Raw genomic sequence first — 115,343 nt, forward strand, 5'->3', positions numbered from 1 at the left:
AAAAATAAGAACTGTAGGAATATTTCTGATCCCGTACTGCATAGAAATATCCTGGTTGTTATCCACGTCTACTTTCCCTACTATTGCTTTTCCTTCGAAATCGCTTGCTACTTCTTCGATGATTGGTCCTAACGTTCTGCAAGGTCCGCACCATACTGCCCAAAAGTCTACTAATACCGGCTTATCTGATTTTAAAACCGTTTCCTGAAATGAGCTATCTGTAATTTCTAAAGCCATTTTTGTTTCTTTTATTTAAATTAATATTATTCTTTTATAATTTCCTTAATTGGATAATCAAAATTACGCTTTTTGAGTAATAAGACTATCTATGCTCAACATTTGTATTTTCTATAACAAAATCTTTAGAAATTTCTTTCAAAGCAGTAGCCAAAGCATCAATATCTTCCTTAGTCGTTAAATGGCTGAAGGAAATACGAAGCGGCGTACAGTGATCCATTTCATCTTCAGATAAAACCATCATCATCACCATAGAAGGTTTGGACGCTCCAGAAGAACACGCACTTCCCTGAGAAATCGCGATTCCTTTCATATCTAACTGTAGCCCGATTAGAGGATTTTTATACGGTAATAAAGCACTTAAAACCGTGTAAAGACTACCATCCTTCTCAGAACTTCTTCCATTGAATTTAATGCCCGGAATTTCCGCTGTAAGCCTTTCTACGGCATAGCTTTTAATTTCCTGCATATGATTAGTATAAGTTTCAAGATTTTTTAAAGAAATTTCCAGTGCTTTTCCCAGTCCTACAATTCCTGCTACATTTTCTGTTCCTGCTCTTAAGCTTCTTTCCTGTGGTCCTCCTGTAATAATTCCTTTTAAACCGCTTGATTTTCTTATAAACGCAAACCCAACGCCTTTTGGTCCGTGAAATTTATGGGCACTGCAAGAAGCAAAATCTACCTTAATATCAGAAAAATCCAGATTCATGTGAGCCATTGTCTGAACGGTATCCGAATGGAAAAGCGCATTATTTGCCTTGCAGAGTTCTGCCACTTTTTTAATATCGATAAGATTTCCGATCTCGTTATTGGCATGCATTAAGCTTACCAGAGTTTTCTTGTCGGAAGCTTTTAACAGTTCTTCCAGTTTATTAAGATCAATATCTCCTTTTTCATTGGGACGGATGTAGTTTACCTCTACTCCTTTTCTGCTTTTCATGTCCAGAATACTCTCAGAAACGCACTTATGCTCAAGAGGGGAACTGATGATACGTTCTATTCCGAGATGCTCAACAGCCGATTTTATGATCATATTGTTCGATTCTGTACCGCAGGAAGTGAAAATAATTTCAGCGGGCGTTACATGAAGATAGTCTGCAACCTGTCTCCTTACGTTTTCGATAAGAATTTTCGCTTCCTGTCCAAAACTGTGTGTAGAGGACGGATTTCCGAAATTCATTTTCATGGTATCAACCATTGCATCGATAACTTCTTCCGAAAGTGGAGTTGTTGCAGCGTTATCAAGGTATACTTTATTCATTTTTACTTTGAAAATATTAGTTTCTGTGGAATATGTACAATCTGTAAATCCTACAAAATCAGTAGAGTTATTGTTTTAAAATACTCTATTTCGATCTGTTTATTTTACTGCCCAAAATTAGTGAAAAAATTGGTAATGTCCTTCATTTGCCCAATTCAACATTGGTTTATCTCCCGATGTATCTCCAAAAGCAATAATTTTATCGTATTTATGATTGCTGATTTCCTGCTGGATTCTTACCAATTTTTCGTCTCCGTTACAGTTTTTTCCCACAAAATTTCCGGTAAAAACTCCGTTTCTGAACTCGGCTCTGGTGGAAACGAGCTGCATTTTAAAAGCTTCTGCAAATGGTTTTGCCCAGATGTCTAACGATGCGGTAACTAATAGACTATACGTATTATTATGATCTATATTTTGAATAAAATCCAAGGCATTTTCCCTTACGATTTTAGGATAATAATGTTCAAAAAACTGTCTGGATTTTTTTTCGATTTTTTCCTGAGTCTGTCCTTTCAGAATGGAACCGATAAAGCTTTTTTTCACTTTTTCCGTATCGGCAAGTTTCAGTTTTAAAAGAACAAAAAGCGGAATATGCTTCAAAAACTGCAGACGAAATCTTGTAGAATCGTAGAATTTAAGATACATAAACATGGTATCTTTATACGTAAGTGTTCCGTCGAAATCGAAGCAGTACAGTTTTTTCATTGAAGTAAGTCAATTTTAGAATATTTATCTTTTAACGTAAAGATCGAAAGTATATTTTAAATAAAATAATTTTAAAGCTTTAATTTTTTAAATATAAATTCAGGAATATTGCGGATAATCATCATGATAATTCCCCAGATCGGCAAAACATAGGCTACGTTTTTCTGTTTTTTATAAGCCTTGAAAATAGATTCTGCTGCCTGTTTCGGGGTTGCGGTAAGTTTTGGATTCAAAGGTAAGCCTTCAGTCATTTTGGTTGCCATAAATCCGGGTTTCACTGTCATTACGTGAACTTTTTTATCGAAAAGATAATTCCTCAAACCACTTAAATAGGCTGTGAAAGCCGCTTTGGAACTTCCGTAAATAAAATTACTCTGTCTTCCGCGATCTCCGGCAACAGAAGAAAGTCCGATAATCGTTCCGGATCTTCTGCTTTCAAATTTCTGCGCAAAATAATTCATCACAGGAACCAGTTTAGCGTAATTGATATCAATAATACGTTGTGTATTTTTGTTGTCATACAATCCTTCTTCTGTTCCTTCTCCCAAATAGCCTGTCGCACAGAACAGCAAACCTGAATTAACAGCATCAAACTGATTATAATCTATGCTTTTCATAAGGTCAAGCTCTATCACTTCGGACTGCTGAAGAAATTTCACATCAATATGTCGGGCAAATCTTTCGGTCGTTTCTTTACTGGAGGTAAAAAGATAGATTTTTTCAAATCTCTCTCCTTCCTGCAATGCCTTTTCCACAAAAGCCTGTGCTACTTCCGATGTACTTCCTAAAACGATCATGTTTGCTAAATATTATTTAAAATTCTTTTATGCTGCAAAGACACAAATTTTGAGCTCTGAACATTTTTCAGATAATTGGTGAGCGAAGATCTGCTCATGCTGTCTTTGGTAAGGTAAATTTTACCGTTGTACTGCTCTACGATATCATCCAGCTGGTCAATCAGTTTTTTCAGTTTGGAATTCACTTTGAAGTCCAATGCTAAAGAATATCCTTCAAACGGAAAGGAATTGTAAGCTTCCGGATTTTCTTTTCCGTACAGCTTTAAAACAGCTAAAAAAGAACCGTTTCCGCTGTTGGCAATGGTTTCCAGAATTTTTTTCATTCCTTCTTTTCCGGATTCTTTGGGAATCATCATCTGATATTGGATGAAGCCGGATTTTCCGTAAATCTTATTCCAATCATGAACGAAATCAAGAGGATAAAAGAAAGTTTCATAATCGATAAAGTTTTTAACTTCCTTTTTAGACTGTTTTTTATAATAGAAATAATTGAAAATCTTTACCGTTAAAGCATTTAAGACAAATCCGGGAAAATAAAACGGAACAGTTGGCTCAAATTTTTTCTTTAAACGCAATGGTTTTTCTTTGAATTTCTGAGGCAGCTCGTGCTGAAAAGCGTGTTCTCCTCTCATCAGGATACTTCTTCCGATATTTTTACCTTTCTGAAGGCAGTCGATCCATGCTACAGTATAAGTCCAGCTTTCGCTTTCTTCAAACAGATTAAAGATCTCATCCAGATTTTCGGCTTTAATACTTTCCTGACGGATGTATGCCGATTCAATATTTTTCAGCTTGAATTTTGCCGTTAAAATAATCCCGGTTAATCCCATTCCGCCGATAGTTGCCCAGAATTTATCTGAATTTTCTTCTCTTGAACAGTTGATGATATCGCCGTTTTCGATCATCAGTTTAAATTCAATTACATATTCCGAAAAGCATCCTTCAGCGTGATGATTTTTACCGTGAACGTCAGAAGCAATGGCTCCTCCTACAGAAACAAATTTGGTTCCCGGTGTTACGTATAAAAAATATCCCTGCGGAACGGCAATTTCCAGCACATCGGAAAGCAGGACTCCCGATTCGCATTCGATAATTCCGTTCAGACGGTCAAAACTGATGAATTTATTTAATTTTTTGGTTGAAAATATATGCTCTCCCAATGAAGAATCTCCATAACATCTTCCGTTTCCTCTAGCAATTACTTCATTATGATTCTGAACAAATTCTTTTATTTTTCTGAAGCTGTCCTCAGACTTCATTTCTTTTTCCACTATGGGAAAATTACCCCAGTTGGTCACTTTTTGTACAAAATTCGGCTTCATTTTTTAAAGTAGATTTGAATTAAAAATGCAGCAACCCACAATATCAAGGTGATCTGAATGTATCTGTCTCTGTAAACAATCTTCGTGGGAGATTCGGTTCTGTTGTATACCAATGTCTGCTGTAAGTATCTTAAAAAAGCAAAAACAACAAAAATTACCGTATAAAATACTCTTGAATGAAATCTTGCCTGAACTTCAGGAGACAGGGTAAACATCAGATAACAGACAATTGCCAGAGTCACGGAAATGGATAATGCAATATCTGCAAACTGTACATTGTAGCCGTCTAATGCTCTTCGCGTTTTTCCGGAAACCTGCGCATTGATGAGTTCTCCCCGCCTTTTTCCTATGGCTAATACCAACGCAAGCACAAAGGTGAGTAAAATCGCCCATTGAGAAATGCTGATTCCCGTAATGTAGCCTCCCGATAAAACTCTTAAAACGAATCCCACAGCAATGATAGAAATATCAATAATCGGAACGTGCTTTAATTTGAATGTATACGCAAGATTCATTACAAAATAAAATCCTACGATGGTTGCAAATTTCCATAAACTTTCATGAAAATACATCTGGGCAAAGAAAACCAGTGCGATGTCCAGAATAATAAGTCCTGTAAAAATTCCTACCGCCTGAGATTTTGAAATGGCTCCGCTCGCCAAAGGTCTTCTTCTTTTTTCGGGATGTTTTTTATCTGCTTCAATATCGTTATAATCATTCAGAATATAAACGACACTTGCAGCCAAAGAAAAAATGATAAAAGCAAAGATGCTTTTTGTGAGTAGTTCGAGATTTTTAATATTACCCGAAAAGAAAAGAGGAACAAAAACAAACAGGTTCTTCACCCATTGCTCCACGCGGAGCAGCTTTAAATATTTCTTCATTTATGTTGTTTCAAATGCAAAAATAGTAATTTCAAAAAATATCACCATAAAAATACAAAAATAACCGCTATTGCGGTTATTCACGAAAATATTTATATGTTAAATAATTATTGACCGTTCTGTGCGTCGTTAATCATTTTTTCATTGGCGGTAATAGCGAATTCCACTCTTCTGTTTTTAGCTCTTCCTTCTTCTGTATCGTTAGTAGCAACCGGCATACTTTCTCCTTCTCCCAAAGCAAATAATCTGCTAGAAGAAATTCCTTTACCCGCTAAATAAGCTTTTACAGAATTGGCTCTTCTTTCAGAAAGACTCATGTTGTAAGAATCTGAACCTTTGCTGTCTGTATGCCCATAAATATTAATGTTTGTATCCGGGTTGTTCGTTAAAACCTGAGCCAGTTTATCAAGGTTTGTTTTTGCAGTACTTGTTAAAGCAGAAGAATTGAAATCGAAATTCACGATGCTTTCACTTAATGTAATTTTGATACCGTCTCCTACTCTTTCTACCTGAGCTCCCGGTAAAGTTTCTTTAATTTCTCTTGCCTGTTTATCCATTTTAGAACCGATAACGTTACCTGCAACACCACCGATAATACCTCCTAAAACAGCTCCTAAAGCAGCATTTTTACCTTTTCCTACGTTATTCCCCAAAATACCGCCTATTACAGCTCCGGAAGCAACACCTACTGCTGTCCCTCTCTGCTGATGGTTGGAATTCTGTACAGCCTCACAGCTTGTAAGCAATAAAGCTGATGATAAAAATAACGCTCCGATATATGTTTTTGTAAATTTCATCTTTTTATATTTTTTATGTTAAATTATTTCATTCCTGTTCTTTCGAAATTGTAAACTACTCTTACATTTTCTCCATCGAAAGGAATATTCTGTTCCAATGAGAATTGGTCTGTATTCTGGTTAGTCAGCGTCAAAGTATAACCTGCTGTATTTTGCTTTGCTTTTGTACCGTCAGCAATTTTTTTGAAATTAAATGTATTTCCGCTTACCACATCAATCTTAATCGGCTGTGTAAATCCTGTTCCGCAGGTTCCTCCTCCGTTTAATGTATACGCTCCTGTCCAGTTATTTGGAATCAGTCTCCAGTGGCTTCCTACGAAACACTGTGCATCTACACCGTCATCGAATGGCTTTACTTTGAACTTTTTATCATAATTTACACTGACGATCTGCCAGTCGCCTTTCATTTTCAAAAATTCTGATCTTTGTGTTTGGGCTGTTTTAGCATTATTCACTGTGGAACAAGACACTGCAAAAAGCGATGTTCCCAACATCCCTGCAAGTAGTAACTTTTTCATTTTGTTGTTTATTATTTTGTTACAATAAAGTTACAAAAAACCGTGCCAAAATTAATTATTACCAATAAAAAAAGTCCGAAAATTTCGGACTTTATATGTTTCTACCTTAAATACAGGAAGATATACTATTTTTTAACAGTCTTTTTTACGGATTTATCAGCCTTCTTTGAAGAGCCTGCTTTTCCGTTGTAAAAATGCGTATAAGCATATTCTGCCGCTTTTTTAAGATCAATTACTCCTCCTGCTTCAGAGAAATCTCCGAATTGATTTGTTGTACTTGGGTTGCTGGATTTCACCAAAGATTCGATAATCTGTACAGGTGTTAAATTAGGCATATAAGCCAATAAAACTGCTGCAGCTCCTGCTACAACCGGAGAAGCCATAGAAGTTCCCTGTAAGTATTTATATTCATTATGAGGAACGGTAGAATAAATTTCTTCACCCGGAGCAAAAACGTTTACCATTTTCTTATTGAAGTTGGAAAAACTCGCTCTTAATGCATCATTTTTATTGGTACTTGCTCCTACAACCAATACGTTGTTTACAAATGGTTTTTCATCGGTTACATTCTTAAAGTTGGTAGGATAAGCCAGATGTTCTGCCACATCTTCGTTTTCATTTCCTGCAGCTTTTACCAGAAGAACTCCTTTATCCTGAGCATATTTAAATGCATTCCAAACTACATTTTTACCCGGAGAAACCGGCTTTCCGAAGCTCATGTTTAAAACTTTCGCTCCGTTATCTACTGCGTATCTGATTGCGTTGGCAACGTCTTTGTCTCTTTCATCACCATTCGGAACGGTTCTTACAGACATTATTTTCGCTACTTTCGAAGCAACTCCATACTGTATTTCTTTTCCGTTCGGAAGACCGGCAATAATTCCCGCTACGTGAGTTCCGTGTTCTGCATCCGGACCTTCGTAATGATTGTTTCCGTAATTTTTCTCAGAATAATCGTCATAGTTATCTCCTACGATTTCTTTTCTCGGATCGTAATTAAGATCATACTGCTTTTCCTGAGGACCAAAATAGTCTAAAGCTTCTTTAATCTGACCGCTCATTGCTTTTTCAAACTCTGCAGCCGATTTTCCTTTAAATTCAGGACTTTGAGCAACCTGCGCCAAAACCTGCGCCGCCATTGCTTCTTTTTGATCTGCAGGTTTTATTGCTGCAACATTTTCAGGAGTAAGAGGTTTTCCGTTCAGTAGTTTTACCATTACGGGAATTGCCTCATTAATCATAGTATAGGTCTTGAATCCCTGCTTTGCCTCAACGCTTTTCTTAGTGAAAAGGTCTTTAGCTTTCATATACATTGCAAATTCTTCAGGCATTTTAGCTTGGTTTGCTTTGTTTTTTGTAGAATCATCTCCTTCGAAAACAGGTTTATATTTAACAACAACTCTGGTTACCTCCATATTGTCGATGTCTATATCTCCATTTTTACCCCCGATAAAGTTCCATCCGTGGATATCATCGATGTAACCGTTACCATCATCATCTTTTCCGTTGTTCGGCACTTCATTAGGATTTGTCCAGATGTTTTTTACCAATCCCGGGTGATCCACCTGAACTCCGCTATCTAACACACCTACCAAAACTGTCTTTGGCTTAAGACCTTTAGATTCTAAAAATTTATAGGCATTTTCTGTATTTACCCCATAAACTTTCGTTGTAGCAAAATCTTTATGATACCACGTCATAAGATCTTTATCCTGCATCGGATCTTTTGCTTCCTGCGCCTGAGAAAAACCAATCCCTACTAAAAAAACAGCAGCTAATAATACCTTTTTCATTTACTATGAATATTTAATATTTTTAATATAAGTCAAAGATTCCGGTCCTTTGTTACAAATTAAGTCCAAAACTGATAAATCTTTCAAAAAACCACGTTTATCAGAGAACGTTTGATAATATTCGTCCATTTCGTATTCTGAAGGTATTTTGGCTGAAAATTGATCTCTGAAATTAATTTCTTCCGGAAATTTGATATATTCTTCATTCAAAGAGTGTGCCTTTTCTGTTTTAAGGATCTGCTGAACGATTTCAAGAGTTTTAAGGTTAAAATCCAACAGATGTTTTTCTTTCAGATCGTAAATCTTTCTGAATTTATCTTCATAAAATTCAAAATACGGAGAGCTTTGATAGGCGGTTTTAATGGATTTCCAATGCAAATTCCTCCAGTCTTCACGGTGAGAAATTTCAATATCCTTAAATTCTCTGCATCCGTTATGAGCAATAGGAATGATTAATGATAACTTTCCGTTGGCTCCGAAAATATTAGCTCTGTTTCTGTACGTCTGTTTCGGAAAACTTTCAAACTGTTCAAATACAATTTCATTTTCAGGATCTAAAAACACTGAAAACCAAGAAATTGGCGGCAGATAAAACGCCGGTAATAATACATTCTTCATATTCATAATGCAAAAATGAAGTATTTTTTCAAATACTTCATTCTATTTACAATTTATTTTTTCAATTAAATAATTGATTTTGAAACTTTGTCAAAGATTTAAACTTTGACAAAGTGAATTACACATCGTCTTCCGTCTTTTTCTTTCTGAATAATTTCATGAAATATTCCCACCCGAAGAACAGAATAAGAATCATCGCTGCAATCCACCAGTAAGAGGTTTTGTTGGCTTCTCCTGTATTGGTTGCTTTAAACATTCTTTCCCAACGAACTTTTTTAGGAGCCTGATAAGTAGAACTTGCATCCGCAAAAACTCCCTGAACACTCATCCAGGTAAACATTGGCTTTCCAACGATATTTTCTTCAGGAACGAAACCAAAGAATCTTGCATCCAAAGAAGCGTCTCTGTTATCTCCGACCATCATATAATAATCCTGCTGAATGGTATACTGATTGGTTTGTTTTCCGTTGATGAAAATTTTACCGTTTTTATTCTCTAGCTTATTGTGTTCATACTGAGAAATAATCCACTGGTATTCCGGTAAGGTTTCCTGATTGATGGTAACCACATCTCCTTTTTTAGGAATCTTTAAAGGTCCGTACCAATCCTGATTCCAAGGTTTGTTGATTGGGAAAATAGACTGGGTAGTATCAATACTTTTGGTGTACGCTGTTTTATCAGCATTCAATTTATAAGAAATCGTTGCAGAATCTTTAGGATAGATATTTTCTTCCATGCTGATCACGTTCGGTAAAGATTTAATTTCTTTAGCCGTTTTATCAGTAAGTCCCTGAAACATATAAACAAATCCGCCGCTTTTTTCATTCTGAATTTCTCTAACAGGCAAAAATCCGTAAATGTTATAAAGTCCCGGAACATCCAACTGCGTTCCTGTGCTTACTGTGTATGCATGCTGAACTTCCTGATCTCCTAAATATGTTTCAGCTTTTCCGTTAACGAAAAGTCTTCCTGCTCTCATTTCGAAAGTATCTCCCGCAACAGCTACACATCTTTTTACGTAAGGATCTTTTCTGTCGATGGCAGTGTGCACGGAATCCTGTGGATAATTGAAAACAACAATATCTTTTTTCTGAGGCTTGCTAAACTGAAAAATTCTTTCATAAGGTAATTTTACAGCGTCCACATAAGATTTAGGATCATCTTTCGGGTTTCCTTTTTCCCCTGTATCCATGATGGTTCCCTGTAAGAAGGGAATCGCCAGAGGACGCATTGGAAGTCTGTATCCGTAACTCCATTTGTTTACGAAAAGGAAATCACCTACCAATAAAGTTCTTTCCATAGATCCTGTCGGAATTCCGAAAGGCTGTGTTACAAAAACGTGAATTATTGTTGCGAAAACTACCGCAAACGTCACAGACCCAACAAATGAATCTTTCTTTTTTGCACTTTTTTCTTCGTCGGTAAGAAAGATGGCATTTTCGTCTTCCAGCTCAACATCTTTTCCATAATTTATCGTTGCCATGTAGATAAACGGAAGAATGACTGTAAGAAACTGATCTTTGAAGAGCGTTTTCCCGAACTTTTTCACTAAATACAAATGAAAAACAGACATCATAATAGGTCCTACGATTGGCAGATATGATAAAATTGCCCACCATTTCGGATGTTTTGTCTCTTTTAAAATAATGAAATAGTTGTAAAAAGGAATAAACGCGAAAAGCGGACTATATCCTAATTTTTTGAACAGTTTCCACGTGGAAATCCCCATCAATACAGATAAAATGAGAACATAAACTGCGTACGTTAAAAAATAATTCATAAATTTTTGTGCCTAATCTATAATATAATTGATGAATGATGTCTTGATAAATGATCACAAATTCACTATTAACACTTCACCATTCACTCTTATTAGTTTGCAATGTAAGAATTTTGTTACAATATTAAAGTCCCAAAACGTCCTTCATCGTGAAATTTCCTTTTTTATCTTTAATCCATTCTGCCGCAACTACTGCACCCAGTGCAAAACCACTTCTGTTGAATGCGGTATGTTTGATTTCTATTTCGTCCACTTCGCTTCTGTAAAAAACACTGTGTGTTCCCGGAACCTCATCTTCACGGATGGCAAAAATGCCCAGTTGATTTCCCTGCGTTTCTTCCAGTTTCCAGGAATCGAATTTCGGATTGTTTTTAAAAATTCCTTCGGCGATGGAAATTGCTGTTCCGCTTGGCGCATCTAATTTGTGAATGTGATGAATTTCTTCTAACTGACAAGAATATTCGTCTACATTTTTCATTAAATCTGCCAGTTTTTCGTTTAAGGCAAAGAATAAATTAACACCAAGACTAAAGTTTGAACCATATAAAAAAGCGGTTTCTTTTTCTACAGCCAGTTTTTCAATTTCGGATTTTTTTTCCAGCCAGCCCGTTGTTCCGCAGATCACCGAAATTTTGTTTTCCAGACAGGCTTTGATGTTTTCGTAAGCAACTTCCGGTAAGGAAAATTCGATTACAACATCAGGATTATTGAGATTTTCAGCAGTTGGAGTTTCTTTTAACCGGGCAACGATTTCGTGTCCTCTTTTAGTGGCAATTTCATCAATGATTTTGCCCATTTTACCGTATCCAACTAATGCTATTTTCATGTTCTTCTTTATTTAATTTTATAATCTAATGCAAAGCCCGTAAAGATTTCTTTAAAATCCTCCTGCATATTCTTCGTTCGCGAAGGCGTTTGACTTCGTCGAATCTTCGATTTCACTAAGCTAAGACTGCATTACTTATTTTTAAAATCTGTAACTTAAACTTAAGCCCGTTTTCGGAGGTGCAATTCCATACTGATCCTGAATCATTGCCGGATTAAGCGTAAGATCCGGATCGTGTCTCGCTTCGTATAAATGGGCATCAACCACTGCATCTACGATATTCAGAATGTAAATTAATCCTGTAATTGCAATGGCGTAATCTCTCTGCCTCTTTGATCTGTCCTGTGCATTTCCGAGAGCCACTTTGTCGAGCCAAGGATGGCTATCAACAAATTCATTTGGAGTTCCGTTGAGCTTGGCGATGTAATATTCACGGTATCTTCTGTACTGATTGTCATTCCAGACTGCAATTCCTACCCCCGCTCCTACTGCTCCTAAAACAATGGGAACCTTCCAGTATTTTTTATTATACACCTGTCCCAATCCGGGAAGTACGGCAGAGTACAACCCTGCTTTTGTAGGGTTAAGTTTTAGCGTTTTTTTTGTAGGTCCGTTTGCTTTTTCAAGATCTGCAACTACCCTGCTTTCTGTTTTGATGTTGTTCTTTTCCACGGCAACACTGTCTTTCGGGCGATAGTCTACCCGAATAGTGTCGTTAGGATTTACCTGTGAATACGCAAGAGCGAACAGACACAGAAAAAATGTGAAAAGTATTTTTTTCATTTATTTAATATGGGATAAAATATATTCCAGCTCATCTTCATTTTTGAAGTCCAGAACAATTTTACCTTTTTTACCGTTTGGAGAGGCTTTGATTTCAACTTTTACATCTAAAATATCTGCAATTGTTTTCTGCGCTCTTTTATAATTGTTGGAAAGCTCGGCTTTTGCTTTTTTCGCCGCCGGAGATTTCGGGTTTTTAATGGCTGTAGCTGCCTGTTCTGCCTGTCTTACATTGAGTTTTTCTTTGATAATTAAATCAAACAAAATCTGCTGATGTTCTTCGCTTTCAAGACTGATGATGGCTCTTCCGTGTCCTGCAGAAATTTCTCCGCTTCGGATCGCATTCTGAATATCGGGATGCAGTCTCAGTAATCTGATGGAATTTGTAATGGTACTTCTGTCTTTCCCTACTCTCTGGCTTAGATTTTCCTGGGTAAGACCAATTTCTTCCATCAATCTCTGATATGTTAATGCAATTTCTATCGCATCAAGATCTTCTCTCTGGATGTTTTCAACAAGTGCCATTTCAAGAAGCTCCTGATCATTAACCAGACGGATGTATGCCGGAATAGACTCTAATCCTGCAATTTTACTTGCGCGGTAACGTCTTTCTCCGGAAATGATTTCAAACTTTTCGCCGTCTTTTCTTAAGGTAATCGGCTGAATAACACCTAAATTTTTAATCGACTGCGCAAGTTCGTTCAATGCTTTTTCGTCAAAATAAGTTCTTGGCTGAGACGCATTGGGATAAATATCTTCTAATGCAATTTCTACGATATTCCCTACAAACTTATCTGCTCCCTCATCGGTGGCAGAATTGATCGTTGCTTTGGATTCGGCACTAAGAATTGCGCCCAAACCACGTCCCATTGCTCTTTTTTTATCCTTCATATTTTGTTTTTAGCGTTTAGCTTAGCTAGCTGCTTTTAATTCTTTACTAATTTTTCGTTTTTCAATAAAACTTCTTCTGCCAACTGAATGTACTGTATTGCTCCTTTACTTTCTGCATCGTAATTCAGGATACTTTCTCCGAAACTTGGCGCTTCGCTTAATCGTACATTTCTGCTGATAATGGTTTCGAACACCATTTCAGGGAAATGAGAATTTACTTCTTCCACGACCTGATTGGATAGTCTCAAACGGCTGTCGTACATCGTAAGAAGCAGACCTTCAATATCCAGATCTTTATTGTGGATTTTCTGAACGTTTTTGATGGTATTCAGTAATTTTCCAAGACCTTCCAACGCAAAATATTCGCACTGAATCGGAATGATTACAGAATCTGCTGCTGTAAGCGCATTTACGGTAATAAGACCTAAACTCGGCGCACAATCGATAATAATATAATCATAATCGTCTCTTACGCTCTGTAAAGCTTTTTTAAGCATATACTCACGCTCTTCTTTGTCGACAAGCTCAATTTCCGCTGCCACCAAATCGATGTGAGAAGGCACAATATCCAGATTCGGAGTTGCTGTCTGTTTAATACATTTTGAAGTTTCTACGCTGTGCTCCAAAAGATTGTATGTAGAATATCTTACGTCTTCTACGCCTAAACCTGAAGTTGCATTCGCCTGAGGGTCTGCATCGATGATTAATATTTTTTTCTCTAATACCCCTAATGCTGCGGCTAAATTAACAGCTGTTGTTGTTTTCCCAACTCCTCCTTTCTGATTAGCGATACCTATGATTTTTGCCATTGTTAGAACTTTAAGTTTCAAAAATACACATTTTTCCCTGCTCTTAATAAAGGGATAAAACGAAATTTGAGTTAAAATATTGTTAATAAGCAATTTAGCAATAAAAAAAATTATCCACAAAAAAAATTCTTTGTGGATAACTGTTCAAGATTTGTTTTTTATGTCTTATTGATCAAATTTCATTGTGATCGGAAATTTGAAATAACTTCTTACGGATTCACCCTGTTTGTTTTTTGCAGGTGTCCATTTTCCTTTAATCGATCTGATTGTTCTTACCGCCTCACTATTGAAATCCGCATCTGAACCCGCAGCCTTTATTCCAGAAATGGTACCGTCTTTTTCTACAATAAAAGTAATCGTGGTTTTCATTAATTCACCAGAATCAAAGCCTGATCCGTCAAAATTACTCATTACTTTATTTCTGAATGAGTCGATTCCACCATCAAAATTTGCTTCTTTTCCTAAATCTCCACTATTGAAAATTTTATTGGGATCCTCTTTAATTACTACTGGTGGAGCCGTAGTAATTACAGGACCAGTTCCGATCGTTGGAGTTGTTGGTACATAAGTATTTGGTGGAGCAGTTTCTCCATCAGGATTATTTCTTGTTCCTGCAACAGCTCCTTCAATTTTCTCTACAACTTTTTCATTGGTTACATGAGAAGTAGGTGTCGGAACCGTATCATCGAATGTTTTTACAGGAGCAGATGGTGCTTTTGGAGGCAGAACTGCTACTGGAGGTGGTGTATCATCATATTCATTAATAAGAATTGGTGGAGGTAATTCATACCCTCCTTCGTCAGTCACTTCGGGATTCTTAAATGCATTAATCGCAAGCGGAGTTAAAGAAACGGCAGCCAATACACTGACTCCTATAAAAAATGCTTTTGTTAAGATTCTGTCTGATTCTCTTCTTAATACATAAGCTCCGTATTCTTTGTTACGGTGTTCGAAAAGAACTTCGTTAAAACGAAATTCCTGATTTTGATTTGTGTGTTTCATTACTAAAATATTTAAACTGTTAAAAAAATTTGATTATTAGTTTTTATGATCTTACCAATAAGCATTGATTCAATATCAAATTTTTTGCCAAATATCTGTTAAAATGATAACGTTTTTAAAATTTTAATGTTAAATAATAAAATTAACTATGTTGCAAATAATAAATTCCTGAGTTTAAATATTTTACGGAGAAAGTTAAAATTGCAGACCTGCATTTTAGCCCAGATTGAGCGGCATGTCTGAGCTCTTTTCTTAGTTTCGGCGGCTGCTTCGCAGCCGCCGAAACTAAGAAAAAGCGAGTAGCGAAAGCTGGAAAAAGCTCCTGAAAAGGGAATTGGTCGATAGTTGATGGTTGATGGTTGAAATTTACGGAATAAAAAGAAAGTAGAAATTTAGTTTTTAAGAATCAAAGTATCCAATAAAAAAAGAGACCACCGTTTGATGATCTCTTTCTGTATGTTGAAAAAATATTCTTAGAATAATTCTTTTCTGATGATATTTTGGCTTCTTTCCGGTCCAACAGAAACCAAATAAACGTTGATTCCTAAATATTTCTCGATAAATTCGATGTATTCCTGAGCGGTTTGCGGAAGTTCGTCGTAGCTTCTGGCTTTCGTGATATCTTCATTCCAACCCGGTAAATCCTGATAGATTGGTTCGTAGTTGTATAATTTTTCGGTGGATGAAGTGAAATAATCGATGATTTTTCCGTCTTCCGTTTTATAATGCGTAACGACTTTTAAATTTTCAATTCCTGTAAGAACGTCTAATTTTGTAATCACTAAATTATTGATTCCGTTGATCATACATGCGTGCTTCAAAGAAACAAGGTCTAACCAGCCTGTTCTTCTCGGTCTTCCTGTCGTCGCTCCGAATTCTCCTCCGATCTGTCTGATTTTCTCACCCAGTTCATTATCCAGTTCTGAAGGGAAAGGTCCGTTTCCAACTCTTGTACAGTATGCTTTGGCAACACCAATTAAGTTTTGAAGGGAAGTTGGCGGAACTCCCGCTCCTGTACAAACTCCTCCTGTAGATGGAGAAGATGAAGTTACGTAAGGATACGTTCCGAAGTCGATATCCAGCATTAAAGCCTGCGCTCCTTCGAATAAAACATTTTTACCGTCTCTGATCGCTTCATTCAGTTCAAGTTCGGTATCTACGATTCTGTGCTGAAGCTGTTTTCCGATTTCTAAATATTCGTTGTAAATTTCTTCAACGTCCAATGTAGGTTTTCCGAAGTATTTTTCAAAAAGAGAATTCTTGATTTTTAAGTTTTTCTCGATTTTATCTCTTAAGATCTCAGGATTCAAAAGGTCGATCATTCTGATCCCCACTCTTGCAATTTTATCTTCATAGCAAGGTCCGATCCCTTTTTTTGTTGTCCCGATCTGCGTTCCTCCGTGCTCTTCTTCACGGTACGTATCCAAAAGAATGTGGTAAGGCATGATGACATGCGCTCTTCTGCTGATGAAAATGTGATCTGTCTTTAAGCCTTTGCTTTCGATCTGATTCACCTCCTTAATGAAAGATTTAGGATTTACCACTACTCCGTTGGCAATGATACATTTCCCTTTGCACTGAAGAACTCCCGATGGAAGAAGGTGCAAAACGAATTTCTCTTCACCTACATAAACCGTGTGACCCGCGTTGTCTCCCCCTTGGAAACGTACAACGTAATCTGATTTTGCCGATAAAACATCCGTGATTTTTCCTTTACCTTCATCTCCATACTGAAGACCTACAACTACGTAAGTTGACATATTTTACTTTTATTTTAGATTCATGCAAAATTACTTTTAAAAAATTGGGTGGGCAAATTTGTGGCGGATTTTATTTTTTGGGTGGGAATTATGAGCTTGAAAATACATTTCTGACATTTATTATTATATTTGAAAATCAATTATTACAAACTAATGACTATAAAAGAAGCCATCTTAAAAAGCCTTGAAGATTTAATAATACCAGTATATAATATAGAAGTCTACAATCACATTGTTGAAAAAAATTATTATGAATTTCTAAAAGGTAAAACTCCTTCTTCAACAATATCTGCGCAACTTGGTGACTTTATAAGATTGGGGGATTCAAGAGTTAAAAGAATCAAAAAAACTAACGGCACTTATTATTATTATCTAACAAAGAATGAACAACAGATTGAAGAATACATTTTAGATGATGAAAGTACGATTGCAGTAAATTTAAAAGGGGAAATAAAAACCAAGGTCTATGAAGAAAGAGACCTACATAAATTATTGAGTAGTTTTTTGAAGAACACTGAAACTTTCTCTAAGACTATATTTCATGAACAATCTAACGGAAAGGACAGTAATCAAATATGGACTCATCCTGATATGATTGGGATCAAATTTTTAAATCTTCAAACCAAAGCAAGCCAAAACTTTCTAAAATCAATTAATCGCGTTGATACATTTAAGCTAAGTTCATATGAACTTAAAAGAGAAATTAATAGTGATAGCGAACTTAAAAAGGCTTATTTTCAAGCTGTTTCTAATTCAAGCTGGGCTAATTATGGATATCTAGTTGCTTTTGAGTTTAGCGACAGTCTGAATGAAGAAATGTCTAGATTAAATCAGTCCTTTGGAATTGGAATTATTGAGTTGAACGCTAATCCTTATCAAAGTAAAATATTATTCCCCGCAGTTTATCGAGATTTAGACTTTAAAACCATTGATAAGCTTTGTAAAATAAACAAAGAATTTGAACATTTCATAGAACAAACAGAAAAACTATTAACAGCTAGCGAAAAATATATTACTGGTGCAGAAAAAGAATTGAACGAGTTCTGTGATAAGTATTTTTTAAGCGACTCTGAAATAGAAAAATATTGTAAAGATAAAAACATTCCTTTTGAAAAATAATCAAAATCACTACAATTAAAAATTGCTTTAATAAAAGGCGAAAACTCAGGTTTCCTGCGGAATGACAGACAAAATGAATTGTTAGATTTTGCAAAGTTTCATTAATCGATACAACGCTACAACATATTCAAAACTATGATTCGTAAGAATTTCCACGTTTTGATTTATACAATTTATGGTAATGTACTGAAAAATAGTTGGTGAAATTCAGGATATATTTTAATAAATTATGGATGTTAATCCGAAGAGGACAAAAGCACTGGTGGAGATCAACTTTTCAGCAATAGGATTAATGTTCAAAACGATAGTTTTAAGGTGAGGTTTCCCTCACCTTTTCGTTTATTATCGGATGAACCTTATGGCTAAAAAAACTCTATTTTTCGTTAGAAAAATAAATATACCATTTGATGAAATTGATTCGGTTTTTCAATGTGAGACCTCTGTGCAGGTCGAGATGATTTTTTAAATGGCTGAAATATCCCTCAATACCATTGGTTGTTTTAGGAATATTGGGATTTTCCAGATAATGAAACATATTGGGCAATGCCCGTTTTATAGTAAAATACGATCGTCTGAGAAGCTTGTGGGTATACCAGTATCTTTCGGTTTCAAGATTAATTGTTTTTTCATTAATATAATCCTGATGTCTCAAATACCAGTCGTTGAGTTCATTTTTCCACCAGATTTTATCGTTTTGTGTTTTAATTTTCAGTAATAATAAAACGTGTTTTCGAAGTTCCTGACCGGCAATGTGTTTAGGAAACTTTGTGAGCCAGATCAGGCACATTCTCTGAATATGAACCAGACATCTCTGAGTAATGATGTCTCCATCAGATTTATTTATGGCTTTCAAAACGCTTTTATGTCCATCTGTAGTAATGCTTTCCAGCTTTACGCCCAGCCGTAAAAGATTGTTTAAATCTTCCCTGATTTCTTCATAATGTTCTCCATCGGTAAAACGGATAAGCTGTGTATATCCATCAAAATCATCCTGATAAGCAATTAAACAGAACTGAGCAAAATAAGTTGCATCCATTCTTAAATTCACCTTTTCCCGTTTGATGATCTTTAAGGTAGGAGACTGCTCTAAAATGGTATAAAATGTTTTCTGCAAAGTATCTTTCGAATAACCGCTGTCTCTGCAAAGCGTTTTGTAGGTCTGCCTTTCCAATACCCATTTTTTGAACCAGATAAAACGATTTTTAATTCTCTGCTCCGTTCTGTTTTGAGTAAATAAAATCCCGCAATTTTTACATTTAAATCTTTGCTTTCCCCCTTGTTTTCCCCAACGAATTACCTCCAGGCTTGAACAAGACCAACAACGTTTTTTTGCCATTTTTCAGACAAAGAAAAAGTTTTATGAAACACGTTTCATAAAACTTCCTCCAAGCAGCCTAACAATGAGGTTTTGATAGGATTCTACCAACTATTTTTCAGTATTATGCCCAATTTATCGATCCTAACCCACACAGGTTTTGAAAACCTGTGTGGGTTGAACAAATCCACCTACAAAAAAGGCGTATTCAGAAAATCATTCAAAGGCTTCATCACTTTAAAGATTTTGGCAAGATTTTTCACGGCATTTTTATCGAAAACTTCTTCATCTTTCAGGTTATAAACTACGATAAAACTTTTCAGTTTGAGATACTCTCCCATCGGATCTTCCTTTTCAAAACCCTGCGGAATTTTTTTCAGCTTATCATCCTGATCAAGATCCGGAAAATATTTTTTGAATTCTTTGTTATTGATGACTTTAAGAAAATCCTCTCCATATAAAGAAATTTCTTTTCTCAACTCCTTTAAAACTGAAGATTCGGGCATGTAAATTCCTCCGGCAATGAACGATTTCCCCGGCTCCAGATGAAGATAATATCCGCCTTTCGGACTTCCTTTTCCCATTCCCAATGACGCTCCGAAATTCGTTTTATAAGGAATTTTATCCTTTGAAAATCGTGTATCTCTGTAAATTCTGAACAGAGATTTCTTGGCATCAATTTTTCCCAGCTCATCGTCAAAACCAGACATTTCTTTAATGAGATCTCCAAGAAAAGCAATCACATTTTCCTGAGATTCCGTGTAAAGGTTTTTATTTTCCGTAAACCATTCGCGGTTATTGTTAACGGTAAGTTGATTAAGAAAATCGAATACTTTTGGAGAAATTGTTGCAGACATCATTCTGTAAAGTTTTTTATTTTAAATTGTAAAACTGATAATTTGTAATGATTCAAATGTACAAAAACCGAACTGTTTTCAATTATACTTTTTCCACACAAATAACCAAATAAAGAATTTAAATGGATCTGAAAGTTTAAAATTTTTGAAAATTCATAAATTCCAGAGAAAAAATAAAACACATCTAATAAAAAAAAACAATGGTTAACATCTTTATAATTTGCACCCTGTTTTTTTGCATTTAATTTTCAAAATAAAAGTAAAAGATTAAAGGATTCTGAATTTAAGTTTAATTATTTAAAAATAATTCAAAAACAAATCAAATATTTATTGTATATTTGCAGAAATTTTATAATATTTAATGAATTTATTTACGGAGACCAATTTAAGTCCTGATATTCTTAAGGCAATTGGCGAACTGGGCTACGAAAGCCCGACAGAAATCCAAAAACAGACTATCCCTTTTATTCTTTCAGATATTCGCGACTTGATCGCACTTGCGCAGACGGGGACAGGCAAAACAGCAGCATTTTCGCTTCCGATTTTGGATATGATTGACGAAACGAGTCGCAAAATCCAGCTTTTGGTGCTTTGTCCGACACGGGAATTATGTCTTCAGATTGCTAAAGACATAAAGAATTATTCTAAGTACATGCAGAACATCAAAACCACAGCGGTTTATGGTGGAAGCAGTATTATGGAGCAAATGAGATCTCTGAAGGACAAACCGCAGATTATTGTGGGAACTCCGGGAAGAGTAATCGATTTGATTAACAGAAAGGCTTTAGACTTTTCTGCTATTCACTGGTTGGTTTTGGACGAAGCAGACGAAATGCTTTCCATGGGTTTCAAAGACGAATTGGAAACCATTTTAAGTGAAACACCGGAAACAAAACAGACTTTCCTTTTCTCTGCAACGATGAACAAGGAAGTGGAAAGAATTTCCAAAAACTATCTTACGAAGCCGCACAGAATTTCTGTAGGTTCTATTAACGAGGTTAAAAAGAACATCAAGCATGAATATTATGTGGCAGGTTACCGTCAGAAAAAAGAAGCTTTAAAGAGATTAATTGATTCCAACCCGAATCAGTACTCCATTATTTTCTGCAGAACAAGAATGGAAACTCAGGAAGTTGCCGATTTCTTAATGCAGAACGGTTATGCAGCAGATGCACTTCACGGAGATCTTTCTCAGGCGCAGAGAGATACGGTAATGAAGAAATTCAGACTAAAAAACATTGATATTCTTGTAGCGACAGATGTTGCAGCAAGAGGTCTGGATGTAAATTCTCTTACCCACGTTATCCACTATTCTTTACCGGACGATCCTGAAGTTTTCGTACACAGAAGCGGAAGAACAGGAAGAGCAGGAAAAGACGGAATTTCAATGTCTTTAATTAAGCCTGAAGAAAGCAGAAAATTAAAGCAGATCAAATCGGCTACGAAAATTGAAATCACGGAAGGTAAAATTCCTACCGGTGACGATATTATCAAAGCTCAGGTTGGAGGAGTTTTCGAAAGTCTATTCGAAATTCACGAAGATTTCTTTGAATTTGATGACTCTCTGATTCCTGATTTATCGGCATTCACGAAAGAAGAACTGGCGCACAAGCTTCTTCAGTTCCAGTTAAAGGATCTTGCAATGTACTACAAAGACAGACATGATCTTATTGAGCAGAAACTGAGCAGCAGAGATGATGACAGAGGTTCAAGAAGAGACCGTGACAGAGGAAGAGACCGCGACAGAGGGGAACGTGGAGAAAGAAGCGACAGAAGAGAACGTGGTGCAAAACCAAGAAGGAAGAACGAAAATATGGTTCGATTTTTCTTCAATCTTGGTAAAAAAGACCAGTTGAAAAAACTTGACGTTTTAGACATCATCAACAAAGCGACATCTTCAGGAAAAAGCAAAAAAAGAGCCGAGATCGGAGACATCGAAATTCTAGAGAAATTCTCTTTCTTCGAGGTTGAAAAATCTTTCAAAGGAGATCTTTTAAGCAATATTTCTACAATGAAATTCAGAGGTAAGGAAATGAGAGCTGAAGAGGCTAATTAATCTTACTGAAAATATATCTAAAACCGGCTGTAAAGTCGGTTTTTTTATTTGATAATCAGGCGTTCATCCAATGTTAACAAAACTTAACGTTATCCCCTTTCAGGTAAGGCGGTTTTTTAAGAAATTTGCACACGAATTATAAAAACTTTACAATGGGAATTGGTAATATTTTCCACGCTTTTCAACCGAAAGATAAAATCTTCTTTGTACTTTTCGAAAAAGTAACAGAAAACCTTGTAGCAATGTCTGAGGAATTCAACCACGGAATCAAAGATTTCGATCTGAACGACGATTCTATGTTGAAAAAGATGAGCGATTACGAACACAAAAATGATGAGCTTACTCACGAGATCTTCGTAGAACTGGGGAAAAACTTCATTACTCCTTTCGACAGAGAAGACATCCACACTTTAGCAACAGGATTAGACGATATCGCAGATTACATCTACGCTTCCACAAAATATATCTTCCTTTACAAGTCGCCGGAAATGAAGGCCTATTCAGACTTCTCATTGCTGATCCACAAAGCTTGTCTTGAGATCCAGAATGCAATGAAAAACCTGAAAGGATTCAAAAATATGGAGCAGGTAAAAGAAGCTTGTATCAAAGTAAACTCTATCGAAAACATTGCAGACGATTTGTTATCCAATTCTATGGTAGAATTGTTCGAAACAAACGACGCGATCAACATTATCAAAGTTTCATCTGTACTTAATTATCTTGAAGTCGTAACTGACAAAGCAGAAGATGTTGCCAACACGATTGAAAACATCATGATTAAATACGCATAATTAATAATTATAATTAAACAATGGAATTTCCGATTTTACTTATAGTTATTATTGCATTGGCTTTGATATTCGATTACATTAATGGTTTTCATGATGCAGCCAACTCAATTGCGACTATTGTTTCTACAAAAGTTTTAACTCCGTTCCAGGCGGTTCTTTGGGCAGCACTCTGGAATTTTGCAGCTTTCTTCATCGCTGCTTACATCATTGGAGAATTTAAAATTGGTAATACAATTGCCAAAACAGTTAATGAGAATTTTATTACCCTCGAAGTTATCTTTTCAGGTCTTGTTGCGGCAATCGCATGGAACCTTTTAACATGGTGGTTTGGTATTCCCTCCTCCTCTTCACACACACTGATCGGAGGATTTTTAGGAGCCGCTTTAATGCACGCTTTTATGATGGATTACCACAACGTTGCAGCAGCACAGCCGGAATTGGGAACTTGGGAAACCGTAAAGGCAGCCGCTTCGCAGGTAACGCACCAGAGCGTTGTGAAATTTGACAAGGTAATCCCTATTTTCCTTTTCATTTTCATGGCTCCGATTATCGGGATGATTATCTCAATTATCATTACTTTAATTATTGTTCACCTTTATAAAAGATCAAACCCGCACAAAGCAGACCAGTCTTTCAAAAAATTACAGCTTGCTTCTTCAGCACTTTTCAGTTTAGGACATGGTCTTAATGACGCGCAGAAAGTAATGGGGATTATTGGTGCAGCATTAATTTACTATCATGTTGAAATGCTTCACGATCCGATTTATTTAAATCTTGAATCAGCAGCACGTTTTGATTATTTCGCACAGCATTATATCTGGGTTCCTCTGGTTTCGTTTATCGCGATCGCTTTGGGTACAATGAGCGGTGGATGGAAAATCATCAAAACCATGGGAACGAAAATTACAAAAGTAACTTCTCTGGAAGGAGTAAGTGCTGAAACAGCAGGTGCTATTACGTTATTTATTACAGATCACTTCGGAATTCCTGTTTCTACCACACATACGATTACAGGTTCCATTATCGGGGTTGGTCTTACAAAAAGAGTTTCTGCCGTAAGATGGGGAATCACTGTAAGCCTTCTTTGGGCATGGGTTCTTACTATTCCGATCTCTGCAATTGTTGCCGGAATTACTTACCTAGCAGTAACTGCATTATCTTAACAACTCAGATTACTCAAAATAATAAAACTTTGCTCTTTCGGGCAAAGTTTTTTGTTTTTTTAAATTGAAAAATTTGGAGCTATTTCCAGCTTTTCATTGCAATCTTTTTTTTCAAAAAAGGATTTCCATTACAATCTGGGCTAGTAATTGTTGGCGTGTATTCAAGTTGTGGAAGAAATAACCAGAGGATTTGTCATTCCGTATGAATCTAAGAAATTGTATTAGAAATAAAATCTAAAAAATTATATTTAGATTCATACGGAATGACAAATCATGTGAAAATAACTAAGAATAAAAAATTTCAATCACATAAAAGCGTTTCACTCTTAAAACGGTGAGGATTTTGTTTTATAAAGCCCTGAAAAATTGTATTTTTGTTCAAACTATTAGAATTTATGGAATTTTTAGACAGATATCAGCAGATTGTTGCGGATGCCATTACCAAATATACCTTTAAAGATAAACCAACTGAACTTTACGAGCCTATGAACTACATTATTTCGCACGGAGGAAAGCGTCTTCGTCCGATCATGGTTCTAATGGCCTGCGATTTGTTTGGAGGTGATCTTAAAGAAGCTATAAAGCCTGCTCTGGCAATTGAATTTTTCCATAATTTCACGCTGATCCATGATGATATTATGGACGAAGCTCCGTTAAGAAGAAACAAACCGACAATTCATACGTTACACGGAATTAACGTAGGAATTCTTTCCGGAGACGGCTTAATGCTGAAAGCCTATAAATTTTTCGAAGACCTTGAACCTGAAATTTTCAAGGCGTGTATCAGAATTTTCACGCATACAGGATTGCTTTTATGCGAAGGTCAGCAATATGACATCAATTTCGAAACTCAGGAAAACGTAACGTTTGATGATTACATCAGAATGATTACCTACAAAACCGGAGTTTTAAGTGCTTCTTCTTTTGAGATCGGAGCATTGATTGCAAAAGCAAACTTCAAAGATGCAAAATCAATTTTCAACTTCGGAAAACACATCGGAATTGCATTCCAGATCATGGACGATTACCTTGATGTTTTCGGAGATCAGGCGCAATTCGGAAAAAAACACGCCGGAGATATTTACGAAAACAAAAAAACCGTTCTTTACCTGATGGCGAGAGAACACGCTACGGAAGAAGAGAGAAAAGAGCTGGATTACTGGTATTCTAAAAAGACCGATAATATCGATAAAGTATACGGTGTGGAAAAGATTTTCAGAAGAACAAAAGTGGACGAAAAAGCATTACGTCTGATCGAAAAACATAACGAAATCGGACAAAGCTATCTTCAGAAAATTGATATTCCGGAGGAAAAGAAAAAACCGTTTGCTGAACTTGCCAATTATTTATTGAGAAGAGAATCATAATTTGATAATTAGTCAATTTGAAAATGAGTAAGCATAAATCTTAAATTTTCAAATTGACACATTCTCAGATTTTCAAATTGATTAAATGAAATTCAGAACCGAAGTTGATATCAAAGAATCGCAGAAGAAAATTGAAGTTGAAGATAGAATATTTTCGATCGGCTCCTGTTTTGCCTCTGAAATGTCGGATCTTTTTCAACAGGGGCAATTGCAGACCATCAACAATCCTTTTGGAACCATTTTTAATCCTTTTTCAATCAACAATGCGGTCAAAAGGCTTCATGATGCCGAGTTTTATTATGAAGAAGAACTGATTACCTTTAACGATGAATTTATTTCTCTGGATCATCACTCAAGTTTCGACACAAGATATGTTCATCAGACGTTACAGAAAATAAATTCCGGTCTTGAGGAAGGAAATTCCTTTCTCCGAAAAACCAACTGGATAATTATCACTTACGGAAGTTCATTTATTTACGAATTCACGCCCAAAAACAAACTCGTTGCCAATTGTCACAAAATCCCTCAGAAATTCTTTGAAAAAAGACTTTTGACCTTTCAGGAAATTACAGATTCTGTGTACAATACAATTCTGAACCTCAAAGACATCTGTACCGATGATGTTCAGATTCTGTTTACCGTTTCTCCGGTTCGTCATACCAAAGACGGAATGATTGAAAATCAGCTGAGTAAATCTAAACTGATCACAGCAATTCATGAAATGATTGATGAGCTGGATTACTGTCATTATCTTCCGGTTTATGAAATTTTAATGGACGATCTCCGCGATTACCGTTTTTACAAAGAAGATATGATTCATCCTAACAATCAGGCAATTAATTATATTTTCGAAAAATTCGGAAATGCTTATTTTTCGGATGACACAAAAGATTTCATCAAAGAAAATTTTAAAATTCACAAAGCGTTGGAGCATAAAACCAGCGACGAAAAAGATCCGAAATACATCGAATATAAAGAAAAATTAAACCTAAGGATTGAAGCTCAGCGAAAAAAAGTAAAGCATAAAATATTTTAAAAACTAATGGCTATTATTAAAAACACAGAAGGATTATCAACCGATCAATTAAATGATGAATTACAGAAAGGTGCTAAATTCGTAGTTTTTTCATATACAATTTCAATTATTTTCCTATCCTCAAAAAGACCAAGTGATATTTATTTTATAAAATCTGATGAGTCTTCCTCAAAATACAGTTGGAAATATTCGCTGTTGACTTTATTTTTTGGTTGGTGGGGAATTCCTTTCGGACCTATTTTCAGTATTGCCTCTTTTTACAGAAACTTTACGGGAGGAAAAGACATCACAAATGAAGTTTTACATCAGATAAACACCCATCATGTTGAGTCTTCAAATTCAATAGAATCAAAATGATTGATTTCACAAAAATTGACTATCTGAAAAACGGAAATGAAAGGCAAAAAAGAGCTTATGAAGTTTTGACGAGATATCATATTTTTGAAAAGCTGAAGGACTATTCTCCCATTTTGGCAGGAACTATTCCCATAGAAATTGATATTGAAGAAAGTGATTTAGACATCATTTGCGAAGTTGATCTTAATTTTGAAGAGGATTTTTTAGAAAAAGTGAGTTTTAAGATAATTGTTCCTGCAGAAACAGAAGTTACGGTGGAAAATATAATGATTGAAAACGAAAAAGCAATTGTTATGAATTTCAGACTGGAAGAATTTTCCATAGAAATTTTCGGACAGAATAGACCTGCAACCAAACAGAACGCCTATCTTCATATGATTGCCGAATACAAAATATTACAGGAAAAAGGTGAAGATTTTAAGCAGAAAATAATAAAATTAAAAAAACAGGGCATCAAAACGGAACCCGCTTTCGGCATCTTGCTGAATTTGGAAAATCCTTACGAAGACCTGTTAAAAATGATATAAAAAATGATTGATACCCATACACATTTATACGCAGAAGAATTTGATGAAGACAGAAAAGAAACCATTCAGAGAGCTTTAGATAAAGGAATTACAGAATTTTATCTTCCGGCAATCGATTCGGAATCTCATGAAAAAATGCTGCAACTGGAGGCAGAATATCCGGAACATATCTTTTCGATGATGGGACTGCATCCCTGTTATGTAAAACCAGAATCCTGGCAAAAAGAGCTCGAAATTGTTAAGAATTATCTTGATCAAAGGTCTTTTCCAGCCATCGGAGAAATCGGAATCGATCTATACTGGGATAAAACTACTCTTGATATTCAGGTGAAAGCTTTTGAACAGCAAATCGACTGGGCAATTGAAAAAGATCTTCCTATCGTAATCCACACCAGAGAAAGCTTTGATGAAACTTTTGAGGTTCTGGAAAGAAAAAAACATCCGAAACTGAGAGGAATTTTTCATTGTTTTTCAGGAAATTTAGAACAGGCAAAACAGGCAATTGACCTGAATTTCATTTTAGGAATTGGTGGTGTTGTAACCTTCAAAAATGGTAAAATAGATCAGTTTCTGAATGAAATCCCTTTGGATAAAATCGTTCTGGAAACAGATTCGCCTTACCTCGCTCCGGTTCCGCACAGAGGAAAGCGCAACGAAAGTTCATATCTTGATCTGGTTGCCGGAAAACTGGTGGATCTTTACAAAGTGGATTTTTCGGAGATTGACAGAATTACTACTGAGAATGCGAAAAAAGTCTTCGTTAAGACTTAAAAATAAAAGCCTTCCGGATTTGGAAGGCTTTCACATTATTTCTTTCTTGTAAAATTTTTATTCTTAGGCTTTTTAAAACCGACTGACGCAGCTCCGTTATCCGGCTTTGCCTTATTTCGGCTGAATTTTGAAGAATTTCCTCTTGCCTGTTTCGGTTTTTCCGATCCTGCAGGAACTGGCTTGTTATTCGAATCTCTTTTCTGAGCAACCAGATCGTCTGTATGAAACGGATGGTTTTTAACCACAGGAATTTTCATTCCGATCAGTTTCTCTGTATTGCGAAGATTGAGAAGATCCAGCCCGTCTACAAATGAAATAGAAGTCCCTTCCGCTCCTGCTCTACCCGTTCTTCCGATTCTGTGAACATAGGTTTCGGAAACATCAGACAACTCAAAATTAACAACGTATTTAAGCTCATCAATATCAATTCCTCTCGCTGCAATATCTGTAGCCACCAAAACTCTGGTTTTTCCGGATTTAAAATTGTTTAAAGCATTCTGACGCGCATTCTGGGATTTATTTCCGTGAATAGCCTCTGTTGTAATATTATCTTTCTGAAGTTTTCTGGCAATTTTATCGGCACCGTGTTTTGTTCTTGCAAAAACCAGTACAGAATCAGAAATATCATTCTTTAAAATGTGCGTTAAAAGATTCAGTTTATTATCTTTTTCTACAAAGTAAACCGATTGTTTAATGGTTTCTGCGGTAGATGAAACCGGAGTTACTTCTACTTTTACAGGATTATTAAGAATAGAATCTGCCAGTTTCTGTATTTCTGAAGGCATGGTTGCAGAGAAAAACAAAGTCTGTCTTTTCTGAGGTAAAAGTTTGATGATTCTTTTCACATCATGAACAAACCCCATATCCAGCATTCTATCCGCTTCATCCAGTACAAAAATTTCAAGATTTTTTAAGCTGATGATTCCCTGAGCAATAAAATCCAGAAGTCTTCCCGGTGTTGCTACCAGAATATCAACTCCTTTTTTTAATGCAGCTTCCTGATTTCCCTGCTTTACACCGCCAAAAATTACGAGATGTTTTAATGGTAAATATTTTCCGTACGCCTGAATATTTTCTTCAATCTGAATCGCCAGTTCTCTTGTAGGCGTTAAAATCAAAGCTTTAATATTTCTGTTGGGGAATTTGTTCTGAGCAAGATTCTGAAGGATAGGAATGGCAAAAGCCGCCGTTTTTCCTGTTCCTGTCTGAGCGCAACCCAAAAAATCTTTACCTTTTATAATTTCCGGAATGGATTTCTCCTGAATCGGAGTCGGGTTGGTATATCCTTGTTCCTGAATTGCTTTTGCAATAGGATCAATTAAATGTAAGTCTGTAAAATTCAAATAAATTGTATTTAATAATTAAAACAAAATTCCTTCAAAATGAAGGAATTATATTTTGCAAAGGTAGCTTAAATATTTTAATTAATTATTTTACTTTTGTCCATTGCTGACTGGTTCTTAAATCCTCAAAAAACCTATACAGTTTCTCAAGTTTTTCAGTTCCTTTTTTGCCGTAATCTTCAACATGTTTTGAAGTTCCGTCTGTAAAATTGATTCTCAAATGGGAAGTGGGAAGATCTGTAATATTTCGCTCGCCATATTTTTCATTGAGATTTTTTACATCTGAGTTATCCAATAAAGTAATTAATGTATTATAATCTTCCTGTTTTATTGTCCCTTTAAAAGTTCCTTCACGGGGTTTATCGAACTCGCCTTTTGAAAATCCTTTTGAAAAATTAAAGTGTTCTGCTTCAAATACAGCCGTTCTGTCAAGATTTACTGTTATTTTAAAAATGGGGCAGGATCCGAAACAAGCACCTGCTTCATATTCAATTTTCGAATATTTTAAACCGTTTTTCTGAGAAATACACGAAAATAAAAAGATAAAAGCCAAAAGGCTTAATAAATATTTCATAGCTTACATTTGAGTGGTTTCTCTCAATAATTGTTCCAAAAGTGAAAACATTGAATTATATAGACTATAAATATTACCTTTTTATACTTTTTTAGGGTTAGTTCATCATAATACGATTTTTTCACCATAGAATCATAATTATTTATGAATTTTTCAAAGACAATTATGTATACAAATTATAAATATATAAAATAAAAAGCATTATAAAAAAGTCATTTAACGATGAATTTTATTTTATTCATAGTTACATTTGTGTCTAATTTAATAATCATGAAAAAAACAATCATTCTACTTTCTGTTATATTAGGTATTACAGCAAACGCTCAATGGAATCTTACAGGAAACACAGGAACAACTCCAGGAACAAATTTTATAGGAACTTTAGATAATCAACCCCTTGTTATTAAAATAAACAATGATGAAAAAATGAGAATTACACCAACTGGTCAGTTTTCATTTCATAATATAGGATATACAGGTCAGATCTGGGATAAAAACTTGCTTTTTGGCGGTGGTATGAGCAATACTACAGGTATTTTAAACACAGCGTTTGGTATGGGAACATTAACGCAAAACGCCACATCCTCAGGTAATGTTGCATTGGGAAGTAATGCTTTGGCTTCATTAACAAATGGTAATTCAAATACTGCGGTAGGTAGTGGCACCATGCGAAATACACCTTCTGCTACATTTAGTGTTGCAATAGGAACTAATGCTTTGGAGAACATGCAGGGAGGTACAGGAAACATCGGAATAGGACTGGGAGCAATGGGATCAGGAGCACTTGTGGGAGATGATAATATCGCTTTAGGAAATAGTGCCACGAGATATATTGGAAACGGAAGTTTAAATGTGATATTAGGAGCAAATTCCTTCAGAGCGTTAACAACAGGATCAAATAATATTAATTTAGGAGGTTCTAATGCAAGATATATTACATCTGGAAGTAACAATATATTTATAGGAACGAACATTGTACCATACAATGCGACGTCGCCAAACAATGAGTTAAACATAGGAAATTGGATTGTAGGAAATAACGGGACAATCGGAATCGGGCAGTTTACCAATCAGTTGCCCGTAGATGGAATCGCTGCGGATGGTGAAAAATATAAACTTTTTGTAAAAGACGGAATTAAAACTGAAAAAGTAAAAGTAGATATTGCTGCTAATAACGGATGGGCAGATTACGTTTTTGAGAAAGGTTATAAATTAATGCCATTAAATAATGTTGAAAAATTTATCAAAGAAAACGGACATCTTCCGGAAGTTCCTACAACAGAAGAAGCTATTAAAAATGGTATTGAACTTAAGGAAATGAATATTCTACTTCTGAAGAAGATTGAAGAACTTACACTTTATACCATAGAGCAACAGAAAAGAATTGAAGCGCTTGAGAAAAAAGTTAAATAATTAATTATATAAAATTCTAATGCATGAAAAAGTTTTATATCGCAATTATATTAATCTTATTTCCTTTATTAACTTTCGCTCAAGGAGAAAATGATAACTGGTATTTTGGGAATTATGCCGCAATTAATTTTTCCTCTCCGTCACCAATTGTATTTACCAACAGCCAAATGACTACAAATGGAGCCTCCGCTTCTGTAAGCGACAGTAATGGGAAATTATTATTTTACACTAACGGAATTTCAGTATGGACCAGAGAGCATACTATAATGCCAAATGGAGGTAACATAATGCAGGAAACTCCTATGCAAATAGCTATTGTGAAACATCCTTCCAATCCTAATCTATACTATATTTTCAGTGGCGGGGTCGTCTCATCATCAAACACCTTTGTAGCGAGATATTCAGTTGTAAATATGTCTTTAGGAAATCTTGGACTTGATGGATTTTCTCTTGGTGATGTTGTACAAAGCCAGACAAATATTCCTATTTTAGATGAATTTGGAAATGATTTTACAACAGCAAAAGGAGTTACCATTGTTCCGCAAATAGATAATGCTTCTTTTTGGGTGTTAATTCCTACAATGACAAAATTATATAGTTATCCCTTAAACAATACAGGCTTTGTAAATAATCCCGTAACCAGTAGTTTAAATATTGAGAATGCTTATCCTTCTCCTTTTCAGCATTATGCCTATATCAAGGCTTCTCCAAAATTAAGATCATTGTGCAAAAGTTTTTCACATTATCTGAGTTTTAGCTCTGAAGATTTTGTAAACTCTTATAATGAAGGAAGAGTATACTCTTTTGATGACAGTACAGGACAAATAACAAATGCCTATGAACTAACAATTGCAAGTCTTACTCCCATCTTGACGGAATTCAACAAAGATGGTTCTATTTTATATGTAGGAACACACCTCTCGACTAATATATATGCTGTTAATATGTTGGCATCTACAAATAACAACATTATATACAACAGCATAGCAAATACCATTACCGGCAGTGTAGATTTTCAAGGAATTCAAAGAAATAAATACGGTGATATTTATTTCAAATATGCCTATATTCAAAATAACTACATTGGTAAAATTAATAATCCTGATGTTTTTGGCGGAGCCAGTTTAGATTTGTACAATCTAAATATATCTCCCGGCTATTCCAGTACAAATCCTAATTTGTTTCCTCAATTAGTTCCTACTCTTAATACCAACAATACAAGTAATAATTGTGTCCCCAATATTGTAAAAAATTCACAGGAAACAAATAATATCCATACCTATAATGCGAGTAATACTATTATTACAAATACAGCCTATGTTATAGATGCAGGAAAAAATATTACAATGAAAGCAGGAGAAAGTATTACATTGCTACCCAATACTTACATTAAAAACGGCGCTAAATATTATGCCAAAATTGAAGGATGCGGAGAACCCTGTGAAGGAGAAATTGAAGGGAAAAAACAAAATGTGAAATTATTTATGGATTTAAGGAAGAAACTTCCTGATGTACATGGAAGTGATATTAATTTATATCCAAATCCCGCTTCTGATTTTTTAACGATTCAATCCACTTTGAAAGTTGAAAATGTAAATATTTATGATATTTCGGGGAAGAAAATTAATACTGTATTGAATGGAAATACAATTGATATTAAACATATTCCTTCCGGATCGTATCTCATTACAATCGAAACCAAAGAAGGAAAAACAACAAAAAAGTTTATAAAGAAATAATCATTGACACTAAAAAGGAGAAACAAAGCATTTCTCCTTTTATATTTTTAGGCATAATACTGAAAAATAGTTGGTAGAATCCTATCAAAACCTCATTGTTAGGCTGCTTGGAGGAAGTTTTATGAAACGTGTTTCATAAAACTTTTTCTTTGTCTGAAAAATGGCAAAAAAACGTTGTTGGTCTTGTTCAAGCCTGGAGGTAATTCGTTGGGGAAAACAAGGGGGAAAGCAAAGATTTAAATGTAAAAATTGCGGGATTTTATTTACTCAAAACAGAACGGAGCAGAGAATTAAAAATCGTTTTATCTGGTTCAAAAAATGGGTATTGGAAAGGCAGACCTACAAAACGCTTTGCAGAGACAGCGGTTATTCGAAAGATACTTTGCAGAAAACATTTTATACCATTTTAGAGCAGTCTCCTACCTTAAAGATCATCAAACGGGAAAAGGTGAATTTAAGAATGGATGCAACTTATTTTGCTCAGTTCTGTTTAATTGCTTATCAGGATGATTTTGATGGATATACACAGCTTATCCGTTTTACCGATGGAGAACATTATGAAGAAATCAGGGAAGATTTAAACAATCTTTTACGGCTGGGCGTAAAGCTGGAAAGCATTACTACAGATGGACATAAAAGCGTTTTGAAAGCCATAAATAAATCTGATGGAGACATCATTACTCAGAGATGTCTGGTTCATATTCAGAGAATGTGCCTGATCTGGCTCACAAAGTTTCCTAAACACATTGCCGGTCAGGAACTTCGAAAACACGTTTTATTATTACTGAAAATTAAAACACAAAACGATAAAATCTGGTGGAAAAATGAACTCAACGACTGGTATTTGAGACATCAGGATTATATTAATGAAAAAACAATTAATCTTGAAACCGAAAGATACTGGTATACCCACAAGCTTATCAGACGATCGTATTTTACTATAAAACGGGCATTGCCCAATATGTTTCATTATCTGGAAAATCCCAATATTCCTAAAACAACCAATGGTATTGAGGGATATTTCAGCCATTTAAAAAATCATCTCGACCTGCACAGAGGTCTCACATTGAAAAACCGAATCAATTTCATCAAATGGTATATTTATTTTTCTAACGAAAAATAGAGTTTTTTTAGCCATAAGGTTCATCCGATAATAAACGAAAAGGTGAGGGAAACCTCACCTTAAAACTATCGTTTTGAACATTAATCCTATTGCTGAAAAGTTGATCTCCACCAGTGCTTTTGTCCTCTTCGGATTAACATCCATAATTTATTAAAATATATCCTGAATTTCACCAACTATTTTTCAGTACATTACCTATTTTTATGTGTCGGTTAAATTCTACCCATGCAACTTCTTCCAGATCACATCTTTCAGTTCCATAAGACCTTCTCCGGTAACGCCTGAGAAAAATAAAGGCTGTCTGTTTTCCGGAAATTCTGCGGAAATTTCTTTCCTCAACTCTTCATCCAGAAGATCGGACTTTGAAATGGAAATAATAAAATCTTTATCCAGCAATTCAGGATTGTATTCCTTTAATTCATTTTCCAAAATCTTAAATTCCTGAAAATGATCTTCAGAATCTGCAGGAATTAAAAACAACAGGATGGAATTCCTTTCAATATGTCTTAAAAAACGGTGTCCTAAACCTTTACCTTCCGCTGCTCCTTCAATAATTCCCGGAATATCTGCCATTACAAAAGACTTGTAATTTCTGTAATCTACAATTCCAAGATTAGGGGTTAACGTGGTAAAAGCATAATCTGCAATTTTAGGTTTAGCCGCAGAAACAGAAGATAATAAGGTAGATTTTCCTGCATTCGGAAATCCTACAAGACCCACATCAGCAAGAATTTTAAGCTCAAAAACGACGTATCCTTCCTGTCCGTCCATTCCCGGTTGCGCAAATCTCGGAGTCTGGTTGGTAGAAGATTTGAAGTGTTCGTTTCCTTTTCCTCCCATTCCTCCTTCCATCAGGATAATTTCCTGACCGTCTTCCAGAATTTCACCGATGATCTCGCCATCTTCATTTTTAGCAATCGTTCCGATAGGAACCTCAATATAGACATCGGCTCCGTAAGCTCCTGTTAACTGATTTTTCCCTCCGTTTTCACCACGCTCCGCTTTTACGTGACGCGTGTAACGCAGAGGAAGTAAAGTCCATTCGTTGGCATTTCCTTTCATGATGACGTGTCCTCCTCTTCCTCCGTCTCCTCCATCCGGACCGCCTTTAGGAATATATTTTTCACGGCGGAGATGCGCAGAACCTGCTCCTCCATGACCGCTTTTACAATGAATCTTTACGTAATCTACAAAATTTGACATAATTTTAATTCAAGGTTTTATGTTGAAGGTTCAAAGTTTTAACCTTGAATTTGGAACTTTGAACCTTGAATCAAAAATTTTTACTTTTGAAACTTCTCTACTTCAGCGAAAAGTTTTTCAGAGATTTCATTGATGTCTCCGACACCGTTGATCTCTACATATTTGCCTTGCTGCTTGTACAGTTCGGCTACTTCTGCTGTTTTTGTGTAGTACTCTTTTATTCTGTTTTGGATGATCTCCACATTGCTGTCGTCTGATCTTCCGCTGATTTCTCCTCTTTTCAATAATCGGTCTACCAAAATTGAATCTTCAACCACTAAAGAAAGGCATACATCAATTTCATCATTCAGTTCTTCTTTCACTATTTTTTCCAACGCTTCCGTCTGAACTGCTGTTCTCGGATAACCGTCGAAAATAAATCCTGCTGCATCGGTTGGTTTGCTGATCTCATCGATCAGCATATCTGTTGTTACCTGATCCGGAACCAATTCTCCCTTATCAATGTAAGATTTTGCCAACTTTCCAAGCTCGGTATCATTTTTCATGTTGAATCTGAAAAGATCACCTGTTGAGATTTGTTTCAGATTGAATTTCTCGATCAGGTTTTGTGCTTGTGTTCCTTTTCCACTTCCTGGAGGACCAAACAGAACGATGTTTATCATAATGTTGTTTTGCTTCCGGCAATCGGCATTGCTTTTTTTGGCTGCTTCCTGCTTTTAGCTGTTTTTAAGTTATTATTAAATTTATTACTTTATTTTACTTTTAAGCTAAAAGCTATCAGCTAATAGCCAACAGCGTTTTAATGATTGATTTGTCCGTCTTCCAACTGGTACAGATTAGGTAAGTTTCTTCCTAATTCATCATAATCCAGACCGTATCCTAAAACAAATTTATTTGGAATTTCTTTCCCGATATAATCCAGCTTGAAATCTTTCTTATACACTTCTGGTTTCAAAAGGAATGAAGCTATTTTTACAGATTTCGGGCGCTGTGTCTCGTTAAAATACTTGAACAGACTTTCTACTGTATTTCCGGTATCTACAATATCTTCTACCAGAATGATGTGGCGGTCTTTTACATCCTTTGTCAGCTCCATTTTCTGGTAAACAATTCCTGTAGATTCTGTTCCCACATAAGAACTCATCTGGATAAAAGCAATCTCACATGGTCCGGGATAATGCTTCAGAAGGTCTGAGAAGAACATAATTACCCCATTCAAAACACCTATGAAAACAGGAACTTCATCTTTATAATCTTCATAAATCTTTAAAGCCGTAGCTTTTACAATCTCCTGAATCTCGGCATCCTCCAGATAAGGAACGAAAGTTTTGTCGTGAACTTTAATACTCTCCATAAAAAATTTTAGTAGGTGGCAAAGTTACGGATTTTTGACGAAAGTTTTTAATGGATAAATACTAAGAGTTTTTAAAATCATTTACTTTTTTCATTCCAATCCGCTATTATACAAGCCATTAGAAAAATATGAAAAATACTGCTGAAAAACAAAAGAGCTGATTTAAAATTAAATCTAAATTAAAAAAAATGCACAAAACACTAAATATCAAATATTTACAATCTTATTATTTTAACATTGTTTTAACCATTTTTCTTATATTTGCTGATTAGTCCAAAAACCTTACAATGTCTCTGTACCAAAGAATCGCTGAGAAGCTGCAATATATAAGCCCGAATTTTTATAAAAAAAGATATTTTAAAAGTTTAAATAATCTTACCAAAGATAATTTTTCGTCGCGGAATGTAGAGCCGGAACTGGTCTGGATTAAAGAGTTTTTGCCTAAAAATGCTGTTATTCTCGACATCGGAGCCAATGTAGGAACTTTCCTTTATCAACTGGAAAACAAGCTGGATCATGAAAACATCTATGCTTTTGAACCCAATAAAAAACTATACCGCCGCCTGAAAAGATTATTTCCGGCAATGCGCATTTTTCCTCTGGCGCTTTCTGATGAAAACACGACCGCAGAGTTTAAAGTTCCGGTGATTAACGGAAAAATGGTTGCTTCAAGAGGTACTCTGAACACCGATTATAAAGAAAAAGGCGAAGAAAAAAGCTATACCGAAAAAGTAAAAGTGATAAAGCTGGACGAATGGGCAGCCATTGAACATTTCAAAAAACTGGATTTTATTAAAATTGATGTGGAAGGTAATGAAATGAAAACCCTTAAAGGAGCAAAACAAATCATCAGTAAGTTTTCTCCGACTTTAATGGTGGAAATGGAACAGAGACACCACCAGACTCCGATTTGGGATGAAATTTCAGAAGTTGAATCGTGGGGTTATGATGCAAACTACCTGAACAGGCACACTTTTGAGCTTAAAAAATTAACGGAAGAAATTCTTTTAAAAAATATCAGCGACGAAAAAAATAAAACGGAATACATCAACAATATTATTTTTATTCCAAAAAACTAATAAAAGATGAGCGTAGTAGCAAGGCAGGGCTTTAAATATTCCATCATTGGATATATTGGTTTTTTACTGGGAACGGTTTCCGCAATTTTTATTTTTCCGAACGACTTTGAATTTTACGGAAAACTTCGGTATATTCTTCCCAGCGCGGAATTTTTAGTTCCATTTGTAGTAATGGGAATTTCCTATTCCAATGTAAAGTTTTTTCATAAAGTGGATCAGGATGGTAAAAAGCAGAATATGCTTTCTCTTTCTTTACTTGCCGTTTTTATTAATTTTCTTATTTTTTCGTTAATATTTTTCATCCTGCCGTATGTTTATCCCAAATTTAAACTTACGGAAGCCTGGAGAGCGAAAGAAATCATTTTACCGCTGGTTCTTATCCTTTCTTTCTGTGCGATTTTCAACAAATACACCTCCAATTACAAGAGAATTGTAGTTTCTAATATTTTTGACAATCTTTTTCCGAAAATTGCCAATTTAGGAGCCTTCTGTCTTTTTTTCTACTTTGCTGCCTCACAGAAAATTGCATTTGCCTTTTTCTTCGGAATTTTTGCTTTAATGCTTTTCGGATATATCCGTTATACCAATAAACTGGACAAAATCAATCTGGATTTCAGTACAGATTATTTCAAGAAAGATGGTTTCTGGAAAGAATTTTTCAACTACAGTTTTTTCGGTTTTTTAGGAACTTTCGGAAATTACTTGGCCATCAACAGCTTAATGATCGGCGAATATCTGGGAATGGAGGAAAACGGAATTTATGCTACCCTTTACGCCTTGATTTCCCTGATTTCTATTCCACAGCTCGGATTATTTAATGTTTCTGCGCCCATTATCAGCAAAAATCTTGCAGACGGCGATATGGAAGGTTTAGATAAATTTCATAAAAAAACATCGCTTACGCTTTATTTTCTAGGGGCTGTTCTGTTTTCCTGCATCGTGGTAGGATTTCCTTATTTAACGTATTTTATGCCGAAAAACGGAATTCTTCTGAGAGAATATCAACCGGTTGTATGGATCTGGGGATCAGCCGTTCTGGTAGATTTAGCGACAGGTTTTAACGGAAATATCATTTCCCTTTCAAAATATTATAAATTCAATATTGTTGTCATGCTTTTACTGGCGGGACTTACCATTGGACTGAATCTTTATTTTATTAAAAATACAGAACTGAAATTAAGCGGAATTGCTTTGTCTACTGCGATTTCTCTTACCACCTACAATGTCATTAAGATTATTTTCAACTATGTGATGTTTAAAGTGTCCCCATTAACGATTGAGATGATTTTTGTATCCATTATCTGTACTTTAGCAGTTACGGTTGCGATTGTTTTACCGAATTTCGACAGTAATTTCATCAACATGATTTACAAACCTGCTATTGTTCTTATACTGATCTTTATCGGAAATTATTTCACCAAAATTTTCCCTATAGAAGATTATCTGAACAAAAATTTTATTAAAAGTATTTTTAAATTTAAATAGAAATCAACTCTTTTAGAAGCTTTTCGAGTTTTTGCTGAACAGATTTTTTATTGAATTCTTTTTGAAAGTCGAACTGACTGTTTTTGAGTGATTTAAACTGCTCCAGAATATCTTTTTGCTCAGGAACAATAAAATCTAATTTTGAAGCATAATTTGAAGGAAAAACAGCCTGTTTTCCGAATTTAATGGCGTCACCGAGATTTCCCGTCATTTTTGTTTTGCCATAAATTTCTTCCTGACCGAAAAACTTGGTTTTCTGCTGAATAGGACACCACAAAACGTCCGCTTTCTGCATCCAGTCTTCGAAATCGGCTTGAGAAACTCTCTCTGAAAAATAGGTAATATGGATATATTTCAATGACCGTTCCAGATCAATAATCTCTTTTAATTCTTCATTTTTTGCTTTTCCTAAAAAGACAAATTGAATAAATTTATTTTCAGGATCTGAATGTTCATTTAACTTTTCAAGATTGTTTATGATTGAAAAAACTCTTTTATAATCTCTTCTTTGCTGGGAAACTCCACCCGGAATAACAATGGTTAACACATTATTTTCCGGCTTTTTAAAATTTTTAGTGTAAAAAAGAGGCAAGAATGTATATCTTTCAGAACTCAGTTCTTCATCCAAAAGCAGAAGTTTTTCTGCTTTTTGATAAACTTTCGATGCATTTAACAAACCTTCTTTCCACAACAATTTCAGTCTGTATATCTGATCTTCTTTAAAAATACTTTTGATAAGACTGAATTTTGAAGATTTCATAAAGTTCATATTGTGAACGATCACGGAAGCTTTGTATTTTTTTACAATGGCAAGAAAGGTGTTGAAATAACGGTGAACCGTTCCGATGATAATTACATCATATTTTTTTAAATTCAGCTGATCCAAAATCATGGAACTGTCCGACAGAAAAATATTCTCTCCGGATTCAATGATCTGATCTTTTATTTTTTTTGAAAAATAATAATCTACGGTAAATTCTCCGGAACCGCTCATTACATTGATGAAATCCTGAGCAATTTCGGCGTGGGTATCAATTTCTATGTAGGCTATTTTTTTCAAAATTCTAAAGTTTGGGCTAATTTTATATTTTGTTAAACGGACTAAAATCCGTTTCTATTGAATAGATTCTATTTTTGCTTATACTTAATTAATCATAATGCTTAATTTTAACGCAAAGTTCGTAAGAGTTTTTAAACATTAACTGCTTTTAAGCTCGCAAAGGCGTTTCACTCAGCAAAGAACCCAAAGTTTTTTTAATAGTGACGAATTGCGGACAACAACATTTTATTTAATTCATTACATTTTAAGCCATTTTTTCTTCAGCATATTCCAACGCTGATTGTTGATGGCTTTCTGTTCTTCTTTTGAAATCTTCAGTTCTAAGTTTTGAGAACGGCACTTTTCATATGATTTAATGATTGAAAAGAAAAATGCAGCCGATTTGCTTTTCGCGGCTTCTTTTGAGGAAGCGATGTAGGCTAAAAACCGGTTCAGTCCTAAAAAATAAAAATATCTCCCGTAATAATCTGCGGGTTTTATGGTATAATCTGCTCCTTTTACTTTAATTAATTTCACGTGAAGTTCCGGCAGAACAACTTCTTTCCAGCCCAGATTTTCCAGCAAAATGGCATCAATATTATCCCATCCCAATGTTTCCCGAATGCCTTTCATCTGGATAAAACTTTCTTTACGGTACGCTTTCATCGGACCTCGAACATGATGTTTGTTGGAATTTCCTTCGTAAATCCATTCTCCGTCTTTTTCAACGTAAAGTAAACCGCCGACCAAGCCGTATTTTGGATTATTTCTGAATGCATTTTCTACCGTTCCAAGATAATTTTCAGGTAAAATGACATCCGCATCAAATTTGCAGATGATCTCAAAATCCTCTATATTCTCAGTATTTAAACCATTCTTAAAAGCATTAACGACTTTGGAACCGGGTTGATGTGCAGATTTCTGAAGATTAATTGTTTCAAATCTGGAATCTTGATCTGTGTATTTTCTGATGACTTCTGAAGTTCCGTCTGTAGAACCGTCATTAACAACCACGACTTTAAAATCCTTAAAACTCTGCTGTTGTAAAGAATCTAATGTAAAAGGAAGATTGTTTTCTTCGTTATGCGCAGGAATGATGATTAAAAATCTCAAAAGAAAGATATTGGTGATGAATAATAAGCGATACCTGATAAAAAAAGTCGTATTCTTAGTCAAACATCAGGTATCGCTTACCGTTATTTTTATTTATTGTGCGGTTTCAGCATATTTTTAGGATCAAGAATTTCGTCCAGTTTTTCCTGAGAAAGAAGTTCTTTTTCCAACACTAAATTATACACACTTTTTCCTGTTTCCAAAGCTTCTTTGGCAATCGCTGTCGATTGTTTATAGCCAATGTAAGGATTTAAAGCCGTTACAATTCCGATGCTGTGCTTCACCATGTTCAGGCAAACCTCTTTATTTGCTGTAATTCCGACGATACATTTTTCTCGAAGCGTATCCAGAGCATTGCTTAAAAAGTGAATATTTTCCATGATCGCATGAGAAAGCACAGGTTCCATGACGTTGAGCTGTAACTGTCCTGCTTCTGCTGCGAAAGTTACCGTAAGATCATTTCCGAACACTTTAAAACAAACCTGATTCACCACTTCCGGAATCACAGGATTTACTTTTCCCGGCATAATGGAAGATCCCGGCTGCATCGGAGGTAAATTGATTTCCGATAATCCGGCTCTCGGTCCTGAAGCAAGTAATCTCAAATCGTTACAGATTTTTGATAATTTAACAGCAAGACGTTTCATAGCTGAGGAATAGATCACATAAGAACCCGTATCTGGTGTAGCTTCCACCAAATCCGGTGCAGAAACTATAGGAAAACCTGTTAATTGCGCTAAATTTTTCGCGCAGAGTGTTGCGTATCCAACCGGAGCGTTAATTCCTGTCCCGATCGCAGTGGCTCCCATATTAACTTCTACGAAAAGATTAGCATTGTTATTTAATTTAGAAATATCTTCTTCCAAAGTAGCGGCAAAGGCTTCAAATTCCTGTCCCAAAGTCATCGGAACCGCATCCTGAAGCTGCGTTCTTCCCATTTTGATGACATCCTGAAATTCTTTCCCTTTGGCTCTGAAAGCTTCAACGATTTTTTCCAGTTTTTCTACAAGAGAGATGTTCATCTGCAACAGTCCCATTTTAATTCCCGTAGGATACGCATCGTTGGTAGACTGGGAAAGATTGATGTGATCGTTGGGTGAACAGAATTCGTACTGCCCTTTATTTTTCCCTAATTTTTCCAGAACACGGTTGGCAATTACTTCATTGGCATTCATATTAATGGAAGTTCCTGCCCCGCCCTGAATCATATCCACCGGAAACTGATCGTGCAGTTCTCCGTTGATTAATTCATCACAAACTTCAGCAATGGTAAAATATAGATTTTCATCCAGCAGACCCAGTTCATAATTGGTTTTAGCCGCCGCTTTTTTTACGAAAGCCAATCCTTTGATGAACTCCGGATATGAAGATAAAAGCTGTCCTGAAATTTTAAAATTATTAATCGCTCTTTGCGTCTGTACTCCATAATAAGCATTCACCGGAACCTCTAATACTCCCAGCAAATCACTTTCTTTCCTGAAATTTTCCATTACAGATTTTTTAATTATTTTGAGACTTTAAAGATAGCAAAAACGCACCGAAACCGATGCGCTTTCCTTATTTATTTTGTAGGATATTTTACGTTTAAAGCCTGCAATATGGAGAAGGTTTCCGCGTCCATTATTCCGTCATAATTCTGCGGACGGAAGTGATACTGAAATGCTTCTATTGTTTTTTTGGTAGCATCATCCCATTTCCCGCTCAGATCCAATGCGTAACCGAATTTCTGCAGCTGCGTCTGAACATTAAAAATAAACGTCGGATCGTTGTATTTTGACTGAAAATCCGTAGATGTCGCCAGATCGTAGAAACTTTGCTTCACGGCATCGTCATACCACATTCCGATCTGGTATTCGTCGTATAATTTTTTCCATGGAAATAAAGGTCCCGGGTCCTGTTTTCTTGTAGGGGCAATATCTGAATGTGCCAGAATATTGGTTGCCGGAATATTATATCTCGCCACAATATCTTTCACCAAAGCGGCTACTTTTTTTACCTGAGTTTCATCAAAAGGCATAAAAGTTCTCTTTCCTGCAGCGTCTGTAGTGAATCCTGAATTTACAATCTCAATTCCGATGGAAGTATCATTAAGGTTTTTATCGGCTCTCCACGCGCTTACTCCGGCGTGATATGAACGTTTATTTTCATCTACCAACTGATAAATTTCATTATCTCCTGTATTATTTACCAAATAATGTGCACTTACCGCCTGTTGAGATAATACGGTAATGGATTTATCATCCGGTAAAGCCGTATAATGCAAAATTAAATATCGTTGTCTGAAATTCTGTGCAATTGCAGGGAAATAAGTTTTCACGACTTTATAACCTGCAGGTTTTGCTGAAACGATAGAACCATAACTTGCCGTGTTATCATTTTTAGTAATATCTGCAATATTGGTTGTAAAAAATTCTACTCCGTGTTCAGAAGTAATTTTAGGTTTTGGCTTATCATTACCCGAAGTCTGAGTGGCAGTTTTCGGCTGTACTGCGGGAGTTCTCGGGATGTACTGTTTTTTTTTAGCATTTTGCTGAGAAGTACAGGAAAAAATCAAAGAACTTAATCCGATGATATATAATGTATTACGCATTTGTTTACTTTTTTTGTTGTTTATTACCTCAAAAATACACAAATTTTTCTTGAAAAATATTTGGTAAATAAAGAAATCTGTTCTATATTTGCACTCGCAATAAAGGAACAACGATCATTAAAAAATAAGATAAACAGGAGGGTTGCCGGAGTGGTTAACGGAGCAGTTTGCTAAACTGTCGACGCGAAAGTGTCGCAAGGGTTCGAATCCCTTACCCTCCGCTTTTCTATATATCTTTTCGGGGCGTAGCGTAGTCCGGTCATCGCGCCTGGTTTGGGACCAGGAGGTCGCAGGTTCGAATCCTGCCGCCCCGACTTTTTTAACGCGTTTATTTACTAACTAAGCGGGAATCAACTTTATAATGGGTGCGTAGCTCAGCTGGATAGAGCATCTGCCTTCTAAGCAGACGGTCAAAGGTTCGAATCCTTTCGCGCTCACAGAAACCTCATAGCTTTTTGTTATGAGGTTTTTTGTTTATGTTAGTTTTTGTGCAACTTCTAAAGCTAAAGTCCGAACGATTGTTTATTCAGAAAGTTTTGATTCTAAAAATAAAGCTTATAAAAGAGAAAGGGAATAAAATCATGGAAAAGCAGTTCCAAAATTCAAAAACTAATTGAGAGTTCAGCCGGATAGAGCATCCCGATCATAATCGGGACGGTCAAAGGTTCGAATCCTTTCGCGCTCACAGAAACCTCATAGCTTTTTGTTATGAGGTTTTTTGTTTATGTTAGTTTTTGTGCAACTTCTAAAGCTAAAGTCCGAACGATTGTTTATTCAGAAAGTTTTGATTCTAAAAATAAAGCTTATAAAAGAGAAAGGGAATAAAATCATGGAAAAGCAGTTCCAAAATTCAAAAACTAATTGAGAGTTCAGCCGGATAGAGCATCCCGATCATAATCGGGACGGTCAAAGGTTCGAATCCTTTCGCGCTCACAGAAACCTCATAGCTTTTTGTTATGAGGTTTTTTGTTTATGTTAGTTTTTGTGCAACTTCTAAAGCTAAAGTCCGAACGATTGTTTATTCAGAAAGTTTTGATTCTAAAAATAAAGCTTATAAAAGAGAAAGGGAATAAAATCATGGAAAAGCAGTTCCAAAATTCAAAAACTAATTGAGAGTTCAGCCGGATAGAGCATCCCGATCATAATCGGGACGGTCAAAGGTTCGAATCCTTTCGCGCTCACAGAAACCTCATAGCTTTTTGTTATGAGGTTTTTTGTTTATGTTAGTTTTTGTGCAACTTCTAAAGCTAAAGTCCGAACGATTGTTTATTCAGAAAGTTTTGATTCTAAAAATAAAGCTTATAAAAGAGAAAGGGAATAAAATCATGGAAAAGCAGTTCCAAAATTCAAAAACTAATTGAGAGTTCAGCCGGATAGAGCATCCCGATCATAATCGGGACGGTCAAAGGTTCGAATCCTTTCGCGCTCACAGAAACCTCATAGCTTTTTGTTATGAGGTTTTTTGTTTATGTTAGTTTTTGTGCAACTTCTAAAGCTAAAGTCCGAACGATTGTTTATTCAGAAAGTTTTGATTCTAAAAATAAAGCTTATAAAAGAGAAAGGGAATAAAATCATGGAAAAGCAGTTCCAAAATTCAAAAACTAATTGAGAGTTCAGCCGGATAGAGCATCCCGATCATAATCGGGACGGTCAAAGGTTCGAATCCTTTCGCGCTCACAGAAACCTCATAGCTTTTTGTTATGAGGTTTTTTGTTTATGTTAGTTTTTGTGCAACTTCTAAAGCTAAAGTCCGAACGATTGTTTATTCAGAAAGTTTTGATTCTAAAAATAAAGCTTATAAAAGAGAAAGGGAATAAAATCATGGAAAAGCAGTTCCAAAATTCAAAAACTAATTGAGAGTTCAGCCGGATAGAGCATCCCGATCATAATCGGGACGGTCAAAGGTTCGAATCCTTTCGCGCTCACAGAAACCTCATAGCTTTTTGTTATGAGGTTTTTTGTTTATGTTAGTTTTTGTGCAACTTCTAAAGCTAAAGACCGGACGATTGTTTATTCAGAAAATTTTGATTTTAAAATTATAGCTTATAAAAGAGAAAGGGAATAAAATCATGGAAAAGCAGTTCCAAAATTCAAAAACTAATTGAGAGTTCAGCCGGATAGAGCATCCCGATTGTAATCGGGACGGTCAAAGGTTCGAATCCTTTCGCGCTCACAGAAACCTCATAGCTTTTTGTTATGAGGTTTTTTGTTTATGTTAGTTTTTGTGCTGCTGCTATATTCTTTTTTTCTAAATCTTTAAATGAATATTATGTCACTCCTGCGAAATCTTACAGGAAAGATTAAGGAAACATTTATCGGATCATAGAGGATTTACTTCAAAAGCTAAAAACCGGACGATTGTTTATTCAGAAAATTTTGATTTTAAAATTGAAGCTTATAAAAGAGAAAGGGAATAAAATCATGGAAAAGCATTTTCAAAATTCAAAAACTAATTGAGAGTTCAGCCGGATAGAGCATCCCGATCATAATCGGGACGGTCAAAGGTTCGAATCCTTTCGCGCTCACAAAAACCTCATAGCTTTTTGTTATGAGGTTTTTTGTTTATGTTAGTCTTTATGCGTTACTGCCAATCTACATCACTCAAACGTCATACAGAACAGAAACATCAAATGGAAAATTAATTTTGATTAAGGAATCCGAAGCTTCTAATTCATGAAAAACAATATTTCCACCTCTTAATAAAGATATTGATTTTACTAAAAAAGCATTCTCTTTTTTATTGTTACTTGTAAAAATCTCATTGATAATTTTCCACTCTTTTTTCTTAAAGGTCTTAAGATTTATCACAATTTATTCAATTCGTAAAAATGATTCTTCATCGATCTTCACGCAATAATACGTTTTCTCATGAGTCCTAAAGTTTTTGTGAATACAATGAAATAAATATACATCCTTTTCAAACGAAACTATTGATGTGATAATATCGTCATACCAATCAATTATATGTAACTTATTAATGGTCATCCACTTAACTTATTTTTTAAATCTCAGATCATGCATTTTTTTCCTCCGAGTTATGAATTTAGATGCTCTGAAATCCTTTGATATAAAAAACAGATTCAGAAAAATGATAACCAACCATTATCATCAAGCATTTTTTACCATTTCTGATATAAACAACTTTATCCTGAAATATGTAAAATAAATCTTTTCTGACATTCAGTCTGCATTCATCAATTTTTATTTCTAACAATTCCTGTTGTAAATTTTCACCTATATTTTCAATTCCGTATTGATAGAAATTTTTATTGGAATGATGTTCTAAAGTTCTTATGTTTTTAGCTTGTATCGTAGAAAAAGCTTTACAGAGGTTTTGCTCCATATAAAAATTAGAGACAAATGAAATCACAAGCAAAAGAAGAAAAAAAAGGAAAACTTTATTTTTCATTTAAGTTTTATCTAAAATAATGGTTCTGAAACAGGTAAAGGTAATGAAAAACGGCATTAAAAAAATTAACCAAAAATTATTTCAGTTTTACTTTCATAATTCAAAAAAAGTTTATACATTTGCAACCACAAAAAACAAGGTAATTCTTGTTAATAAGATGACCTCAATCGGGGCGTAGCGTAGTCCGGTCATCGCGCCTGGTTTGGGACCAGGAGGTCGCAGGTTCGAATCCTGCCGCCCCGACAATTTTAGGGTGCGTAGCTCAGCTGGATAGAGCATCTGCCTTCTAAGCAGACGGTCAAAGGTTCGAATCCTTTCGCGCTCACTTAAGCCTCATAACAAAGTTATGAGGTTTTTTGTTTACATTAATTTATGTGCTACTGCTATATTCTTTTTTCTAAATCTTTACATAAATATTATGTTGGACATTCCTGTGAAATTTTACAGGAAAGATTAAGGAAACATTTATCGGATCATAGAGGATTTACTTCAAAAGCTAAAGACTGGATGATTGTTTATTCTGAAAATTTTGATTCTAAAATTGAAGCTTATAAAAGAGAAAGGGAAATAAAATCATGGAAAAGCAGTTCCAAAATTAAAAAGCTAATTGAGAGTTCAGCCGGATAGAGCATCCCGATTGTAATCGGGACGGTCAAAGGTTCGAATCCTTTCGCGCTCACTTAAGCCTCATAACAAAGTTATGAGGTTTTTTGTTTACATTAATTTATGTGCTACTGCTATATTCTTTTTTCTAAATCTTTACATAAATATTATGTTGGACATTCCTGTGAAATTTTACAGGAAAGATTAAGGAAACATTTATCGGATCATAGAGGATTTACTTCAAAAGCTAAAGACTGGATGATTGTTTATTCTGAAAATTTTGATTCTAAAATTGAAGCTTATAAAAGAGAAAGGGAAATAAAATCATGGAAAAGCAGTTCCAAAATTAAAAAGCTAATTGAGAGTTCAGCCGGATAGAGCATCCCGATTGTAATCGGGACGGTCAAAGGTTCGAATCCTTTCGCGCTCACTTAAGCCTCATAACAAAGTTATGAGGTTTTTTGTTTACATTAATTTATGTGCTACTGCTATATTCTTTTTTCTAAATCTTTACATAAATATTATGTTGGACATTCCTGTGAAATTTTACAGGAAAGATTAAGGAAACATTTATCGGATCATAAAGGATTTACTTCAAAAGCTAAAGACCGGATGATTGTTTATTCTGAAAATTTTGATTCTAAAATTGAAGCTTATAAAAGAGAAAGGGAAATAAAATCATGGAAAAGCAGTTCCAAAATTAAAAAGCTAATTGAGAGTTCAGCCGGATAGAGCATCCCGATTCTAATCGGGACGGTCAAAGGTTCGAATCCTTTCGCGCTCACTTAAACCTCATAACAAAGTTATGAGGTTTTTTGTTTATATGTCTTGTCCTGAAAAAGGTTGACTACTAAATACCAAAAAACCAGTCATCCTAATGAGATTAAAAAAAGTATCCGCCCCTGTTCAAGAATACAGTGAAGCATTTAAAAGACAAGTTGTCTCCGAATATGAGCGGGGATTATATACAAAATCACAATTACAAACCCGCTATAATATCAGGGGTAATTCCTGCATTCCCAGATGGTTAATGAAATATGGTAACTTTACTTATGAAAAACAATTAAGTAAAGGCAGACCCATGAAAGATCCACAGAAACAGAAGATTAAAGAGCTTGAAGCAGCATTGGCCAAAAAGGAAGAAGAAATCAAAGTGTTCAGGAAATTTATAGAAATTGCAGAGCGTGAGCTTAAGGTTGAGATTGTAAAAAAGTCTGGTTCCAATCAATCCAGGAAATAAAGGTAAATACGACTCTTTCAACAGAGAATATCTGCCGATTGTTTGGCTACAGTAAGCAAGCTTATTACAAGAGACAAAAACAGCCTGTTTCTACAGATCATGAAACAAGAGTTATAGAATTGGTTGTATCAATTCGTAAAAAGATGCCTAAAATAGGTACTAGAAAACTTTATGTTTTACTTAAGAATGATTTTGAAAAGGAAGAAATTCATGTAGGAAGGGATCAGTTGTTTAGCATTTTGAGATCAAATTATCTTTTAATTCCCAGAAGGCACAGCTATTTTAAAACAACCAATTCCAGACATTGGATGAAAAAATATCCCAATATTATCAAAGGAAAAGAATTGAAATGTTCGGAGAAAGTTTGGGTTGCAGATATTACTTATCTCAAGACCAAAGAGAAGAATTATTATCTTCATCTGATTACCGATGCCTATTCTAAGAAAATTGTAGGATACGAATTGAGTGATAATTTACAGACCAGCTCTACGTTGAAAGCATTAAAGCAAGCCATACAGAATCGACTGTACAAGCATTCACTCATTCATCATTCAGACAGAGGGTTGCAGTATTGCAGTAAAGAATATACTGAAACACTCAAGAAAAGTGATATGCTTATCAGTATGACCGAAAATTCGGATCCTTATGAAAATGCTATAGCAGAGAGAGTGAATGGTATTCTGAAACATGAATTTGGATTGATTGATACTTTTGAAAATTTTAAAAATCTTTCCCAACAGCTTGAACAAGCAATTTATTGCTATAACAATTTAAGACCGCATTTTTCTTTACATTATAATATTCCAAACCAAGTACACATGAAAAATAATGTGAAATTAAAAACCTATAAAAAACAAAATCAGAATAGGAAAATTCCTACTCTGATTTAAGTATATTTGTGATATAAAACTAGTTAACCTTTTTCAGGACTAGTCAATAATATTTCATTGATCTGCCTCCTACCCTTTTTCCTTTTTTAGATATTCAATAAATTTTGAAGGAGGAATTCCCATTTTGTCTATAAAAATTCTGCTGAACACTGTATGAGAAGAAAAGCCACATTCTTCGGCAAGATAGCTAATTTTGTAATTGAGATATTCCGGGTTTTGTTTTAATTTTATAACGATATAATCTATTCTTAACTGATTTAAATAACCATTAAAATTGCTTTCTTTATGTTTTTTAATAATAGACGACAGATAGTTCGTATTGGTTCCTATCTGTGCAGAAAGAGAACTTAAAGAAACTGCAGGAGATAAAAACTGCTGTTTCTTTTCGAACTTATTCAGTTTGTCCAGAATTTCCTGTTCTTTTTCGTCAGAAAGATTATTTCTATAGATTTTGGGTTCTCCTTCATCCTGTTTTCGTTTTAGAATTTCCTTTTCAAAATCTGCATTAATTTCCATAAACCTTTTTTTATACTTTCTTAAGGTGAAGAAACGATGGATTAAAAATGCTGTAAACAATCCTAAAAGCAGTATGACAACCCAAAGATAGGTCATGAAATTTCTTGTATGGTTTAATTCATATTCAAGAGGTTCTATCTGATCCAGACTGTACAGCTTCGAAATAAATTCCGCCCTGGAATCATAATTCAGTTTTTTATTTTTTTCCTGATAGAGTTTTGAATATTTGAGATAATTGGCATTGTCACCTAATTTATCGGTATTTTCCATTGCTATCCGGTAAAGCTCAAGCTCGATATTTACAAAATCTATATTCAGAACAATCGTATTAAGCCCCTGTTCGCAGTATTTTAAAGATTCTTTATAATTTTTCTTCAACTGATGGGCTCTTGCCAGATAATATAAATCATAAAAAACTCTGGCTTTGTCATTTTTAGATTCATTTTTATCTTTTGTTGCTTTCTGTATTGCCAAATCCAGCTTTCCGAGAAGAATAAAATAATCTGCTTCAGTACAGCCGATAATATCGTCTTTATCTTTTTGTGACAGTGTTGAATTTTTTATTTTGTTGAGGTAAATTCCTGCTGAATCCAGTTTTTTCTCGTAATCGTAACTCAGAAAAATATTTTTGTATTTAATACATTTATAAAAAGTTAACTGATACTTTTTTTCAGGGGAAATGTCTGTGTGTGAAGAAAGATAATCATCTATATTTTTAATAGCTCTCTGATAACTTTTGATGGATTTTCCGAAATTTCCTAACAGAGCATAGATTGCGTCATCGTCTCCTCCGGAAAGCAGTTCTTGTATTTCATCTGTTTTTTCAACAGATTTAAGCCTGTTTCGTTTTTCTATAAGCTGAAGCGAATATCTATATCTGTTTTGCAATGCGTATATGACAGCAATGATATTCAGGTTTGTTTTTTCAAAAGTAACATTTCCTGTCTTTTTAGCATACACATTGGATAAGTTCAGGTATTGTATTGCCTTCTCATAATTATTAACCGTTTCAAACCAGTATTTTAATGCATAAATATTATAGCACTTTGTTTTCTCTTCATCAGATAATTTCCGGCTGAGCATTTCATCGCAGTAGATTTTTGGATTGATGTCCGAATAACATTTTTGCACAAGAACGTCCACAGAATATTTTTTCAGAGAATCTGTATTATTATAAACATTCTTCTGTTCTCCTTTTGCATATACACAAAGGCAGTATAACATCAAAACGAAAAATCGGGTAATAAATAAACGGTTCATCATCTTCAGGTTTTACACAAAATTAATGTTTCAGTTTTATATTCCTGTTATTCATAAAAGATTAAAATATTTTTGATTATCCGTAATTAAGGATTATAAGAATAAAAAACGCCCCAAATTAATTTGGGGCGCAATTCACAATTATTTCCAAAAAAATTATCCTGTTAAAATATTATAGTTTTGATGGTCTTACAACGTATTAAACTTTTACTCAGATAAAGATAATGCAACGATTTATAATCAATCTGCCGGAAATCAAGACTTCATAAAAGTTTAAGTTTCCAACCTATAAGTGTGACATCAAAAAGTTATTAGTAATTATCGGTTATCAGAATCCTTTCATTAATTGTTATAATTATCCGACACCCAATACGTTCCGTTGCTTGTGATGGTAACTTTATTAAGGTTCGCGCCCCATGCTATCTGGTAGTTTGTAACAGCCGGTAATCCGTAGGCGAACTGTCCGCTGTTTGCTGTATTATAAATCGGATAATTTGTCCAGATGTAGGTATATGCTCCCGACGGATAATTGGCTTCATAAGAATTATTGTAGATTTTCAGCTGTCTTCCTTTACATGTTGCAGGATCCGGCAATATTAAATTGGCTGCTGCATTGATTCCTAAAGGAAGTGTGTAAGGCGTTGCATTTCCTATAGAAACATTAAAGCCAAGCGCATTGGTAGATTTAGCCTGCCATTCTATTAGATAATCATCAGATTTAACGATATACGGCGGAGAACCTGCCTGATTATTATTGGCATTAAATGTTCCTCCTGCTCCCACAATCTTATAATCAACAAAAACAGCTCCTCCTGAACCTCCTATACAGTTCCATGCAGAACCATCGAATAGGGAAAGACATTTTTTGGTAGTATCATACACGATCATTCCGCGCTCTGAAGCCGCTGCACCCAATGCATTAATCTGTGTAGTCGTAAGTCTTGTTGGCAAAAATCCTTTATTTGTAGAGGATAATTCCAGCAAAGCTTTTGTGTTTTCTGTATTTTTATCTCCTATGGTAACGGAACCGCTGTTATGGATAAAAGTACCATCGCCGGTTGAAGGCTGGTTTTGGAAATACGCAATTTTGGTATCATCAAGACCGCTGTTGTATACCGCTTCTGTACCTACTGCTATTTTTTCAAGGGCAATTCCCGACTGAGCTTTTACATTAACCGCTGATGAAAGTGCAAATGCACCTGCAATGATAAATAATTTCTTCATTTTCTATATAATTTTATTTTATTTAACTATAAATTTGGTTTGATACCGGTGTTGAGCATCTTTAATCGTGAAAATATATACTCCCTCACTTAAAGAACTTATTCTGAGTTCCTGTACTCCTCTTCCGGTAATATTTATGTTCGAAAGAAGCTGAACCATGCTTCCTGCTGCGTTATACACTTTTACTTCAGCATTCTTGTAAGATTCTATTGAAGATATCTGGAGAATTCCCTGTTTTGCCTGGGAAGCCACTAATTTCGTAGTCTCTGTATTTGCTAAATCTCTAATATCTTTTTCTTTTCCTCTGCTTATTTTCAGAAGACCAACTTTACCTTCTGTAACAGAAGCTTTATTACTTTGATGCAGTGCAGCGGTAAACAAAATCCCATTACCGTTTTCATGCTCTTTGTTTGCTGGCAATTTCAGACCTTGTAATTTTGCAATGCTTTCTGATAAATTCGCAATATCTTCATCAGCAAATAATTCGCAGGTAGCTTTTGCTGTGTTGAAATCACTCACTTTCAGAACCACTAAATGATCTTCATTGTAATTAAAGGTATTTCCAGGATCTGCCCTGTTTTCGGGATTATTGGTATCAGTAAGACTGAACGCAAACTTCTTCCCCCTATTTTTTACCGCCAGCTGTACAAAACCGTTTCCTTTGTACATAGAGGTAGGAACTTTCAGATCCAAAAGCTGAAGTTCTTTTGTTTCGTCAGCTTTTGAAAGATTAAGGATAAAAGAAACCAACAGGGTATTTTCATCTTTAGAAACTTTAGTGTAAACGTTTTGAACAGCTCCCAACTGTCCTATTACAAAATGTTTTCTGGTGGTACCATAACCCGGATAAGCCATCAGGTTTTCCGCAAATAAGCCTTCGTTCAGGCTTTGAACTGTTTTATCACTCGTGCTTTTAGTAGTGGCGTACTTTTCGTAATTTTCTGTTTGTAATGTCTGCTGGGCAAACATCCAAGAAGAAGATAACAAAAGTAATAATGCATATTTTTTGTTCATGAAAAATTATTATTTTAAAATTCTGTCTCTATAACATATTGAAATAAAAAATGTTACAATTTTTATTTATCAGACATCCGGATTAAAAAGATAAATAAGCGTCCAAAATGTCATGTTTATCGGCATCTTATCAAATTATGGCTGTGTTACGACAAAGAAGTTGCTGTTTGGAGTAAAAGTGTAAGTCTGATTTGTTGATCCTCCAAGTGTTATATTGATTTCCGGATAGTAAGTGCTGCCGTTCGTTAAGTACGCTGCAAAAATATAAGTTCCGGTAATTGTGGTTCCGGATGCATTAATAGACTGTGATGATCCTGAAACACCATTTATATCAAAACTAATAACGGGCGTAGCTCCTGTACCGGTTCTTGTGAAATTATAAGCAATGGAAAATACACGCACTCCGTCACCTTTTGCAGTAAACTTTCCTGTGGCAGTATCAAATTCGCTTAAATTGTCTGCGACTTTTCCTCCAAAAGTTTTATTGTTTAAAGTAATCTGCGTGGTAGAAGAAGTTCCGGCAGTAATAACGAAACTCTGTGTTCCTGTATTGGTTGCAGATGCTCCCGATTTATCCACTGTAGTAGGTTCCCACTGTGAAGTTGTCGCATTGTATTTCAGGTATTGTTTATCCGTAGGTACAGCTGTACTTACATTGGTTCCCTGCAATTGGCTGGCATTCCATAAAGGGGCTGTATTATTTACCGTTACCGAAGTGTTTGCTCCGTTTACAACAGCATTTGTTCCGTTGGTAATTGTAACCGGAGCTGTAGCTGTTGAAGAACTTGTACCTGTGTTAAGATTATTTCTGGTTAAGGCTAGTGTGGCTGTTCCTGTAGAGGCACTTACTGTGATGGGAGCTGTTGCAGATAAACTCGTAACACCGGTATTGGATAATGTTCCGGAAGATAATCCCAATCCTGAACCCAGTGTAATATCATTCAACTGTCCGTTCGCATCCGTACCTAAAATCTTTGTTGCTGTAGTGGCTGTAGTGTTAGACACTCTTGCAGTACCTACCACGTCTAATTTTGCAGCAGGCGCAGTAGTACCAATCCCTACATTAGTATCCGTTCCGGAATTCACACCTGTGATTCCTCCCAAAATTAAACTGTTGCTTTGTGTTACAGAAGCCTGATAACCTATTGCCGTTGCATTGGTTAAGCCATTGCTTACTGCCGTGGAAGCACCAATCCCTGTATTTCCAGTACCGGTGGTCATGCTCCCTAAAGAAGATTGCCCAATAGCTGTATTGTTTGTTCCCGCCGCTGCACCTCCAAAACCTAAAACAGATAAAGAATTTTGTCCTACAGCCACATTCTGACTGCCTGTAATATTATTATTTAATGCAGTATCCCCAAGTGCTACGTTGTTATTTCCCGTTGTATTATTATATAAAGTATTTGAACCAACTGCCATATTTCTGGCGCCTGTATTGTTTGCTAAAGCAAAAGCCCCTATCGCTGTATTATCAACTGTTGTAACTGTATTTAAAGACATCGCACGAGAACCAAATACTGTATTTCTTGTTCCTGTTGTTATTCCGGTACCTGCGTATGATCCAAACAAAGTGTTGTCGTCGCCAGTTGTAATGGAAGATCCCGCATTGTAACCAAAGGTTGTTCTGTGATCAAAACCGGTAGTAGCTGTTAATAGCGTTGGAGTATATTGGATATATCCTGACAATATATTATTTACTTTAAATACTAAGTTTTGTGCATCGGTAGTACCTAGAAAATTCGTGCCGGGTGTAGTTCCTGCATTACCTGCCAAAGACCAAAAATTTCCGTTGTTTACTGTTCCATTGGGTATTTTTACCCAAACCTTATTGCTATCGAAATAGTAATATCCTTCTGATGTTACGTTTATTGTTTTTGTTGTAGTAGGGTTTGCTGCCGCTGTTGCATACACCAAAGTTCCTATTTGTGGTGTATCGTACAAAGCGTCTTTTGCTTTCAATTCATTTCCTGTAAGGCGTGGAGCAAGAATTCCATCCGCAGCATTGGTGTCTGTTGGATTTCCTGTAACATCCAGTGTTGCATTGGGTGACGGAGTATTAATCCCAACCTTTCCAAGAGAAGTCTGTGCATTAGCTACAATTCCTGTCATGGATAATACTAATACGAGTACAATTTTTCTATTCATGTTTTTTATGATTTTTCTTTTTTGACTGAAATAATTCAATTAAGATTTAATTAAATCAACATACTGAGTGATGGTATGTCCTGAGATAAATCGAGTGCAAAATTATAGCTTAAGAGTCTCAAAAATAAACAAATGATTCGATAAATTACGATTTTGCACAGTAAATACAAGCAATTAAAAACATGATAATCAATATGTTAAATTTTAAAATCTGTTTTTATATTGTATTCATATTTCAGGAATAAAAAAGAGATTAAAATTCTTCAGTATTCAACAAAATTATAATTAGTGGAATGCATATTTTTCAGGAATTAATCTTTTTAAAGAAATTTGCGCGATATAAAAATCTACCTTTTCTGCATCATCACCCATTATTAAAATAAGCCTCCCTCATTTCGATCCTCCTTTATTATTTTAGGAAAAAACACAAATTATGGCATATAAGAATATTCATATAGGATCTCTTTTAAAAGAAAGAGTAGAAGAAAGCAATTTGGATATGACAAGAATTACAAGATTTTTTAAATGCAGTGAAGAAGAAATTTTAAATCAGTTTGAAAAAAACGATATCTATTGTGAAGATCTGCTGAAATGGTCTAAATTATTAGAGTATGATTTTTTCAGGATCTATACACAGCATCTAATATTGCATGCTCCTCAGAGAAATGTAAATTACAATAAAGTTCCTGCCAAAGAGTCTTCCTTACCGCAGTTCCGGAAAAACATCTATACCAAAGAAATTATTGAATTTATTCTGGAAAAGATCAACAAGGGAAAAATGTCTAAAAATGAAGTAATGGAACAATATAACATTCCTAAAACAACATTATATAAATGGATTTCTAAACATGAGAAAAGTCTCATCAAAAAAAATGATCCGCCATCAACCTAAAAAAATGGAAAATAAAAAGACGGAAAATATAACCCGGTCTCAGCTGAAAGGGAAAAGCAAACAGGAAATCATTCATATTTTAGGAGAAAAAGACGCAGAATATTCTGAAGAAGATCTGTGGATTTATGTGGAAAGAAAAAAAATAATGAAGAAAGTTCTGTATGTGTATTTTGAAAATGAAAAGGTAAGCTTTACAGTAGAAAGATATTATTATTGGTATGAAAGAATTAAAAAAACCGAATTATAAAAGAATTTACAATGATCTATTGTCTGAAAAATATCCTGAGAAAAAGGAAAAATGCACAAAGCTGCTTTCCAAAAAACATCTGTCTTTTGTAGACATTATAAGACTGAATGAGCTTATATTCGGTAAGAACAATGAAGCTTTTAATCAGCAATACCGTTCCTACGACAAAAAAACAATATCTGAGATTCTTGAATATCAGAAAAAGAACAACCTTAACAATACCCAGCTTGCCAGTCATTTTAAAATGAGCAGAAATACTGTTACAAAATGGAAAAAAATAAAGGAAATAAATTTCATCCGATAAAAAATAAAAAAAACACTTCATATATAACAGCGTCCTGATTTGTTGACTAATAAATGATTTTTGAAACAGCAGGATAAATTAATTCAACTTAAAAGTTGCAATTAAAAACAAAAGAGGACTGATCTATTTCAGCCCTCTTTTAATTTGCACCTTATTATAATTTCTTAGCATCACACTATAAATTGATAATTATATTTTTATTTTTTTTCAGTTCACTCTGATAGACAATAAATTAAGCATAATATTTTTGTATTTAAATAAAAGATATTATGTTACAAAAACAAAAAAAAGCAAGAATAAAACTTTATGTAGAGCAAAGAATGCAAGATTTCATAAAGAGGAACAATTTAAAGAAAATAGAAAAGACAATTACCGTATTTGAATTACAGAGAAAAACCTATTATGCTTTAAAATTTGTAAAAAGTTGCACTTTACTAATGCCCTATGATTCAGAAAAAGAAAAAGAATTAATTACAGAATATTATAATGAGAGATTAAAAATAGCTTACAGTTACATTATAACCTTAAACAAATAAAGTAAGTTCTGAATATAGTGAAGAATCTTAATTATTTGATTTTTAGAGATTCTTCGCTGCTCTCAGAATGACAAAAGTCAAATAGTTTGACTTTTGAGACAACCTATTTGACTTTACTTCAAGCGATAAGAACTTCCGTCCCAGACGTAGGTTTTAGTAGCTTTTTTCTTCTTCTCACGGTCTTTTTCATCCTTTTCCATTTCTTCCATTTTAAAGATGAAAGCATTGGGAATTCCGCCTTTGTCATTCGGGAAGACAAATTCTTCAGAATGGTAATAAACATCGGCATCACCAACACTCATTAACTGAGGTAAAGCAATCAGCTTTTTATTTCTAAACAAAATATATTGGTCATAACCCGGAATTCCACAGGCTTCGCCCGAAACAGTGGCTTTTAAAGTCAGTTCAACGTTTTTCAGCTTATGATTACTTTCCGTTGCAAAACTTCCGTAGCTTAAACTTTCTCCCGAACCTGTTTCAAAAGAAACCTCATCAATCAGCGTATTTCCTTCCATAACTTTTACAGAAGCGTAATTCTGCTGAATAGTTGTGTTAAAGCCGGCATCTTTCTTCGCTAATGTTTTGGTGAGACCGAAAAGAAAATCATAGCCATTCTTATTTCTATGTCCTACACAAAGATTTCCGCCCCAAACATAACCTTCGGAAGTTGTATCCCCTTTCTGGTAAGAAATTTTATACCAGTTCGCTCTTCTTTCGCCTAATTTCAGGATCGTTTCGTCTTTTTTAACAATTAAAATCTGCTGATTGCTTTGAAGAGAATCCAAAACCGGAGAACTGACATTCGGAGACTGTCTTATTCTCGTCCAGTCCGTGAATATTTTCTGTGTTTTATTTTCTTCAAAATCAAAAACTCCGTTTGCATATGCATAATCATCTTCCTGCGCAGATAAAATCTGAACAACGAATACAAACAGAATGGTGAAAAAGGTTTTCATAAGATTTGGCTGAAACTGAGCTAAGACTAAGGCTAAGATTGAGGTTTAGGCTAGGTGAAAATGTGATTATTTATTTTTCAAGCAGTAAACTTACCCATTCTTCTCTCTGAAGTTTTTTTGTAAGTGTTAAACCGTTTTCTTTACACACTTCAAGAATATCATCCACATCGAAGAAACACAATCCGGAAAGCAGTAATTTCCCACCTTCATTTAGTACAGAAACATACGTCGGAATGTCTGAAATTAAAATATTTCTGTTGATGTTTGCCAAAATAATATCGTAATGTTCTTTGCCTAAATTTTCCGCAGTTCCCAGCTCAATATCCAGTTCCACATTATTTCTTACTGCATTTTCTTTGGAGTTTTCCACCGACCATTCATCAATATCAATCGCTTTGGTTTCTCCAGCTCCGATCTGTTTTGCATAAATTGCCAGAACCGACGTTCCACAACCCATATCCAAAACTTTTTTACCGTTAAAATCAATATCCATCATCTGTTGGATCATCAGGTGCGTTGTCGGATGATGTCCTGTTCCGAAAGACATTTTCGGCTGAATAACAATTTCGTGCATTCCCGGAACCGATTCATGGAACTCTGCTCTGATCAGTACTTTATCATCAATATTAATCGGCTCGAAGTTCTTTTCCCACTCTTCATTCCAGTTGATGTTCGGCATTTCCTTAAAAGTATATTCAATTTTTACCTCATCATTCTGAAAAAGCGGCAACGCTTTCAGCTCTTCTTCATTAAATAAATCTTTCTGAATATATCCTAAAATACCGTTGATTTCTTCCGTAAAACTGTCGAAACCTATCTCAATAAGTTCTGCCATTAATATTTCGTTCCACGGCTGAAGCGGTGTGATTTTGAAATCGAATTCTAAATAATTTTGCATGTGAATAATTTGTTGCAAAAATAAAACTACTTTTTTGATTTATTGGAATATTGCTGGTTTTGTTTTTAAGCGATTAGTTTTGTTTTTAACGCAAAGTCCGCGAAGATTTTCTTTTAAAAACTTACTGGATATTTTTAAGTTCGCTAAGGCGTTCCACTTAAATAAGCACGCAAAGCATTTTTTTAACTTATCCTTCAGTTTGCCTGCAAATTCTTAATTCTTCTTAACTGCTTAAATTCTCTTAATGGTTTCTTTTTAAACGCAATAGACGCAAAGGTTTATTGAAATTATTGAAAACATTTTTCGTTCGCAAGGGCGTTTCACTCAGCGAAGGTAATACGCTTAGTTTGTCATTCTGACGAAGGAAGAATCTCTATTTTTTATTTCTGGAATATTGCTGTTCTTATTTTTAACGCGATTAGTTTTGTTTTTAACACAAAGTCCGCGAAGATTTTTCTTTCAAAACTTACTGGGTATTTTTAAGTTCACTAAGGCGTTTGACTACGTCGAATCTTCGATTTCACTTAACCAAGCACACAAAGAGTTTTTTACTACACCCTAATTATTTTTTAAGCTTATTTTTCAGTTTGCCTGCAAAATTCTTAATTCTTCTTAACTGCTTAAATTCTCTTAATGGTTTTCTTTTTAAACGCGATTAGTTTTGTTTTTAACGCAAAGTCCGCGAAGATTTTTTTTTAAACTTACTGCATATTTTTAAGTTCGCTAAGGCGTTCCACTTAACCAAGCACACAAAGAGTTTTTTACTACACCCTAATTAATTTTTAGGGTATCCTTCAGTTTGACTGCAAATTCTTAATCTTTCTTAACTGCTTAAATGATCTTAATGGTTTTCTTTGTCATTCGGACGAAGGAAGAATCTCGACTTCTTACAGAAGAAAAATCTATTGTTTATTGATTAGAGATGCTTCACTTTCACTTCGTTCCAGCTCAGAATGAAAGATTTCCTGCAGAAAAAAAGCGAACCGAAGTCCGCTTTTATGATTGCTTTATATCTTGAGTCTGACAAAATCCAGAACTCAAAACTTTAAACTTTAAACTTTAAATCAATTAAGGATTGGTAGAGAAAATAGAACCGTTTGCGATCAACGCTCTTCTGTTCATTTTTAAAATATCTCTTACCCATTCTGCAAAATCTTCCGGCTGAAGAACTTTATCAGGATTTCCATCTGTTAAACCGCCCTGAATCGACATATCTGAAGCAATCGTGCTCGGTGTTAAGGTAATCACACGAATATTCTGTTTTCTCCATTCTGCCATCATCGACTGAGACAGGGAAACTACCGCTGCTTTTGAGGCTGCGTAAGCCGACATATTCGGTCCGCCTTTCAGACCTGCTGTAGACGCAACGTTTACAATATCTCCCTCTCCTTTTTCTTTCATGAAAGAATAAACTGCTTTTGCTGCATAATATACCCCGAAAAGATTGGTTTTAATCACCTGTTCCCAGGTTTCGGAAGGCATTTCTTCGATAGAACCGAAATCTCCGATCCCCGCGTTGTTAATTAAAATATCAACACCTCCTAACTGCTCCGCAATAGATTCGATTCCTGCTTTCACATGGATTTCATTATCAATACTGAAAACTGCGTAAGCCGATTTTACTCCCAGTTTCTGGATTTCATCGACTACCATTTTAAGGTTTTCTTCATTTCTTCCCGTAATGGCTACGTTTACTCCTTCATTTGCCAAAGCTAAAGCAACTGCTTTTCCCAATCCTCTTCCGCCTCCTGTAACGATGGCATTTTTTCCGTTTATATTCATTTTTAAAGAATTTTTTATTCGTTGATGCAAATTTACGAAACATTAGCCGAGCTAAAAATCCGTATTATGATTAATTTAAAAATAACCGCTTATGTTTAAAGCAAAACCGACTCCAAAATAGAGCCGGTTCCTTTGAAAGTATAGTAATAAATGAAAATTAAGGAATAATAATCTGGTTCTGCACTTCAAATTCTTCTGTTGCAGAGAACTGGTTTCCATACATATCCGTTGCTCTTACCTCAACCTTATGTTTTCCCAAAGCAAGTTTTTTCGGGAAATCTCCTGTCCAAATATGCTTTGAAGATTCCGGATTGGAAGGTCTTCTTCCCGGGAAAATAGTCTGCGTAGTATCCCACTTGAAAACGGACATCGCAAAACTTGGGTCTATAGTCTCATCATACTGCATTTCTTCCCATTTTTCGCCGTCAATTCTGTATTCTACTTTGTCTTTTTTGCTTCCTATGAAGAAGTTTGCCAGAACTTTTGCAGACGTTTTTGAAGGGAAAGGAACTACTTTCGGAACATATAAATTGATCTGATAATCTTCAGGTTTTCCGGCAGTTTTGTATTTTACTTTGTATTCGTTATCGTTAAAGCTGATGAAAGAATATCCTTTTGCTGTTCCGTCTCTCATCGTGGAAGTAGGCAATCCTAAATCATCCGAAGTTCCGGACCACCAGTCGCCGCAGGTTGTTCCTACATTGTATTCATGAAGATCTTTTGAACCGTTCCATCCTGCTTTTTTTCCGTAAAAAAGTTGCTGCTGAACGTGAGTGTGCGCCGAAAGCAACAAAGCATTCTTAAACGGAGCAAGGTTATCAAATAATTTCTGGCGGTCTGCATTTCTGAAATTATCTTCATTTTTATGCTCCAGAGGAATATGGAAAGAAACAACAATCAGTTTATTTTTATCCACCAGTTTCAGATCGTTTTCGATGAACTGCATCTGATCTTCACGGAAACCGCCCCAATATCCTTTTCCGTCGCGCGGATCGGGGTACAAAATATCATCCAGAATGATAAAATGCACATTTCCGTAATTGAAGGAATAATTTGCAGGTCCGAAATTGGATTCAAAAGTCTCATCAGAAAGCATATCTTCTTTCGCTTCGTAGTTCATGTCATGATTTCCCATCACGTTATACCAAGGAAGCCCGATTTCTTTCATCACGTCCGCATAAGGTTTTTGCAGGCTTAAATTATCTCCCACCAAATCCCCAAGACTGATTCCTAACACCGCATTTTTCTTCGTGTTTTTTACTTCATTTACAATGGCTCTTTTAAAATAATCCAATTGTTTTTCCGTATAAGGCTGCGGATCTCCGAAAACCAGAATATCAAAATTTTTGCTTTCGTTCTGTTTATTTAAGGCAAAATTAATTTCTTTCGGAAGCTCGCCTGTAGGTGCAGAACCTTTGTATTTAAAATCTGTGGGAGAACCTTTGGGTTTGTACTGATAATAATATTGAGGAAGATTGTTTGCATTTAGAGCAGTCATGTAGCCGGAAGGTTTGATGACAAAAATGGTCTGTCCGTCCTGAACAGGAAGACTGTATCTTCCGTTTTTATCGGTTAACACAACCTGAGCTCCGTTGGAAACCGCCACTCCTTCGATTCCTTTTTCTTTGTTTTCCCTCTTCTGATTTTTGTTGATGTCTTCGTAAACATATCCCGAAACAGAAGTCTGTGAAAATGCCATTGCTGAAATTAAAAGACAAGGCATTAAAAATTTTATGTTCATTGTATTGATATTTACATTTAAGTTTTGACTGAAGTCAATCTGATTATTTTTCTAAAAATCGGGCTAAAGCCCGATCCTGCGGATAAGTTTATGGTTTATTCCACCACATTTTAACATTGATATTGTCTCCACCCATTGCCTGAACTGCTGCATTGTAATTAGCTGTGTTCATTACTTTGGTCTGGGTAGGATACATAAATCTTACCGGCATCTGTCCGTTGTTCTGAAGCCCTCCGTTGTTCGGTAAAACCGGGAATCCTGTTCTTCTGTATTCGTACCATTGCTGATGATCTACAAAGAATAAGGAAATGTATTTCTGAAGCATTATTCTTTCGAAAGTTCCGTTGTAAGCCACATTGGTATTCGTAAAATAATTGGCTGGAACGGTTGCTCCCCATTGTTCAATGATCGATTTTACCCCGTTTTCATAATAGGTCTGGGTATTTCCTGTAATAATTCCTTTAAAAGAAAGCTCTGCAAGAATAAACTGAACCTCAGAATAGGTCATGATTAAATCTTTCAACGGCGCTTTCGCAAGATTTTGGTTGAAATTCGAAGGCTGATAATTGAAAGCACTTCCCAAAGCATATCCTGAAGGAGCGCCTTTGTAGCCGATGTTCGCATTGGTAGCCAGATCTTTTGCCTGTGTGAAGAACATGCTCATTCTCGGATCATTATTGTTTTTCATGGCATTCACAAAAAATTCTCCTGCGGCACGGTACGCCGTAAAATCCTGTGGTCTTGCGATCGGCGGAAGATAAGGTGAAATTCCTGAAATGGTTAATAAAGCGCTGTCTGTATTGTTCTGGAAAATCGGATATGTGGCAGGATTGCTTACAATTTCCTGAATTCTTTCATGAACATTTACTTCACCGTTCCTTTTCAGAATTCTTGTTAACAATCTTAATGATAAAGAATTACAGAACTTCTTCCAGTTAACGATTCCCGTCACATTATTATTGGCATTATAGAAAAGATCCGTTTCCGTTAATGTTTTGGTGGTATCGAATAAACTGTTTGCTGTTTTAAGATCATTTAAAAGCTGAACATAAATATCTTTCTGGCTGTCGTATTTCGGGGTAATGATTCCCTGATCGATTTTTACCGCTTCAGAAAAAGGCACATCTCCGAAAGCATCGGTAAGATTGGAGTAGATCCACGCATTCAAAACCATTGAAATTGCCAGATAATTGTTGTTCTGCTCTTTCTTGGCAAAAGTTCTCAGGTCATTCACCTGCTTCAGCCACTTGTAAGAGGTGTTCCAGACTCCGTTTCCGCTTCCTTCCGTCATATAATATCTGCTGTACGTATTTCCTTCATTCGGAAAATCCAGACCGATCTGCATGATATCGAAAGTGAAATCATTGGCTCTGCTATAACCGTAGTTTGCCATTTCGTACTGAATGGGAGCCAGAAGGCTTCCTACAGACGGATTGAGAATTTTACTGGTATCTGTGTTGATTTCTTCAAAATTTCTGTCGCAAGAATTGAAAATAAAAAGTGAAGCAACCAAAGCTATGTTGATGAATAATTTTTTCATTTTTTTAAGATTTAAAATTTAAGATTTAACTGAAATCCAACGGTTCTGGCGGTGGGAAGCTGCCCCATTTCCACTCCGGGAGTAATGGTGGCGTTATCTAAAGTGGCTACTTCAGGATCGAACATCGGGAACTTCGTCCACATCCAGAGATTTTTTCCGAAAATAGCTAAGGTAAGATCCTGAAGTCCTAAAGATTTTATGGTTTCTTTCGGGAAAGAATAGGCAATTCTTGCATCTCTCAGTTTGATAAAATCTGTGCTGAATGTATTCGTTTCCACGTTGGCTCTTCTGTAGTATTCTGCATAATAAGCAGACACGGTAACCGCTTTTGTATTCGGGCTGTAAGAACCGTCCGGATTCTGCACTACTCCTTCTCCTACGATCATTCCGTTCGGATTGTCTCTTCCCGGAAGCGTAGATTTCAGTTTTCCCTGTTCCGACATTTTGTGATGCGACTGCGAATATGCAACGCCACCATATTGACCATCAAACGAGAAACTTACGGTGAAATTTTTAATTTTAAAATCATTCTGTAAACCAGCTCTCCATTTCGGGAATGCGTTTCCTACTTTTTCTATTTCCGCAGGTCTTAAAGGCAATCCTGCGTTGTCATAAACAACCTGTCCCTGACTGTTTTTTACCAGTTTGAAACCATACATATCTCCTAAAGAACCTCCTACAACGGCTTTATAAAAAACCACTCCTCCCACGGTTGAAATAATTCCGTCGAAACCTTCCGACGTGGTAAGTACTCTGTTTTCGTTGGCAGACCAGTTGGCTCCGATCATCCAGGAGAAGCTTTTGGTTTTAAAAGGTGTTGTATTTAAAGATAATTCCAAACCTCTGTTTCGGATTTTTCCTGCATTAATGATTCTTTGGGAATAACCGCTTTCATAAGGAAGAGAAACCGGAATAATCTGGTTTTCACTCATGTTCTGATACAGCGTGAAATTAAAATTCAATCTGTTCTTTAATACGCTGAAATCCATCCCCGCTTCCACGTTGGAATTTTTTTCAGGCTTAAGATTAGGATTATTAAAGATATTTCTCGCGACCACACTTCCTGTGATAGAACTGGTATCGTAATAAGTATCTAACTGGTAAGGAGAACCGTCAATTCCGACTTTCGCCCACGAAGCTCTCAGTTTCCAGTAATTAAATCGGTCGCTTTTCAGTTTGAAAATTTCTGAAAGTATGAAACTCGTACTTACGGAAGGATAAAAGAATGATCTGTTGGATTTCGGAAGCGTGGAACTCCAGTCGTTTCTTCCGGTAACATCCACAAAGAATTTATTGTCGTATCCCAATGTTACCAAACCATAGACACTGTTTACCTGTTCATCTCCCGGTCTCGGATATTTTACATCAATTCCAAGCGCATTGGTAAGATTGTATTCTCCGGCAATTTTCAATCCGTTTGCCTGATAATCATTCATCACATACTGATTGTAACGGATGCTTCCTCCGGCTGATGCAGAAATATTGAATTTATTAAAGTTCTGTTTGTACGAAAATAGAATATCGTTGTTGTATTCGTGATTTTTGATGTACTGTTCTCTGTAGAATCCTTTTGCATAATTAGCTGAACTCCACGGACGCTTCGTTGTTCTTTTTTCGTTCAGAACTTCGAGTCCGGATCTCAGCATCAGGCTGAAATTTTTATTGAACTGATAATCTGCCGTAATGTTTCCGAAAATCGTTTTTTTATCCACTCCGTTCAGCATTTCGTAAGCGATGAGATAAGGATTGTCGATAAACGTACTGAAAGGATGAATCTGATCGATCTGAACCTGTCCCGGCTTCCAGATCGGCTGATACCATGCAAGATCCACATTCGGATTCTGGAAGATCATGAAATAGGAAATCGACTGGTTGTTGTATCCCGTTGCCGGAAGATTGTCACTTGATGTTTTATTGAAAGTAAATTTGGTGGATACTTTTAATTTTTTGGTTAACTGATGTGCAAACGACAAAGCAAAATTCAGTCGGTCAAAACCTGTATTCGGCATCATCCATTCATTATTAAGATAGGTAAGCGATGTTCTGAAATTGGTTTTATCATTAGAACTTTCCACCGAGAGACTGTTGGAATAGGTAGAACCTGTTCTCCAGAATCCTTTGATGTTGTCTTCGTACGCTCTCCAAAGCTGCCTTTCCTTGCTCTGTCCGCCAACGGTAGGATCATACTGGAAATAATACTGTCCCGCGAATTTCGGTCCGAAAGCACTGCTCGTTCCTCCGGTACTTACGCCGTCTGCCGAAGCTCCGTAGGAATAATAGAATTGTCCTGCTGTATTTTTAGCCAAAGTTCCCTGTCCGTATTCGTACTGCCAATCCGGCCATTTCAGAACGGTATCATAACTTGAGTAGGAATTGAAAGTAACCTGAATTTTTCCGTTTTTGCTTTTTCCGGATTTTGTAGTGATCATCAAAGCTCCGTTCGCAGCGCGGGATCCGTATAAAGCGGCTGCAGAAGCTCCTTTCAGAACAGTTACCGATTCAATATCATCGGGATTGATGCTGTTCAGTCCGTTTCCTAAATCAATAGGAACATCCCCTCCGGAACCCGCTCCGTAAGCCGGAGTTCCGGTTCCTGTCGTGGAATTTCCCAGAGGAATTCCGTCTACAACAATTAATGCGTAATTATTATCCAATACCATGGACTTTTCGCCTCTTAAAGTAATTCTGGAACTGGCAAGTGGTCCCGCTCCTGCCGTCTGAACTTTCAGTCCGGCAACTTTTCCTTCCATAGACTGAGCCCAGTTGTTGTTCTGGGTTTCTTCGAAAGTGCCGGAATTTACTTTTTCGGCAACATAACCTAAAGATTTGTCCTGTCTTTTAATCCCCAAAGCGGTTACCACAACTTCGTCGATATTTTTAATGGTATCTTTTTTAGCCTTTTGCTGAGCTGCCAGATTTACACTGACAAGTCCTAGTAATGATAAAATGAGTACTTTTTGTGTCTCTTTACGCATATCCTTTTTGTTTGCGCAAAACTAAAACGATATTACGAGTAGGATTTTAATACTATTTTAACATTTATTAAAGAATTATTAAACGCCATATTAATTAAACCTTAATAACATTGCACAGCCAACTGGTTAACAAGAGGTTAAAAGAATGAATAATTTTTAATATTTTAAAGCTGATTTATTTCCCTAATTTTATTGTCTTTTCCTGAGTAAATAAGGGATACCACAAAGTTGGCTGAATTTTAAAGGAAACTTTTAAAACAAAAAAAGTCCGCCTCAAAAGAGACAGACTTTTTTAATAAAGATGGTATGATCTTATTTTTTAAGTTGATCCGGAATATTGGTGGTGATGAAACCAATTCCCTGTTTTTTTAATTCATCGGCAATGGCAACGTCATTCACCGTCCATGCATTAGTGATCAATCCCAAAGCTTTTGCATCTGCAATCCATGTAGGATTTTTCTGGAAAATGCTATAATGGTAATCGATTCCGTCTAAACCTTCGTCCTTGATCTGTTGCGGGGAAAGTTCTCCTTTCAAATACTGAACTTTAAAAGTGGGTTCCAGCCTTTTAATTTCCTTACAGATATTTAAGCTGAAAGAAATGAAATCGCATTGTGCTCCAAGCTTCATATCCTTGATCATTTTGATGGTTTTTGCCGTCAGTTCGTCTTCTTTTTCCTTCGTTTTGTCAGGCTTTATTTCAACCACCAGTTTTAACGATTTATCTTTCTTCCCTTGTTTTAAATAGTCTTTCAGAGTGGGAAAATCTTCACCGTTGGATAATTTTACTTTTTCCAGTTCTTTAAAATCGGTTTCGGAAATTTCCATTTTGGCGTGATGTTCGTCGTGGTTTACCACCAAAACTCCGTCTTTCGTCATTCTTACATCGAATTCAGATCCGTAAATCTTCAAATTCTGTGCATTTTCCAACGATTTCAGAGAGTTCTCTGTCGTGGGCGGCTGCGTCTGCCAATAACCTCTGTGTGCTACGATCTGGGTTTGTGCCTTCATTCCAACTGTGCTTAAAACTGCTAACCCTAAGATAAAATTTTTCATAATATAATTTGAATTGTATTCGAAAGTCTTTCAACTTTCAGATAAAGGTATATAAATTTATTTAAGTGAATCGCCAATTGTAAATCCTATGCTTTCAATGATCAGTCATTTAAAATTAACAATCACTTGCAAAGCAAAATTGACCATTCACATTTTTTTTACATTAAACTTGTCTAAACTTTTTTACCGCAAAAGATGCAAAAGATTGTAACACTTTAGTTATTTAAGTTGAGTACTTAAATGTAAAAAAAGAGCACATAAGTTAAAAAAATTAAAGATTTTTCTCTTTGCAGACTTTTGAAATACTTTAAATAAACTCAACAAAGTCTTTTGTCTCTTCTGCGTTTACATTTAAAATGAGTTTAAACTTATTTTTAGATTAGAAAGAATATTTCGCTCCGATCTGGATCTGGTAAGGATTTCCGGAAAGTGGCTCCAGTCCGCTTGTATTCAGACTGTACTTAAACTGTTTTGTAGCCTGATCAAATCCTGTAATTCTGTACAGCGCTGTATTTCCGTAGGATTTATTAACGCCCCATTCTTTGTTAAGCAAATTGGCAACATTGAAAATATCCACAGAAAGTTCAAAAGCTCCGATTTTTTCAAATTTGATTTTCTTTGCTACACGAACATCCCAAACTCCGTAGAAACCGTTCTTCCCACCATTTCTTTCTGCAACTTTGTTGTTATAATCTGTAATGTAGTTCTTTAAAGCCTGTCCCACTTCAGGATTATCAATTAAAGTCTGTGTAAGATTCGGGAAAATGTAAGCTAAATCGTTCGTGTCTACGAAATCCCCGTTTACGTTTCCGCCTGCCGTTACAGAGAAACGCGTCCCACCGATTCCTGCATAACGGATTCCTAAAGTAAATCCTGCAATCGTTGGAGAGTTCCCGTAGATAACGACTTTGTTTCTGAACTGGTTATCCGAATACGACATTCTTAAGTTTCTCGGATCTCCTGAAACCATGGTAGACAATGTTGCAGAATTGGCTACGTTTCCGTTATACGAAGTATTATCTTTGATGTCCGCCCAAGTGTAACTTGCTGTAATTTCTCCGTCTTTCCAGTAACGGTAACTTGTGTCTAAAACGAATGAAAACTGATTGACTTTTCCATCACTCACCAATTCCAGAACTCTTCCGAAATTTTTGTTGATTCTTCCGTCTTTCCAGTTCAGCGTTCCGTTGGCTGCGATCGTTGCTGCAGGAACAAAAACTCCTCTTCCTCCTTCATTATCCAGCGTAAAATACGGATTTGCCACCATATTTCTGTCGTAGTAGAAATAGTTGTTTCTTCCCAACGTCATGTAGCCCGCAACTCCCGCTCTGAATCTCTCGTTGAAGAAATGCGTATAAGAAACATTGGCTTTGTAAACCACCGGAATTTTTGCATCTTTTCCTGTGTAGTTAATTGTCGGAAGCTGATACTGCGCTAAAGTAGGAACCGTTCCGTAATCGTTTCTGTAACTTATGAAATCCGGCTTCAGACCAATCTGAGAAGGATTTACATCCACTGTTGCCAAATGTCTTCCGTCAAACACCAGATTATTGATAATCATATAGTTATTGATGTCTGAAGAGAAAATTCCAGCCCCGAATTTCAGGAAGTCTTTATTTCCTTCATTAATATTCCAATCGAACTGGAATCTTGGCTGAATGATGAATGATTTGATCTGATTATCTGTCCGGATTCCCATTTCATCATACAATTTCTGGTTGAATCCTGCTTTCGGATAACCGCCGTAATCCAATCTTAAACCCGCCATTAAATCCAGACCTTTTGCAATTTTTGTCTGAATCTGTCCGTAAACTCCCAAATTATAAATATTGGACTTTACAGAAGGATCCTGCATCAAAGGAACTTCTCTGTAAAATCTGTACGCCACAAGATTATTGAAATTAAATAAATTATCTCCACCGTTCACAGTAGGATTCTCCCTGAAGTGGAATCTTCCGTTCACTTCACTTCCGTACACAGATTTTGCCATCGTATACATTAAATCTGCTCCGAATGTATATTTGATTTTATCCGTATTGTAGTATAAATTGTCTACGATCTGGAAAACATTATTCCTAAAACTTTCCTGCGCAAAACGGTGCCCTCCGATCTGAATATTGGTTGCCTTATCTTTTCCGTCAATGCTGGTTACGATATTTTCGACAATGGCTCTCGGAACGGGATGACCAAGCTGATCGTTCTGATAACTGTCCTGAAACGTGTAAAGATACTGCGCCTTCAGTTCGTTCGTTATATTCGGTTTTAAGTTGGATCTTAAAGTCAACAATAAGCTGTTATCCAGATTTTTATCATTTCCATAGGATTCAAAAGCGTTGATCGCTGTATTGTCTCCTAAACCGTTTTTGTTCAGATCATAGGTGAAGTTATTTCTTAAAGTCAATAAGTTTTTATCGTTAATCTGCCAGTCTAAACGCAAAAATCCGGCATCAGAATTTCTCACTTTATCAAAACTTCCGAACTGCGGTGTATTTCCAACTCCATATTTTGCTCTGGCAATGTCAAGGAATTTATTTAAAGTAGCCGTTGTGGTATTTAACCTCAATTCGTCGTCATGAGATTTGATATCAGCAATCTGCAACGGTCTTGAATCCAACTGATGATCCCATGCAACGAAGAAATGCAGTTTGTTCTTAATGATCGGTCCGCCTAAAGAGAACCCAAACTGGGAAGTAGAAAAATCGTTATTGATTTTATTTCCTCTGATATCGTATTTGCTGGAAAGCCAGTTTGTTCTTAAATATTCCCATGCACTTCCTGAGAATGTATTGGTTCCGGATTTTGTAACCGCGCTTACGGTTCCGCCTCCGCTTCTTCCTAATGTGACATCATATTGATTGGTGGTTACTTTAAATTCACGAACCGCTTCGATGGAAATAGAAAACGGAGCATTACTTCTGCTTGTCGTAGAACCTGCAGATGTAGGGTTTTTCGCCGTCATTCCGTCGATGGTAAAATTCGTGGAAGAACCCAACTGTCCGGAAATACTTCCGTTTTTACCGCTCAAAGGTGAAAGTTCAGCAAGGTTGTTAAAGTTTCTTCCGTTTACAGGCAAAATCCCTATGTTTTTGGTTGTGATGGCTGTTGCTGCACCTAAATTCCCGATTTTGTTTTTTAAATTTCCGGTAACAACAACTTCTTCAATGCTTTTCTCGCTTCCCAGATCTACGTTTACCGTTACCTGATCTCCAAAATTTACATTGTAGCCTTCTCTCTTTTCATCATTTACGAATACCGTGTAAGGGCCGCCCAAAGGAATTTCTTTGAAAATATATTCTCCTTTCGAATTGGTTTCCGTTTCCGTTTTAAAACCTGTCGATTCATTTACAATGGTTACTTTTACCTTTTCCTGCGGAGCTTTTCCGGTTCCGGTAACTTTTCCTACAATAGAAGCCTGAGTGGTCTGCGCATACGCAAGCGTTCCAAAACTCAGGAACAATAGTCCCAATACAATCTTTACTTTTCTCATATCTACAAATTAGCTTTGCAAATGTATTCTGACTTTCCGGATCCTCTGTTTAAGGGAGTTTTAACATTTTTTAAATTATATGGGAACCTTATGTTACCTGAATTTTAACCCCGATTTTATCTGGTGGATAATCAGTGGGTTGAAATATGTTACAACTTTTTAATTTTCGCGGAATATTTAATTCCCTTATTTTTTAAATTGGAATTACTTTTATTTATTTTTGCTGAAAAGATAAAAACCCGATGTCCGAAAACATACAACAAAAAATAGAAGATCTGCGAAAAGAGCTTCATCAGCACAACGAAAATTATTATCTCCTTGATACTCCGACGATTTCGGATTATGATTTTGATATGTTGCTGGAAGAACTTCGTGATCTGGAAGCCCGATATCCCGAATTTTATGACGAAAACTCTCCTACCGTTCGTGTCGGCGGTGGAATTACCAAAGTTTTCCCTACGGTTCAGCATAAATTCAGAATGTATTCTCTTGATAATTCTTATGATTTTGATGATCTTGAAGACTGGGAAAAAAGAATTATTAAAACCATTGACGAACCGGTGGAATTTGTTGCCGAACTGAAATACGACGGTGCTTCGATCTCCATTTTGTATGAAAACGGAAAACTGGTTCAGGCAGTAACTCGCGGCGACGGATTTCAGGGTGATGAAATTACCGCAAACGTTCGTACCATTTCGGATATTCCTCTGAAACTGAAAGGTGATTTCCCTGAACATTTCTTTATGCGCGGTGAAATTTATTTAACCCGAAAAAATTTCGATAAAATCAACAAACAGCGTGAGGAAGAAGGTCTCGATCCTTTCATGAATCCCCGAAATACAGCAAGCGGAAGTCTTAAAATGCAGGACAGCGGCGAAGTGAGAAAACGCGGGCTTTCATCGGTTCTGTATCAGTTTATTTCAGAAGATATTCCTGCAGCATCGCATTGGGAACTGCTTCAGAAAGCGCAAAGCTGGGGTTTCAAAACATCCCAACAGGCAAAATTATGTACGACTTTGGATGAGGTTAAAGAATTTATTAATTTCTGGGACGTTGAAAGACATAATTTACCGTTTGAAATTGACGGTATCGTTTTAAAAGTCAACTCTTTAAAACAGCAGAGACAACTTGGATATACTGCAAAATCTCCACGTTGGGCAATGGCTTATAAATTTAAGGCTGAAAAAGTGGAAACCGAACTGCAAAGCGTTTCCTATCAGGTCGGAAGAACAGGAGCCATCACTCCGGTTGCGAATCTGAAACCTGTGTTATTAGCCGGAACGATCGTAAAGAGAGCCTCGCTTCACAATGAAGATATTATTAAAAAACTTGATCTTCATGAAAATGATTTCGTTTATGTAGAAAAAGGAGGTGAAATTATCCCGAAAATTGTCGGCGTCAATACCGAAAAAAGAACGGAAGAAAGCAAAGAAATTGAATACATCAAAAATTGTCCAGAATGCGGCACTGAGCTTGTAAAAATTGAAGATCAGGCGATTCATTTCTGTCCGAATGATCTCCACTGTCCGCCACAGGTTGTAGGAAGAATGATCCATTATGTTTCGAGAAAGGCTTTAAATATTGATAATCTGGGAAGTGAGACGATTGAGCAGCTTTACAGAGAACGACTGATTGAAAATCCTGCGGATTTCTATGTTTTAACGAAGGAGCAGCTTCTTCCGCTCGAAAGAATGGCAGAAAAATCGGCACAGAACATCATTTCAGGAATCGAAAAATCCAAAGAAATTCCGTTTGAAAAAGTACTGTACGGAATCGGGATAAAACACGTCGGAGAAACGGTTGCCAAAAAACTGGTTAAAAATTTCCCGACCATCGAAGATCTGAAAAATGCAACCGTGGAAGAGCTTTGCCAAGTGGAAGACATTGGAACCAAAATCGCGGTAAGCATTGTAGAATTCTTTGCAAATTCCGAAAATATTTTGATGATCGAAAGGTTAAAATCTTACGGAGTGCAATTGGAAAAAGGTGAAAGCACGAACGAAGTTTTATCCAATGTTCTGGAAGGTAAAACATTCCTTTTTACCGGAAAATTATCATTATTTACAAGAGAAGCGGCGGAAGAAATGGTAGAAAAACACGGCGGAAAAAATATTTCGGCAGTATCCAAAAACCTTAATTTCCTTGTGGTGGGCGAAAAAGCCGGAAGCAAACTGAAAAAAGCACAGGACATCGGAACAATTGAGATTTTGGATGAACAGCAGTTTTTGGATTTGGTAGAAAAACAGTAAAAATTATAAAAATATTTAACATAATAAACCATTGAGATTAATTTTCAATGGTTTATTTTTGCTTTTAATTAAAAAAATAAACTAATAACTAATAATACATGAGAAAAATCTATTTAATCATTTGTATCGTTTTATGTGCTGTTTTTCAGGCACAGATTGTGAATATTCCGGATGCGAATTTCAAAAATATTTTACTCACTAATTCTACATCTTTCGCATTGAATATCAACGGTTTTCCTACAGTTATTGATACTAATCATGATGGAGAAATTCAGGTGACCGAAGCTGCAAAAATAAAGTCGTTAAATTTTGATAAAATGATAATCCCTAATTCCTCTTATTATTTTGATAATATCGTTTCAATGGAAGGTATTAAAAGTTTTACCAAACTTGAGAGTCTTAGGATTAATAACTTTCTTCTTTTAACATCTCTTGATATTAGTGATAACATCTACTTATATAAACTTGACATCTCCCAATGTTATGCACTTTCATCAGTTAATATCCAAGGTTGCAGCCAATTATACGATCTTGATATTTTCATGGCAAACCTTCCTTCTATTAATCTTTCCGGGTTAACAAATTTATATAGTGCTGATATTCAGTTATCACAACTTAATAATATTTATTTAAATAATAATATTAATCTAAATTCATTAAATCTGGCAGTGAATAATCTTCAGTCACTTCCCGTAAACCAAACACCTAATTTAGAATATTTAAATATTTTTAATAATAAATTTACAACGCAGGATTTCAGTTCTTTTCCACAACTTTTAGGGATTAGATGTACGACTAATAAGTTTACAAGCATTGATTTTTCCCAAAATCCAAATCTGGCGACTTTTTTATGCGATTCAAATCCCTATCTTCAATCATTGTTTATAAAGAATGGTATCAACAATTTTACCCCAAATAGTAATTCAACTTTTTCCAACACTCCTAATCTTGTTTACATTTGTGCCGATGATTCAGAAATATCGAATGTAAGCGCTTTATTACCATCTGGAAGTTCCTGCGTGATAAACTCTTACTGTTCTTTTACACCGGGTGGAGTAAATTATACCATTCAGGGAAATACAAAATATGATGGTAACAATAACGGTTGTGATGTTAATGATAGTAATAAAGCTTTTCAGAAATTCAATATTACCAACGGAACAGTTTCGGGAAGTTTAATTGCGAATGCATCAGGAAATCATTCAATTGCCGTAGGCGCTGGTTCTCACACAATAACTCCGGTTATTGAGAATCCTTCTTATTTCAATATTTCACCCATAAGCTTAACAGCAAATTTTCCAACGCAAACGAGTCCATTAATACAAAACTTCTGCCTTTCAGCCAATGGAGCACACAATGATCTTGAAGCGGTAATTATTCCGATTACTGCGGCAAGACCAGGCTTCAGTGCAAAATACAAAATCGTTTATAAAAACAAAGGAACCGGAACACAATCCGGAACTTTATCTTTCAATTACAATGATAACCTGATGGATTTATCAAGCTCATCTGTCACGGTAAATTCTCAGTCAACCGGACTTTTAAACTGGAATTTCAGCAACCTGAATCCTTTTGAAACCAGAGAAATTACAGTTACCTTTGCTTTAAATACTCCTACACAAACTCCTCCGTTAAATGGTGGCGCGGTTCTTAATTATACCACTCAAATTAATGGAGCAACGGACGAAACTCCTCTGGATAATACATTTACGTTAAATCAGACTGTTGTCAATTCTTTCGATCCGAATGATAAAACGTGTCTGGAAGGAACTTCCATTACACAGGCAAAAGTAGGCGACTATGTTCATTATGTGATCAGATTTGAGAATACCGGAACTGCAAATGCGCAAAACATTGTCGTAAAAGATGAGATTGATACCTCGAAATTTGATCTGTCCACACTAATTCCGTTAAACAGCAGTCATAACTTTATAACCCGAACTACCAATCCGAATACCGTAGAATTTATTTTCGAAAATATTCAGCTTCCTTACGCGGCAGGAAATAATGGCGGATATGTTTCATTTAAAATTAAAACAAAATCCACATTAAATATTGGAGACAGCTTCAGTAACACTGCAAAAATTTATTTTGATTATAATGCTCCGGTTGTGACCAATACTTACACAACAACTGTTCAAAACGTATTGTCGACGTCCGAAATGGCATCAAAAAACAATGAAGTTTCGATCTATCCGAATCCTGTAAAAGAAGTTTTAAACATTCAGTCTAAAGATGAAATTGTAAAAGCTGAAATTTACGACGCTTCAGGAAGAATATTAAGTTCAGCATCGGTAAAAGGAAATTCAATGAATGTTCCTGAACTTGCCAAAGGAAACTACATCATTAAATTATCCACAAAAGATAAAACATTCGTTCAGAAATTCACTAAAAATTAAACTGACCTGAATACTATTACAAAAGACTGTCTCTCAAAGGCAGTCTTTTTTTAGCTGTGTTCCAAAATATACAGCGCGTCCGAAATTTCCCTTGCAAAACTTTCATCCCCCTTTTCGAAATAGTAGAAACCTTCTTCAAGACTTTTCGCATTTTCTTTGATCCATTTCAGAAATTTTAGCTGATCTGATTCATCGAAACTTTTATTTTCCCGGTTTTCGTTGACAAAATCCGGATAATAATCCCGGATAAAATCCATATAAATCATAAAGCTGTTTAGGGCAATATCCACTTTCCAGTATGCTAGTAATCTTTCGATTTCACCTGTCATATTATAGATTCCGAAAAACAAATCATCATCAAAGAAAGTCCTGTTTTCTAAGAAATACTTCCACCATTCTAAAAGAAAAGCGATAACGGCTTCTTTTTCAGCATTATCCCAGATTTCCCATTTTCCGTACTTCAGCTTTCCGAAAATACCAAACGGATGGATTCCCAGATCATGATCAATGCAAAGTTCCAGTATTCTCGGCAGGAAATGTTTAAAATCATCCACATTTCCCCACGTTGTCATTGCTTTGAAAGCATATCGGGAAAGATCCTCTTCTTCGAGCTCTCTGAGTTCCTTACTATGAATTTTCTCTTTGTCACGATTCGAAACGCAATAGAGGCATCCCTCTATAACAGATCGGATTTCATATTTTGAAAAAACAGAATACAGGTTTTCAATCGACTTTTTCAGACTTTCATTCAAGGTTGTAGCATTTTACTATACAATATACCTCATTTGAATTTTTATCAAAAGAATTATTGTAATTTTATTTAGTAAAATCTTCAAAATGGAATTTTTAAAAGATCATTACGTTATCCAGAATGAGCTTCTGCTGATTTTCATTTCTGTTCTTCTCGGCATTTTCATCGGGACAGAACGCGAGTACCGGAATAAATCGGCAGGGTTGCGCACTTTTATTCTGGTCTGTTTCGGATCCTGCCTGTTTACGATACTTTCCATTAAAATCGGAGTTGCCAATCCGGATCGTCTTGCAGCTAACATCATTACCGGAATTGGCTTTCTGGGAGCAGGCGTTATTTTTAAAGGAGACAGCAAAATCGACGGAATTACCACTGCCACAACTATTTTCGCAACCGCCTCCATCGGAATGGCAGTCGGATCAGGATATGTTTATCTTTCTCTCCTCGGAACGCTTCTTATTTTAGTGGTTTTAAATTATTTAACCTATTTTGAAAAATTTATAGACAGACATCATAAAATTCGGGAATATAAGATTGCGGTAGTTAATTACCATGATATTCAACATTGTGAAGAGCTTTTTAAGAGAAACCATCTGAAATTTACCTTGGCAAAACAACAATATACACAGGGAAATCTCTCGACAACATGGGTGGTTACAGGCAATAATACCAATCATGAAATTTTAATGAAGAACCTGATGGAAGATGATAAAATAATTGCCTACCAGTTTTAATATCATCGATGTCAATAAAAAATCCCTTCAAATGAGGGATTTTGGAGGTTACACGATTATTTCTTTTTAAAAATATACAGGGCTTTGTTCGGGCCGTCAATCGGTTTTCCTTCCATATCAAGCTGTGTAAGTGTATTTTCCCCAACTTTGTATTTGTATTTTGAAATTTTTCCGTTTAAGGTAATGATGCTTCCCGTAGAATCCCATGTAAACATTCCTGTATCTTCATTTTTAGAATTTCTTTCCAGATATTCTTCTGTGATTTTAAAAGATTTATCCTTACTTAAAACAAGGATGGTTTTAATTCCGGGACAGTCTGCGCATGGAACTGTGGCTTCATACGTTCCGTCCCAGTCCAAAGAATTTTCTGAATTATCAGCACCCGCAACGGAAGTTTCTTTTGTACTGTCCACCGGGGCCTGAATCGCCATCGGATCTGTTTTAGGGTTCATCTCCACTTCAGGATTTTTGTCTTTTTGCGTACAGGAAACCACAAGCGACGCAAGAGCGATTCCCAAAATCTGAATTGTTTTTTTCATAATAAATGATTTAGCGTGAATGCTTTTTCAGCAGCAAAAATTAAGCCGCCTGATATTTTCTTGTTGATGGTTGATAGATCGAAATGATTAAAGATTAAATCGTATCATCAATCTTGATACAAAAATTTTATTTGTTTTTACTTTTCTAGAATAATAGGTATGCTGAATTATAATTTTACGTTTGAAAATAACAGAATCATAAAATATTAAATTTGAACAGCCTCTAAAAAACAATCAACTATCAGCCAATTTTAATCTAAGTATACTATTTTCTTCGTAAATTCGGCAAAATTTTGATTATGACAAAAAAGATACTTCTATCTGTATTTCTTTTGCCGGCTGTAATGACGTTTGCACAGCAATACGGCGGAATGTGGATTCCAACGGAGCTTAATGAAAAGGAAATGAAAGATTTGGGAATGAAAATCTCTGCAAAAGACATTTTCAATCCGCAAAAAGCAAGCATAAAAGATGCGGTAGTACAGTTCAACGGAGGCTGTACCGCAGAAATTATCTCGCCAAAAGGGTTATTGCTTACCAACCATCACTGTGGTTACGGACAGATTCAGTCTCACTCAACCGTGCAGAATGACCTTTTATCAAATGGTTTCTGGGCAAAAAATCCTCAGGGAGAACTTCCGAATCCGGGAGTAACGGTAGACTTTATTGTTGATATCAAAGAAGTAACTTCCCAGATTTTAGAAGGTACGGATAAACTTCAGGAACCTGAACTTTCTAAACAGATTGCCAAAAATATTGAGATTTACAAAAATTCTCAGAAAACAGAACCTTATCAGTCGATTTCTGTAAGATCCATGTATTACGGAAATAAATTCTATGCTTTCACTATCGAAACATTCAAAGATATCCGTTTGGTAGGAGCTCCGCCTCAAAGCATCGGAAAATTCGGTTCGGATACAGACAACTGGGTTTGGCCAAGACATACAGGAGATTTCTCTATGTTCAGAATTTATGCTGATAAAAATAACAAACCAGCGGAATATTCTAAAGACAATGTTCCTTACGTTCCGAAACATTATCTTCCTGTTTCCATTAAAGATAAAAACGAGAATGATTTCACTTTTGTATTCGGATTCCCGGGAAGAACCACAGAATATCTTCCTGCAATTGCGGTTGAAAAGATCATGAAAGACACCGATCCTGCGAGAATTTCAGTGAGAGATGTTGCTTTGAAAACGCTGGACGAAAAAATGCGTACCGATGATGCCACAAGAATTCAGTATGCTTCAAAATACGCTTCGGTAGCCAATTACTGGAAAAAATGGATCGGTGAAGTAGAAGGCTTGAAAAAATCTAATGCGGTAGAGAAAAAAGCACAGTATGAAAATTCTCTTATCGCTAAAAATAAAGATATTAAAACGACTTTAGATCAGCTGAACAAACTGTACAACGATCAGGCTCCTTATGCATTAAACAACGCATATTATTCTGAAACCATCAGAAATGCAGAAACGTTAACGCTTGCCAATCTTTTCTACAACTACGTCACTGCGGTTGAAGCCGGAAGAATGGATGAAAAAGGAACCATCTCTTTTAAAAACAGACTAACTTCTTTCTACAAAGATTACAATGCAGAGCTTGATGCAAAAGTTACGGCAAAATTACTGGCTCTTTATGCCAATAAAACGGCTCCGGAATTTTTACCTGCAGGATTTGAAAAATATAAAAATGAAGCGCAAAATCTTCAGACGATTGAAGAAGATTCTAAAAATTCCATCATCACAGGAAGAACTGAAGTAAACGGAGCTTTTCTTAGTAAAGATATCGAAAAGGCACTCTCCAATCAGGATAAACTGATCAAAACATTGAAAAAAGATCCTGTTTATCAGACTTATTTATCCATGAGAGACACCTACATCACCAAAGCTGATCCTCAGTTTACATCGATGCAGACAAAAATTGATGCTTTACAGAAGACTTACATGGCTCAGCAAATGGCAACTGATAAAGACAGAAAATTCTTCCCGGATGCGAACTCTACCCTTCGTGTAACGTACGGAAAAGTAAAGGGTTCTTCCCCAAGAGATGCCGTTTCTTATAATTATCAGACGCATTTGGCGGGTGTAATGGAAAAATATGTTCCGGGAGATTACGAATTTGATGTTCCGAAAAAGCTGATTGATCTTTACAGCAAAAAAGATTTCGGAGTGTACAAAGATAAAACCGGCGATGTTCCTGTAGGATTTACAGCTACCAACCATACAACTGGAGGAAACTCCGGAAGTCCGGCTCTTGATGCCAACGGAAATCTTGTAGGACTGAATTTCGACAGACAATGGGAAGGAACAATGAGCGACATTAATTATGATCCTCGTTTCAGCAGAAATATCATGGTGGATACGAAGTATATTCTTTTCATCATCGATAAATTTGCAGATTCCAAATGGCTGATTGATGAGATGAAGATTGTAAAATAAATAATAAGAAAAGTCCTGAAAATTTCAGGACTTTTTTATTTCTTTACTATTCTTACTTTAAGAGTCTAAAAAGATTTTTAATTTTTACATTCCGGTTCTCCACAGAACTTACCTACTTTTTCGCAAACACCATCGTAGTTCATACAAATCATTAATCCTCCCTTTACTGTTTTAAGATTTTCTCTAGAAAGTTTCTTTAAATTTTTCATTGTTTTTGTTTTAATTTGTTTCCTACTCTGTGAGCTTTTCGGATACCGCTATATTTTAAGATAAATTTAAACAAAAGAAACAATTCTCCAATAATTTTTCACACATTTAAGAAAAAAATATATTATGTTAAATAAAATAATGTTTTTACAACATTTGCTGATCTGAAATCCTTTTTAAAATATAAACTTAAACTTTCGAAAAACGCAAAATATTCAATAAATACTGTCCTATCTTAAGGTGCAAAAAATTTTATCTACGATAAAATTAAGCATAATACCTATTGAAAATATTTGATTTTCTTGCGCCTTAATGATTTGAGATTAATAAAAAACTTGCGTCTCTGCGTTTCCAAAAGAATATTTTTAAAAAGTTTAAACTCTATATAATAAGCGTTTATTTAGATTTTTTAATCCGCATTTTCAGGATGGAAATTGCACATGAACTAAAAACAGAAAGAGGCTTTTTCAAGCCTCTTTTTTAATGTCCGAAAATATCTTTTAAACTCACTTCCCTGAAGGTTCCCATCTTATCAACCGCTTCCCTGTTCAGGTTTTCTTTTTTCCCGATAATGGCGGTGTTGAAGTGAACGGATTTTATATAATGGTCGTAAAAATCTTTCAGATCTTCAAATTTCAGGCTTTCAATCTGGCGATAGATATCTTTCCTGAAATCGTGATGAATATTCAGTTTTCTTAATCTTAAGGTATTGAAGAAAATATTCGTTCTCGTTACCCGTTGCGAAGCAATCTGTTTCAAAGCAGAATTTTTTGCATTTTCAAACTGTACTTTCACTTCAGGAAGTTCAGTCATCAGTTCAGTCATCGTATCTACTGCAATCTGCAATTTGTCCGGCTGCGTTCCGATGTAGGTGGTAATGTAATCCGGATGATCCAACTCTGAATTCGCTGCGTAAGAAACGTATGCAGAATAGGCTAAACTTTTGCTTTCACGGATTTCCTGAAAAACAATGGATGACAAACCGCGTCCGAAATATTCATTAAAAACATTGATTTTACCAAAATTTTCCGTATTGACATTGCGACCTCTTCCTACTTTGCTCATTTCCATCTGAACCATGTCGTAATCTGTAAAATATACATTTCCGTCTGTTTCAGGTTCCGGATAATTTTTAGGCTCCGGAATGACAAAACTTTCATTTTCAGTATATTTTCCGATGTACGAAGTGAAATTTTCAAAATTTCTTCCGTAGAAAAATATCTGATACGGATATTTGAATAGCTTCTTCATCCGGTCTGTAAAAACTTCCACATTGCTGCTTTCCAGCTCTTCTTTTGAAATAACATCCGTGAACCGCGAAAAAGGTCCCAATTTGGTATAATTGGTAAGAGCCGTCATAATTCTGCCTTTATCCTTCTTCATCGCAGCACGGTTTTCCAGAATAGTTTCTGTAAACTGTCTGTAAATTTCCTGATCCGGTTTTACTTCATACAGCCAATGCTGAAGAAGGTCTATTCCTTTTTCAATATTTTCTTCCAAGCCGTTCAGCGAAATAATCAGCTGATCGTTGGTGGTTTTAAAATCATTGGTAACGCCGATTTTGAAGAATTCTTTTTTCAGATCTTCCGGAGAGAATTTTTCAGTTCCAAGATATTGAAGAACCTGAGTTGAAATTCCCAGATCGCGGTCATGATCGCTTCCGAAAGGAAAAATAAAATGAACCTGCGCAATATCGTTGTATTTATTTTTAACGAAACTTATCCTTTTTCCTTTCACGGTATCTTTCTGAATTTCCTTTTCATAATCCACAAATTCTGGCTGAATGTCTTCCGTTTTTTCTTCTAAAATCTGGTGTAAAAAATCAGACTGGGCTTCACGGTTTATTTTCACAGGAGTAATTCCCGGATTTTCTACGCGGATCAATTTTTCGTTTACTCCTTTTTCTTTATAAACGATAACATAATTATCTCTGAAAAACTCATTGGCAAAGGCGATAACCTCTTCTTTCGTCAGTTTTTCATACTGATCCATTTCATTCAGTTCCTGTTCCCAGGTTCTGCCTTTGATGTACGTATCATAAAGGTTTGTTGCCAATCCGTCTGCGGTTTCCAGCGCCTTCATCCTCTGAATTTTAAAATCATTGATGATGGCAGGAAGCATCCAGTCCGGAAATTCTCCTTTTTTAACCAGTTCGATCTGCTCCAGAACCAAATCTCTGGCTTCATCCAAAGTCTGCGATTCCTTCGGAACGGCAACGATGGAAAAATATCCGTACTGTTTCAGACCTACTGAATACGCCTGTCCCCACAATAATTTTTGAGTCTGATTAATATTCAGATCCAGCAATCCTGCTTCTCCCCTGTTGCTAAGAATATTTACCACCACATCCGCCAACATCGCTTCTTTTGTGCCGTAACTTTCCGTTCTCCACGCCAATTGTACTCTCGGCGTTGTGGGACTTTTTACCGTTCGTTTTATAATTTCCGTAATCGATTTTTCGATGATGGGCGTTTTTTTCGGAAGCTCTCTGTAGGGAATGGTCCCGAAATATTGGTCAACAAGCTGAATCGTATCTTCAAAATCAAGATCTCCCACCAAAACCATGGCATAATTGTTCGGAACATAATATTCATCAAAATATTTATGAATCGCCTTCATGGAGGGATTTTTCAAATGTTCTGCCTTTCCTAACGTGGTTTGCTGTCCGTTGGGATGCGTAGGAAAAAGTGCGTCCATCAGTTCATAATTTACCAGACGCGAATCGTTGTCCTGTGCTCTGTTGAATTCCTCATAAACAGATTCCAGCTCGGTATGAAAAAGCCTTAAAGCCAGTTCAGAAAAACGTTCTTTCTCGATTTTCAGCCATTTTTCAAGCTCATTGTTCGGAACATTATTTTTGTAAACCGTTTCATCGAACCATGTATGTGCGTTGGTTCCGCTTGCGCCTAAAGAAGAGATTGCCTTATCATATTCATTCGCAATGGCATACTGACTCGCTTCCTGAGAAACTTCATCTATTTTGCGGTAAATTTCTTTCTTTTTTTCAGGATCATTCTCCGCTTTATGCTGTTCGTATAAATCTGAAATCTGATCTAATAATTCACTTTCCTTTTCCCAGTTCTGAGTTCCTAATTTAGAGGTTCCTTTAAACATCATATGTTCAAGATAATGTGCCAAACCTGTATTATCAGAAGGATCGTTATTGCTTCCGGTTCTCACAGGAATATAAGTCTGGATTCTCGGAGCATCGGAATTTTGGGCAAGAAAAACCTTTAAACCATTTTTTAAAGTGTAAATTCTTACTCCATTTTCGTCATTGGAAACCGTGATATATTCGTAGTTATTTTTATCTGTATGAATTTCTTCCCTGAATTTTTTATCAATCATAAACTTCATTTTTCACCCTTAAAATAGAATGAATACAAATGTAAGCAATCAAAAAAGAATCCTTCCATTTTATAAATATTAAAATCTATGATTAAGATTCGCATTTTATATTTAAGTTTGCATCAGTTTTCCAAATTACAACACCATGCAAGGAAACATCCTCATCATCGATGACGAGATCAAGCTCCTGAAATTATTAGGAATGATCCTTTCCCAAGAAAATTTTAACGTAAAAGAAGCTTCCACCGCACGTTCTGCGATGACGATGCTCGAACAGTATGAATTTGATGTCGTGCTAAGCGATGTTCGGCTTCCCGATGCTTTCGGAGTAGATTTAGTAAAATCCATCAAAACAAAATATCCTCATCTGGAAATTATTCTGATGACGGCTTTCGGAAATATTACGGACGCAGTTCAGGCAATGAAAAACGGCGCCTACGATTATCTGGTGAAAGGTGATGATAATGATAAAATTATTCCGCTGGTTTATAAATCTTTAGAAAAAGCGAAAGATAACAAATCGAAAATCATCCAGAAGAGTTCTTCTTCAAAAGGTTTTGAAACAATTATCGGAAATTCGCCTTCCATTATTCAGGCAAAGAAACTGGCAGAAAAAGTAGCGTTAACCGATGCAACCGTTCTTCTGACGGGCGAAACCGGAACAGGAAAGGAAGTTTTTGCAAATGCCATTCATGAAGGCAGCGACAGAAAGAAAAATAATTTTGTAGCCATCAACTGTTCCGCTTTCAGCAAAGAAATTCTGGAAAGCGAACTTTTCGGGCATAAAGCCGGAGCTTTTACAGGAGCAGTAAAAGATAAAAAAGGACTGGTGGAAGAAGCCAATGGCGGAACCCTATTTCTGGATGAAATCGGAGAAATGCCGATTGAGCTTCAGGCAAAACTGCTTCGCGTACTGGAAACCAAAGAGTTTATCAAAATGGGAGAAACGAAGGTTTCCAGATCGGATTTTCGACTGATTGCCGCTACAAACCGTGATCTGGAGGAAGAAATAAAGCAGGGAAACTTCCGTGAGGATCTTTATTTCCGGCTGAATATCTTTGAAATCAGGCTTCCGTCGCTTCGCGAGAGAAAAGAGGATCTGAAAGCTCTGGCTAAAAATTTTGTGAATGTTTTTTCTCAAAAACTTCATATCTCCAATATTGAAATCTCTCCGGAATATTATAAAACATTGGAAAAAAACGACTGGAAAGGAAACATACGGGAACTGCGAAATACCGTCGAAAGGAGTTTAATCCTAATGAACAATCATATCCTTGATGCAGAAAGTCTTCCGCGTTATTCTGAAAAAGTTTCTTCTGAAAACGATTCTTTCAGCATGAAATCTCTGGAAAAGGAGCACATTCAGAAAGTGCTTCAATACACCAAAGGAAACAAGGCAGAAGCAGCAAGATTACTGGAAATCGGGATTGCTACCTTATACCGCAAACTGGAAGAATATCATTTGAGATAAATGTTAATTAAAATCTACGCTGTAGATACTGGAGTATTTTATTTAAAACAATAAACAATTGATTATCATTTAATTATAACTAATTTTAAATACATTGAGAATTAAACCATTAAGTTTTCAGTTTAGAAGTTAAGATTATATAAGAGAAGCTTCGCTTTAAGCTAAAAAATGCCTTCAAAAATATAAAGGAACATAGTTTTAGTCTGTTTTTTTTAAGAAAGAACTTAATTGGTTAAAAAAATAAAACCTATCATTTTAATAACGAGCCTATCATTTTGATAGGCTTTTCTGTATTTTGGCACATGATGAAATATAACCAAAACACTCATTTTCAATTAATTAAATTAATCTAAACAACAATGGAACTTCTTTTGGCATTGTCAGTCTGAATAAAATATTTATAAAATGACAATTTCAAGAAAAACGTTCAGAGAACGGGAGCGCTCAAAACTGGGTCTGCTGATGGTATCTTACGTAGTATTTACTTTATTAACCTTAATTGTTGCCGTATGATGTTGATAGTTTTAATTCTTCTCAGCGCCTTATTATTCTGGATCTCTTACAAATCCGTTGAATTTTTTGATAAAATATAAAAATTATGTGGAGCTTATTTTTCCTATCCGTTATCGCCTTTGTTTACATCTGCTATGTATTAATAAAACCTGAAAAATTTTAACCAAAAATAATGAACACAGAAATTTTAGGCATTATTGCCATGTTCACGATTACCTTAGTGATTGGTATTTTTCTCGGAAAATATATTGCTAATGTATACGGCTACAAAAAAACCTTTTTAGACAAAATTTTTCAGCCTGCTGAAAATCTGATCTATAAAATCTCGGGCATCAATCCGAACCATCAAATGACCTGGAAACAGAATATGTCTGCGATGTTAACCATCAATTTTGTATGGTTTATTCTTGCCTTTTTTATCTTGCTGAATCAATCCTGGCTTCCTTTAAATCCGGACGGAAATCCGGATATGTCGCCGGATTTAGCCTTCAATACCGCTATCTCTTTTTTAGTCAACTGTAATTTGCAGCATTATTCCGGAGAAACGGGAGCCAGCTATTTCAGTCAGTTGTATTTAATGTTCTTACAGTTTGTCTCTGCTGCGACAGGAATGGCTGCAATGGCAGTTCTATTCAAAGCTTTCAGAGATAAAACGACAACAGAACTGGGGAATTTTTACGATTTCTTCACCAAATCTGTGATCCGTATTTTATTGCCTTTAAGCATTGTGGTTGCTTTCATCCTTTCATCCAACGGAAGTCCGATGACTTTCGAAGGAAAAGACCATCTGACCACTCTGGAAGGAGCCAAAATGGATGTTTCGCGAGGTCCGGTTGCCGCTTTTGTTGCCATCAAACATCTGGGAACAAACGGAGGAGGATTCTTCGGAGCTAACTCAGCGCATCCGTTAGAAAACCCGAATTATACAACCAATATGACGGAAATGATTGTTCAGATGATTATTCCATTCGCTCTTGTTTTTGCTTTAGGATTTTATCTGAAGAAAAGAAAACTTTCATGGACGATTTTTGCCGTTATGACGATTGGTTTTCTGGCTTTAACCGTTCCGAACGTTATTAATGAAACCAACGGGAACCCTCTGATTACCCAAATGGGAGCTGATTCTCATCTTGGAGCGATGGAAGGTAAAGAAATCCGTTTCGGAAGTGCTGCTTCAGCATACTGGAGCATTGCTACAACCGTTATTTCAACAGGATCTGTAAACGCGATGCATGACAGTACGATGCCGCTTTCGGGAATGAATGAACTTCTTGCCATGATGATCAACTGTTTCTACGGAGGATGCGGAGTCGGAATTCTCAATTATTTCATTTTCATCATTCTAGCCGTATTCATCAGCGGATTAATGGTGGGAAGAACCCCTGAATTTTTAGGCAAAAAAATTGAAGCTAAAGAAATGAAGATCGCGATGATTGTGGCTTTATTCCATCCTTTTCTGATCTTGGTAGGAACAGCTTTAACAGCCTATCTGCCTGAATTCGGAACAAAAACGCTGAATAATCCCGGTTTCCATGGCTTCAGTGAAATGCTGTACGAATTTACCTCATCATCTGCAAACAACGGTTCCGGTTTTGAAGGTTTGGGAGACAACACACCATGGTGGAACATCTCCACAGGAATTGTGCTTTTGTTATCAAGATTTATCCCGATTATCGGCCCGGTAGCCATTGCAGGATTACTGGCACAGAAAAAATACATCCCGGAAAGCTCGGGAACGCTGAAAACAGATACTGCCACTTTCGGATTTATGACGTTAGCCGTTATTCTTCTGATCGCAGCGCTGTCCTTCTTCCCTGCCCTTACGTTAGGTCCGATTGCAGAACAGCTTCAGTATTTTTCTAAATAAAAAATTAAATAATTGAACCATTAAGACTTATTAAAGCTGTTAAAAAAATTAAGCTTATCAAATTATTAAGTTTAAAATATTCTTTGAATATTTCTTAATTGTTCAAAAAAGAAAAATTTAATTCAAAAATCAATTCAAACCATTAAGCAGATTATATAAAGAAAACTAGTCTCAATTTTCATCCATACCCAACTAATATTATCCATTTTCATTCTTTAATATTAATTTGCTTTAATGGTTGATTTTGGTTTCCAATGATATAACACTTTCAAAACAAAATGAAAAATCAATCTCAGACATTGTTTCAAAAAGATTTGGTAAACGAAGCCATCAAACAGTCTTTCGTAAAACTGAATCCGAAAATCATGTTTAAAAATCCTGTCATGTTTCTCGTAGAGATCGGAACGGTTGTCATGCTTATTGTAAGCCTGTTCAGCCTTACCGGAGACAAGTCTCAAGGCAGTTTCAGCTATAATTTTTTAGTATTCGTTATCTTATTTTTCACGGTTTTATTCGCCAATTTTGCCGAAGCCATTGCCGAAGCGAGAGGGAAAGCGCAAGCGGATACTTTACGAAAAACCCGTGAGGAAACTCCCGCAAAAGTTGTCGTAAGCAACAAACAGGGATTTCAGGTAGAAACCGTGATGAAAAAATCTGCCGAAATGAAACTGGGCGATATTTTCCTTTGCGAAGCCGGAGATCAGATCCCGATGGACGGAGAAATTATCGAAGGACTTGCAACCATCGACGAATCTGCCATCACCGGAGAAAGCGCACCCGTTATCCGTGAAGCAGGAGGAGACAAAAGTTCCGTAACAGGCGGTACAAAAGTACTTTCCGACAGAATAAAAGTAAAAGTAACCACCAAACCCGGAGAATCTTTTTTAGATAAAATGATTGCTCTTGTGGAAGGTGCTTCCCGACAAAAAACACCCAACGAAATCGCATTAACCATACTTTTAGCAGGTTTTACGCTTACCTTTATTATCGTAACCGTTACCCTGAAACCTTTTGCAGACTACGCGCAGACACCGATTACCATTGCGGCATTTATCTCACTTTTCGTTTGTTTGATTCCCACAACGATTGGCGGTCTGCTTTCTGCAATCGGAATCGCGGGAATGGACAGAGCTTTGAGAGCCAACGTGATCACCAAAAGCGGTAAAGCCGTTGAAACTGCGGGAGATATTGATGTACTGCTTCTGGATAAAACAGGAACCATTACCATCGGAAACCGTAAAGCAACCCAATTTCATCCTTCAAATGGAATTCAGCTTGATGAATTCATCAAAGCTTCAGCACTGAGTTCCGTTGCGGATGAAACACCTGAAGGAAAATCGATCATCGAATTAAGCCATTTAAAATCCGAAGATTTACTTGTTCCCAATCCGGTTTATATCGATTTTACGGCTGAAACCCGAACTTCAGGAATCGATTTTGAAAACACGAGAATCCGAAAGGGAGCATATGACACGATTAAAAAACTGACAGAAAAAGCCGGAAATATTTTCCCTTCTGAAACACAGGAAGCCGTGACCAGAATTTCCGAAAACGGAGGAACTCCTTTGGTAGTTTCTGTTAATGAAAAAGTATGGGGCGTTATCGAGCTTCAGGATATCATCAAGACCGGAATTCAGGAGCGTTTTCAGAGATTAAGAAAAATGGGCGTGAAAACGGTAATGGTAACCGGTGATAACCCTTTAACGGCAAAATTTATCGCTGAGAAAGCCGGAGTGGACGATTTTATTGCCGAAGCAAAACCGGAAGATAAGATGAACTACATTAAAAAAGAACAGCAGGAAGGAAAACTGGTTGCCATGATGGGAGACGGAACCAACGATGCTCCCGCACTTGCACAGGCAGATGTGGGCGTAGCGATGAACAGCGGAACACAGGCAGCCAAAGAAGCAGGAAATATGGTGGATTTAGATAATGACCCTACGAAACTTATTGAAATTGTGGAAATCGGGAAACAGTTACTAATGACACGCGGAACGTTAACAACTTTCAGTATTGCGAATGATGTTGCCAAGTATTTTGCGATTATTCCGGCATTGTTCATCACGTTTATTCCGGCGCTTCAGAAGCTGAATATTATGAATCTTCACAGCCCTGAATCTGCGATTTTATCTGCGATTATTTTTAACGCCATCATCATCCCGATCCTGATTCCTTTAGCTTTGAAAGGTGTTGCTTACAAACCGATCGGAGCAAGCGCATTATTGAGAAGAAATCTCTTGATCTATGGACTGGGTGGAATTATTGCCCCATTTTTCGGAATAAAGCTCATCGATTTAGTTATAAGTCTTTTTTATTAGACTGGAAGTTTGAAGCTGGAAGTTAGAAATGAAACGTAATATTTTAACTTCCGTCATCCTTCTTCCATCTTCTATCCACTCAACTCAAAAATTTAATTCAAATGAAAAATCATATTTTATCAGCATCCAGACTTACATTGGTGATGCTTGTAATTGTCGGAATATATTTAGGAATTGTCTACGCAGGTTCTAAAGTTTTACCGACTCAGGGAAATGCAGAAATTATTAATTTTAAAGGACAGAAATTTTACGCCAATATCGGACAGAATTTTACGTCTCCGAAATATTTTCACGGTCGTCCTTCTGCAGTAGATTATAATGCGGCAGGAAGTGCGGGAAGCAATAAAGCACCAAGCAACGAAGAATATCTTCAGACTGTAAAAAAACGAATTGACACTTTAAAAATGATGAATCCTGAAATGCAAAACGTAAAAGTACCTGTAGAACTCATAACAGCAAGCGGAAGCGGACTTGATCCGGACATTTCTCAGGAAGGCGCGCTTTATCAGGTTAAAAGAGTGGCAAAAAACAGAAATATCAGTTCAGAAAAACTGGAACAACTTATCAAAAATCAAACAGAAACATCTATTTTCGGTCCGTCAAAAGTAAATGTATTGAAATTAAACATTGCTCTGGATCAGCTTAAATAAAATACAAATTTTATGAAAAAATATATTGCGGCATTCTTACTTGCAGGATTTTTTTTACCGAAGGCACAAAACACAGACTCTGCAAAAACCGATGCCAAGCTGAAAATCTCTGCTTACGCTGAACTATTTTACACCTATGATTTCAATGAACCTTCCGGAGGAAACCGCCAGAGCTTTTTGTACAGCTACAACAGGCACAATGAAGTTAACCTCAATTTAGGATTCATTAAAGCCAACTATGAAAACGACAGGATGCGCGCCAATCTCGCTCTGATGGCGGGAACTTATGCACAGGATAATCTGGCTGTGGAACAGGACGCTCTGAAATATGTAAATGAAGCGAATATCGGGATTAAAATTTCCAAAACAAAAAATCTGTGGATTGATGCAGGAATTATGCCGTCGCACATTGGCTGGGAAAGCGCAATCGGGAAAGATAACGTTAATCTTACCAGAAGTCTCGCCGCAGAAAATTCTCCCTATTTCGAAACCGGAGCCAAAGTTTCTTACACTTCGGATAACGGAAAATGGTTTCTGAGCGGTCTTGTTTTAAACGGATGGCAGAGAATTGCAAAAGCTGAAGGAAATAAAAGTCTTTCTTTCGGGCATCAGATTATTTTTAAACCCAATGATAAGATTACACTGAACAGCAGTTCGTTTATAGGGAATGATAAACCGCAGGATGATAAAAGAATGCGTTATTTCCATGATCTGTACGGAAATTTTCAGTTGACGGATCATTTTTCCACGACTTTAGGTTTTGATGTCGGAGCTGAACAGAATGAAAAAGGAAGTGAAAGTTACAATCTTTGGTATTCTCCAAACGTATTGATGAAATATCAGTTTGACAATCAGTGGAGTTTTGCGGGACGTGTGGAATATTTCAGTGACAAAAACGGAGTGATTATCGCTACAGAAACGCCTAATGGATTTCAGACTTTCGGATATTCTTTAAATGTAGATTATCAGATTCTTAAAAATGTAGTTTTCCGTACGGAAGCGAGAGGATTTACTTCTAAAGATGCCATTTTCGTAAAAAATGACAATTTCAGAAAGGGAAATTTTTTCATCACCACCAGTTTAGCTGCCTGGTTTTAAGATAAATTATTAAGTCTAAAGCCGGAAACCTCACAGGTTTTAAAAACCTGTGAGGTTTGTAATGACTTTTATAACTATGGTAATCCTTTAAAATAAAATTAAAACAATAAAAACCATGTCTTCTTCAGCAAAAGATTTTTTAGAACTCATCCAGAAATCCCGAAAAGGGAAATTTAAAATCTACATCGGAATGAGCGCAGGAGTAGGAAAAACCTTCCGTATGCTTCAGGAAGCGCATACTCTTTTGCGAAACGGAATTGACGTAAAAATTGGCTACATTGAAACGCACGGAAGGGAAGAAACCGTCGCTTTAACAGAAGGAATTCCCGAAATACCGAGACGGTCTTCTTTTTATAAAGGTAAAAATCTGGAAGAAATGGATCTTCAGACCATCATCAATACGCATCCCGAAGTTATTTTGGTGGACGAACTGGCTCACACAAACATTGAAGGCTCCAAAAACAAAAAAAGATGGCAGGATGTTCTGGAAATTCTGGATAACGGAATCAATGTCATCAGTGCAATGAATATTCAGCATATTGAAAGCCTGAATGAAGAAGTAAAAAAGATCACCGGAATAGAAGTATCGGAACGGGTACCCGATAAAATTCTGGCTTTAGCGGATGAGGTAGTCAACATCGATTTAACCGCAGATGAACTTCTTACGCGCCTGAAAGAAGGAAAAATTTACAAAAAAGAGAAAATCCAGACGGCTTTAAGCAATTTTTTTCAGAGCGGACATATTTTGCAGCTTCGGGAACTGGCTTTAAAAGAAGTGGCAACTCATGTTGAAAGAAAGGTAGAAACGGAGATCAAAACTGAAAATTTTAAACCCATAAAATTTCTGGCGTGCATCAGCAGCAATGAGAAAATAGCAAAAAACATCATCCGGAAAACGGCAAGACTGGCAAGTTATTACAACAGTCCGTGGACCGTTCTTTACATTCAGAAACCTTCAGAAAACCCTGAAAAAATTGCCCTGAATAAACAGCGATTTCTGATTAATAATTTTAATTTAGCTCAGGAATTGGGAGCAAAAGTGATCCGGCAGAAGGAAAGCAGTATTCATAAAGGAATTCTGGACTATGTGATTGCACATAACATCACCACCGTTTGCATCGGAAAACCACACGCTCATCTTTTGCAGAGAATTTTCGGCTATAGCTGGATCTACACATTAATGAACCGACTGAATGAAAGACAGATCGACATTATTATTTTATCTTAGAATGCAATGAAACTAAAAACGAAACTCACCCTTGGGGTAGGTCTTTTATTTGTGCTGATTGTTCTGCTATCGGTTATCGGGTCTTTTTACATCAATAAACTGAAATCTGATACGGAAAAAATTCTTATCGCCAATTACAACAGTCTGGAATTTTCTCAGAATATGCTTCTGGCACTGGATAAAATGAAAACCGACAGCGCCGTTGCCATTAAAGATTTTAAGAAAAATAATCTTCTTCAGGAAAGAAATTTAACAGAATTCGGAGAGAAGGAAGCTACCCAGAATCTCAATCTTCATTTCAACAGCTACATCCATGATCCTTCGCCGGAAAAAGAAAAGATGATCCGTGAAGATCTGGTTAAAATCATGTCACTCAATATGAAAGGAATTGAGCGAAAAAGTGATATTGCCATTATAACAGCAGAAAATGCAACGTTCTGGATCGCCTGTCTCGGAACCATCTGTTTTTTAATTGCGATCACGCTAGTTTTTAATCTTCCTCAGACAATTGCGGAACCCATCAGTCAGCTTACGTTCAGCATCCGACAGATTGCCAATAAAAATTATAACGAAAGAGTTCATTTCAGGGGAAGTGAAGAGTTTAATGATCTTGCGAATTCTTTCAACATCATGGCGGAAAAGCTTCAGGAATATGAAAGCAGCACTTTGTCTGAACAGCTTATGGATAAAAAGCGGATTGAAACCCTTGTGAATAATATGCACGATGCCGTGATTGGTCTGGACGAAAATCATTTTATTTATATGATTAATGATGAGGCTCTTAAAATCACCAATCTCAATAAAGATGAAATTATCGGGAAAACGGTTCATGAAGTGGCTGTAAACAATGATCTGATAAGGGAACTTCTGAAAAATATCAATCATCCGCAGAAAGATCCTATTAAAATTGTAACCGACAATAAAGAAAATTATTTTGAGCAGGATGTAATCCCGATCAATATTACAAAGACGGGAGAAAAGGAAAAAAAATACATTGGAAAGGTTATTCTGCTGAGAAACATAACTCCTTTTAAAGAACTGGATTTTGCAAAAACCAACTTTATCGCAACCATTTCGCATGAATTAAAAACTCCTATTTCTGCTATAAAAATGGGCGTTCAGCTTTTGGAAAATCAAAAATTCGGGGAACTGAATGATCAGCAGAAAGAGTTATTAAAAAGCATTAATGAAGACGGACAAAGACTGCTTGATATTACAGGAGAACTGCTTAATTTATCTCAAGTAGAAACCGGAAATATCCGCCTGAATATCGAAAGCTGCGCTCCAAAAGAAATAGTACAGACTGCTGTAAAAAATGTGGAAAAGTTGGCAGAACAGAAAAACATTTCGATCCAGACGCAGTTTCTGACGGATGAGAAGGATTTTGTTATGGCTGATTTTGATAAAACAGTCTGGGTAATGAATAATTTCCTGAGCAATGCTATTAAACATTCTTTTCAGGATGAAAATATCCTGATTTTGGTTGAAAAAGAACCATCCGGAATTAAATTCAGCATTACCGATACCGGAAAAGGAATTGATGAAAAGTACCAGCGACAGATTTTCGACCGCTACTTTCAGGTTCCGGGAGAGCATCAGAACGGAACCGGTTTAGGACTTGCGATTTCCAAAAATTTCATTGAGAAACAAAACGGAGAAATCGGTGTTAAAAGTTCTTTAAATCAGGGAAGTACTTTTTATTTTGTGTTGCCGATGGTTTAAATTTTTTGTATATTTGATTATGAAATCAACAAAGATATCTCCTAATATTGTGCGACAGCTTCGCAATCAAAAATTGCATAACGGACAGCCTTTTATGATTAATACAAAAGAGGTTAATCCCAATGAATGCTATCTGGAATATCCCGATGGAAGTATAAAGCTGGTTGTTATTCAGGAGAATAAAAAAGATTTTTTTGTTATTCGGGAATTAACTACATCCGAGGCTTTTTATTTACGAAAAAAATTAAATTTTTCTGATTTTTAATGCCTGAATTATATATTATAACCGGCTCTAACGGAGCAGGTAAATCATCACTTGGTCCTCATTATGTTCCTGCCTCTTTAAGTGATTCTATTTTTGACGGTGACAAATTATTAATGGTGAAGAAAAGTGAATTTTGGAAAAAAGGAATCCGATCATCAAAAGAATGTACAAAATTAGCTGCGGAAATTGTTGAAGATACTTTTGATAAGCTTGTAGAAACATCTTTAGCCAATAATTTAGATTTTGCTTATGAGGGGCATTTTACAAATCACGAAACCTGGTCGATCCCGCAAAAGTTTAAAAATGCAGGCTATAAAATCCATTTAATTTTTTTTGGACTTACCAACACCGATTTATCTGAACTGAGGGTACTTTACAGAACAAAAGAAGGAGGACATCATGTCGATCCTTTTACATTGGCTACCAATTTTTATGGTAATTTAGAGAAACTTGATATTTACTTTAAAATTTTCGATTCTGTTGAAATTTACGATACCTCCGGAATCGAACACATCCATCTGGCGGGCATTGAAAACGGAAATATTTCATCTTGTATAAGATTATCACAATTACCAGATTGGTTTGTAAAATATCTTCCCAATATTTCGCTATTAATCGAAAATAAAAGCTTTGAGTGATTTAATTTCTTTTAAATGAATAATATTTTTTTTCTGATTTTTATAATCGGACTCTGCTTATTTGCTATCGGAAAAACCATTTACTATTTTATTGAAAAAAAGAAAGTTCTTACAACCTGTAAAAATCCAGATTCTATCGAAATAAAAAATATAACCGGTACAATATTTACAGATGGCGGAAATAACAAAAGATTAGAATTATGTACTTTTAATCTTTTGATTAATGAAAATTCTATCTTTCTTTTCACACTAAGTTTGAGCTTCATGCCTTTACAGATTATCAATCTCTTATTTTCAAACAAAAACAGAAAAATACGCGACATTATATTCTTTTAAGAGAATACAAAATTGATGATGGAAAGGTTATTTTAGTCTATTATCCCGGTTACGTTCCTAGACTTAAGAAAATTACCTTCGAAAATCTTAATCCTGAACAGCTTTCCATTTTAGAAAAAACATTAGAAGGCAAAAGCCGCAGATTTTATTAATATGAAAATAGAACTTATACCTGTTATAGAAGTTTCAAATTACGATGAGGATCTGGAAATGCCTTCCGGTTCGTATTTAGAATTTCCGGATAAGTGGGAAAGATATAATATTTCTGCTAACGTAAAGGCGGGTTTTTCCGAAAGTTTTAGAGCTTATTTTAAAAGTTCCTTTTTTTACAGAATAACTGAAATTTCTGATGCAGATCTGTTGAAAATCATTCACAGAGAAATTGAAATTCAGCAGACTGAAGAAAATCGTGGAATTGATGATTTAGCATGTTCTATGGACGGTGGTTACATTTTAAAGATTAATGATGTTGACACCTATTTTCCACAATGTTGCGGAAGGCTTAAACACATTACTGAATGGGAAGATCTTGTTTCCGACGAAGGAAATTCTTGTTTTTATACAGGACATCCCTCTCCGAAAATTGAAATTCAGGAGGATACAATTATTTTCGATTTTTTACATTCGATGCCTCAGGAAAGTTACGCTTACCCTGTTTTGGAAGATCAGATTGAAGTAGATAAAGAATCATTAAAAACAGCGGTTGACAATGCAAAAAAAGAGCTTCAGTATTTTTCTCAACAGCTCATCAGAATTAATAAAAAAGAAAACTTAAATATTCCTGAAATTGATAAAATATTCATTTACGGAATTGATGATTAAAATATATTATGCCGGAAACTTTAATCTTTTTCACCGCTTTACTGGGAAATTCAAATTTCCATTATTTCCTCTTTTTCAGGAGGGAAAATAAGCAGCTGAAGCTGAAAATATATTTAACGGTACTTTTCATGATTACCATTCTGGCAAGTTTATACATCATTATTATTACTCCCGATTTCTTTGAATATAAAGGCTTGGAAAACTGCTTGTTTTTGGTGATGATTAACTTTGCTTTTCCCGGATATTTCTTAATGCTTTTCGGAATTAACAGCCTTTTGGAAAACATTCCGATTATTCGCGGCTATTTTACTTTCAATATTATATTTTGTATTTTATTTCTCAGTTCAACGATGTTATATTACTTTTTAATGACTTTGATTATGATGATTTTCACTTTAGATATTGTTTAAATTTACTTTCAGATAAAGAACCCATGACGACTCGCCTTTACATGATTGCTCCAGCTCTTGATAAAAAGTTTGTGAAATCGAAAGGAAAAGTATGGTTCGAAAACTATTTATACTCCGAAAAAGAAATTTTGCGTGATGAATTTCAGACACGTTACACCCAAATTCCCAAAAAAGATTCTGCCATTGCCAACGAAATACTTAAATTTCTGTTTTAAAAATTCGCAAATATTATTCTACCTTTGGCCTTTATTACGTTTAAAATTAGAAAAGCAAATGACTACAGACACATTAGACTTTTGGGTAGGAAATTTCAAAAGCGAGGAAGATTTTTATGAATTTGTGGAAGAAGATGAAAATTTTTATCTGGAAGAAGAATCTGATGAAAAATATATTTCAAAATTTGCAGAATCTCAGGACACCATCTGGCTGGATCACGATTTTGTAGAATACGGCTATGAAGACGGAAACAGAACCATTTACGAAAAATTTGCAGATTATTCTTTTGCAGAACAGTGGCTTCCGATTTTAATCAACAGGCTCAACGAACTGAATCTTGATTTTGATATTAATTCCATTATTTTCCTGAATAAACAGATTCCGAAACCCACTTCCGTAGAAACAGATTTTTTTTCTATGGTTTACATCGGAGGAATAGAATATTCTGCGTAAAACATTTAAAAACTTATAACCTTTTTCAAATTATTAATGAACATTTATTCTGCTCTTCAGATCGGAGATTACCACATTAATCATTGCGAAGATTTTCTCATCATAAAGAAAATAGGAAGCAATAAGATTCTGTGTGCTGTAATGGATGGATGTTCAACCGCTATGGAAAGTCAGTTTGCGTCCGCACTATTTGGGAAGATCCTGCGTAAAATATGCATTGAAAAAGGTTATAAAGAATTATATGAAACAGAGAAAAATTCTGATCCTGAAGAAGATTTAAAAGCTGTTTTAAAAGAGCTCTTCAAAGAAATTACAACCGTGAAAAATCATTTGATGCTTGATGAAAAAGAACTTCTTACGACATTGATTATTCTTCTTTACAACACCAAAAAAGACGAAGGAATTATCATATGTATCGGAGACGGTTTAGTGTGTATCAATGGAAAAACAACAGAATTTGAAAGAGACAACAAACCTGATTATCTGACCTATCATTTAAAAGAAGATTTCGAAGAATGGTACGGCAATCAGACTCAGAAAATACGATTCAGTAAGCTTGAAGATGTTTCTATCGCTACAGATGGAATTTCATCTTTCATCCCAATTAAAAAGACAGATCACAACGAAAAAATCAATCCGACAGACTATCTTCTCTATGATAAAAGCAATGTTGAATCTGAAGAAATGCTTTCCCAGAAATTAAAAAAGCTTGAACATCATTACGGAATGAAACCGAGTGATGATCTCGCCATTATAAGAATTATAAAGTAAATTTTATTTTCAATATAATAGATTAAGTTTTTGTTTTATCATGTTGATGAACAGAAATAATTTTCATTACATTTGCTTTATCATAACTTAATAAGATGATTTCTAAAAAGTTACTTCGCATCAATATAGCTGTTTTATTCCTGCTTATCGTTGTTTATACTTTAGGAAATTATCTTATTCTTTATCCGATGAAGTTTGATTTCCTGACCGTTATTTCGGAAAGTCAGCCTCATTATCTTCTTTTTATTATTGCTTTTTTTGTTCTTATTTCATGGTTAATAAGCCATGTCAGAATTAAGAATTTAAGTCCTAAAAACAGATTTCTTCTGGCTTTTACCATTTTGTGCGGAATAATGCTTTTATGGATAAGTTATTTTAATTTAAACACTTACTTCAATACCCGAAAAGTAATTACAAAAATTGAGAATGAATACATCCAACAGGCGAAAGAAGATATTAAAAATGATCAGGTTACTTTTAGATTTACCGGAGGATTTGAATTACCAAACAATGACCGAAAAATGGATGTAAAAATTGACAGCATTCAAAAAAAGTATGGAATCAAAAGTAAAAATACAGGTTGTACCATAGACGAAATTGATACTAAAGCTCAGGAAAAATATATCGAAACAGTAAAACCGTACTTAGAAAAAAGAAATGGAAAAGGCTGGGAAAGTAAAATGCAGAATGAAATCAACAAACTGAAATTAACCGAATTATCTACTCAAAAATAATTTTCATTAATAATTTAGTTTCTAAGAAAAAAATCGCTAAATTTAAAACAAACTAACAATCAGTTATTTAAATTGATTTTAATAACCTTAAAAACTATAAACATGAAATTATCTCAACATCAGTTATCTGAAAATTCAGGATAAATTACTTCTTTTTTTATCGTCATTCAGGATGGATTTTTAATTCATCTTTTCATCTAATTTTTACTTCTTTAAAAAACGCTCAGCCATGAAAATAGGAATCTATATATCCGGATTGGGAATTTCAAAAAGTAACTCGGTTGAAAATTATGCAGAACGGTTAAAAAATGAAATTAATTTCAATACAAATGGTTACCAGTACGAGACCAAAATCGAAAAAATCCATTACAGCAAAAGCAGGGAAAGCACTGTTGTAAGTATTGTTGAAAAAGAATCTCCCGAAAATCCCGTTTACAAATTTTACGATTTTAAGTACAACGAAATTCTCACCGAGGATTTCAAAGGAAGAACACTTATTTACAAAAGTCTCTGGCTTTTTGCATTGGTTATCAAGAAATTTCCATTAATTATCAAACGAATCTTTATTCCCCAAAATTATTCGAAGCCGGGACAGTTAATGTATGTATTTTCCATATTTTTGATTTTATCGCTTTCTTTGGTCCTGATGTTTCCCGCCGTTCTCGAAGCTACAGGTCAGTTTTTCTCAAAGGAAAGCGGAAAAATGACTGAACTCAGAAAACTGATTCCCATCGGAGATTTGAAATATATTTCAATGAAAGGAATTTTTATCGATCTTCCAAATAAACGCTATATTGGTATAGATTTTAACTGGTTTTCTAAACTGATTATTTTATTTACAGCGCTCTTGGTCTTGCTTGTTCCGAACGCCAATACCATTATCACAGATCTCGCCACCAATTTCGTCTGCGCCAACGATTATTTGCAGCACGGCTCAAAAAAACAGCTGATTCAGGGAAATTTAGAACATCTTGTAGATTATATTACGGAAAACGAGAAGGACTGTAAAATTCATTTTCATGCCTACAGTTTCGGAAGTGTTCTCGCATTGGACTATGTTTTTCCCTATGGCATAAAAGCCTCTAAAAATGCTTTAGAATACTGTGAATCCATTATCACTATCGGAACACCTTATGAATTTGTAAATTCTTATTATCCTGAATTTTACAACAATCGCCAAACCCAACCCGGAGATCAGATTCAGTGGTTGAATGTGTATTCTGCAGCCGATGCTTTAGGTTCCAACTTCAGAAAAGACGGAATTGCCGGAGACTCTGAAATCTCTTTCAAAGGAGCTTCCAATAAGCCGTATAATATCAATTACGAAGTTTATCCTATCGGAAAATTCAGCATTATTGATTTTATCATGCTCTACAGCATCAAAGTTCATGATATGTACTGGGACGAAAATACGGAAGGACAAAGTTGTCTGGGACTGGTTTATCAGGAGATGAAAGGGAAAGGTTTGATGTAAATTAAATTACTCAATAATTTCCCACTTATCATATTTGTATTCGTAGGTTTTTACTGTTTTTTTACTATTGATATACTGATAAACTTTTACCTGATGATCCGGCAGATTATAAAAACTAAATTGAATGTAATCCATCCCTGTATTTCCTGAGATTTCCAAAGAATCTTTACTATTTTTGGAATAGTAATAAAATTCTGCTCCGGTTTCTTTCACCCTACCTTTACTAAATTTTTTGAATTTTTCCGGATCTTCTTCATCAGTATAATAATACCCCTCATAAGAGCCAAAACCTCCACCAATTGAGCTGGGAATAATGAATTTATTCTTAAATTTCTTGCCTAAATATATCAGATCATCAGTTGTCCAATTTTGAAGATTATAAAACGGATCTTTCAAATTGTATTCTCTGATACACGTAGAATAATCTCCTATTACATCACATACAAGGTTAAAAATATTAAATCTGAAATTAATATATTTTCTGGTAAACTGTCGCTCATCCAAATCATCAATCAGCGTTCTAGTTAAAGAATTAAAATCCATTTCGGAAGCTTCACGCTTTAACTTATTATAAACAACTTTATCCTTTTTGTTTTGCTCAATACATTCTTTACTTGGTGAATAGCCACTGTAGTAAATCATTGTATCCCTTCTCATATTTTGTGAGAAGATAATGATAGGGAAAAGCAAAAATAAAAACTTCATCATATAAATTTGTTCACTTAAAATTATTAATAATTTTTCTTAGAAATGATCTTTTCAAACCGATCAATAAAAAAACTTCCATAAATATGAAAGTTTATCTTTTTAATATCTATTTTTTCAGACACTTCAATAAGCTCAAATGACATCACTAAAAATTGACAGCAATAAAAATAATAAGCCTCATTTCATCTATTTCCTGACCGGTTCATAAAAATAAGGCGGTCGCGCTCCCATTGGCGGAACCACAAAAGATCCTTTATTTGAAAAATAAGTAAAAAAACCGTTTTCTTTGTTTGATTTATCAGGATAAAAAATTAATTCTACAGATTTTATTTTATCAGAATCATTTTGAATTTCGCCAATCTCGAAATATTCAAATACAAAAGGATCATCCGGAAAATCATAATAAGTAATTTCCTTTTTATCAAAGTCGATATAAGCATTCTGATCTTTATCTCTGAATAATTTTTGGGTTCTAAAATAATTTTCGATATCACTTTTATTATTAAACGGAATAAATGCTGCCTTAGGATTTGCAAACAAATAATCACTAACCGATTCTGTACTTAAGCCAAGAAGCGTAAGTTTTTTTCCTTGAAGTCTAAAATAAAAATGATAAGTCCCCCCCTGATTTTTTGAAATTCCTATCGCAGAAAAATTACAGGATGTTTCAAGTTTTCTGTTTTCTTTAAAAAATGATTCTGAATGTGATGTATATATATTATCAAAATCTCTTAAGGAAAAATCACCTTTATTTTGTTTAACGAAAAATCCTGTTTTAGAAAATTCAAAATCGCCTAAATACATGGGAGAATCTGTAAAATCTACATTTTCAAAAACATCCTGATTAAACCAGTCAATTTCATCTTCTAAAGTAGAATTTATTCTCAGAATAGGATATGGACCGTCATGATAAAAAAGCATCATTCCTAAATCAGCATCAATGTATTTATCGATATTTTCAGCTTTATGAGAATTAAAATCTTTAATAAAGCTTGTAAAAACAATAAGAGAATCTTCTTTTACATTTTCTTTTGTTTCCTTAGTAATTTTTTTCACTTCGAAGTCATTTTCTTTATGTTCTTTTTCACGTAAATTAAAAAAGAAAACAGCAGAAATTACAATAATAAAAGATGCAATAAGAATATATAGTTTTGTTTTTTTCACGGTTTGAGTTTTTTCTAAGCCTTACATTTGAAACTAATTGTTTGAGAAAAATGCTTCAACACACTCAACACGACATCTCTAATACTTACCACCTTATTTTAGCGGCTCATTCGTAGCGATGTCCTGCTGAGCCTGCCGAAGCATCTCAGAATTTTTTATTTTTTAATGCGCTTCCAGCCAGTTATTCCCTACTCCAACTTCAACCAATAGCGGAACCTGCGTTTCAACGGCGTTTTCCATTTCCATTTTAATGATGTTTTTGGCAACTTCCACCTCATCAATCGGGGCTTCAAAAATTAATTCGTCATGCACCTGAAGCAGCATTTTTGTCTGCAGCTTTTCCTTTTCCAGTTCTTTCTGAATTTTAATCATTGCCATTTTTACCACATCTGCTGCGCTTCCCTGAACAGGAGCATTCACCGCATTTCGTTCCGCGTGACCACGAACCACAAAGTTATTGGAATTGATGTCTTTTAAATGACGTTTTCTGCCTAAAAGTGTTTCCACATAACCGACTTCACGGGCTTTTCTTACCTGTTCCGCCATGTATTCTTTCAGTTTCGGATAGGTTTCAAAATAGGCTTCGATCATTTGCTTGGCTTCCGTTCTCGAAAGTCCGGTCTGCTCTGCCAATGCAAAAGCGCCCTGTCCGTAGATGATTCCGAAGTTTACGGTTTTTGCCTGACTTCTCTGTGTTTTGGAAACTTCTTCCAACGGAATATTGAACAGTTTTGCCGCCGTAGAAGCGTGAATATCTTCCCCGTTCTGGAATGCTTTAATCATATTGCCTTCCCCGGAAATTTCGGCAATCAGACGCAATTCGATCTGGGAATAATCGGCAGAAATAATTCTCTTTCCTTCTGCAGAAACAAACGCGCCACGAATTTGCTGACCTCTAAGAGTTCGGATCGGAATATTCTGTAAATTCGGGTTTACACTCGCCAGACGACCTGTTGCAGCCGTAGTTTGTGAAAAATTGGTATGAACACGGTTGTCTGTTTTTTCAATCTGTGACGGTAATGCATCAACGTAAGTCGATTTTAATTTCTGATAGGTTCTGTATTCCAGAATATGTTTGATGATTTCGTGTTTTGAAGACAATTTTTGAAGCACATCTTCCGAAGTTGCGTACTGTCCGGTTTTTGTCTTTTTCGCTTTCGGATCAAGCTGCATTTTTTCAAATAAAATTTCACCCAGCTGTTTTGGAGAATTCATATTAAATTCTTCTTCTGAAATCTCAAATATTTTGGATTCGAGTTGTCTTAGATCATTCTCAAGATCAATACTTTCCTGAGCCAGCCATTTTTCGTCAAGAGAAATTCCCTCCAGTTCCATTTTTGCCAAAACTTCCATCAAAGGCATTTCTATACTGAAGAATAAGTCTTCTAAATTTTCTTTTTTAAGCTGCGGCGCAAACAATTCGTACAACTGGAAAGTTACATCTGCATCTTCTGCAGCGTAATCGGTCTGCGTTCTGAGATCCGCATCACGGAAACTGCCCTGTTTTTTTCCTTTTTTACCGATGATGGTTTCGATGGAAACAGGTTTGTAATTTAAGTACACTTCCGAAAGATAATCCATCCCGTGTCTTCCGTCCGGATTTAAAAGGTAATGCGCAATCATGGTATCAAACATGGCTCCTTTTACCGTAATATCGTATCTTTTAAGAATTTTATAATCGAATTTTAAGTTGTGCGCTACTTTTACCAGATCTTCTTTTTCGAAAAACGGTCTGAAAATTTCCAAAGTCTGCAAGACTTCTCCCTGATCTTCGGATAAAGGAACATAATACGCCAAACCTTTTTTATAGGAAAAACTCATTCCGACCAATTCGGCTTCCAGTTCATTAAGAGAGGTGGTTTCGGTATCGAAGCAGACTACTTTTTGTTTTAATAAATTATTGACTAAAATTTTCTGTGCTTTCGGATTATCCACAAACTGATAAAGGTGATCATTCTGCTCAATCGTCGATTTTGTGGATGTTGCCTGATCGAGATCTTCATAAGTGGCAAAAAGATCCAACTGTCCGACTGCCTGTGCAACTTTTTGCTGAGGAGTCGTTTCTGTAACCGTTACTTCCACTTCTGTAACTACATTTGGCGCTGCAGCCGGAGCAAAAGCTCGGTAAAGATTTTCGTATAATCTCCGGAATTCTATTTCTTCAAAAACTTCTTTTACTTTATCGAAATCAGGCGTTTCCAGATCGTACTGTTCCTGATGAAATTCTACAGGAGCATCGCAGATAATGGTCGCTAATTTTTTGGATAAAATTCCTCTTTCGGCTGAAGCTTCCACTTTTTCTTTCAGCTTTCCTTTAAGCTGATCTGTATTGGCTAAAAGATTTTCAATACTTCCGAATTCTTTCAGGAATTTCATGGCTGTTTTTTCACCAACGCCTTCCAGTCCGGGAATATTGTCGACTGCATCTCCCATCATCGCAAGAAAGTCGATTACCTGTTTCGGATCTTCGATTTCGTATTTGGCTTTGACTTCTTCAACGCCTAAAATTTCAATATCGCCACCTTTAAGTCCCGGTTTATAAATTTTGATTTTATCGGTTACAAGCTGTGCAAAGTCTTTATCCGGCGTTACCATGAATGTGACGTAGCCTTCTTTTTCTGCTTTGCAGGCAATGGTTCCGATTACATCATCTGCTTCATATCCCGGAACTCCCAAAATGGGAATGTGCATTGCCTCTAAAATCCTGTGAATGTATGGAATCGCATTTTTAATGGCTTCAGGCGTTTCGCTTCGGTTCGCTTTATAATCTGAGAAGTCTTCGGTTCTTACACTTGCCTCTCCTACATCAAAAACCACTGCCAAATGGGTTGGTTTTTCTCTTCTGATCAGTTCAATTAAAGAATTCGTAAATCCGAAGATGGCAGAAGTGTCCAGACCTTTGCTTGTAAGCCTCGGATTTCTGATCAATGCGTAATATCCTCTGAAAATCATCGCATAAGCATCGATGAGAAATAACCTTTTATCTTGTGTTGCGTCCATATTTTCCATAAGGAACAAAGATAAGAAATTACTTTTCTTTTTTCTTTGTCTTGATGACAAGCAGACCGAATTTGTTTCAGATATTTTCTTTTGTCCTGAAACAAAAGAAACAAAAATTCAAGACTGGAAACTGAATGCTAAAAATGAATCCTATTCTCTAAAAATTCTAAAACTCGCGCGAATGGCGCATTGGTTTTTCGGTTTAAAATTCTGTCGCGCTCAGACAGTAGAATTTTTTTTAACGTTCATCTGATTCATTTTCTTAACGCTTCAGCTTCCGAAGTCGATTTTCAGGCAATATGAGCTGTCATTCTGACGAAGGAAGAATCTAAGCGCCTTTTATTATAACATTTTCTTTGTCTTGAAACAAAAGAAACAAAAATTCAAGACCGGGAAGCTGAATGCTAAAAATAAATCCTATTCTCTAAAAATTCTAAAACTCGCGCGAATGTACATTGGTTCTTCGGTTTAAAATTCTGTCGCGCTCAGACAGTAGAATTTTTTTAACGTTCATAGGATTCATTTTCTTAACGCTTCAGCTTCCGAAGTCGATTTTTTCAAGCAATAGGAGCTGTCATTCTGGCGAAGGAAGAATGTAAATGTTGAATTCTATTTTAAATATTTTTCTTTTGTCTTGAAACAAAAGAAGCAAAAATTCAAGACCGGGAAGCTGAATGCTAAAAATAAATCCTATGCTCTAAAAATTCTAAAACTCGCGCGAATGATAAATTGGTTCTTCGATTCGAAATTCTGTCGCGCTCAAACAGTAGAATTTTTTAAACGTTCATATGATTGATTTTATTAACTCTTCATCTTCCAAAGTCGATTTTTAAACAATATGAGCTGTCATTCTGGCGAAGGAAGAATCTAAGTTAAAGATTCTTCATTTCATAATGCTTCGCAAAATTCCAATCAGAATGACAAATGAGTACTAATCTTGCTGAAAATTTCAACGGTCTATAGTTCCTAGCCTCGATTGCAGCATTTGTCTGAGCTCATTTACAAATTTTCGGCTGCGGCGGCTTTGCCGCCGCAGCCGAAAATTTGTAAATAGCGAGTGCGGAAAGCGAGAAACAGCTCCTGAAAATATTTTTTCAAATAAAAAAGACCTCAAATTTGAGATCTTTTTGAATATTTGGAAATATTTTAGTCAATTTCGGCTTTTGAAAAGAGATCCTGAATCAGCATTTCGTCTTCACAGGCTTTTTTGAATTCGGAAATAAATTCTTTCAGGCTTTCCGGATTATTGGAATAAGCACAGAACATATCGGCTTCGGGATCAAACTTAATATCTTCTGAAAGGTTCGGTTTTTTCTCTTCCACAAAAACTTTTGCCAGCGAGGTCCAGTCGTAACCGTTTCCTTCGAAACCTTCGTCTTTTCTCCATTCGAAAATTTCGGGTTTGTAAGTTCCTGCGTTTAAACATACTGAATACGTTTTTTCTGAGGATACCCAAAAAAAGGGCTTAATAGCAGTCTCAAAATTGTAGGCTTCCATAATGTTTTTTTATTAAAATTAATAGAATATTAAAGATAATAAATTTATGAGCTCATCCATTTTTTATAACATTTATTAACGTTTGTCCGTTATTTTAAGCTTAAAAAACACACCGTTTCTCACATTTCCGGAAAAAGCCTCCCTGTTAAAAATTTAGTTTTCCGGTCTCCAAAAAGATGAAATAGTTGACAAAAAAAACAGAATAGCTGCTCTTTTAAGCCATGCTATTCTGTAACCAATTTTATTTTTACTAAGATGATTGTTGTGTTTTGTATTATTTAGCTCCCGGCCATAAACCTTCATACTTGGAATTTCCGTAGTCGATGGTTTCTGCGCTTATAACAAAGCTGATCAGCATACTGTTTTCATCCACTGCATCGAAATCCACTTCATGCTGGATAACATATCCGTTTTCCCACCCCAGTGTAATTAAAGTACCTTCTTCGTGAGATTTGTTGAAGGTGATTTCGCCGGTTGTCGGTTTGTATTTTCCGTTAAGTAAGCTTTCAAGGATGTCGGATTTTTCTGTAGCTTCCACAGTAACTTTAATCAGTGCATTGGAAGGATCTGATGCTACTCTTCCGGAAACGTCTGTAGATCTTGAAACGCTGTAGTTCAGTTTTAATAATTTTTGTCCTTCGCCGCCGTTGAATTTTAAAATTCCTCTTGAATTTGCTGCCATGATTCGTAAATTTTAATCGTTAATATTTTGTGATTTGGTTGATTTGGTTGATTTGGTATTCCAAAGATAGAACACCTTTTCTGAACCCGAAAGGAATCGAATATGAATCTGAATTTTTGTAGTAATTCTACGACTTCATGTAGTAATTCTACGATTAAAGAAATATCTCCAAATTCAAATTACTATAAATCAATCATTTAAACAACAAATTAATTTAAAATAATATAAAATTTACACACCAAAAAGAGAAATATTAAGATTTAATTAAGATCATTTTAGCTTTTGTTAACGGATTGAATCTCATAGCTGAATAAAAATTCCGATGAAAAGATTTTCACCGGAATTCGTATAAACTGAACTGAGAACTGATAATTTCTTTATTGGTAGGAATCGTGGAATTCCCTGTCTGTCTTAAATATTCTTATGCTGTCTGCTTTTACAGGCTGGTTATTGATAGAAATATCAAAACTGCTGTTGTCTTTTGCTACTTTAAAATCTAACTGAAAGTCTTTTCCTGCTTTTTCAAACTCACTGTTGAGCCTTTCCCAATTGAAATACGCTCTTCCGATAAACTGTTCGCCTTTTGCGGTTTCCCAGATGAAATTCAGTTCTTTTGGAACCGCTCTTTCTCTTGAAGGAATTTTATCAATCCATGAACGGAGAATAACTTCTTCTTCCGCATTGTAATAACTGATATTGGATTCGAATAATTTAAAAGCCGGATTTTCTGAAGTAATTTGTGGTTTCCAGCTGTACTTTTTGCGGTAGTTTTCCCATTCTTTCGGTGTTATCTCTACAAATCTGTTCTTTTTCATCTCTTCACGTGTTACCGAAAGTTTGGAAAAAAACTTCTGCTCTAACTGTTGATCATCTTTTACGATTTCAGCCTGAAATTTTCCCAACTCAATCTGAACAGCCCGGAATCTCAGCCATACTACGACCATTCCTTTTGGAGCAAAACCAAAAACAAGTGTTGTAAAACTGTTGTACGGATTTTCTGTGCTGCTGTATTTTTCGTTCCTTCCCAGATTTTTATATTCTTCCAAAGGTTTATCGTAAAAAGAAGCTTCGCGCTGCGCATACGCACGCTGCATGTAATCTTTGATTTTTTCCACCGGAAAATCTGCCTTCAGATGATAAAAAGCATCTTCGTATCTGGAAAAATAAGTAACATCTATTCCGACGGGAGTTCCGTACTGCTCTGTCCAGCCTTTCCCTGAATTTCCCCACGTTCCCGAAGAGCTTCCATAAGGCAGACTTGCAGGAACGCCTTCCAAAGTGATAATTTTATCTTCAACAGGCGTTACAATCAGATTATTACTGGGACTGCTTATTTCTACGTTAAATTCCGGCAATTGTTCTTCTTTCATTTTCTGGCAACTTATATTCTGAAAAAGGAGGGTTAAAAAAAATATTATTTTTATCGTTCTATCCATTCTGTATGTTTCTTTTGCGGTATTGTGCAGCCAATGCGCCTCTTCTTTTCGGAGCATTATCATTAGGTCTCGCATCTAAGCCAATCTGGTTGGCTTTTACCGACCAGTGAAGGTATTTGTTTCTTAATATTTTAAGATCTTCTTCTTTGATGTGTCCCAGATACGAAATTGCTTTAATATCCTGCTTGTATTTGGCAGCTGAAGGTTTTTTCCCTGCGTTAAAATCTTCCACATATTTATTTCTGAGCTCGTTACACGCATTCATATAGGATGAAAGCTGGCTGTAAATTCCGGTTAGAAAAGAATCTGTTATTTTATGATTTTCATTGATGAGATCTTCCAGATATATTACTTTATGCTGTTTAGAATAATGAAACATCTGATTCAGCGGAATCTGATCGTATTTATTGGATAGCTTCCGTGTTCCCACCAAACCGTAGTACATGGAGATTTTATTCCACCACCGGTCATAATTCACATCTTTCTGCCTGAAATATTTAATTTCCAACTGCTCATCATGATACCATCCTTCGTCCACCACAATTTTTTTAAACGCTTCGCATTCTTTGTGAGTATTCACATTATTGTAGGGATCGTAAGAATCGCAATATAAGACAGAAATTTCATCGCCTTCTCCGTAAGATCCGCCAATATCGGAATGAACTCCGGGAAGGGTAAACTCCAGTCCGTATAAACCTGTACTGTCGATATTCGTTAAATCAAAATTATCTCTGTATTCGTCATCCGAAGCAAGCTGAAGAACAAAATTTACTTTTCCGCCTCCAATAGTGTCTAAACCAAGCTGTTTGGTATCATCATCAATCCCGAAACCTCCTCTGTGGTTGAGTCCATAAGAAGCAACCGTATCATACAATCCTGCAAAACGGAATCTTATCTCTTTCACCTCAAGATCCTGTGCGAGAAGGCAGGCTCCGAAATATCCGTGCCTCATGATGAACTGAGACTTAGAGCCGTCTTTATCTTTAATTGTCACCGTTTCATTATTGATGAATTCCGGAGGAAAAACCTGTAACGTTTCTTTTCCTAAAGCATAAGAAATTATTCCCGGAGAATTTGCCACATGGATAAAATGTCTCGCCGCCGCAGCTCCTCTACTGAATCCATACACATTTACGGTAAGAACTCCGATAGGTTTTGTATTGTTTTTAAGTTTATTTACGATGGCTTCGGCTCCTTTTTTACAGCCTTTTGCCACTTTTGCCACCACTCCTGTATCTCCGGTTCCCTGTGCAACCCCTTTTAAAATGCTGTCGCTTTTTCTGTCCTCCGTTCCGATTCCTTCAATATACCATGAAACCTGATTCTGTGCATTCGGATCGATAGAGTCGTAACCGCGCGCAACGTTCGTAAACTCATTGTTGTAGCTGTCGTCTTTATCGCTGCTTGCTTCTTTGAAATCTCCGCCAAGCTGGGTATTGGTTTTGTTATTCTGGGTTCCGTCAAAAAAAAGATTCAGGCTTATATCAATGGTATTAACGGGTTTATCATCGGGATTAATGGTTTCTGCTTTGTTATAACTTACTCCCGTTCCGTTTCCTTTCTGTTCTACGGTTGCCGCACTGTTGTGACTGATGCCTTCTTTGGCAAAAGTTCTGGAATCTCCATCAAAACGGGTGACCGCTTTCCCTTCTACAAAATATTCAATGCTCATTTTTTAGTGATTTTTAGATTTCTCGCCACTATTGTTCTGAACTTCTTTTTCTGCGTGATGTTCCACTTTTCCCTGACTGTTGACCTCAACGCCTTTAAGGCTGGTTAATTTATGCTCTTTTTCGCCATAGACTTCCATATCGCCTTTTACGTAATGACTCATTTTTCCGACAACATTCGTCATGAAATCGGCTCCTGTAGAAAGATATTTCATAGAACCTACACTTTCAGTATGATTTGCCATGATGGTATCAGATTTATTCATTCCGACATTGGTGCTCATATTTTCGCCGACGTTAATGTTCATGTTCCGGCAGTTGAACGTCATGGTTTCAGGAGCTGTAATGGTGATATTGCTTCCTGTGGTGTCTAAATGAATTTTATTTCCCGATTTATCGGTAATGACGATGCTTTCGTCCTCGGTAAAAATAATTCTGTGACCGCTTCTCGTCTGGATAGATTTTACTCTGTTGTCCACACCGCCGCCGAGACCGATTCCGCCATGGAACATTCCGCCCATCACAAAAGGTCGGTCGGGATGACTGTGAACGAAATTCACCATCACCTGATCTCCCACTTCGGGAATTGCGACATATCCTCTGTTTTGGTTCACCTGATCGGTTCCTCCCGCATCGGGACTCATCATTCTGATAAAATGCGTTGTATCGTTGGTTTGCCAGTCGAATCTTACCTGAACTCTTCCCTGTCCTTCCGGATCTGTATTGGAAATGACGGTAGCAATCTGCGGTTCGGCTTTAGGAATTTTAAATTCAGGTTTAGGTAGAAATCCTGTGTCTGAAGCAATTCCTTCGAAGCTTCCTTTGTAATGTCCAATCGTATCAATTTCATGAGAAACTTCCGTCACCATGATTCTCGTAAAATAATCGGATTCGTTGCTGTCTAATTTTCTCATCTGAACGTCCACCACACACCCCGGATGCAAAAAAGGAACGGTTGTATTTCCTGAAAAGGAAAATACGCTCACCGCTTCACTTCCTGCTGCACTTTTCTGCGAATATTCAACGTCAAGATGAGTGGAAGCTTTAATGGGCGCAACCTGTAATGCAGGTGTTTTATATATTTTTTCGTTGTGGGAATAAGCTGTTTTTGCCAGATCTCCCACATGCTGAACCGGCGTTTCACCCGAAGTCAGTTTTTCATGTTTACTGCTGTTGTAACCGTAAAACTGGGGTTTTGTGTGTACTGCTTTTAATTCAACCTTAATATCATTGGCGCTGCTTCCGTAGGTTAGCCTGATCGGTTTGTTCTGAGGCGGAAGTTTTCCGAAATGCAATACTTCGCCGTCATAATAAAACTGTTCGCCATACGCTTCAGCCATTCTTGCCAGATAATTATAATGCGTTTCATCGTACTGACTGCTGTAAATAATCTGCGAATAATCGTTGGTATCCACTCTCACATCAAAACGGCTGGAATCGATCCCCTGTTTGATGACTTCGTTGGCAATGATTCCCATATTAACGGGAGAACTTCCGCCAAAACTCTGAATATGCGGCGCACCATCGAGTAAAATGGTCGGGCTGTACCCTGTTAACACAATATTTCCAAGGCTCATTTTTTCCTGACTGAAACCTACTCCTGTAATGACTCCGACAAAGGTTCTTTCGGGGCTGCTTTCAATATCTTTGTAGGAAATAACGGCTGTTAAACGTTTTCCGAGAAATTTATTGGCTTCTTCGAGGGTATGAGTCTGTCGGTCTCCTAAAGCATCATGAGCCAATGTCACGCTGAATTGGTGGTGGCGTTTTGTGCTTTGGGTAAGTTGAAAATGCTTGTAATATTTAATCACTTTTCCTTCGATCACGAGAGAAAGTTTTACCAGACGGTTGATTCCTGTGTGATGATTCTGAGAAATTCCGTCTGCATTCTGCGATGGGCGGAAGGAAGGATTCTGTAGTATATTTTGTGATTCTGTTTTCATATTTCCTGTGATTTGGTAGGTTAAACATGATCGCTTAGTGTTCGGTATTTGGTGTATTTCCTTCTTTTATGGATCTTGAAAGAATTTTTGTCTTTCTCAATAAAAAATCAGGCATAAGATCGGTCGGAAGATACAATGTGCTTTCTCCCTTTTTCTGAAGTTCATCGTTGATTCCGGGATTCCAGGAGAGGAGTTTGTCTACTTCCACATCCAGTTCATCGGCAATGATGTTGAGATTGAATCCTGCATTGATCTCGGTTTCTGCCAATTGCACATTGTTTTTTCCGCTTCCTCCTTTTACGAGGAAAACGGTGTTCATTCTTGAGGAATTATAGTTTGCCAAAACATTCTGCAATTCTCCGGTTGCATAGCATGCATTCAGATATTTTTTAACATGATTGATGGTTTCTTCCGGCAAAAACTTATAAAAAACATGGTATTGAGTAGAGTTTGCAGCCGTCATAGCTTTGGCAATATTTCCTTCTCCGCAATTATAAGCAGCCACTACAGTAATCCAGTTGTTGTATTTTTTGTATAGATTGGCTAAGGAAACTGTTGCTGTTTTTGTGCTTTTGTAAAGATCCGTTCTGTTCTGTTCGGTTAATCCGTATTGATTGGCGTGAGCGGTCATAAATTGCCAGACTCCCACTGCTCCGGCTCCGGAAGCTATATTTCTGTTG

General features: G+C 35.8%; 95 protein-coding genes and 16 tRNA genes (2 of these 111 cut by a window edge). 57 read left to right on the forward strand and 54 right to left on the reverse strand.

Going from position 1 to position 115,343, the window contains the following annotated elements:
- From trxA to AC52CF_RS14965, 17 genes are all read right to left on the reverse strand, one after another.
- Positions 1-237, reverse strand: partial view of a thioredoxin gene (trxA, locus tag AC52CF_RS14885; RefSeq protein WP_076392215.1) — the 5' portion only. It extends 81 nt beyond the left edge of the window; the window shows 237 of its 318 coding nt (coding positions 1-237); its start codon is at positions 235-237; its stop codon lies beyond the left edge, outside the window.
- 85 nt (positions 238-322) lie between these two features.
- Complete coding sequence (locus AC52CF_RS14890) at positions 323-1,498, reverse strand: cysteine desulfurase family protein (protein ID WP_290266612.1); 1,176 nt, start codon at positions 1,496-1,498, stop codon at positions 323-325.
- A 117-nt stretch (positions 1,499-1,615) separates the two neighbouring features.
- Positions 1,616-2,203: an HAD family hydrolase gene (locus AC52CF_RS14895; protein ID WP_496517327.1), complete on the reverse strand. Its 588-nt coding sequence runs from the start codon at positions 2,201-2,203 to the stop codon at positions 1,616-1,618.
- 71 nt (positions 2,204-2,274) lie between these two features.
- The gene (locus AC52CF_RS14900) at positions 2,275-3,000 is read right to left on the reverse strand and encodes an SDR family NAD(P)-dependent oxidoreductase (protein ID WP_214588997.1); all 726 of its coding nucleotides are present in this window, start codon (positions 2,998-3,000) and stop codon (positions 2,275-2,277) included.
- 5 nt (positions 3,001-3,005) lie between these two features.
- Positions 3,006-4,322 (reverse strand): FAD-binding oxidoreductase, encoded by a 1,317-nt coding sequence (locus AC52CF_RS14905; RefSeq protein ID WP_214588996.1) that lies wholly within the window; start codon positions 4,320-4,322, stop codon positions 3,006-3,008.
- A complete protein-coding gene (locus AC52CF_RS14910; protein ID WP_214588995.1) occupies positions 4,319-5,206 on the reverse strand; it encodes a decaprenyl-phosphate phosphoribosyltransferase in 888 nt (295 codons plus the stop codon). Before AC52CF_RS14910 ends, AC52CF_RS14905 begins: the two co-directional genes overlap by 4 nt.
- Positions 5,207-5,313: 107 nt before the next feature.
- On the reverse strand, positions 5,314-6,003 hold the full coding sequence (locus tag AC52CF_RS14915) for a YiaD family glycine zipper/OmpA-like lipoprotein (RefSeq protein WP_214588994.1): 690 nt from the start codon (positions 6,001-6,003) through the stop codon (positions 5,314-5,316).
- 23 nt (positions 6,004-6,026) lie between these two features.
- The gene (locus AC52CF_RS14920) at positions 6,027-6,521 is read right to left on the reverse strand and encodes a lipocalin family protein (RefSeq protein WP_214588993.1); all 495 of its coding nucleotides are present in this window, start codon (positions 6,519-6,521) and stop codon (positions 6,027-6,029) included.
- Between the two features lie 125 nt (positions 6,522-6,646).
- Positions 6,647-8,314: a S8 family serine peptidase gene (locus AC52CF_RS14925; RefSeq protein ID WP_214588992.1), complete on the reverse strand. Its 1,668-nt coding sequence runs from the start codon at positions 8,312-8,314 to the stop codon at positions 6,647-6,649.
- Between the two features lie 3 nt (positions 8,315-8,317).
- Entirely contained in the window at positions 8,318-8,938 is a 621-nt protein-coding gene (locus AC52CF_RS14930; protein WP_375181041.1) for a WbqC family protein, read from the reverse strand.
- A gap of 112 nt (positions 8,939-9,050) precedes the next feature.
- Positions 9,051-10,712 (reverse strand): signal peptidase I, encoded by a 1,662-nt coding sequence (gene lepB, locus AC52CF_RS14935; RefSeq protein WP_496517328.1) that lies wholly within the window; start codon positions 10,710-10,712, stop codon positions 9,051-9,053.
- Between the two features lie 124 nt (positions 10,713-10,836).
- On the reverse strand, positions 10,837-11,538 hold the full coding sequence (gene dapB, locus AC52CF_RS14940; RefSeq protein WP_214588989.1) for a 4-hydroxy-tetrahydrodipicolinate reductase: 702 nt from the start codon (positions 11,536-11,538) through the stop codon (positions 10,837-10,839).
- Between the two features lie 141 nt (positions 11,539-11,679).
- Positions 11,680-12,321, reverse strand: a complete 642-nt coding sequence (locus tag AC52CF_RS14945) for a DUF5683 domain-containing protein (RefSeq protein ID WP_214588988.1) — start codon at positions 12,319-12,321, stop codon at positions 11,680-11,682.
- Positions 12,322-13,212 (reverse strand): ParB/RepB/Spo0J family partition protein, encoded by an 891-nt coding sequence (locus AC52CF_RS14950; protein WP_214588987.1) that lies wholly within the window; start codon positions 13,210-13,212, stop codon positions 12,322-12,324.
- 35 nt (positions 13,213-13,247) lie between these two features.
- The gene (locus AC52CF_RS14955; protein ID WP_076392187.1) at positions 13,248-14,021 is read right to left on the reverse strand and encodes a ParA family protein; all 774 of its coding nucleotides are present in this window, start codon (positions 14,019-14,021) and stop codon (positions 13,248-13,250) included.
- Between the two features lie 165 nt (positions 14,022-14,186).
- Positions 14,187-15,023, reverse strand: coding sequence for an energy transducer TonB (locus AC52CF_RS14960; protein WP_214588986.1), 837 nt, complete (start codon positions 15,021-15,023; stop codon positions 14,187-14,189).
- Positions 15,024-15,496: 473 nt separating this feature from the next.
- Positions 15,497-16,783 (reverse strand): adenylosuccinate synthase, encoded by a 1,287-nt coding sequence (locus AC52CF_RS14965; RefSeq protein ID WP_214588985.1) that lies wholly within the window; start codon positions 16,781-16,783, stop codon positions 15,497-15,499.
- Positions 16,784-16,936: 153 nt separating this feature from the next.
- On the opposite strand from AC52CF_RS14965, the gene AC52CF_RS14970 reads away from it, so the two are divergent.
- Positions 16,937-17,902, forward strand: a complete 966-nt coding sequence (locus AC52CF_RS14970) for a hypothetical protein (protein ID WP_214588984.1) — start codon at positions 16,937-16,939, stop codon at positions 17,900-17,902.
- 373 nt (positions 17,903-18,275) lie between these two features.
- Here AC52CF_RS14970 and AC52CF_RS14975 read toward each other — a convergent pair whose 3' ends face one another.
- Together AC52CF_RS14975 and AC52CF_RS14980 are read right to left on the reverse strand one after the other, a co-directional pair.
- Positions 18,276-19,238 carry an IS256 family transposase, variant Zn-binding type gene (locus AC52CF_RS14975; protein WP_496517329.1) on the reverse strand — a complete coding sequence of 321 codons (963 nt, stop codon included), beginning with the start codon at positions 19,236-19,238 and terminating at the stop codon, positions 18,276-18,278.
- Positions 19,239-19,408: 170 nt separating this feature from the next.
- A complete protein-coding gene (locus AC52CF_RS14980) occupies positions 19,409-20,077 on the reverse strand; it encodes a DUF2461 domain-containing protein (protein ID WP_250902112.1) in 669 nt (222 codons plus the stop codon).
- A 358-nt stretch (positions 20,078-20,435) separates the two neighbouring features.
- On the opposite strand from AC52CF_RS14980, the gene AC52CF_RS14985 reads away from it, so the two are divergent.
- From AC52CF_RS14985 to AC52CF_RS15020, 8 genes are all read left to right on the forward strand, one after another.
- Positions 20,436-22,130, forward strand: coding sequence for a DEAD/DEAH box helicase (locus AC52CF_RS14985; RefSeq protein WP_214588983.1), 1,695 nt, complete (start codon positions 20,436-20,438; stop codon positions 22,128-22,130).
- A gap of 152 nt (positions 22,131-22,282) precedes the next feature.
- A complete protein-coding gene (locus AC52CF_RS14990) occupies positions 22,283-22,921 on the forward strand; it encodes a DUF47 domain-containing protein (protein ID WP_076392175.1) in 639 nt (212 codons plus the stop codon).
- Between the two features lie 20 nt (positions 22,922-22,941).
- Entirely contained in the window at positions 22,942-24,084 is a 1,143-nt protein-coding gene (locus tag AC52CF_RS14995) for an inorganic phosphate transporter (RefSeq protein ID WP_087712448.1), read from the forward strand.
- Between the two features lie 395 nt (positions 24,085-24,479).
- On the forward strand, positions 24,480-25,451 hold the full coding sequence (locus tag AC52CF_RS15000; RefSeq protein ID WP_214588982.1) for a polyprenyl synthetase family protein: 972 nt from the start codon (positions 24,480-24,482) through the stop codon (positions 25,449-25,451).
- Positions 25,452-25,536: 85 nt separating this feature from the next.
- Positions 25,537-26,487 carry a GSCFA domain-containing protein gene (locus AC52CF_RS15005; RefSeq protein WP_496517330.1) on the forward strand — a complete coding sequence of 317 codons (951 nt, stop codon included), beginning with the start codon at positions 25,537-25,539 and terminating at the stop codon, positions 26,485-26,487.
- Positions 26,488-26,493: 6 nt separating this feature from the next.
- Positions 26,494-26,844, forward strand: coding sequence for a hypothetical protein (locus AC52CF_RS15010; RefSeq protein WP_116098970.1), 351 nt, complete (start codon positions 26,494-26,496; stop codon positions 26,842-26,844).
- The gene (locus tag AC52CF_RS15015) at positions 26,841-27,371 is read left to right on the forward strand and encodes a DUF4269 domain-containing protein (RefSeq protein ID WP_214588980.1); all 531 of its coding nucleotides are present in this window, start codon (positions 26,841-26,843) and stop codon (positions 27,369-27,371) included. Before AC52CF_RS15010 ends, AC52CF_RS15015 begins: the two co-directional genes overlap by 4 nt.
- A 3-nt stretch (positions 27,372-27,374) precedes the next feature.
- Complete coding sequence (locus tag AC52CF_RS15020; RefSeq protein WP_214588979.1) at positions 27,375-28,142, forward strand: TatD family hydrolase; 768 nt, start codon at positions 27,375-27,377, stop codon at positions 28,140-28,142.
- A 35-nt stretch (positions 28,143-28,177) separates the two neighbouring features.
- Here the strand turns inward: AC52CF_RS15020 and AC52CF_RS15025 are convergent, their stop codons facing one another.
- Entirely contained in the window at positions 28,178-29,485 is a 1,308-nt protein-coding gene (locus tag AC52CF_RS15025) for a DEAD/DEAH box helicase (protein WP_214588978.1), read from the reverse strand.
- A gap of 85 nt (positions 29,486-29,570) precedes the next feature.
- Complete coding sequence (locus AC52CF_RS15030) at positions 29,571-30,059, reverse strand: DUF6438 domain-containing protein (protein WP_496517331.1); 489 nt, start codon at positions 30,057-30,059, stop codon at positions 29,571-29,573.
- 270 nt (positions 30,060-30,329) lie between these two features.
- Here AC52CF_RS15030 and AC52CF_RS15035 point away from each other — a divergent pair, with 270 nt between their 5' ends.
- The 3 genes from AC52CF_RS15035 to AC52CF_RS15045 all read left to right on the forward strand — a co-directional run bounded on the left by AC52CF_RS15035 (position 30,330) and on the right by AC52CF_RS15045 (position 34,334).
- On the forward strand, positions 30,330-31,472 hold the full coding sequence (locus AC52CF_RS15035) for a hypothetical protein (RefSeq protein ID WP_214588976.1): 1,143 nt from the start codon (positions 30,330-30,332) through the stop codon (positions 31,470-31,472).
- A gap of 23 nt (positions 31,473-31,495) precedes the next feature.
- Positions 31,496-33,211 carry a T9SS type A sorting domain-containing protein gene (locus tag AC52CF_RS15040; RefSeq protein WP_214588975.1) on the forward strand — a complete coding sequence of 572 codons (1,716 nt, stop codon included), beginning with the start codon at positions 31,496-31,498 and terminating at the stop codon, positions 33,209-33,211.
- Between the two features lie 160 nt (positions 33,212-33,371).
- Positions 33,372-34,334, forward strand: a complete 963-nt coding sequence (locus AC52CF_RS15045; RefSeq protein ID WP_250902065.1) for an IS256 family transposase, variant Zn-binding type — start codon at positions 33,372-33,374, stop codon at positions 34,332-34,334.
- A gap of 219 nt (positions 34,335-34,553) precedes the next feature.
- Here the strand turns inward: AC52CF_RS15045 and obgE are convergent, their stop codons facing one another.
- The 3 genes from obgE to hpt all read right to left on the reverse strand — a co-directional run bounded on the left by obgE (position 34,554) and on the right by hpt (position 36,891).
- Entirely contained in the window at positions 34,554-35,537 is a 984-nt protein-coding gene (gene obgE, locus AC52CF_RS15050; RefSeq protein ID WP_076392153.1) for a GTPase ObgE, read from the reverse strand.
- 80 nt (positions 35,538-35,617) lie between these two features.
- Positions 35,618-36,199: an adenylate kinase gene (locus AC52CF_RS15055; protein WP_496517332.1), complete on the reverse strand. Its 582-nt coding sequence runs from the start codon at positions 36,197-36,199 to the stop codon at positions 35,618-35,620.
- 137 nt (positions 36,200-36,336) lie between these two features.
- Complete coding sequence (hpt, locus tag AC52CF_RS15060) at positions 36,337-36,891, reverse strand: hypoxanthine phosphoribosyltransferase (RefSeq protein WP_076392149.1); 555 nt, start codon at positions 36,889-36,891, stop codon at positions 36,337-36,339.
- Between the two features lie 287 nt (positions 36,892-37,178).
- Here hpt and AC52CF_RS15065 point away from each other — a divergent pair, with 287 nt between their 5' ends.
- The gene (locus tag AC52CF_RS15065; RefSeq protein WP_336731511.1) at positions 37,179-37,970 is read left to right on the forward strand and encodes an FkbM family methyltransferase; all 792 of its coding nucleotides are present in this window, start codon (positions 37,179-37,181) and stop codon (positions 37,968-37,970) included.
- A gap of 6 nt (positions 37,971-37,976) precedes the next feature.
- On the forward strand, positions 37,977-39,455 hold the full coding sequence (locus AC52CF_RS15070) for a lipopolysaccharide biosynthesis protein (RefSeq protein WP_235131469.1): 1,479 nt from the start codon (positions 37,977-37,979) through the stop codon (positions 39,453-39,455).
- On the opposite strand, the gene AC52CF_RS15075 is transcribed toward AC52CF_RS15070, so the two are convergent.
- The 4 genes from AC52CF_RS15075 to AC52CF_RS15090 all read right to left on the reverse strand — a co-directional run bounded on the left by AC52CF_RS15075 (position 39,448) and on the right by AC52CF_RS15090 (position 44,197).
- Positions 39,448-40,515: a hypothetical protein gene (locus AC52CF_RS15075; RefSeq protein WP_496517333.1), complete on the reverse strand. Its 1,068-nt coding sequence runs from the start codon at positions 40,513-40,515 to the stop codon at positions 39,448-39,450. The two genes, AC52CF_RS15070 and AC52CF_RS15075, sit on opposite strands and share 8 nt — an antisense overlap.
- Positions 40,516-40,752: 237 nt before the next feature.
- Positions 40,753-41,607, reverse strand: a complete 855-nt coding sequence (locus AC52CF_RS15080) for a glycosyltransferase family 2 protein (protein WP_496517334.1) — start codon at positions 41,605-41,607, stop codon at positions 40,753-40,755.
- 89 nt (positions 41,608-41,696) lie between these two features.
- The gene (gene aspA, locus AC52CF_RS15085) at positions 41,697-43,097 is read right to left on the reverse strand and encodes an aspartate ammonia-lyase (protein WP_496517335.1); all 1,401 of its coding nucleotides are present in this window, start codon (positions 43,095-43,097) and stop codon (positions 41,697-41,699) included.
- 71 nt (positions 43,098-43,168) lie between these two features.
- Entirely contained in the window at positions 43,169-44,197 is a 1,029-nt protein-coding gene (locus tag AC52CF_RS15090) for an N-acetylmuramoyl-L-alanine amidase (protein ID WP_214588967.1), read from the reverse strand.
- 136 nt (positions 44,198-44,333) lie between these two features.
- Between AC52CF_RS15090 and AC52CF_RS15095 the strand changes: the two genes are divergently transcribed.
- From AC52CF_RS15095 to AC52CF_RS15145, 11 genes are all read left to right on the forward strand, one after another.
- Positions 44,334-44,418 (forward strand) — tRNA-Ser (locus tag AC52CF_RS15095).
- Positions 44,419-44,436: 18 nt separating this feature from the next.
- Positions 44,437-44,511: transfer RNA gene (locus tag AC52CF_RS15100), tRNA-Pro, on the forward strand.
- A 49-nt stretch (positions 44,512-44,560) separates the two neighbouring features.
- A tRNA-Arg gene (locus AC52CF_RS15105) sits at positions 44,561-44,634 on the forward strand.
- Between the two features lie 178 nt (positions 44,635-44,812).
- Positions 44,813-44,882: transfer RNA gene (locus AC52CF_RS15110), tRNA-Met, on the forward strand.
- 178 nt (positions 44,883-45,060) lie between these two features.
- Positions 45,061-45,130: transfer RNA gene (locus AC52CF_RS15115), tRNA-Met, on the forward strand.
- A gap of 178 nt (positions 45,131-45,308) precedes the next feature.
- A tRNA-Met gene (locus AC52CF_RS15120) sits at positions 45,309-45,378 on the forward strand.
- A 178-nt stretch (positions 45,379-45,556) separates the two neighbouring features.
- Positions 45,557-45,626: transfer RNA gene (locus tag AC52CF_RS15125), tRNA-Met, on the forward strand.
- A 178-nt stretch (positions 45,627-45,804) separates the two neighbouring features.
- A tRNA-Met gene (locus AC52CF_RS15130) sits at positions 45,805-45,874 on the forward strand.
- A gap of 178 nt (positions 45,875-46,052) precedes the next feature.
- Positions 46,053-46,122: transfer RNA gene (locus AC52CF_RS15135), tRNA-Met, on the forward strand.
- Between the two features lie 178 nt (positions 46,123-46,300).
- Positions 46,301-46,370, forward strand: a tRNA-Thr gene (locus AC52CF_RS15140).
- Between the two features lie 282 nt (positions 46,371-46,652).
- A tRNA-Met gene (locus AC52CF_RS15145) sits at positions 46,653-46,722 on the forward strand.
- A gap of 518 nt (positions 46,723-47,240) precedes the next feature.
- Here the strand turns inward: AC52CF_RS15145 and AC52CF_RS15150 are convergent.
- Entirely contained in the window at positions 47,241-47,606 is a 366-nt protein-coding gene (locus AC52CF_RS15150; RefSeq protein ID WP_214588965.1) for a hypothetical protein, read from the reverse strand.
- A 168-nt stretch (positions 47,607-47,774) separates the two neighbouring features.
- On the opposite strand from AC52CF_RS15150, the gene AC52CF_RS15155 reads away from it, so the two are divergent.
- From AC52CF_RS15155 to AC52CF_RS15195, 9 genes are all read left to right on the forward strand, one after another.
- Positions 47,775-47,849 (forward strand) — tRNA-Pro (locus AC52CF_RS15155).
- A gap of 8 nt (positions 47,850-47,857) precedes the next feature.
- Positions 47,858-47,931 (forward strand) — tRNA-Arg (locus tag AC52CF_RS15160).
- 47 nt (positions 47,932-47,978) lie between these two features.
- Positions 47,979-48,233: a GIY-YIG nuclease family protein gene (locus AC52CF_RS15165; RefSeq protein ID WP_214588964.1), complete on the forward strand. Its 255-nt coding sequence runs from the start codon at positions 47,979-47,981 to the stop codon at positions 48,231-48,233.
- Positions 48,216-48,285: transfer RNA gene (locus AC52CF_RS15170), tRNA-Thr, on the forward strand. Before AC52CF_RS15165 ends, AC52CF_RS15170 begins: the two co-directional genes overlap by 18 nt.
- A gap of 47 nt (positions 48,286-48,332) precedes the next feature.
- Entirely contained in the window at positions 48,333-48,587 is a 255-nt protein-coding gene (locus AC52CF_RS15175) for a GIY-YIG nuclease family protein (RefSeq protein ID WP_214588964.1), read from the forward strand.
- A tRNA-Thr gene (locus AC52CF_RS15180) sits at positions 48,570-48,639 on the forward strand. Before AC52CF_RS15175 ends, AC52CF_RS15180 begins: the two co-directional genes overlap by 18 nt.
- A gap of 47 nt (positions 48,640-48,686) precedes the next feature.
- The gene (locus AC52CF_RS15185; protein WP_214588963.1) at positions 48,687-48,941 is read left to right on the forward strand and encodes a GIY-YIG nuclease family protein; all 255 of its coding nucleotides are present in this window, start codon (positions 48,687-48,689) and stop codon (positions 48,939-48,941) included.
- Positions 48,924-48,993 (forward strand) — tRNA-Arg (locus AC52CF_RS15190). The genes AC52CF_RS15185 and AC52CF_RS15190 overlap by 18 nt, the downstream gene beginning before the upstream one ends.
- A gap of 93 nt (positions 48,994-49,086) precedes the next feature.
- A protein-coding gene (locus AC52CF_RS15195) for an IS3 family transposase (RefSeq protein ID WP_496517313.1) occupies positions 49,087-50,339 on the forward strand; the annotation gives its coding sequence in 2 pieces (ribosomal slippage) (positions 49,087-49,414 and positions 49,414-50,339; 1,254 coding nt in all).
- Between the two features lie 69 nt (positions 50,340-50,408).
- On the opposite strand, the gene AC52CF_RS15200 is transcribed toward AC52CF_RS15195, so the two are convergent.
- The 4 genes from AC52CF_RS15200 to AC52CF_RS15215 form a co-directional block, all read right to left on the reverse strand.
- Entirely contained in the window at positions 50,409-52,118 is a 1,710-nt protein-coding gene (locus AC52CF_RS15200) for a helix-turn-helix domain-containing protein (RefSeq protein ID WP_496517336.1), read from the reverse strand.
- A 339-nt stretch (positions 52,119-52,457) separates the two neighbouring features.
- A complete protein-coding gene (locus tag AC52CF_RS15205) occupies positions 52,458-53,339 on the reverse strand; it encodes a phage tail-like protein (RefSeq protein ID WP_214588857.1) in 882 nt (293 codons plus the stop codon).
- Between the two features lie 18 nt (positions 53,340-53,357).
- A complete protein-coding gene (locus AC52CF_RS15210) occupies positions 53,358-54,353 on the reverse strand; it encodes a T9SS type A sorting domain-containing protein (RefSeq protein ID WP_496517337.1) in 996 nt (331 codons plus the stop codon).
- 135 nt (positions 54,354-54,488) lie between these two features.
- Positions 54,489-56,498 carry a beta strand repeat-containing protein gene (locus tag AC52CF_RS15215; protein WP_496517338.1) on the reverse strand — a complete coding sequence of 670 codons (2,010 nt, stop codon included), beginning with the start codon at positions 56,496-56,498 and terminating at the stop codon, positions 54,489-54,491.
- Between the two features lie 433 nt (positions 56,499-56,931).
- On the opposite strand from AC52CF_RS15215, the gene AC52CF_RS15220 reads away from it, so the two are divergent.
- The 4 genes from AC52CF_RS15220 to AC52CF_RS15235 all read left to right on the forward strand — a co-directional run bounded on the left by AC52CF_RS15220 (position 56,932) and on the right by AC52CF_RS15235 (position 58,477).
- Positions 56,932-57,390, forward strand: a complete 459-nt coding sequence (locus tag AC52CF_RS15220; protein WP_496517339.1) for a transposase — start codon at positions 56,932-56,934, stop codon at positions 57,388-57,390.
- A 4-nt stretch (positions 57,391-57,394) separates the two neighbouring features.
- A complete protein-coding gene (locus AC52CF_RS15225) occupies positions 57,395-57,637 on the forward strand; it encodes a hypothetical protein (protein ID WP_336690105.1) in 243 nt (80 codons plus the stop codon).
- Positions 57,609-57,941 (forward strand): helix-turn-helix domain-containing protein, encoded by a 333-nt coding sequence (locus tag AC52CF_RS15230; RefSeq protein WP_214588852.1) that lies wholly within the window; start codon positions 57,609-57,611, stop codon positions 57,939-57,941. The genes AC52CF_RS15225 and AC52CF_RS15230 overlap by 29 nt, the downstream gene beginning before the upstream one ends.
- A gap of 269 nt (positions 57,942-58,210) precedes the next feature.
- On the forward strand, positions 58,211-58,477 hold the full coding sequence (locus AC52CF_RS15235; RefSeq protein WP_496517340.1) for a hypothetical protein: 267 nt from the start codon (positions 58,211-58,213) through the stop codon (positions 58,475-58,477).
- A gap of 113 nt (positions 58,478-58,590) precedes the next feature.
- On the opposite strand, the gene AC52CF_RS15240 is transcribed toward AC52CF_RS15235, so the two are convergent.
- The 8 genes from AC52CF_RS15240 to AC52CF_RS15275 form a co-directional block, all read right to left on the reverse strand.
- A complete protein-coding gene (locus AC52CF_RS15240; protein ID WP_496517341.1) occupies positions 58,591-59,433 on the reverse strand; it encodes an SH3 domain-containing protein in 843 nt (280 codons plus the stop codon).
- A gap of 70 nt (positions 59,434-59,503) precedes the next feature.
- Positions 59,504-60,331, reverse strand: a complete 828-nt coding sequence (gene prmA, locus AC52CF_RS15245) for a 50S ribosomal protein L11 methyltransferase (protein ID WP_496517342.1) — start codon at positions 60,329-60,331, stop codon at positions 59,504-59,506.
- A gap of 1,068 nt (positions 60,332-61,399) precedes the next feature.
- Positions 61,400-62,113 carry a 3-ketoacyl-ACP reductase gene (locus AC52CF_RS15250; protein ID WP_214588848.1) on the reverse strand — a complete coding sequence of 238 codons (714 nt, stop codon included), beginning with the start codon at positions 62,111-62,113 and terminating at the stop codon, positions 61,400-61,402.
- 157 nt (positions 62,114-62,270) lie between these two features.
- The gene (locus tag AC52CF_RS15255) at positions 62,271-63,854 is read right to left on the reverse strand and encodes a calcineurin-like phosphoesterase C-terminal domain-containing protein (RefSeq protein ID WP_375181056.1); all 1,584 of its coding nucleotides are present in this window, start codon (positions 63,852-63,854) and stop codon (positions 62,271-62,273) included.
- 88 nt (positions 63,855-63,942) lie between these two features.
- Positions 63,943-65,394: a SusD/RagB family nutrient-binding outer membrane lipoprotein gene (locus AC52CF_RS15260; protein ID WP_375191164.1), complete on the reverse strand. Its 1,452-nt coding sequence runs from the start codon at positions 65,392-65,394 to the stop codon at positions 63,943-63,945.
- Between the two features lie 11 nt (positions 65,395-65,405).
- Positions 65,406-68,369 carry a SusC/RagA family TonB-linked outer membrane protein gene (locus AC52CF_RS15265; RefSeq protein ID WP_375181054.1) on the reverse strand — a complete coding sequence of 988 codons (2,964 nt, stop codon included), beginning with the start codon at positions 68,367-68,369 and terminating at the stop codon, positions 65,406-65,408.
- A 312-nt stretch (positions 68,370-68,681) separates the two neighbouring features.
- On the reverse strand, positions 68,682-69,425 hold the full coding sequence (locus tag AC52CF_RS15270) for a glycerophosphodiester phosphodiesterase family protein (RefSeq protein ID WP_214588845.1): 744 nt from the start codon (positions 69,423-69,425) through the stop codon (positions 68,682-68,684).
- A 379-nt stretch (positions 69,426-69,804) separates the two neighbouring features.
- The gene (locus AC52CF_RS15275; protein WP_375181053.1) at positions 69,805-72,912 is read right to left on the reverse strand and encodes a TonB-dependent receptor; all 3,108 of its coding nucleotides are present in this window, start codon (positions 72,910-72,912) and stop codon (positions 69,805-69,807) included.
- Positions 72,913-73,154: 242 nt separating this feature from the next.
- Here AC52CF_RS15275 and ligA point away from each other — a divergent pair, with 242 nt between their 5' ends.
- Together ligA and AC52CF_RS15285 are read left to right on the forward strand one after the other, a co-directional pair.
- Positions 73,155-75,161 carry an NAD-dependent DNA ligase LigA gene (gene ligA / locus AC52CF_RS15280; protein ID WP_375181052.1) on the forward strand — a complete coding sequence of 669 codons (2,007 nt, stop codon included), beginning with the start codon at positions 73,155-73,157 and terminating at the stop codon, positions 75,159-75,161.
- Between the two features lie 98 nt (positions 75,162-75,259).
- A complete protein-coding gene (locus tag AC52CF_RS15285; RefSeq protein WP_496517343.1) occupies positions 75,260-77,560 on the forward strand; it encodes a DUF7619 domain-containing protein in 2,301 nt (766 codons plus the stop codon).
- 50 nt (positions 77,561-77,610) lie between these two features.
- On the opposite strand, the gene AC52CF_RS15290 is transcribed toward AC52CF_RS15285, so the two are convergent.
- Positions 77,611-78,312 (reverse strand): hypothetical protein, encoded by a 702-nt coding sequence (locus AC52CF_RS15290; protein WP_496517344.1) that lies wholly within the window; start codon positions 78,310-78,312, stop codon positions 77,611-77,613.
- A gap of 85 nt (positions 78,313-78,397) precedes the next feature.
- On the opposite strand from AC52CF_RS15290, the gene AC52CF_RS15295 reads away from it, so the two are divergent.
- Positions 78,398-79,045, forward strand: a complete 648-nt coding sequence (locus tag AC52CF_RS15295; RefSeq protein ID WP_214588841.1) for an MgtC/SapB family protein — start codon at positions 78,398-78,400, stop codon at positions 79,043-79,045.
- 56 nt (positions 79,046-79,101) lie between these two features.
- Here AC52CF_RS15295 and AC52CF_RS15300 read toward each other — a convergent pair whose 3' ends face one another.
- Positions 79,102-79,584, reverse strand: a complete 483-nt coding sequence (locus tag AC52CF_RS15300) for a copper resistance protein NlpE (protein WP_496517345.1) — start codon at positions 79,582-79,584, stop codon at positions 79,102-79,104.
- 299 nt (positions 79,585-79,883) lie between these two features.
- Between AC52CF_RS15300 and AC52CF_RS15305 the strand changes: the two genes are divergently transcribed.
- Positions 79,884-82,022, forward strand: coding sequence for a S46 family peptidase (locus AC52CF_RS15305; RefSeq protein WP_375181048.1), 2,139 nt, complete (start codon positions 79,884-79,886; stop codon positions 82,020-82,022).
- Positions 82,023-82,099: 77 nt separating this feature from the next.
- On the opposite strand, the gene AC52CF_RS15310 is transcribed toward AC52CF_RS15305, so the two are convergent.
- Together AC52CF_RS15310 and AC52CF_RS15315 are read right to left on the reverse strand one after the other, a co-directional pair.
- A complete protein-coding gene (locus tag AC52CF_RS15310; RefSeq protein ID WP_262487837.1) occupies positions 82,100-82,231 on the reverse strand; it encodes a bacteriocin-like protein in 132 nt (43 codons plus the stop codon).
- Positions 82,232-82,709: 478 nt separating this feature from the next.
- Positions 82,710-85,586 carry a M16 family metallopeptidase gene (locus AC52CF_RS15315; RefSeq protein ID WP_436835757.1) on the reverse strand — a complete coding sequence of 959 codons (2,877 nt, stop codon included), beginning with the start codon at positions 85,584-85,586 and terminating at the stop codon, positions 82,710-82,712.
- Positions 85,587-85,722: 136 nt separating this feature from the next.
- On the opposite strand from AC52CF_RS15315, the gene AC52CF_RS15320 reads away from it, so the two are divergent.
- From AC52CF_RS15320 to AC52CF_RS15390, 15 genes are all read left to right on the forward strand, one after another.
- Positions 85,723-87,048, forward strand: a complete 1,326-nt coding sequence (locus AC52CF_RS15320) for a sigma-54-dependent transcriptional regulator (protein ID WP_290266102.1) — start codon at positions 85,723-85,725, stop codon at positions 87,046-87,048.
- Between the two features lie 685 nt (positions 87,049-87,733).
- Positions 87,734-89,428 carry a potassium-transporting ATPase subunit KdpA gene (gene kdpA / locus AC52CF_RS15325; protein WP_214588836.1) on the forward strand — a complete coding sequence of 565 codons (1,695 nt, stop codon included), beginning with the start codon at positions 87,734-87,736 and terminating at the stop codon, positions 89,426-89,428.
- 278 nt (positions 89,429-89,706) lie between these two features.
- On the forward strand, positions 89,707-91,746 hold the full coding sequence (kdpB, locus tag AC52CF_RS15330; RefSeq protein WP_087706817.1) for a potassium-transporting ATPase subunit KdpB: 2,040 nt from the start codon (positions 89,707-89,709) through the stop codon (positions 91,744-91,746).
- A 101-nt stretch (positions 91,747-91,847) separates the two neighbouring features.
- A complete protein-coding gene (kdpC, locus tag AC52CF_RS15335; protein ID WP_214588835.1) occupies positions 91,848-92,396 on the forward strand; it encodes a K(+)-transporting ATPase subunit C in 549 nt (182 codons plus the stop codon).
- A 12-nt stretch (positions 92,397-92,408) separates the two neighbouring features.
- Positions 92,409-93,494, forward strand: coding sequence for a porin (locus tag AC52CF_RS15340; protein ID WP_214588834.1), 1,086 nt, complete (start codon positions 92,409-92,411; stop codon positions 93,492-93,494).
- A 115-nt stretch (positions 93,495-93,609) separates the two neighbouring features.
- On the forward strand, positions 93,610-94,722 hold the full coding sequence (locus tag AC52CF_RS15345) for a sensor protein KdpD (RefSeq protein WP_214588833.1): 1,113 nt from the start codon (positions 93,610-93,612) through the stop codon (positions 94,720-94,722).
- Between the two features lie 6 nt (positions 94,723-94,728).
- The gene (locus tag AC52CF_RS15350; protein ID WP_496517346.1) at positions 94,729-96,444 is read left to right on the forward strand and encodes a HAMP domain-containing sensor histidine kinase; all 1,716 of its coding nucleotides are present in this window, start codon (positions 94,729-94,731) and stop codon (positions 96,442-96,444) included.
- 264 nt (positions 96,445-96,708) lie between these two features.
- Positions 96,709-97,347, forward strand: coding sequence for an ATPase (locus tag AC52CF_RS15355; RefSeq protein ID WP_496517347.1), 639 nt, complete (start codon positions 96,709-96,711; stop codon positions 97,345-97,347).
- A gap of 489 nt (positions 97,348-97,836) precedes the next feature.
- The gene (locus tag AC52CF_RS15360) at positions 97,837-98,505 is read left to right on the forward strand and encodes a hypothetical protein (protein ID WP_375181661.1); all 669 of its coding nucleotides are present in this window, start codon (positions 97,837-97,839) and stop codon (positions 98,503-98,505) included.
- An 8-nt stretch (positions 98,506-98,513) separates the two neighbouring features.
- Positions 98,514-98,915, forward strand: coding sequence for a hypothetical protein (locus AC52CF_RS15365; protein ID WP_375181660.1), 402 nt, complete (start codon positions 98,514-98,516; stop codon positions 98,913-98,915).
- 23 nt (positions 98,916-98,938) lie between these two features.
- A complete protein-coding gene (locus AC52CF_RS15370; protein ID WP_375181659.1) occupies positions 98,939-99,130 on the forward strand; it encodes a hypothetical protein in 192 nt (63 codons plus the stop codon).
- Between the two features lie 58 nt (positions 99,131-99,188).
- Positions 99,189-99,584: an immunity 22 family protein gene (locus AC52CF_RS15375; protein ID WP_375181658.1), complete on the forward strand. Its 396-nt coding sequence runs from the start codon at positions 99,189-99,191 to the stop codon at positions 99,582-99,584.
- A 36-nt stretch (positions 99,585-99,620) separates the two neighbouring features.
- Positions 99,621-100,355: a protein phosphatase 2C domain-containing protein gene (locus AC52CF_RS15380; RefSeq protein WP_375181657.1), complete on the forward strand. Its 735-nt coding sequence runs from the start codon at positions 99,621-99,623 to the stop codon at positions 100,353-100,355.
- A gap of 95 nt (positions 100,356-100,450) precedes the next feature.
- Entirely contained in the window at positions 100,451-101,089 is a 639-nt protein-coding gene (locus AC52CF_RS15385) for an FEKKY domain-containing protein (protein ID WP_375181656.1), read from the forward strand.
- Between the two features lie 229 nt (positions 101,090-101,318).
- Positions 101,319-102,563 carry a hypothetical protein gene (locus AC52CF_RS15390; RefSeq protein ID WP_375181655.1) on the forward strand — a complete coding sequence of 415 codons (1,245 nt, stop codon included), beginning with the start codon at positions 101,319-101,321 and terminating at the stop codon, positions 102,561-102,563.
- 6 nt (positions 102,564-102,569) lie between these two features.
- Here the strand turns inward: AC52CF_RS15390 and AC52CF_RS15395 are convergent, their stop codons facing one another.
- The 9 genes from AC52CF_RS15395 to AC52CF_RS15435 all read right to left on the reverse strand — a co-directional run.
- Entirely contained in the window at positions 102,570-103,205 is a 636-nt protein-coding gene (locus AC52CF_RS15395) for a hypothetical protein (protein ID WP_496517348.1), read from the reverse strand.
- A gap of 252 nt (positions 103,206-103,457) precedes the next feature.
- Positions 103,458-104,435: a hypothetical protein gene (locus tag AC52CF_RS15400; RefSeq protein WP_375181653.1), complete on the reverse strand. Its 978-nt coding sequence runs from the start codon at positions 104,433-104,435 to the stop codon at positions 103,458-103,460.
- A gap of 162 nt (positions 104,436-104,597) precedes the next feature.
- Positions 104,598-107,435 carry a DNA polymerase I gene (polA, locus tag AC52CF_RS15405; RefSeq protein WP_496517349.1) on the reverse strand — a complete coding sequence of 946 codons (2,838 nt, stop codon included), beginning with the start codon at positions 107,433-107,435 and terminating at the stop codon, positions 104,598-104,600.
- Positions 107,436-108,581: 1,146 nt separating this feature from the next.
- Entirely contained in the window at positions 108,582-108,932 is a 351-nt protein-coding gene (locus tag AC52CF_RS15410; protein ID WP_214588820.1) for an immunity 51 family protein, read from the reverse strand.
- A gap of 274 nt (positions 108,933-109,206) precedes the next feature.
- Positions 109,207-109,614 carry a type VI secretion system tube protein TssD gene (tssD, locus tag AC52CF_RS15415; RefSeq protein ID WP_084196398.1) on the reverse strand — a complete coding sequence of 136 codons (408 nt, stop codon included), beginning with the start codon at positions 109,612-109,614 and terminating at the stop codon, positions 109,207-109,209.
- Between the two features lie 377 nt (positions 109,615-109,991).
- Positions 109,992-110,984, reverse strand: a complete 993-nt coding sequence (locus AC52CF_RS15420; protein ID WP_496517350.1) for a DUF2931 family protein — start codon at positions 110,982-110,984, stop codon at positions 109,992-109,994.
- Positions 110,985-111,042: 58 nt separating this feature from the next.
- Positions 111,043-112,722 carry a T6SS phospholipase effector Tle1-like catalytic domain-containing protein gene (locus tag AC52CF_RS15425; RefSeq protein ID WP_496517351.1) on the reverse strand — a complete coding sequence of 560 codons (1,680 nt, stop codon included), beginning with the start codon at positions 112,720-112,722 and terminating at the stop codon, positions 111,043-111,045.
- Between the two features lie 3 nt (positions 112,723-112,725).
- The gene (locus AC52CF_RS15430; protein ID WP_496517352.1) at positions 112,726-114,663 is read right to left on the reverse strand and encodes a type VI secretion system Vgr family protein; all 1,938 of its coding nucleotides are present in this window, start codon (positions 114,661-114,663) and stop codon (positions 112,726-112,728) included.
- A gap of 34 nt (positions 114,664-114,697) precedes the next feature.
- A protein-coding gene (locus AC52CF_RS15435; protein ID WP_214588816.1) for a lytic transglycosylase domain-containing protein crosses the window boundary here: on the reverse strand, positions 114,698-115,343 show its 3' portion. The gene runs 227 nt beyond the window's last position; the window shows 646 of its 873 coding nt (coding positions 228-873); the start codon falls outside the window, past its right edge; the stop codon is at positions 114,698-114,700.

Source organism: Chryseobacterium sp. 2P, assembly GCF_059579425.1.

What these genes read in the sequence shown, in the direction of transcription:
- AC52CF_RS14890 (WP_290266612.1), bottom strand. Translation starts at nt 1,498, where the DNA reads ATGAATAAAGTATACCTTGATAACGCTGCAACAACTCCACTTTCGGAA.
- AC52CF_RS14895 (WP_496517327.1), bottom strand. Translation starts at nt 2,203, where the DNA reads ATGAAAAAACTGTACTGCTTCGATTTCGACGGAACACTTACGTATAAA.
- AC52CF_RS14900 (WP_214588997.1), bottom strand. Translation starts at nt 3,000, where the DNA reads ATGATCGTTTTAGGAAGTACATCGGAAGTAGCACAGGCTTTTGTGGAA.
- AC52CF_RS14905 (WP_214588996.1), bottom strand. Translation starts at nt 4,322, where the DNA reads ATGAAGCCGAATTTTGTACAAAAAGTGACCAACTGGGGTAATTTTCCC.
- AC52CF_RS14910 (WP_214588995.1), bottom strand. Translation starts at nt 5,206, where the DNA reads ATGAAGAAATATTTAAAGCTGCTCCGCGTGGAGCAATGGGTGAAGAAC.
- AC52CF_RS14915 (WP_214588994.1), bottom strand. Translation starts at nt 6,003, where the DNA reads ATGAAATTTACAAAAACATATATCGGAGCGTTATTTTTATCATCAGCT.
- AC52CF_RS14920 (WP_214588993.1), bottom strand. Translation starts at nt 6,521, where the DNA reads ATGAAAAAGTTACTACTTGCAGGGATGTTGGGAACATCGCTTTTTGCA.
- AC52CF_RS14925 (WP_214588992.1), bottom strand. Translation starts at nt 8,314, where the DNA reads ATGAAAAAGGTATTATTAGCTGCTGTTTTTTTAGTAGGGATTGGTTTT.
- AC52CF_RS14930 (WP_375181041.1), bottom strand. Translation starts at nt 8,938, where the DNA reads ATGAATATGAAGAATGTATTATTACCGGCGTTTTATCTGCCGCCAATT.
- lepB (WP_496517328.1), bottom strand. Translation starts at nt 10,712, where the DNA reads ATGAATTATTTTTTAACGTACGCAGTTTATGTTCTCATTTTATCTGTA.
- dapB (WP_214588989.1), bottom strand. Translation starts at nt 11,538, where the DNA reads ATGAAAATAGCATTAGTTGGATACGGTAAAATGGGCAAAATCATTGAT.
- AC52CF_RS14945 (WP_214588988.1), bottom strand. Translation starts at nt 12,321, where the DNA reads ATGAAAAAAATACTTTTCACATTTTTTCTGTGTCTGTTCGCTCTTGCG.
- AC52CF_RS14950 (WP_214588987.1), bottom strand. Translation starts at nt 13,212, where the DNA reads ATGAAGGATAAAAAAAGAGCAATGGGACGTGGTTTGGGCGCAATTCTT.
- AC52CF_RS14955 (WP_076392187.1), bottom strand. Translation starts at nt 14,021, where the DNA reads ATGGCAAAAATCATAGGTATCGCTAATCAGAAAGGAGGAGTTGGGAAA.
- AC52CF_RS14960 (WP_214588986.1), bottom strand. Translation starts at nt 15,023, where the DNA reads ATGAAACACACAAATCAAAATCAGGAATTTCGTTTTAACGAAGTTCTT.
- AC52CF_RS14965 (WP_214588985.1), bottom strand. Translation starts at nt 16,783, where the DNA reads ATGTCAACTTACGTAGTTGTAGGTCTTCAGTATGGAGATGAAGGTAAA.
- AC52CF_RS14970 (WP_214588984.1), top strand. Translation starts at nt 16,937, where the DNA reads ATGACTATAAAAGAAGCCATCTTAAAAAGCCTTGAAGATTTAATAATA.
- AC52CF_RS14975 (WP_496517329.1), bottom strand. Translation starts at nt 19,238, where the DNA reads ATGGCAAAAAAACGTTGTTGGTCTTGTTCAAGCCTGGAGGTAATTCGT.
- AC52CF_RS14980 (WP_250902112.1), bottom strand. Translation starts at nt 20,077, where the DNA reads ATGATGTCTGCAACAATTTCTCCAAAAGTATTCGATTTTCTTAATCAA.
- AC52CF_RS14985 (WP_214588983.1), top strand. Translation starts at nt 20,436, where the DNA reads ATGAATTTATTTACGGAGACCAATTTAAGTCCTGATATTCTTAAGGCA.
- AC52CF_RS14990 (WP_076392175.1), top strand. Translation starts at nt 22,283, where the DNA reads ATGGGAATTGGTAATATTTTCCACGCTTTTCAACCGAAAGATAAAATC.
- AC52CF_RS14995 (WP_087712448.1), top strand. Translation starts at nt 22,942, where the DNA reads ATGGAATTTCCGATTTTACTTATAGTTATTATTGCATTGGCTTTGATA.
- AC52CF_RS15000 (WP_214588982.1), top strand. Translation starts at nt 24,480, where the DNA reads ATGGAATTTTTAGACAGATATCAGCAGATTGTTGCGGATGCCATTACC.
- AC52CF_RS15005 (WP_496517330.1), top strand. Translation starts at nt 25,537, where the DNA reads ATGAAATTCAGAACCGAAGTTGATATCAAAGAATCGCAGAAGAAAATT.
- AC52CF_RS15010 (WP_116098970.1), top strand. Translation starts at nt 26,494, where the DNA reads ATGGCTATTATTAAAAACACAGAAGGATTATCAACCGATCAATTAAAT.
- AC52CF_RS15015 (WP_214588980.1), top strand. Translation starts at nt 26,841, where the DNA reads ATGATTGATTTCACAAAAATTGACTATCTGAAAAACGGAAATGAAAGG.
- AC52CF_RS15020 (WP_214588979.1), top strand. Translation starts at nt 27,375, where the DNA reads ATGATTGATACCCATACACATTTATACGCAGAAGAATTTGATGAAGAC.
- AC52CF_RS15030 (WP_496517331.1), bottom strand. Translation starts at nt 30,059, where the DNA reads ATGAAATATTTATTAAGCCTTTTGGCTTTTATCTTTTTATTTTCGTGT.
- AC52CF_RS15035 (WP_214588976.1), top strand. Translation starts at nt 30,330, where the DNA reads ATGAAAAAAACAATCATTCTACTTTCTGTTATATTAGGTATTACAGCA.
- AC52CF_RS15040 (WP_214588975.1), top strand. Translation starts at nt 31,496, where the DNA reads ATGAAAAAGTTTTATATCGCAATTATATTAATCTTATTTCCTTTATTA.
- AC52CF_RS15045 (WP_250902065.1), top strand. Translation starts at nt 33,372, where the DNA reads ATGGCAAAAAAACGTTGTTGGTCTTGTTCAAGCCTGGAGGTAATTCGT.
- obgE (WP_076392153.1), bottom strand. Translation starts at nt 35,537, where the DNA reads ATGTCAAATTTTGTAGATTACGTAAAGATTCATTGTAAAAGCGGTCAT.
- AC52CF_RS15055 (WP_496517332.1), bottom strand. Translation starts at nt 36,199, where the DNA reads ATGATAAACATCGTTCTGTTTGGTCCTCCAGGAAGTGGAAAAGGAACA.
- hpt (WP_076392149.1), bottom strand. Translation starts at nt 36,891, where the DNA reads ATGGAGAGTATTAAAGTTCACGACAAAACTTTCGTTCCTTATCTGGAG.
- AC52CF_RS15065 (WP_336731511.1), top strand. Translation starts at nt 37,179, where the DNA reads ATGTCTCTGTACCAAAGAATCGCTGAGAAGCTGCAATATATAAGCCCG.
- AC52CF_RS15070 (WP_235131469.1), top strand. Translation starts at nt 37,977, where the DNA reads ATGAGCGTAGTAGCAAGGCAGGGCTTTAAATATTCCATCATTGGATAT.
- aspA (WP_496517335.1), bottom strand. Translation starts at nt 43,097, where the DNA reads ATGGAAAATTTCAGGAAAGAAAGTGATTTGCTGGGAGTATTAGAGGTT.
- AC52CF_RS15090 (WP_214588967.1), bottom strand. Translation starts at nt 44,197, where the DNA reads ATGCGTAATACATTATATATCATCGGATTAAGTTCTTTGATTTTTTCC.
- AC52CF_RS15150 (WP_214588965.1), bottom strand. Translation starts at nt 47,606, where the DNA reads ATGAAAAATAAAGTTTTCCTTTTTTTTCTTCTTTTGCTTGTGATTTCA.
- AC52CF_RS15165 (WP_214588964.1), top strand. Translation starts at nt 47,979, where the DNA reads ATGTGCTACTGCTATATTCTTTTTTCTAAATCTTTACATAAATATTAT.
- AC52CF_RS15175 (WP_214588964.1), top strand. Translation starts at nt 48,333, where the DNA reads ATGTGCTACTGCTATATTCTTTTTTCTAAATCTTTACATAAATATTAT.
- AC52CF_RS15185 (WP_214588963.1), top strand. Translation starts at nt 48,687, where the DNA reads ATGTGCTACTGCTATATTCTTTTTTCTAAATCTTTACATAAATATTAT.
- AC52CF_RS15200 (WP_496517336.1), bottom strand. Translation starts at nt 52,118, where the DNA reads ATGATGAACCGTTTATTTATTACCCGATTTTTCGTTTTGATGTTATAC.
- AC52CF_RS15205 (WP_214588857.1), bottom strand. Translation starts at nt 53,339, where the DNA reads ATGAAGAAATTATTTATCATTGCAGGTGCATTTGCACTTTCATCAGCG.
- AC52CF_RS15210 (WP_496517337.1), bottom strand. Translation starts at nt 54,353, where the DNA reads ATGAACAAAAAATATGCATTATTACTTTTGTTATCTTCTTCTTGGATG.
- AC52CF_RS15215 (WP_496517338.1), bottom strand. Translation starts at nt 56,498, where the DNA reads ATGAATAGAAAAATTGTACTCGTATTAGTATTATCCATGACAGGAATT.
- AC52CF_RS15220 (WP_496517339.1), top strand. Translation starts at nt 56,932, where the DNA reads ATGGCATATAAGAATATTCATATAGGATCTCTTTTAAAAGAAAGAGTA.
- AC52CF_RS15225 (WP_336690105.1), top strand. Translation starts at nt 57,395, where the DNA reads ATGGAAAATAAAAAGACGGAAAATATAACCCGGTCTCAGCTGAAAGGG.
- AC52CF_RS15230 (WP_214588852.1), top strand. Translation starts at nt 57,609, where the DNA reads ATGAAAGAATTAAAAAAACCGAATTATAAAAGAATTTACAATGATCTA.
- AC52CF_RS15235 (WP_496517340.1), top strand. Translation starts at nt 58,211, where the DNA reads ATGTTACAAAAACAAAAAAAAGCAAGAATAAAACTTTATGTAGAGCAA.
- AC52CF_RS15240 (WP_496517341.1), bottom strand. Translation starts at nt 59,433, where the DNA reads ATGAAAACCTTTTTCACCATTCTGTTTGTATTCGTTGTTCAGATTTTA.
- prmA (WP_496517342.1), bottom strand. Translation starts at nt 60,331, where the DNA reads ATGCAAAATTATTTAGAATTCGATTTCAAAATCACACCGCTTCAGCCG.
- AC52CF_RS15250 (WP_214588848.1), bottom strand. Translation starts at nt 62,113, where the DNA reads ATGAATATAAACGGAAAAAATGCCATCGTTACAGGAGGCGGAAGAGGA.
- AC52CF_RS15255 (WP_375181056.1), bottom strand. Translation starts at nt 63,854, where the DNA reads ATGAACATAAAATTTTTAATGCCTTGTCTTTTAATTTCAGCAATGGCA.
- AC52CF_RS15260 (WP_375191164.1), bottom strand. Translation starts at nt 65,394, where the DNA reads ATGAAAAAATTATTCATCAACATAGCTTTGGTTGCTTCACTTTTTATT.
- AC52CF_RS15265 (WP_375181054.1), bottom strand. Translation starts at nt 68,369, where the DNA reads ATGCGTAAAGAGACACAAAAAGTACTCATTTTATCATTACTAGGACTT.
- AC52CF_RS15270 (WP_214588845.1), bottom strand. Translation starts at nt 69,425, where the DNA reads ATGAAAAATTTTATCTTAGGGTTAGCAGTTTTAAGCACAGTTGGAATG.
- AC52CF_RS15275 (WP_375181053.1), bottom strand. Translation starts at nt 72,912, where the DNA reads ATGAGAAAAGTAAAGATTGTATTGGGACTATTGTTCCTGAGTTTTGGA.
- ligA (WP_375181052.1), top strand. Translation starts at nt 73,155, where the DNA reads ATGTCCGAAAACATACAACAAAAAATAGAAGATCTGCGAAAAGAGCTT.
- AC52CF_RS15285 (WP_496517343.1), top strand. Translation starts at nt 75,260, where the DNA reads ATGAGAAAAATCTATTTAATCATTTGTATCGTTTTATGTGCTGTTTTT.
- AC52CF_RS15295 (WP_214588841.1), top strand. Translation starts at nt 78,398, where the DNA reads ATGGAATTTTTAAAAGATCATTACGTTATCCAGAATGAGCTTCTGCTG.
- AC52CF_RS15300 (WP_496517345.1), bottom strand. Translation starts at nt 79,584, where the DNA reads ATGAAAAAAACAATTCAGATTTTGGGAATCGCTCTTGCGTCGCTTGTG.
- AC52CF_RS15305 (WP_375181048.1), top strand. Translation starts at nt 79,884, where the DNA reads ATGACAAAAAAGATACTTCTATCTGTATTTCTTTTGCCGGCTGTAATG.
- AC52CF_RS15310 (WP_262487837.1), bottom strand. Translation starts at nt 82,231, where the DNA reads ATGAAAAATTTAAAGAAACTTTCTAGAGAAAATCTTAAAACAGTAAAG.
- AC52CF_RS15315 (WP_436835757.1), bottom strand. Translation starts at nt 85,586, where the DNA reads ATGAAGTTTATGATTGATAAAAAATTCAGGGAAGAAATTCATACAGAT.
- AC52CF_RS15320 (WP_290266102.1), top strand. Translation starts at nt 85,723, where the DNA reads ATGCAAGGAAACATCCTCATCATCGATGACGAGATCAAGCTCCTGAAA.
- kdpA (WP_214588836.1), top strand. Translation starts at nt 87,734, where the DNA reads ATGAACACAGAAATTTTAGGCATTATTGCCATGTTCACGATTACCTTA.
- kdpB (WP_087706817.1), top strand. Translation starts at nt 89,707, where the DNA reads ATGAAAAATCAATCTCAGACATTGTTTCAAAAAGATTTGGTAAACGAA.
- kdpC (WP_214588835.1), top strand. Translation starts at nt 91,848, where the DNA reads ATGAAAAATCATATTTTATCAGCATCCAGACTTACATTGGTGATGCTT.
- AC52CF_RS15340 (WP_214588834.1), top strand. Translation starts at nt 92,409, where the DNA reads ATGAAAAAATATATTGCGGCATTCTTACTTGCAGGATTTTTTTTACCG.
- AC52CF_RS15345 (WP_214588833.1), top strand. Translation starts at nt 93,610, where the DNA reads ATGTCTTCTTCAGCAAAAGATTTTTTAGAACTCATCCAGAAATCCCGA.
- AC52CF_RS15350 (WP_496517346.1), top strand. Translation starts at nt 94,729, where the DNA reads ATGAAACTAAAAACGAAACTCACCCTTGGGGTAGGTCTTTTATTTGTG.
- AC52CF_RS15355 (WP_496517347.1), top strand. Translation starts at nt 96,709, where the DNA reads ATGCCTGAATTATATATTATAACCGGCTCTAACGGAGCAGGTAAATCA.
- AC52CF_RS15360 (WP_375181661.1), top strand. Translation starts at nt 97,837, where the DNA reads ATGAAAATAGAACTTATACCTGTTATAGAAGTTTCAAATTACGATGAG.
- AC52CF_RS15365 (WP_375181660.1), top strand. Translation starts at nt 98,514, where the DNA reads ATGCCGGAAACTTTAATCTTTTTCACCGCTTTACTGGGAAATTCAAAT.
- AC52CF_RS15370 (WP_375181659.1), top strand. Translation starts at nt 98,939, where the DNA reads ATGACGACTCGCCTTTACATGATTGCTCCAGCTCTTGATAAAAAGTTT.
- AC52CF_RS15375 (WP_375181658.1), top strand. Translation starts at nt 99,189, where the DNA reads ATGACTACAGACACATTAGACTTTTGGGTAGGAAATTTCAAAAGCGAG.
- AC52CF_RS15380 (WP_375181657.1), top strand. Translation starts at nt 99,621, where the DNA reads ATGAACATTTATTCTGCTCTTCAGATCGGAGATTACCACATTAATCAT.
- AC52CF_RS15385 (WP_375181656.1), top strand. Translation starts at nt 100,451, where the DNA reads ATGATTTCTAAAAAGTTACTTCGCATCAATATAGCTGTTTTATTCCTG.
- AC52CF_RS15390 (WP_375181655.1), top strand. Translation starts at nt 101,319, where the DNA reads ATGAAAATAGGAATCTATATATCCGGATTGGGAATTTCAAAAAGTAAC.
- AC52CF_RS15395 (WP_496517348.1), bottom strand. Translation starts at nt 103,205, where the DNA reads ATGATTTACTACAGTGGCTATTCACCAAGTAAAGAATGTATTGAGCAA.
- polA (WP_496517349.1), bottom strand. Translation starts at nt 107,435, where the DNA reads ATGGACGCAACACAAGATAAAAGGTTATTTCTCATCGATGCTTATGCG.
- AC52CF_RS15410 (WP_214588820.1), bottom strand. Translation starts at nt 108,932, where the DNA reads ATGGAAGCCTACAATTTTGAGACTGCTATTAAGCCCTTTTTTTGGGTA.
- tssD (WP_084196398.1), bottom strand. Translation starts at nt 109,614, where the DNA reads ATGGCAGCAAATTCAAGAGGAATTTTAAAATTCAACGGCGGCGAAGGA.
- AC52CF_RS15420 (WP_496517350.1), bottom strand. Translation starts at nt 110,984, where the DNA reads ATGAAAGAAGAACAATTGCCGGAATTTAACGTAGAAATAAGCAGTCCC.
- AC52CF_RS15425 (WP_496517351.1), bottom strand. Translation starts at nt 112,722, where the DNA reads ATGAGCATTGAATATTTTGTAGAAGGGAAAGCGGTCACCCGTTTTGAT.
- AC52CF_RS15430 (WP_496517352.1), bottom strand. Translation starts at nt 114,663, where the DNA reads ATGAAAACAGAATCACAAAATATACTACAGAATCCTTCCTTCCGCCCA.